A 111462-nucleotide genomic window follows, 5' to 3' on the forward strand; every position below is an offset into this window, starting at 1 on the left:
CTTGCCTTCGCGGGCCCGGCCGGCCAGATCCTTCATCTCCCGGGAGATATCGAGCACGCCCTTGTTCTGCGCGCCCTTGATCACCGGGGTAATGAGACCGCCCTCGATCGCAACGGCGACGGAGATATCGACCGACTTGAAGACCCTGATCGCCTCGTCGGTCCAGCTCGCGTTCGCGGCCGGAACCTTCTTGAGCGCCTGAGCGGAGGCCTTGATGACGAGATCGTTCACCGAGACCTTTTCGCCGTCGAGCTTTCCGTTCAGCTGCTTGCGCACCTCGAGAAGCGCATCGATCTCGCAATCCACGGTGAGGTAGAAATGCGGCGCGAACTGCTTCGACTCCGTCAGGCGCTTGGCAATGACCTTACGCATGGAGGTGTTCGGAATTTCCTCGAACTCCGGCAGGCCCGGAACGTCGGCACTCGGCGGCGTGCCGAGCGACGGCGCGGCAGCCGGGGCAGCAGCGGCGGGTGCCTGCGTTGCGGCCGGAGCCGCTTTGCCGGTTCCGCCTGCAATCGCCTGTTCCACATCGTGTTTCACGATCCGGCCATTAGGGCCAGTGCCCGAAATCTGGCCGAGGTCCAGCCCGGCCTGCTCCGCCATCCGACGGGCGAGCGGGCTGGCGAAGACGCGGTCTCCGGAAGCTGCGGGCGCGGCCGGCGCAGGAGCTGCAGCAGGCGCGGCCGGAGCCGGTCCGGGTTCGGCTTTGGCCGGTTCCGCCTTTGCGGGTTCGGGCGCGGTTTTCGGCGCGGGCGCACCTCCTGCGACGGCATTAATATCGACACTGCCGGCGTCTTCACCCTCTTCCAGGATCACCGCGATCGGCCGGTTGACGGCGACATTGTCGGTCCCGGCGGCGACGATGATCTTGCCGAGGACACCTTCGTCGACGGCCTCGACCTCCATGGTCGCCTTGTCGGTTTCGATCTCGGCGATCACGTCGCCGGCGGAAATGGTATCGCCCTCCGCGACCAGCCAGGAGGCGAGTTTGCCTTCGGTCATGGTCGGCGACAGGGCCGGCATCAGAACGGGAATGGCCATGGCGTCTCTCTCCCTCAGGCGCGATAGCAGACGGTCTTTGCCGCCTCGACGATGTTGGCGGCTTGCGGCACGGCCATCGCCTCGAGATTGGCTGCGTATGGCATCGGAACGTCCGCGCCTGCGACACGCGCGACCGGCGCATCGAGATAGTCGAAGGCCTGCTCCATCATCAGCGTCGCGATCTCGGAGCCGATACCGCAGGTCGCCCAGCCTTCCTCGCAGGTGACGAGGCGGTTGGTCTTCTTCAGCGAGGCCACGATGGTCGCGGTATCGAGCGGACGCAGCGTGCGCAGGTCAATGACCTCGGCGCTGATCCCCTCTTCCGCCAGCTTCTCCGCCGCCTGCAGGGCCTTGCCGACCATGATCGAGAACGCGGTGATGGTCACGTCCGTACCTTCCCGCACGACCTTCGCCTTGCCGATCGGCACGGAGAAGTCCTCGCTTTCCGGCACGTCGAAGGACTGGCCGTAGAGCACCTCGTTTTCGAGGAAGATCACCGGGTTCGGATCGCGAATGGCGGATTTCAGAAGGCCCTTGGCATCGGAGGCCGAATAGGGCGCGATCACCTTGAGACCCGGGCAGTGCGTGTACCAGCTCGCATAGCACTGGGAGTGCTGCGCCGCGACGCGGGCCGCCGCGCCGTTCGGACCGCGGAAGACGATCGGACACCCCATCTGCCCGCCGGACATGTAGAGCGTCTTGGCGGCGGAATTGATGATGTGGTCGATCGCCTGCATGGCGAAGTTGAAGGTCATGAACTCGACGACCGGCTTCAGACCGCCGAACGCCGCACCGACGGCGAGCCCGGCGAAGCCGTGTTCGGTGATCGGCGTGTCGATCACGCGCTTGTCGCCGAATTCCTGCAGCAGGCCCTGGGTCACCTTGTAGGCACCCTGGTATTCGGCCACTTCCTCGCCCATCACGAAGACACGCTCGTCGGCGCGCATTTCCTCGGCCATCGCGTCGCGCAGGGCCTCGCGGATGGTCAGGGTCTGCACCTTGTCGAAATACTTGTCTTCGTCGCTCGCCGGGGCGGATGAGACGGGCGCGGACGGCGCCGTGGCGGCAGGCGCTTCTGCCGCCGGGGCGGGGGCCGGTTCCGCAGCGGGCGCCGCAGCCGGAGCGGCGTCGGCTGCGCTCGCGTCCTCGCCTTCTTCCAGCAGCACCGCGATCGGCGTGTTCACCGCGACATTGTCGGTTCCGGCGGCCACGAGAAGCTTGCCGACGACGCCCTCGTCGACGGCTTCGACTTCCATGGTCGCCTTGTCGGTCTCGATCTCGGCGATGACGTCGCCGGCCGAAACCGTATCCCCTTCCTTGACCATCCAGGTGGCCAGTTTGCCTTCCGTCATAGTCGGCGACAGGGCCGGCATCAGGACTTGTACGCTCATTCCTTTTTCCTCCCGCGGGCCGCGCATCCCCGTGCGCGGAAGCCGCGCGCTGTCTTAAGACTCGATCAGGATGTCCGTGTAGAGCTCGGACGGATCCGGCTCCGGGCTCGATTGCGCGAAATCGGCGGCATCCGTGACGATCGCCTTGATTTCCTTGTCGATGCCCTTCAGCTCCTCTTCCTCGACGCCCGCCTCGAGCAAGGTCGCCCGAAGATGGTCGATCGGATCATGCTCCTGACGCATCTTGTTGACTTCTTCCTTGGTCCGGTATTTCGCCGGGTCGGACATGGAGTGGCCGCGATAGCGGTAGGTCTTCATCTCGAGGATGTAGGGCCCCTTACCGGCGCGGCAGTGCTTGACAGCCTTCTCCGCCGCCTCGTGCACGGCGACGACATCCATGCCGTCCACCTCGGCGCCCGGGATGCCGTAGGCCGCGCCGCGCTGATAGAGCGAGGTACCGGCGGCCGCGCGGGTGACCGCGGTGCCCATGGCGTATTTGTTGTTTTCGATGATGAAGATGACCGGCAGCTTCCAGAGCGCGGCCATGTTGAAGCTCTCGTAGACCTGACCCTGGTTCAGGGCGCCGTCGCCAAGGTAGGTCAGGCTGACTTCCTGGCTGCCGTTATATTTGTTGGCGAAGGCGAGACCGGTACCGATCGGCACCTGGGCCGCGACGATGCCATGACCGCCATAGAAATCCTTCTCGCGGCTGAACATGTGCATGGAGCCGCCCTTACCCTTGGAGTAGCCGCCGATCCGGCCGGTGAGCTCCGCCATGACGCCTTTCGCATCCATGCCACAGGCCAGCATGTGGCCGTGGTCGCGGTAGCTCGTGACAACCTTGTCGCCCTTGCCGATCGCTGCCTGCATGCCCACGACGACGGCTTCCTGGCCGATATAGAGGTGGCAGAACCCGCCGATCAGCCCCATGCCGTACATCTGCCCCGCCTTCTCCTCGAAGCGGCGGATCAGCAGCATGTCGCGGTAATAGGGCAGAAGCTCCGCGACATTGTTCTTGGGGGGCTTCGTGGTGCGGGATTTACGAGTCCGCGTGGATGCGCCGCGGCTGCCGCCGGCGGCTGACTTCGCTTGAGCCATCTCTCTCCCTTTCGACCGGAACGAGGCGCCGATTTCGCCAAGCGCGCCTCACTTGGTGTCGAAAGAGAAATACTTCAAATTAACTAGATTTTCAACAGAGTTAACTTATTGAAAAATAACACAATAACGATAATTAACCGCTTTTAGGTTAATTGCTGTTGGAAGCTATTGAAATTGCCTGCGTTTTTGGCTGTGCAGCCGCACCATCACCCATAGCGGCAACGGAAAAACCGCCGAGATCCTGCAGCACGAACTCGTCCCGCCCGAGATAATTCAGCACCACCCGGGCCTGTTCCGTCAGCAGGTCCCGGTCGATGCTTTCCGGATGCAGCATGGCGACCTTGCGCTCCATGGACTCTCGCGTTGCCTGCAATGCCGCGAGCTTGGACTCCGCCGCCTCGATCTTGGCGTCGAGCGCCTGCCAAGCATGCAGACCGCGGTCCCCCTCGACCGCGTGGAAGATGAAATAGCCGAGGAGCAGGCAGCCGATGACCGGGCCGACAATCTGCCGTGCGCGCCGCTTGAGTTCAAAAGCAAGGGTCATGTGCTCCTCCGATAAGAGGCGAGTGAATCACCAGCGAATCGGGCGGTCAACGGGAACGAAACGAGAATCCCGCAGGAAAGATTCCCAACAGGAGCAACATGTTGCGAAAAAGACTCACCCGGAGGCCTGCAAGAAGCCTCCGGGCGCGGATGTCACGTAAAAACGCTTAGGCGCGGGCGCCGAGACCTGCGCGGCCCGCATAGCGCGCCGCCGGACCGAGATCCTCCTCGATCCGGATCAGCTGATTGTATTTCGCCATGCGATCCGAGCGCGAGAGCGAGCCGGTCTTAATCTGCCCGGCATTCACCGCGACGGCCAGATCGGCAATGGTCGCGTCCTCGGTCTCGCCGGAGCGGTGCGACATGACGGTCGTGTAGCCGGCCTTGTGCGCCGTCTCGCAGGTCTCCAAGGTCTCGGTCAGGGTTCCGATCTGGTTTACCTTCACCAGAATGGAGTTCGCCGCGCCCTTGGCGATGCCCTCGCGCAGACGCACGGGATTGGTGACGAAGAGATCGTCGCCGACGATCTGGACCTTTTTGCCGATCCGGTCGGTCAGGGCCTTGAAGCCGTCCCAGTCATCCTCCGAGAGCGCATCCTCGATCGAGACGATCGGGTAACGGTTGCAGAGATCCTCGTAGAGATCGATCATGCCGCCGCTATCCAGCACCTTGCCCTGCCCGGCCAGCACATATTTGCCGTCCTTGAAGAATTCGGTCGAGGCCGGATCGAGCGCGATGGCGACATCTTCGCCCGGCTTGTAGCCGGCCGCCTCGATCGCGGACATGACGAAGCCGAGGGCTTCCTCCTCGCTCTTCAGGTTCGGCGCGAAGCCGCCCTCGTCGCCGACATTGGTGCTGTGGCCGGCCTCGGAGAGTTTCTTCTTAAGTGCATGGAACACTTCCGCGCCGATGCGCACGCCCTCCGCCAGGGTCTCGGCGGAGACCGGCATGATCATGAATTCCTGGAAATCGATCGGATTGTCGGCATGGGCGCCGCCATTGATGATGTTCATCATCGGCGTCGGCAGGATATGCGCGAAGGCGCCGCCGACATAACGATAGAGCGGCAAGTCGAAATCGGCCGCGGCGGCATGGGCGACGGCAAGGCTGACGCCGAGCATCGCATTGGCGCCGAGACGCTCCTTCTTGTCGGTGCCGTCGAGATCGAGCAGCGCCTGATCGATAACGATCTGCTCGGCGGCCTCCTGCCCGAGCAGCGCGTCGAAAATCTCGCCGTTCACGGCCTCGACAGCTTTCAGCACGCCCTTGCCGCCATAGCGGTCCTCGTCTCCGTCGCGCAGCTCAAGCGCCTCGTAGGCGCCGGTGGAGGCACCGGAGGGCACTGCGGCCCTTCCCTGCGCACCGCTCTCCAGGGTGACGTCGACCTCAACGGTCGGGTTGCCGCGGCTGTCGAGAATCTCACGCCCGGTGATATCGACGATGGCGCTCATGGGTTCGCTCTCCTGAAAGACGATCTGCGTTTCGGAAACGGCGGTTGAGCCGGCGCGCACAGGCATACTCGGCGCGGGGAAAGGTTGCAATGCCGGTGCGGCACTTTTGTCCCCGAAACGGCTCCCCATATGCTCACGGAACAAAAGACGGGAGAGAGAGATGTCCAGACCGACCAGCCCGGCCTTCGACCCAATGGATGTGGCGCCCCGCATAGGCAGCGGCTATCCGGAACAGTTCCAGAAAGGCTGCGAGGCGCGGGAGAAACGCCGCCTCGGCGACCATGGCGGGCTGGTCAATTTCGGCGTCAACCTGACCACCCTGCCGCCCGGTCAGGGCTCGGCCATCCGGCACTGGCACACCATGCAGGACGAGTTCGTCTACGTCGTCTCGGGCGAGCTCACCCTGATCACCGATGCGGGCGAGCAGATCCTCACCGCCGGCATGTGCGCCGCCTTTCCCAAGAACGTGCCCGATGGCCATTGCCTGGTGAACCGATCCGACGCACCGGCGAGCTATCTCGAGATCGGCGACCGCACGCCGGGCGACATGGGGCACTATCCGGAGCTGGATCTGGTGGCCGACGGCAGGGCCGGAGACTACGTCTTCACCCGCAAGGATGGGACGCCTTACTGAGTGCACGCGGGCGCACCGCGCCTACTATCCACAACAGACCGTCATCCCGGCCAACGAGCCGGGATCTCCCCGAACACCAGGCGGTGCGGATGGTTCAAGATCCCGGATCGAGGCCCGGGATGACAGACGCTTCATCTATTCGGACTCAATCCCCGGATAGGCGTCGCGCAACGCCTCCACCTCGTCCGCTCGGCCGCGCGCCTTCATAAATCCCACCAGGTTTCCAAAACCTGCACGGGTGTTCGGGTGCCCTGGCCCGAGCACTCGATATAGAATATCGACCGCCTTTCGATAGACCGGTTCCGCCTCTTCGTAGCGCCCCTGCTCGTTAAGGTTCGAGGCCACATTGTTGTAGCTCGTGGCTGTCGATGGATGCTCCTCGCCCAGGACACGCCGACGGATTTCAAGACCCTTGCGATAGAGCGGCTCTGCCTCCGCGTAACGCCCCTGCGCATTCAGGTTATAGGCCACATTGTTGTAGCTCGTGGCCGTCGATGGATGCTCCTCGCCCAGGACACGCTGATTAATTTCAAGACCCTTGCGATAGAGCGGCTCCGCCTCCGCGTAGCGCCCCTGCGCATTCAGGTTATAGGCCACATTGTTGTAGCTCGTGGCCGTATCCGGATGCTCCTCGCCCAGGACACGCCGGCGGATTTCAAGACCCTTGCGATAGAGCGGCTCCGCCTCCGCGTAACGCCCCTGGTCGTCAAGGTTCGAGGCCACATTGTTGTAGCTCGACCCCGTATCCGGATGCTCCTCGCCCAGGACACGCTGATTAATTTCAAGATCCTTGCGATAGAGCGGCTCTGCCTCCGCGTAACGCCCCTGCGCATTCAAGTTCGAGGCTACATTGTTGTAGCTCGTGGCCGTCGATGGATGCTCCTCGCCCAGGACACGCCGGCGGATTTCAAGACCCTTGCGATAGAGCGGCTCCGCCTCCGCGTAGCGCCCCTGCGCATTCAGGTTATAGGCCACATTGTTGTAGCTCGCCCCCGTATCCGGATGCTCCTCGCCCAGGACACGCTGATTAATTTCAAGACCCTTGCGATAGAGCGGCTCCGCCTCCGCGTAGCGCCCCTGCGCATTCAGGTTATAGGCCACATTGTTGTAGCTCGCCCCCGTATCCGGATGCTCCTCGCCCAGGACACGCTGACGAATTTCAAGACCCTTGCGATAGAGCGGCTCCGCCTCCGCGTAACGCCCCTGCGCATTCAGGTTATAGGCCACATTGTTGTAGCTCGTGGCCGTCGATGGATGCTCCTCGCCCAGGACACGCCGGCGAATTTCAAGACCCTTGCGATAGAGCGGCTCCGCCTCCGCGTAACGCCCTTGGTCGTCAAGGTTCGAGGCCACATTGTTGTAGCTCGCCCCTGTATCCGGATGCTCCTCGCCCAGGACACGCCGGCGGATTTCAAGACCCTTGCGATAGAGCGGCTCCGCCTCCGCGTAACGCCCCTGGTCGTCAAGGTTCGAGGCCACATTGTTGTAGCTCGCCCCCGTATCCGGATGCTCCTCGCCCAGGACACGCCGGCGGATTTCGAGCGCTTGCTTCAGATATTCGCGCGCCTGCACAAAGTCCGCTCGTATTTGGAGACTTAAGCCAATGGCATTGTAGATTTCGGCGAGATTTTCCGGATCGCTATCCGGTCCCCGTGTGGCATCTTCGACGAACTGAATAAGGCGATCGGCGATTTGGGTTGAAAGGGCAAGGTCGCCGGAAAGCCGTGCCAACCGAGCGCAGGCCAGTACCGCGTTCAGATCTTTCGGGTCAAGTTCGTGTGCCCGCAGAAAATGAGCTTTCGCTCCGCGATAGTCGATCTCTTGCTCGGCAATCGTCCCGAGACTGAATGCGATACTGGCTTGACGCTCGATTGCCGTCCGATCGGCGGAAAGCTCTTGGAGGCCCTCCAGACGGTCTCGGGCCGCATCGAAATCGCCCCTTTCGAGAGCTTCCAGAGCCGCGTCAAGCTCCGCGTCCACAGCTTGATCCGCGCCGGCTTTTGCCTCGGCGAGTTCGCTCGAAATGCGCCGTGCCGCTTCCCGCGCGTCCTCAACCGCCTTTTCCTTATCGGCAAACCTCGACTGGAGTGCCGATAGTTCCTTTTCGAGGATGTCGGCGTCTCGCCACCCATCTTTCAGGTTCTCGTTGTCGGAGCGCAGCGCCTTGATTTCGGCTTTCAACTCGCGTTCGCGCTCGCGCGCCTGTTCGAGAACCGTGGCCGCGAAGCCTTCCGGGACCGGAGGGGCAACGTCGGATTTTCTCGGGAGCAAAAATCGAAAACACGCGAAAATCGCCCCCAGGATGGCGAGGAGCGCGGCGAGTGAACCGAGCACCACGGCGTGTTCAGTCAAAAATGCGATGATCGGGTCTGCCAACCCGTTCTCCAGCCCACTCTCTTCATCTGCCATCTGCCGCTCCCATGGGGCCCATGATGCAAGCGCCGATGCGAAGTTTGCAACCTCCGGTAAACGCTCATGCTTTCGGTTGATAGAAACCGCTTCAGCAGTGGTTTGGCGGTCAACGGGTGGGAATGCTGACCGCCTTTAACGTCATCCCGTCGAAGGACGGGACGTTGCGCTGAATCAGGACGCGGTTGACAGGAATGTGCATAGGGCTATTTTCGCCTCTGGTTTCGGACTGCCTGCCGCTCGCGGCTCTGCCACGGTGAAAGTCCTCCGCTTCTACACATGACCGAACCTGTTCGACAGGCATGCGGGAATGGCAATGCGAGCCCCATTCGAGATCCGCGTGTCGCGACAAAAGAGGTTTGTCATGTCCGACAGCACGGCCATTCCCTCGATCGAGGACCTAAAATTCAGCGCCGGCGAGCTGCGCCGCGATATCGCCGCGGAAGGTATCGTCATCTCGCACGGTCAGGCGCTCGAGCGGATCGCGCACGATCTCGGTTTCCGGGACTGGAACACGCTTTCGGCCGCGGCGCGTGACTCGCGTCCAAAATCTCCCGTCTCGAAGGGCGAACGGGTCACCGGGCACTATCTCGGCCAGAGTTTCACGGCGACGGTGATCGACAGCTATGCCTTGGAAATGCACAGCCGCTACCGTGTGACGCTGCATTTCGACGAGCCGGTCGACGTAGTCACCTTCGAGAGCTTCTCGTCGTTCCGGCAGCGTGTGACCTGCACATTAACGCCGGACGGTAGAACGCCGCAGAAGACCTCGAACGGGAAGCCGCAGCTCGTGCTGGAGGGCAAGAGCTAACACCGCCGCGCCGGCTGGACTATCGCGCCACGCGTACGTCCAGCAGTCCCAGGGACCCGAGATCACGGCGCGTCATTCCCGGGGCCCCACTCGCGTGGTGACGATAACGGCCTAATTAGAGATCAGTGCGCCGAGGTGCGCAGCTCCGCTGCTTTCCGGCTAGCCGAAGAGCCGTCCGCGCCGGCTGCCCCCAGCGCCTCGCCATAGCGCTCCCAGCTCCAGGCGCTGTTCGGCTTCTTCTCGGTCCGTTCGGAAAGCAGCGCGCGGGCCTTGGCGGTCTCGCCGCCCTTGAGCGCGGCGTCGACAAGCATTTCCTCGAACACGTCGCGCTGGGCGTGGCTGCCGCCGATCAGGCGGATATCGTCGCGCAAAGGCCAGATCAGGGTGACGGCTCGGGCCGGGCTGCCTGTGCGGATCGCGGTCATCGCGTCGGCGAGCGCAAGGCCGACCTTGCCGGTGATCCGCGCCTGGGTCTGGTCCCGGGTGCCCTCTTCTTTCGCATAGGCGCGCAGCTTCTCGATCATCTCACCCGCCTCGGCAAGACGGCCGGCCCCAAGCAGCGCCATCAGATAGTGCAGCGAGACGAAGATCAGTTCGTGATCGTCCATATGCTTCTCGGCGAGCGCGGCGAGCTGGGCCCAGCGCTCCGGGCCGACCTGCAATCCGTAAAGCTCCAGACGCCAGAGCAGAGCCGCGGCATTGACCACGTCAAGATACTGGTCCGCCTCCAGGTCGCTTGCGACCTGGGCATCGTAGAGCGCCATCACCTCTTCCAGCTCGTAGCGCTCCAGATGGAAAAGCGCCCGGTGCCACCAGACATGGAAACGGAAATTGTGGACACTGTTCCAGTGCGGCTCGAGGCCCTTTATCCAGTCGATACCCTCGCGGTGCCGGCCCTCCATCTCCATCACATGGGCGACGGCATGGACCGACCAGGCATCCTTCGGGTCGATCTCGACCGCCTCGCGGGCATAGCGCTCGCCCCGGCGGTACTCGCCCGCTTCCTCGAGCCCGAACCCGTACATGCCGATCAGATTGCCGTAGAGCGGATGGGACCTGTCCCAGGCATGCAGAACCCGGGCGACGCTGTCCCGCATCTTGCCGCCGTTCCCGGCGTAGAAATGGGCGAAATGGGCGAGCCGGAGGGCCAGCATGTCCTTCGGATGGTCGAGCAGAATACGCTCCCACGCGTCGGCCGCGCCGTCGATATCCCCGGCGCACCAAGCGCCAAGAGCCACCAGATGGCCCTGCTCGCGCTCCGTCGTGTCAAGACGGGCGAAAAGTTCGGTGGCCGTTCCGAGTGCCTTGTCGGCCCGCATCGCCATCGCCTTCGTGCCGAAGAGCTTCATGAAATAGCCCTTGGTCACATGCGCGAGCGGCATGTCGGGATCGGCCGTCAGCGTATCCTTTAGGCGATCGCCGACATCGCGGGTGAAGCGAACATAACCATCCACGGTGGAGCCGAAAGCCGATGCCGCCTCCCCGGAGGCCGCTGTGACATCAAGTCCGAGACCATCCGAATAGACCGGCATTTTTCGCTCCCGTGCGTTATCCGATATTTATTGGAGTCGCCTTTGCCAGGCGATCGAAGGAGAGAAGAGTTTCGAGCAGCCCGCGCATTTGCGCAAGGGGGACCATGTTGGGCCCGTCGCAGGGCGCGTTGTCCGGGTCCTCATGGGTTTCGATGAAGAGACCGGCAACGCCGATCGCGGTCGCAGCCCGGGCCAATACCGGTACGAACTCCCGCTGACCGCCGGATGCGTTGCCGAGCCCGCCCGGCTGCTGCACGGAATGGGTCGCGTCGAAGACGACCGGATAGCCGGTGCTCGCCATGGTCGCGAGACCGCGCATGTCGTTCACAAGGGTGTTATAGCCGAAGCTGGTGCCCCGCTCGGTCAGCAGGATGTTGCTGTTGCCCGCCCCGACGACCTTGCCGATGGCCGAGTTCATGTCCCAGGGCGCGAGGAACTGACCTTTCTTGATATTGACCGTCTTGCCGGTGGCCGCCGCGGCGACCAACAGATCGGTCTGCCGGCTGAGGAATGCCGGGATCTGCAGAATATCGACGAACTCCGCGGCCGGCGCGCAATGACCCGGCTCGTGCACGTCGGTCAGGACGGCGCAACCGAAGCGCTCCCTCACCTCGGCGAGAATGGGTAGCCCCTTCTCCATGCCGATACCGCGATCGGAGGCGCTGCTGCTGCGGTTCGCCTTGTCATATGAGCTTTTGTAGACGAAGCCGATACCGAGATCGCCGCAAAGCGCCGAGAGGGCGTCCGCCATCTCCAGTGCATGTTCCCGGCTCTCCATCGCGCAGGGCCCCGCGATCAGCGCGAAGGGTTTCGCGTTGGAAAAGCTGACGGGCCCGACGGTGACGGTTTTCGCGTTCATCTGGTTCGCGCTCCTCGCGGGATCAGACGAGGCGCGACTGGGTAACCGCGGCCCCGATAAAGCTGGTGAAAAGCGGATGCGGGTCGAACGGTTTCGACTTCAGCTCCGGGTGGAACTGTACGCCGATGAACCAGGGATGGCTCGGCAATTCGACGATCTCCGGCAGCTCACCATCCGGCGAAAGACCGGAGAAGCGCAGCCCCGCCGCCTCCAGCGCCGGCTTGTGGTTGATGTTCACCTCGTAGCGGTGCCGGTGACGCTCGCTGATGCGGTCGGATCCGTAAATCTCACGAACCTTGGAGTCGGCGACCAGATCACACTCGTAAGCCCCGAGCCGCATGGTGCCGCCGAGATCTCCGTCCGCCGCACGCTGCTCCGTCTCGTTGCCGCGCACCCACTCGGTCAGGAGGCCGACCACGGGGATCTCGCACGGACCGAACTCGGTCGACCCGGCACCGTCCATGCCCGCAAGCGAGCGCGCGGCCTCGATGACCGCCATCTGCATGCCGAAACAGATACCGAAATAGGGAATATTGTGCTCGCGCGCGAAGGTGACGGCCTTGACCTTGCCTTCCGCGCCCCGCTCGCCGAAGCCGCCCGGCACCAGAATGCCGTGGACGTCTTCGAGACGGTGGATGGTGTCGTCACGCTCGAAGATCTCGCTGTCGATCCAGTCGAGCTCGACCTTCACCTTGTTCGCGATGCCGCCATGGGCGAGCGACTCCGCAAGCGACTTGTAGCTGTCCAGCAGGCTCGTGTATTTGCCGACAACGGCGATCTTCACCGAGCCTTCCGGATTGCGCACCGTGTGGGTGATGTCGGTCCAACGCGAAAGATCCGGCTCCGGTTCCTTCTCGTCCAGAAGACCGAAATGGCGGCAAACCTCAACGTCGAAGCCGTCATTATGGTAGGCGACCGGCACGTGATAGATCGAATCCACGTCGAGCGCCGGGATCACCGCTTCCGGGCGGATGTTGCAGAACAAAGCGATCTTGCGCCGCTGCTCCGCCGGAATCTCGTGCTCGGAGCGGCAGAGCAGAATGTCGGGCTGGATACCGACGCTTTGCAACTCCTTCACCGAGTGCTGGGTCGGCTTGGTCTTCAGCTCGCCCGCCGATGCGATCCAGGGCACCAGCGTCAGATGCACGAAAAGCGAGCGCTCGCGGCCAAGCTCGTTGCCGAGCTGACGGATCGCCTCGAGGAACGGAAGGCTCTCGATGTCGCCGACGGTGCCGCCGATCTCGCAGAGCACGAAATCCTCGTCGCCGAGATTCGATTTGGCGAATTCCTTGATCGCGTCGGTGACGTGCGGAATGACCTGAATGGTGGCGCCGAGATAGTCGCCGCGGCGCTCCCGCGAGATCACGTCCATATAGATCTGGCCTGTGGTCACGCTGTCGTTCTTGGTCGCCGAAACGCCCGTGAACCGCTCGTAGTGACCGAGATCGAGATCGGTTTCCGCCCCGTCGTCGGTGACGAAAACCTCGCCGTGTTGATACGGGCTCATGGTGCCCGGATCGACGTTCAGGTAGGGGTCGAGTTTGCGCAGACGGACCTTGTAGCCACGCGCCTGTAGCAGCGAGCCAAGGGCTGCCGAAGCGAGGCCTTTACCTAAGGATGAAACCACGCCGCCGGTGATGAAAATAAAGCGAGACATGGACCTGCGTTATATCCGAATTGCTGTGACTGAGCTAATCAAAACACGCCGCTTCGCCCGCCCGATTTCGAGCGGGGCGCGTGGCACGCCTGAAACCTGAGAATTACTGCGAGACTGGAGGCTGCGGAGCTGCCGGTTCGGCCGGCTCGGAGCTTTCCTGAACCTGGTCCGCGATTGAGCCGGTCCGGTTCGTTTCGGCGAGAATCGCGAGCAGGATACTGGTGGCGAAGAATGCCGCCGCCAGAATCGCGGTGCTGCGGGTCAGCAGATTCGCGGTCCCACGCGCGGACATGAAGCCGCCCATTCCGCCGCCGCCTCCGCCGCCGATGCCGAGTCCGCCGCCCTCGCTCCGCTGCAGCAGAACGACAATGACGAGCGCGAGCGCGATCATCAGGTGGATGGCAAGCAGGACTTCGATCATCTGTCTTTCCAGGCTCTCGTCCGGCGCGGCGTCAGGCCGCGCCCGGGACGGTAGAATGAATCTCGCGGGGTTTTAGCTTCCCAGCCGCGACTTGGCCAGCGCGAATTAATGGTAGACCTCCTCTTACGCAGCAGCCGCGATTGCGAGGAAATCCTCCGCCTTCAGGCTTGCCCCGCCTACCAGCGCTCCGTCGACATCTTCCAGAGCGAGAATTTCAGCAGCATTGCCAGGCTTCACGGAGCCTCCGTAGAGGAGTAGGAGCGCACCCGCACTGCCGAGCATTGAACCGGCCACCTTCCGCATATGGGCATGCATGGCCGCGATATCATCAATCGTCGGGGTGCGTCCGGTGCCGATCGCCCAGACAGGCTCATAGGCGATCACCACACCGGTCTCCGTCGCGCCTGCGGGAAGCGAGCCGCGGATCTGTGCCTCGACAACGGCTTCCGCCTTGCCAGCATCCCGTTCCGCCTCTGTTTCACCGACGCAGACGATCGGAACCAGCCCGGCGGCAAGAGCCGCTTCGGCCTTCGCCTTAACCGTGGCATCACTTTCGCCATGGTCCGCACGGCGCTCCGAATGACCGACGATGACGTGCGATCCGCCAAGATCCTTGATCATTGCCGCCGCGACATCGCCGGTATGCGCCCCGCTTTCGTTCATGTGACAGTCCTGGCCGCCGACCGAGATCGCGCCGCCGTTTAGAACCGCGGCAACCGGGGCGATGAGCGTCGCCGGCGGACAAACCAGCATGTCCGCACCCGCGCCAACCGCGAAATCCTTCGCGAGCGCGGATGCCAGCGCCTCCCCTTCGGCGCGCAACATGTTCATCTTCCAATTTCCGGCGATCAGGACGCGGCGTGTCATCTTCGTTTCTTCCCCGAGGCAGATGTTAAAGCGCGGATCGGCTTAGCACATTGCAGGATGAGGTGGGGAGGCCGGATTTCACTCGGAATTGCGAGTTGCAGCGAAGAAGAAGCCGCTTCTATTATGCGCCTCCCCGAGACGGGGCCCGTTAACACGAGAAAGCCGCGACAGAACATATGCTTCAACTGATCCGCTCCCGCGTCACCTCGATTTTCGTCAAGGCGCTGTTTGTGCTGCTGATCGCCTCTTTCGCGGTCTGGGGCATCGGCGACATCTTCCTCGGCTCGCCGACTGGCAAGGCCGCCATTGAAGTGGGCGACGTCGAGGTCACGACTGCCGAGGTTCTCGACGAATTCGAACGCGTACGCCGGAATATGGGCGTGCAAGTCACCGCCCAGGAAGCCGCCCAGTTCGGCCTGCTGGAGCAGGTCATGAACGATCTCGCGAACCGTGCGCTTTTCATGGCCGAAGCCGGGGATCTCGGGCTCGCGGTAGGCGACGATCAGATAAAGCGCCAGATCGCGGAAATGCCGGCCTTCCGGGACCAGACCGGCCGGTTCAATCCCGACCTCTTCCGCCAAGCACTGTTCCGGGCGCAGTTGAGCGAGGGCGCTTTCCTCAATCTGTTGCGGGAGGAAATCCGCCGCGACCAGATCGTCAATGCAGTAACAGCTGGGTTCTCCGCTCCGGATGTACAGCGCGACGCCTATTACCGCTATCGCAACGAGGAGCGCGCGGCAAAGCTGGTTACCCTCGATGCTTCGTCCCTGCCCGCGCCGCCGACGCCGACGGAAAGCGAGATCGACAGCTTCTATAACGAAAACAAGGAACGCTACAGGGCACCGGAATACCGTTCCGCGACCGTGCTGTCGCTGACCGCAGATGCGCTCGCCGTCGATATCGAGGTGCCCGAGGACCGCCTGCGCGAGGCTTACGAGAGCCGGCTTGACGAGTTCCGTTCCGTCGGCCGGCGCACCGTCGACCAGATCTTCCTGGCCGATAAGGATACCGCGGACAAGGCTGCCGCCGCCCTCGGCGAGGGCCGGAGCTTCGAACAGGTCGCCGGGGAAATTGCCGAGATGTCGCCGGACGCCCTTTCGCTAGGCAGCGTCACCCGAGCGGACCTGGATGGTACCGCGCTTGCGGATGCCATCTTTACCGCCGAACTCAACACCCCGACGGCCCCGGTAGAGAGCGATCTCGGCTGGCATATCTTCCGCGTGACCGAAATCGTCCCTGAGAGCACCAAGCCGTTCGACGAGGTGAAGGATCAGGTCAAACGCGAAGTCGCCCATAACGAGGCGCTCGACAAGATCTTCGAAATCGCCAACCAGATCGAAGATTCGCTCGCTGCCGGAGACACGATCGAGGAAGCGGCCAAGGTCGCCGAGGTTCCGGTCCAGGCGATAACAGACATCGACCGGCAGGGGCTCGGCAAGGATGGCGGCACGGCGGAAGGTATTGCAGCTGACGCGCGTTTCCGGACCACATTGTTTCAGACCCCGGCCCAAGAGCAGAGCCAGCTCGAGGAAACCCAGGGCGGCGGATATTTCATCCTCCGTGTCGACGGCATTACCAAAGCCGCCATTCGCCCACTGGACGAGGTTGAGGAGCGGGTGACCGCCGATCTCGTGGCGGAACGCCGTGCCGACGCGAACCTGAAGCGGGCCCAGGCCCTCGTACAGCAAGCGGCTTCCGGCGGTCTCGAAGCCGCGGCGGAAGCTGCCGGGCTTGAGGTGCAGACACTTGCCCCCTTCACCCGCACAGGGGACGGCCTGCCGGACGGACTTCCGGCCGACGTGGCCGAGATCGCGTTCGATCTCAAGATCAGCGATATCGGGATGTCGGAGGATCTGAGCCAGATCCATATCGCGGAGCTGACGGCCATCAACGAGGCCGATCCAGCCGCCGCCGGCGACGTTATCGAACCGCTCGCGCGTCAGATCCAGTCTGGGATGGCCGCGGATGCCGTCGCGCTGCTGATCGCGGCGCTGCGGGAAAGCCACAACGTGACGATCGATGCGGGCCTGCCCCTTGCCGTGATCAACGGAGACGTCGGCGGCCCGGCCCCGCAGCAGAGCGGCGGACTGTTCTGATGCAGGTCTCTCCCGAACGCGCCCCGTTTGCAGCCACCTATGCCGACGGGAAGGCTCAGGTCGTCTGGACCACGCTGGTCGCGGATCTGGAGACGCCGGTCTCCGCGATGATGAAACTGGCCGAGCGCAAGGCCAATGCCTTCCTGCTCGAATCCGTCGAGGGCGGCAGTGTGCGCGGTCGCTTTTCGATTATCGGTCTGCGTCCGGACGTGATCTGGCGCTTCAAAAAGGAAACGGCGGAGATCAACCGGCAGGCGCGGATCGACCCGCATGCTTTCACACCCTGCCCCGAAGATCCCCTCACCTCCTTCCGCAAGCTGCTTGCGGAATCCGAAATCGAGTTGCCGGACGGGCTGCCGCCAATGGCGTCCGGTCTCTTCGGCTATATGGGATACGACGCGGTCCGGCTGGCGGAGAAGATCCCGGATGACAATCCGGACGATCTCCAGATTCCCGACGGCCTCTTCCTGCGTCCGACCGTGATCTGCATTTTCGACCGGCTCGAGGACATCGTGACAATCGTCACCCCGGTTCGGCCGGATCCCGGCATGTCGGCAGACGCGGCCTACGATGCGGCCCGTGCCCTGCTCTCCGACGTGCTGCAGGATTTCGACCGCAACCTGCCGCTGACCCGTCAGGGCGTCGGAGAGCCGTCGAAGCTGCCGGAGCCCAGCTCCAATACGACACGTGAGGAGTTCCACCAGATGGTGGAGAAGGCGAAAGACTATATCGCCGCCGGCGACGCCTTCCAGGTCGTGCCCTCCCAGCGCTTCTCGGTTCCTTTCAAGTTGCCGCCGCTTGCGCTCTACCGCTCGCTGCGTCGCCTGAACCCCTCCCCCTTCCTGTTCTATTTCGATTTTGGCGAGTTCTCGATCGTCGGCTCCAGCCCGGAAATCCTGGTCCGCGTCCGTGACGGCGACGTCACGCTCCGTCCGCTGGCGGGAACGCGCAAGCGCGGTGCCAATGCGGAAGAAGACAAAGCGCTTGCAGAGGACCTGCTGTCCGATCCGAAGGAACGGGCCGAGCACCTGATGCTGCTCGATCTCGGGCGGAACGATGTCGGTCGCGTGGCCAAGGTCGGCACCGTGAAGGTGATCGAGCAGTTCGTGATCGAGTACTACTCGCACGTCATGCATATCGCGTCCCATGTCGACGGCAAGCTGCGCGACGATCTTGACGCGGTGGACGCACTCTGGGGCGGATTCCCTGCAGGCACCGTTTCCGGCGCTCCGAAAGTCCGGGCGATGGAGATCATCGACGAACTGGAAAAGTCGCGCCGCGGCGTCTATGCGGGCGCGGTCGGCTATTTCAGCGCCAACGGCTCGATGGATACCTGTATCGCTCTGCGCACCGCCGTGGTGAAGGACGGGACGATGTACGTCCAGGCCGGTGGCGGCGTGGTCGCGGACAGCGATCCCGAAGGCGAATACCAGGAGTCCGTCAACAAGGCGCGAGCGCTCTTCCGGGCTGCGGAAGAAGCTGTGAAATTCTCCTCACGCGGCGGCTGACGCCCCTTCGTGAAACAGAAAAATTACCCGTGAAACAATAAATTACGCGACATTCTCGATGTCACGTAAATTTTATTCGGCCGGCTCTGCCGCGAGCTCTGGCGAGGGATCACCCTCGCCTCCCGGGAGCAGCGTCGCGGCCGCGAGCGCCGTCACGGCGAGACCTCCCAGGATCAGAAACAGCCAGGTGAAATCGCCGGTCGCGCTATAGACCCAGGCCAGCAGCGGCACCGCACCGGCCGAGACGCCAAGAGTCAGCAGGAACTTCACACCGAAGGCCGTCCCGCGCCAGGCCGGCGGGGTGAAGCGTGCGAAGAGCGCATTCTCCGTCGGCACCGCGATCGTATTGGAAAGCACCATCACGATAGCGAGCGGGAACAGCAGCCAGCTCTCGACCGAAGCCACAATGAGCAGGAACGGAATCTGGATCAACCAGGCGGTGACATAGACCCGCTTCTTGTTGAAGCGATCCGCCAGCCAGCCGCCGGCGATCTGCGCCCCGCCGGAGCAGAAATAGATCGCCGAGACCAGCAGGCCGATCCCGAACAGCGCATCCCCGTCTCCGAGACGGTTCTCGAACAGTTTCGGCAGCGCGAAGGACGTCGCCTGGTAGATCAGGCCGGAGCAGCAGACCGTCACGGCAAGGGCGAGCGCGCCGCGCTGCATATCCTTACGGCTGCTCTCCGCCGGCGGCGGCGCTTTCTTCACCGTGTCCTTCTCGATCCAGCCCTTCCAGACCCCCAGCATTAAAAGGAAACCTGTGGCGACGCAGACGATACCCGGCAGGATGAAGGCCAGGCGCCAGGATCCGAAATCGGCCAGGAGCGCAGCGATCAGGGGCGCCGAACCGACGCCGAGACTGCCGAAGACGCCGTTGATGCCGAGCGCCTTCCCCCTGTTCGCGACATGGCGCACCACCCAGGCGATGCCGACCGGATGGTAGATCGCGGCAAAAAATCCGATCGCCGTAAGCCCGGCCGCGATCTCGAAGAGGGACTTCGCGAAGCCGGTGAGGATCGACATCGCGCCGGTCCCGAGGAAGAACACGACCATCATCCCGGTCGCGCTCCAGCGGTCGCCCAGATAGCCCGCCGGAATGGCGCAGAGGCCGAACATCAGGTTGCCGAGGAACATCAGGCCGATGAGCTCGTGATACGGCGCCGAGAACACGGATTCGAGCGCGATCACGGCTGTGGGGTACAGCAGCATGAAGAAATGCGAATAAAAATGCCCGATGCTCGAAAAACCGAGCGACAGGCGATCTGACAAAGGATTCATGGCCGGATTTCCGTCAGAATGGGATGACAGGATCGTCGCAGCCGAAGTGAATGGCCACAACTCTTCTTTGTGCATTTGACTCATTCCGGCGCGCCATTACCATGCCTTATGCAGTTCTCTTCACTCGGGCGGCTCCGGAACAGACAGGATGTCCAAAGCATCTGCGCCAGCAGCAAAGACGTCGAAGCGCCCGACGAAAATGCAGACCGCCTGGCTGCGCCGCGGACTGGACGAGCCCGGCGGCAAGCTCCCTCTTTTCAACGATCAGGGACAGCGCGTGAACGACCGGATGGTGCAGTCCTGCCTCGATCATGGCTGGGCGGAACCCTGGTTCGAAAACCCGCTGAAGCCGAACTGGCTGGTCTGCAAGCTCACCGAGCGTGGCCGTGCTGCGGTCGATGGCGCGAAACCGGACTGACGACCCGCCAACATTTTGGCAAGGCACCGCGCAGGGATCCGTGAATGACCCTTGAAGAGTATCTGAGCGTCATCATCGACAGCAAAGCCGACGACTGGCGCACGTCCAACGTGCCAACCTTCATGCACCGGATCGTCCCGTCGCGCACCCCCGGCTCGGATTTCGAGCTGCAGGAGCACAATGTGCTCATGAACTATACGCCGGATATCCGGATTTCCATGGCCTGGGGCCTGGTGACAGACCGGAACTATGCCGAGCCTTGGCTCGAGAAGCTCGCGAACAAACGCGGGGACGCGGTCATCCTGGATTTCCTGTTCAACGGATCTCTGGTCTATCGAGACATTCTGATCGCGGTCGACAGCTGGCGCTGCATCCTGCCGCAGCCGATGAACACCGAGGGCGCACCCTACAAGGTCCAGGAGCGGCGCATGCAGATCGCCCGCCTGATCCACGGCCTGGTCGGTCCGGACACCAGTTTCGGCGCCTATTTCAAGCGCGTCGGGATGGTGCCGGCGAAGGTCACCTGGCCTTGAGTCCATGGCAATTTTTCAGAAAAATCAATGGTCGGAGCGGCGGGATTCGAACCCACGACCCCTTCACCCCCAGTGAAGTGCGCTACCAGGCTGCGCTACGCTCCGACCGACTGAGACGGTCTCTCTAGCCCGTCATCAGACGAGACGCAAGCGCCTTCGAGCGCTTGCAGACAATCAGGTTGTTGATGGTTCAAAGGCTCAGCGCCGGACGCGGTCCAGAGCCTTCTTCAGGGATTCGAGCTCACCGAGTGCAGTCCGGACTTCCTCGATGGCATCGGCCGCGAGACCGTCATGGCCGTTACCGTCCGGGCTTTCCGACGATCCGTCCGAACCGAACGGCAGTCCGGGCTGGGCATCGTCCGCCTTGACCGCGTTGTTCGGCCCCGGAATTTCCGGGTCGTACTCGCCACCCCCGTCATGACGGAGCGCGGCCCGCGCGCCGCCGTCCTTCAGAAGTTTCTGCACGCCCTTGATGGTATATCCATCCTGATAGAGCAATGTGCGGATACGGCGCAGGAGTGCGACATCTTCCGGACGATAATAACGCCGTCCGCCGCCGCGTTTGAGCGGGCGAACCTGCGAGAATTTCGTTTCCCAGAAGCGGAGAACGTGCGGCGGGACTTCCAGATCGTCTGCGACTTCGCTGATCGTACGGAAGGCGGAGGCCGACTTTCCGTTCCTACGCGCTCCGGTGCTCTGATGGTCGGTTTGCATAGCCATTAGGCGTCATGCCTCCGTACTCACCCGGCGTCGCCGCCAAGCCCTTCGTTGATCCGATTCTTGAGGACATGGGAAGGCCTGAAGACCAGCACTTTACGCGGCAAAATCGGAACCTCTTCCCCGGTCTTTGGATTGCGACCGATCCGTTCCCCTTTCTGGCGCACCAGAAAGCTTCCGAATGAAGAGATCTTGACCACCTCGTCGCGAGACAAGGATTGCGCGATTTCCTCGAGTACAGCTTCAACCAATTCGGCGGACTCATTACGAGAAAGACCGACTTCTTGGTACACTGCCTCGCTCAATTGCGCCCGTGTAACCGTCTTACCAGTCATTGCCACCCCCATCCTTAGGAGCCTAAGGTATCGTGGAAAAAGGGCACAGTCAATTAATCGACTTATTACAGGAATTTGGAAGCATTTTCTGACCTAATGTCGAACCGCCGGACGCCAAGATCGCCCGTGTCATAGGCTTTCACGGCTTTGCCCGCTAACCATCTAAAATCGCTAAAGTTTCCGATTTCGAATGCCGTGTTCCCGTGCACAATTACGGCAGAAAAAAGGCGCGTGCGCCGCCGCCCTTACGGAGCGCCGATTCGCACCAGTCCGGCGCCCCAAACAAGCCCGCCGCCGATCGCTTCGAACAGAACCAGGTCACCGTTTTTCACGCGCCCGTCCGCCATCGCCTCTGACAATGCGAGCGGCACCGAGGCGGCCGACGTATTTGCATGCCGGTCGATGGTCGAGACCACCTTATCGTCCGGCAGTTTCATTTTTTGAGCCATGCTTTTGATAATGCGGGCATTTGCCTGGTGCGGAATGAGCCAGTCAATGGCGGAGGAAGTAAGCCCGTTGGCGTCCAGGGCCTCATCGATAACACCGGAAAGCTTGGAGACCGCGTGCCGGAAGACCTCCTGTCCCGCCATCCGGACATGACCGACGGTCTTCGTGGAGGACGGCCCACCATCGACATAGAGGATGTCGCGATGCCTGCCATCGGAATGCAGGTGCGTCGAAAGCACGCCGAAATCGTCCACATTCTCGTCGGCACGAGCCGCCCGCAGCACGACGGCCCCGGCTCCATCGCCGAACAGCACGCAGGTCGAGCGGTCTTCCCAGTCGAGGATCCGGCTGAATGTCTCGGCGCCGATCACAAGAGCCGCGCGTGCCTGCCCCGCCCGAATGAAGTTGTCAGCCGTCGCCAGCGCGTAGATGAACCCCGCACAGACAGCCTGAATATCGAACGCGGCGCCATGCTCCATGGCCAGCTTTGCCTGGACTTTGGTCGCGGTCGAGGGAAAGGTATCGTCCGGCGTCGTGGTCGCGACCACGATCAGATCGATATCCCCAATCTCCATACCGGCATTGTCGAGAGCCCTTCTCGCCGCCTCTACGGCCAGGTCGGAGGTCATCTCGCCTTCCGCCGCGACATGGCGCTGGCGGATGCCGGTGCGCTTCGAAATCCACTCGTCGGACGTATCGACTTTCTTTGCCAATTCGTCATTCGTGACGATCCGCTGCGGCAGGTAAGAGCCGCAGCCGACCAGCAGAGATTTTTTGAGGGTCATGAAGCTACCGATGTCTGGCGTGTGAGGTTCGCGCCGCTGCTATCGCCGTAGAGCGCGATCTCTTCTTTGACTTTTTCGAGGAACCCGTACCGGCACATATCGGCAGCCACGCAAACAGCATTGGCGAACCCGAGCGCGTCGGTTCCGCCATGGCTTTTTACGCTGATGCCGTTGAGGCCGAGGAAGACGGCGCCATTATAGCGCCGGGGATCGAGACGCTTGCGCATCTGTTCGAGAGCGCCGCGGCAAAGCAGATAGCCGAGCCGGGCGGCCCAGGAGGATTTGAAGGCGTCACGCAGGAACTGCGTGATCATCCGCGAGGTGCCCTCGGCGGTCTTGAGAGCGATGTTGCCGGAGAAACCGTCCGTGACGATCACGTCGACCGTTCCGGCGGTGATATCGTCACCCTCGACAAAACCGACATACTCGAAATTCTCGGATTCCGTTTCCCGCAGCACGGCGGCCGCGCCGCGCACAGCGTCGCTGCCTTTCTGCTCCTCGCTGCCCACGTTGAGCAGGCCGACCTTAGGCCGGCTGAGGCCGAGCACCATGCGCGAGAAGATCTCACCCATTAGCGCGAACTGCACCAGGTTCTCGGAGTCACAGTCCACATTGGCGCCGAGATCCAGCATGCAGGTCTCGCCGCGCCGGGTCGGGAAGAAGCTAGCGATCGCCGGGCGCTCGATCCCGGGACACATACGCAGCACGAATTTCGACATTGCCATCAGGGCGCCCGTATTGCCGGCCGAGACGACGCCGTCGGCCTCCCCGTCCGCGACCTGATTAATAGCGAGGCGCATGCTTGAGTTGCGTCCGGAGCGGAGCGCCACGGACGGCTTCTCAGAGGCCCCAACCGCCTTGTCCGTGTGAATCAGCTTGAAGTCGCTGTTGGCGAGCCGCTTGGTATTTTCGATGAGCGGACGCAGCTGCGCCTCGTCGCCGACCAGAATCAGCTTGAGGTCGGGCATCCGCGCAAGAGCGATGTCTGCGCCACGCACCACGATACCGGGCGCGTGATCGCCGCCCATAGCGTCCAGGGCCAGTGTAGGACCGTCTACCATATATTCGACATCATCCGGGCTGAAGACGCGGCCACACCGGCGCGTTTCGAAACCTCTCGATTGTTGGCCTTCCAGAGACAGAGAATTGCGGAAGGGAATTGCACGAGGGTCATAGGCAAAGGTTCACAAAAATTCAATATTTTTAGTCCCCTTTTCGCAGTCGATCGCGCATGTCTGCCAGAATCGAAAACGGGTTCTCTTTCTCTTCTTCTGCGTCGCCGTCGGACCATACGACGCCGTCAGGCGCTTCGTCTTCTTCGGGTGCCCGTGGATGTTCTTCGAGGAGCAGGGCCAAATTCTGGGATACGACCTCCCCGAGGTCAAACCCGCCGTCCTCGATCACCCCCATATTCTCATCGTCCGGCGGCAAATCGACCTCCGGCAGGCCCGCCTCGCTCAAATCACCGGTCAAAACCTCGCTGAAAGGCGCGTTGAGCTCCGCCTCAAACGGTTCGAGAGATACGACAGAGAGATATGTCAGTCCTGCCGAGATCGTGCCTTCTATCCGAACGGCTTTATCCTTCGCCAACCTTTCGACCGACGCCGCAGCAGATATCCGTGCAATGCCCGGCAACCCGAACCGCTCGGCTAGGGCACGGCATTCCTCTGGTGTCGCCTCTATGTCGAAATGCGTTTTCCGTTTCTTCAGGTCCTTGATTCGGACCGGGCGCGAAAGCTCTATCTTGGCGGTGTTTTCCATGGGACGCGCACAATATGCGCAGACAATCGCCCCCTCAAGCGGCAACCGTCCTGCCGGCTCTCACGGTGCCGCGAAAGTAAGCTGGCCGTGCGCGATCGAAACGCTGTCCTGCGCCGCCAGATGGGCTGCCTGGCGCAACGTATAGCTCGCCATCTCTCCCACATCCGCAGCCGCCTCTTCGCCGCTCCGGAACAGGTTGCGCGCCAGGGCATCCGAGAGCACCGCGGTCCCCTCGTTCTCGGCGACCGACAGTCCCGCCTCGTAGGCCTCGAGACGGCCATAGAAGGCCCGTCCCATCTGCTTCACCTTCTTGCCGATGGACATATCGCTGACGCCGATTTCCCGCAGAGACTGATCCATATCCGTGAAGAGAGTGTCGAAAAGGGCCTGTGCGAACGCCTCCGATTCGCCCTCCTCTCCCTTCAGCCGGATCAGGACGAGCGATGTGTGGAGTACGAGCAGGTCGAAGCGCCCATCAAGCGTATCGGCAACGCCGTAGCGGGTGTAGAAATCCGGATGACGAGACTGTTCGACAATTGAATCGTAGGCCTTGGCCGCCGCGTCCGCCGATGCGCTCCGTCTGAAAAATCTGCTAAACACCCGTCTCTATCCGTATCCGGTTCCGGTGGAGCGCAAAATGGCGTTGCGCTGGTCCGCCGTCAACGGGCCGCAAGAGGATTGTTGACCTCGCGCCGGTCGGTGACCAAATTGGCGCCAGACTGCCTGCCTTCGGGCTGCGGCGGCTTTGAGATACGCACACGACGTCACGGAGACAGCGAGTGAGCCGCAATCGGTTCCGGAATAACGGATTTGCTTTGGCCTTGATAGTCATCGGCCTCGGCGCCTGTTCGCCGCGGGTCGCCACACATGGAAACATGGTGGATATCGACAGCCTCGCCGCGATCGAGCCGGGACAAAGCGATAAGGGACGCGTTCTCGCCCTCCTCGGCTCGCCCTCGACGGAGAGCGAATTCGGCCAGGAAACCTGGATGTACATCGCGAACCGGACCGAGCAGACCGCCTTTTTTGCTGAAGACGTGATCGAACAGCGGGTGATCTACATCGCCTTCGACGGCGATGGCATCGTCGACAGCATCGGCCGACTCAATCAGGAAGACGGAAAGCGGATCGAGTTCGTCAATCGAAAGACCGAGACCGCAGGCCAGAAGATCTCCTTCCTGCAACAGCTCTTCGGCAATATCGGCCGCTTCAATCAGGAAAACTCGCCTCTCGGCAATTGACGCCATGCCACGCTGAACGAAAAAGGCCCCGCTCCGGCGGGGCCTTTTCCTTTGAGGTTCGAGACCCAACTCAGGCGGCGAGAGCCGCCAGAAGCAGAAGCGCCACGATATTGGCGATCTTGATCATCGGGTTCACCGCCGGGCCGGCCGTGTCCTTGTAGGGATCTCCGACCGTATCGCCGGTCACCGCAGCCTTGTGGGCTTCGGAGCCCTTGCCGCCATGGTTGCCGTCCTCGATATACTTCTTCGCATTGTCCCAGGCGCCGCCGCCGGCGGTCATGGAAATCGCGACGAAGATACCCGTGACGATGGTGCCGAGCAGCATCGCGCCGACCGCGGTGAAGCCCGCGCCCTGCCCGCCGATCAGGCTGATCACGAAATAGACCACGATCGGAGCCAGCACCGGCAGCATCGACGGCACGATCATTTCCTTGATCGCCGCCTTGGTCAGCATGTCGACCGCACGGCCGTACTCCGGCTTCTCTGTCCCTTCCATGATGCCGGGACGCTCACGGAACTGCCGCCGCACTTCCTCGACGACCGCGCCGCCGGCCCGGCCCACGGCCTGCATGCCGAGCGCGCCGAAGAGATAGGGCAGAAGCCCCCCGATGAAGAGGCCGACCACCACGTAAGGATTCTGCAGCTCGAACTTGACGTTCAGCTCAGGGAAGTAGTGGGTCAGATCTTCGGTGAAGGCCGCGAACAGCACCAGCGCCGCGAGACCGGCGGAGCCGATCGCGTAGCCCTTGGTCACCGCCTTGGTGGTGTTGCCGACCGCATCCAGCGCATCCGTGGTCTCGCGCACCGCTTCCGGCAATTCCGCCATCTCGGCGATGCCGCCCGCATTGTCAGTGACCGGGCCATAGGCATCCAGAGCCACGACCATGCCGGCCAGCGCCAGCATCGTCGTCGCCGCGATTCCGATGCCGAACACACCTGCAAGCAGATAGGCGCCGATGATGCCTCCGGAGATGATCAGCGCCGGCAGCGCCGTTGCCTCCATGGACACCGCGAGCCCCTGGATCACGTTGGTACCGTGGCCGGTCTCGGACGACTTGGCGATGGAGCGCACCGGCCGGAACTCGGTCGACGTATAGTACTCGGTCACCCAGACGATCAGCCCGGTCACGACAAGCCCAACGAGAGCGCAGCCGAAGAGCGACGTTCCCGTCACCTCGAGGCCGTTCTTCATGGCCATGACCGTGTCCCAACCGATCGCCTGGCTGACGACACCTCCGATCAGGACAGCCGAAAGCACGGCACTGACAATGAAGCCCTTGTAGAGCGCTTTCATGATCTTCTTGTCCGGTCCAAGCCGCACGAAGAAGGCACCCACGACCGACGCCAGGATGCAGACGGCGCCGATCAGCAGCGGGAAGGTCAACATCAGGGCCGCCGCCTCTCCGGTGAAGAAGATGGCCGCCAGAAGCATGGTTGCCACCACGGTCACGGCATAGGTTTCGAAGAGATCCGCCGCCATCCCCGCGCAATCGCCGACATTGTCGCCGACATTGTCCGCGATAACGGCCGGATTGCGGGGGTCGTCTTCCGGAATTCCGGCCTCGACCTTGCCGACGAGGTCGGCACCGACATCGGCACCCTTTGTGAAAATACCGCCGCCGAGACGGGCAAAAATGGAGATTAGCGAGGCGCCGAAGCTGAGGGCGACGAGCGCTTCAAGCACGTGTCGCATACCGGCTTCGGTACCGGCGTCATACATGCCGATCAGAATGGCGTAGTAACCGGCAACCCCAAGCAGCCCGAGACCAACCACCAGCATCCCGGTGATCGCACCGGATTTGAACGCGATATCGAGCGCCGGAACCATGCCGACGGTCGCCGCCTGCGTGGTGCGGACATTGGCCCGCACGGAAACGTGCATGCCGATATACCCGGCGACGCCAGAAAGGACGGCGCCGATCACAAAGCCGATTGCAACGGTCATCCCGAGCGTAAAGCCGAGAATCACCGCGACGACGACGCCGACGATACCGATTGTCGTGTACTGGCGGTTCAGGTACGCCGCTGCGCCTTCCTGAACCGCGCCTGCAATTTCCTGCATCCGCGCGGACCCGGCATCGGCGGCGAGCACCGACCGTATGGCCCAAAGTCCGTAGAGCAAGGCCGCCACCCCGCAGAGGATGACGAAAGCCAAAGTTCCGCTCATATCCGAAACCCTTCTTTTCTCTTGTGCACGTTTCCTCGCCTCAGGGTCCGGTCTTTGCGCCGGACTCCATCTGGCATTTCAAATCGAAGGGTGAAATTAGCAGATAGCGAAAAGAATTCTTGCCGGTCTCCGCCCCACCACTCCAAGTGGGGAAAAACCTAGCAAAAATTCAGGTCGTGTAAAGCGTATCTAACTGAATCCGCAATTACATTTACGGTCTTTACGCAGCCTTGCGCTGTTGCCAAAGGGCAATCGCAATAACTGAACCGGCCAAGGCGAGGAGCGGCAATACGCCATAATTGACCGCGTTCCACCCAAAGCTGTTCAGGAGCGCTCCGGAGGCGAACGAAGACACGGTAACCGTACCGAATACGAGGAAATCGTTCAGTCCCTGCACCTTGGCGCGTTCGTCCGGCGAGTGGCATTCGGCAAGCAGCGAGGTACCGCCGACGAACATGAAATTCCATCCAACGCCCAGCAGAACGAGCCCCAGCCAGAATCGCTCGATCTCAAGCCCGCTGATATTCACCAGCGCCGCGCCCACAAGAATGATCGCACCGACCAACATGACCTGACGCACCCCGAATCGCTGAATGAGCGACCCGGTAATAAAGGACGGCGCGTACATCGCCAGCACATGCCACTGGATGACAAAAGCCGCATCCCGGAACTCGTACCCGCAGCCGACAATGGCGAGCGGGGTCGCGGTCATCACGAAACTCATGACGCCATAACCGATCATCGCGCCGACAGCCGCGACCACAAAGGTCGGCTGACGGACGATCTCCGAGAGTGGACGGATGTCCGGGCTTTCTGACGTATGGCGGACCGGCGGAATATCCACGAAATAGAGAAAGGCGAACGAGATCGCCTGAACGCAAGCGACAGCAATGAAGCAGCCGGCGTAAGTGATCGGCTCGAAGAGGTCGTAGGACCATTTGGAGAGTTCCGGACCGACGATGGCCGCGAAGACGCCGCCCGCGAGAACAAGTGAGATCGCCCTACTTCGGAACGCGGCGCTCGCCGTGTCCGCAGCGGCATGCCGATAGAAGATCGCGAACCCCTGGAAACAGCCGATCAGCATCGATCCGGCAGCGAAGATCAGGAAGCTGCGCTCGAATATCCCGTGAAAGGCGGCGAGCGCGCCGACGATACCGATACTTACGCCCACGGCGAACCCAGCCCGGCGCCCGATCCGCTTCATCAGGAAGGATGCCGGAAGGGTCGTCAGCATCGTCGCGGTGAACTGCAACGCCAGCGGCACAGTCGACCAGGCCGGATCGGAGGCCAGTTGCTGGCCGACCAGTGCGGTCACCGTCATATTGACCGACATCCCGGTCATCGCCAGCGCCTGACAGATCGCCAGAAGGATGACATTACGGACCGTCGGGTCGCGGCCTTCGAGGGTGGTGCTGGTCATGAATTTTCACGGGTCTGCCGATTGGAGGCCGTTCTGGTAGCACGCCTACCGGTAGCCTGCCAGTTCCCCGGGTGGACGCAGTGCAGGTCAGCCCTGCAGCGGCCTCTCGAACACGTTCTGGAACAGCAGGTCGACGATCACGCCCTCGCCAACGATTTCCTCGGTTTTCGCCAGAAGACGCTGCTTCAGAAAGGCCAGATCTTTGATGCCGGGCTTGATATCGAGCGAGGAAAGCGCATGCACATATTTGAGATAGGCATCAATGATCCGAACCTTGTCCCGGTTCACAAGCTCGAAATTTGGCCCCGGCTCGACTTCAATAAATATATGGAGAACCAGGAAACGGTCGACCTGGCCATCCTTGAAGATCGGGATACTGAGCGGCTCCAGGTCGACCAGCTGGGTGACTGAGGGCCGTTCCTTGACCGCCTTCTCCTCTTCCGGCGGAACTTCCTGCCCGAGCATTTCCAAGACCATCGGGGGAAGCAGGCCGGGCGCAAACATGGAGACGCCGAAGACCCCGCCTCCGGCGAGCGCGATCAGGATAACGAGGATGATGACGATCTTCATGGCTTCATTTAACCCGCGGACTAGGCGTGGGTATAGCCCCGGCGCTCGATAGCGACCTCGTTTCCGACCTCATCGACCACATAGACACCGCGCCCGGGCAGGATCTTGCCGATCCGGCAGATCGGCACGCCGGCCTCCTCGGCCCGCTCCAAAACCGCTTCTCTGGCCTCCTTGGGAGCGGTGAAGAGCAGTTCATAGTCGTCCCCGGAGGCAATCAGATTGACCGGCTCGGACTTTCCGGAGCGAACCAGCGCCGCGGCCGCCGCCGAGACCGGCACCCGTGGCAGCGCGATATTGGCCGCGACCCCGGATGCTTTTGCTATATGCCCCAGGTCCTGGACAAGTCCGTCGGAGACGTCGAGCGCTGCGCTCGCAACACGGAGCAACGCTCGGCCCAGCATCGGCCGCGGTTCCGGGAGCTGATAGCGGTCGACCAGATAACCGCGATCCGGCCCCTCAATATCGGCGATCTCGCTTCTCAGAACCGCCAAGCCAAGCCCGGAATCGCCGATCGTCCCGGAAACGAAGATATCGTCCCCGGCCCGAGCGCCGCTGCGCAGCAGGGCCCGGTCTTCCGGAATCCAGCCGAAAGCGGTAACGGAGATCGTCAGCGGGCCCGGCGTTGAGACGCTGTCTCCGCCAAGCAATCGGATGCCGAAAGTGAGGTGGTCACTCCTCTGGCCGGACGCGAAAGCCTCCAGCCAGGCTTCCGCATTTTCCATTCCGGACGGAAGCGCGAGCGTGATCGTATAACCGTAGGGATCCGCGCCCATCGCGGCGAGATCCGAAATGTTGACCCTGAGCGCTTTCCGCGCCACGCGGTCCGCCGGGTCGCTCTCAAGAAAGTGGACGCCGGCGACGAGGGCATCCGCGGTAACCGCCATCCGCATCCCCGGGGGTGGGGAAACGATCGCCGCATCGTCGGCAAGACCCAACGCATCGCTCTGCCCCGCTACCAGCGGAGAGAAATAGTGTGCGATCCGCTCGAACTCGCCGAGCTTCTTCATCAATCAGGCGTCCTCGGCGCCGGAGTCCACGGCTCCGGACCGATCGTCCCGCACGGTACGCGCAATGCGATCGAGAACGCCGTTGATGAAACCGGGCTCCTTCTCGGCGAAGAAAGCATGAGCCACATCGACATATTCCGAGATCACGACCGCCGCCGGGACGTCTCCATGCGACAACAGCTCGTGCGCGCCGCTTTGCAGGATATTCCGGACAATCGTCTCGAGCCGGTCGAGAGACCAATCCTCCGTCAGCGCGCCTTCGATAAGCCGGTCAACGGTCTCGAGGTCGGACGCAACGCCCGCCGCCAATCTCTCATAGAAGACAGGATCTGCCGGGCCGAAACTCTCATCCTCCGCCCCGCCGTCGAGGCGCAATTCCTTGAACTCGGAGATGACCCTCGGCGCCGGCGTGCCGGTGATCGCCATCTGATAGAGCGTCTGAACCGCCGCCAGCCGTGCAGCGGTCCTGCGCTTACGGTCCGCAGCCTTCTCGGAGGACTTGCTCATATGACGCTCACTCGATTCCGAAATCGCGTTTGATCGCGGCCATCGCCAGCGCCGCGTTCGCCGCGTCACGGCCTTTATTCTTCTGCTCGACAGACGCACGGGCCCAAGCCTGCTCACGGTTCTCGACCGTCAGAATGCCGTTTCCGATTGCCAGGCCTTCCCAAAGCGCAAGATCCTGCAGCCCGCGGGCACTTTCTCCGCAGACATAGTCATAATGCGTTGTCTCGCCACGTATCACGCAACCGAGTGCGACGTAGCCGTCGAACTCCGGCCCGCTTGTGCGCTGCGAAGCGAAGGAGATCGCCGCCGGAATTTCAAGAGCCCCCGGGACCTCGATCCGCTCGATCTCGGCGCCTGCCGCCTCAAGCGTAGCCGTGGCACCTTTAACCAACTCGTCCGCGATGTCCTCGTAGAACCGCGCTTCAACAATCAGAATGCGGCTCATCAGTCCGCTCCTCCGTCTTCAGTTTGAACACCGCGCCGCTCGACCATTGTGAGGCCGTAGCCGTCCAGGCCGACGATCGTGCGGTCGTGATTGCTGAGCAGGACCATCTCACTGACACCGAGGTCGAGCAGAATCTGCGCCCCGACGCCATAATCCCTGAGCTCGTTCTCGCTGCGCTTTCCATCGGCCTCGGCGCGCAATTTGCGGCGTACCCGGTCGGAAAGCGCCGTCGCGGACGGCTCGCGGATCAGAACGACAACGCCCCGGCCCTCCTCGCCGATCTGCCGCATCGCGGCCTGCAGCTCGCCTCCGGCGCGGGAGCCGGTGCGATCGCCGAGAACATCTTCCATAATGCTGAGCGCATGCATCCGGACCAGCACCGGGTCATCGGTCGTGATGTCGCCCTTCACCAGCGCGACATGTTCGGCGTAGGTGATCTTGTTTACATAGACGATCATCCGCCAATCGCCGCCGAAGCTGCTGTCGAGCGTGGTCTCGACGGAGCGCTGGACGACGGACTCGGTCCGCCGGCGATATTCGATCAGGTCGGCGATGGTTGCGACCTTGAGGCCGTGATATTGCGCGAACTGCACGAGATCCGGCAGGCGCGCCATGGTGCCATCGTCATTCATGATCTCGCAGATCACGCCGGACGGATTCATCCCGGCCATACGGGCGATATCGACGACCGCCTCGGTATGACCTGCGCGCACCAGGGTCCCGCCGTCGCGCGCCATAAGCGGAAAGACATGGCCGGGCGTCACGATTTCGTCGCGCCCCGCCTTCGGATCGATCGCGACCTGGATCGTCCGCGCGCGGTCATGGGCGGAGATCCCGGTCGTTACCCCTTCTCGCGCCTCGATAGAAACGGTGAAGGCGGTCTCGTGCCGCGTTCCGTTATTGGCCGACATTAGCGGCAGGCCGAGCTTCTCGATCCGCTCTCGCTCCATCGAGAGGCAGATCAGACCTCGGCCGTGCTTTGCCATGAAGTTGATCACTTCCGGCGTCGCCATCTGCGCCGGAATGCAGAGGTCGCCCTCGTTCTCCCGGTCCTCGTCGTCGACAAGGATGAACATGCGGCCCTGGCGCGCCTCCTCGACCACTTCCTCTATGGAGGAAAGCGCGGTGCGGTAGAGATCGCCGAGCGGTTCAGCCGTTTCGGTCATTCAGCGGTATCCCGGACATCGATGAGGCGCGCAACATAGCGGGCAAGCATGTCGACTTCCATGTTCAATTGATCGCCGGGCTTGCGGTCGCTCAGCGTTGTCTCGTTCCAGGTATGCTGGATGATATTCACGCCGAAGGTCGTGACCGAAACTTCGTTCACCGTCAGGGAGATACCGTCCAGTGCCACGGATCCTTTCTGAGCGACGAAAGCTGCCAACTCCGGCGTGGGACGCAAGGTCAGCCGATGGCTATCGCCCTCCGAGATAATCGAAACGATCTCCGCCGGGCCGTCGACATGGCCGCTGACGATATGTCCGCCGAGTTCGTCGCCGACCTTCAGCGCGCGCTCAAGGTTGATTCGCGTTCCTTCTTGCCAGGATGAGAGGTTGGTCTTGGACAGCGTTTCGGCGGAGACATCTGCGGCAAACCAGTCCTCACCCTTGTCGACAACTGTCAGACAGCAGCCGGAACAGGCGATGGAGGCGCCTATCGCGACATCCGCCATATCGAATCCGGCCGATACGGTCATGCGCGTATCGCCGGTTTTCTCGATACGGCCAACCGTACCGATATGTGTGATAATTCCCGTGAACATTGGCGTAACCTATTTTCGGGGGCGGTAGGTTTCTACCAGATCTTCGCCCACATTTCTGACATCACGCCGTTCGAAACGCGGCATGAATTCGAGCAACTCAAGGCCGAGATCGCGTACAGCGCCGATCCCGTCCGCACCTATGATGGCCGGCGCACGGAACCAGACGAGTTCGTCCACCAGTTCGCGGCGCAGGAAGGTCGTCGCAAGTTCCCCGCCGGATTCGATCATCAGACGGGTCACCCCGCGCTCCGCCAAGGCGGCGAGAATGGCATCCAGATCGAGGCGATTCTCGGTAACCGGCATGTCGCCGACTATCTCCACACCCCCGGCGTGCAGCGCGGCCGCGTTAGGACTGTCCGCCGACACGGCTGTAAAAACGACAGTCGGAACCTCGCGTGCCGTCTCCGCCACGATCTGGTCCGGCGTCAGCCGCAATCCGCCATCAAGAATCACCCGAAGCGGCGACCGGTCGAAAAGCCCCGGCAGCCGGCAGGTCAGAGCCGGGTCGTCGGCCAGCACGGTCCCGATGCCTGTCATGATGGCGTCGTGCGTCGCGCGGATCTGGTGTGAAACCGCCCGGGCACCCGCTCCAGTGATCCACTGGCTCCGCCCGTTCGAGAGCGCCACCTTGCCATCCAGCGAAGAAGCCAGCTTCAGTGTGACAGCGGGACGGTTCCTGCGGATCCGGGAAAGAAAGCCGATATTCAGGTCTTCGGCCTCCTTTTCGAGCACGCCGGCGGCTATATCGATCCCCGCTTCTGACAACTTTGTATGACCGGCGCCGTCGACGCGCGGATCCGGGTCCCGCAAAGCATAAACGACCCTCGCCACTCCCGCGGCGATCAGAGCGTCCGTGCAGGGCGGCGAGGCTCCGTGATGCGCACAGGGTTCGAGCGATACATAGACCGTCGCCCCTCGTGACAATTCTCCGGCGTCCTTGAGAGCGACAGGCTCGGCATGGGGGCGGCCGCCAGGCTGGGTCCAGCCTCTCCCGACAATCACACCGTCATTGACGATGACGCAGCCGACCGCCGGATTGGGGGCGACGCGCCCTAGCCCCCGGCGCGCGAGCGCCAGGGCGTGTTGCATAAAGAAAGTATCAGACTGCATCTTGCTCACTATCCGCTTCCCCGTCTCAGCCGGGATAAGCATTCATGTGCCCTGTCCTGCAGTCTCCCGGCGGACGGATCGCTCAGTCGTCGCCGTCGTGGCTGATTTCCTCGACGAATTCCTCGAAATCCTTGGCTTCTCGGAAATTCTTATAGACCGACGCGAAGCGCACATAGGCCACCTGGTCGAGGTTAGCCAGCGACTCCATCACCATCTGCCCGATCACGTCGGACGGGATCTCCGCCTCGCCCATGCTTTCCAGGCGGCGCACGATGCTTGTCACCATCCGCTCGACCCGCTCTGGATCGACCGGACGCTTGCGCATGGCGATCTGGATCGAACGCACCAGCTTGTCGCGATCGAAGGGGGCCCTCTTACCGGTTTTCTTCACCACGGTCAGCTCTCGCAGCTGAACGCGCTCGAACGTCGTGAAACGGGCGCCGCAGGCCGGGCAGAACCGCCGCCGCCGAATGGCCGCATGGTCTTCCGTCGGACGGGAATCCTTCACCTGGGTATCGGTGTGGCCGCAGAACGGACAGCGCATCTTTATCCCCCTTCATTCAATCTCGCTTGGGCGGCCTCCCCAGCCGCCCGTCCGGCTCAGTAGATCGGGAACCGGTCGCAAAGCACGCCGACTTGGGCGCGCACCTTGTCTTCGGTCAGTGAACTCTCGTCCGGGTTCTGGGCCACGGCGTCGAGAACGTCGCCGATCAGATTGCCGATCTCCTGAAACTCGGCAACCCCGAAGCCCCGGGTTGTGCCGGCTGGAGTGCCGAGACGCACACCGGACGTCACCATCGGTTTTTCCGGATCGAACGGAACACCGTTCTTGTTGCAGGTAATCCCGGCCCGCTCCAGTGCTTGTTCGGCAACGTTGCCGGTAAGCCCCTTCGGGCGCAGATCGACGAGCACGACATGGGTATCGGTTCCGCCGGAAACGATGTCGAGACCGCGGCCCTTCAACACTTCACAAAGAGCCTTCGCATTCTCAACCACCTGCCGGGAATAGCTCTTGAACTCGGGCGTCAGTGCTTCGTCGAAGGAAACCGCTTTGGCGGCGATCACGTGCATCAACGGACCGCCCTGCAGGCCCGGGAAGACCGCGGAATTGATCTTCTTTCCGAGATCGGGATCATTCGAAAGGATCATCCCGCCGCGCGGACCGCGCAGGGTCTTGTGCGTCGTCGTGGTGACAACATGGGCATGCGGCAGCGGGCTCGGATGGGCACCGCCGGCGACAAGCCCCGCGAAATGCGCCATATCGACATGGAAATAGGCGCCAACGGAGTCCGCGATCTCGCGGAATTTCGCGAAATCGATCTCACGCGGATAGGCCGAGCCGCCGGCGATGATCAGCTTCGGCTGATGCTCCTCCGCGAGCGCGCGAACCTGATCGAAATCGATCTGCGCATCTTCCTTGCGGACACCATACTGCACGGCCTTGAACCATTTACCGGAGAGGTTCGGCGGCGCGCCGTGAGTCAGGTGACCGCCCGCGGCAAGAGACAGCCCCATCACGGTCTCTCCCGGCTTAACGAGAGCCAACATGACTGCCTGGTTCGCTTGTGCGCCCGAATGCGGCTGGACGTTGGCGAAAGAGCAGTCGAACAGCTTGCAGGCCCGTTCTATGGCGAGCGCTTCCGCCTTGTCGACAAATTCGCATCCGCCGTAATAACGCCGTCCCGGGTAGCCTTCGGCATATTTGTTCGTCAACACCGAGCCCTGAGCCTCGAGAACCGCGCGGGAGACGATATTCTCGGAAGCGATCAGTTCGATCTGATCCTTCTGGCGCGTCAGCTCCTCGGAAATAGCGCCGAACAACTCCGGGTCGCGCTCAGCCAGCGGCGTGGCGAAAAACGGGTTGTCGGTGGTGGTCGTCTCAAAAGCGGACATGTCTGCTCCAGTTCGGGTCCCGCGGGTGCGATGGGCCTACTCGGTCCGCCGCCGCGGTGCAAGCTCAAGGGTTACGTGCTCTCGGCAAATCCGAGTTTGTCGACGCGACGTTGATGCCGCCCGCCTTCGAAATCTGTTGCGAGAAAGACATCTACGCAGTCTTTCGCGACTTCTTCACCGATCAGCCTCGCACCGAGCGCGAGAACGTTCGCATCGTTGTGCTGGCGACAAAGCCGAGCCGAGGTAATGTCATGGCAGAGGGCCGCGCGAACCCAGTCATGCCGGTTCGCCGCGATACTGATTCCGATCCCGCTGCCGCAGACCACGATGCCCCTATTGCTCTTGCCTTCTTTAAGGGCTTTCGCGACGGCCGCGCCGAAATCCGGATAGTCTACCGAGTCCGCACCATGCGTCCCGACATCAAAAACTTCCCATCCCTTATCTTTGAGATAGGCGACCAATACTTGTTTCAGCGAATATCCGGCGTGATCGGATCCGATCACGATTACGTTACCTGTCATGCTCTGTCCGGTTCGGCGGTGCGGGTTACAGCAAGCCCACTATATACGCCACCCTGACTCCCTCGCGCCACTATTTCCGCGATGCCCCCGTCCACAGCGTACGCGTGGAGCCAATCGTGCCTGCTAGAGTATTCACCGCCTTATTTTGACCGCAAGTTCCAGATAACTTATCGATCACAGAAATTTCGGGATTTTTGAGATTCGATACCAGCATATGAAAAACGGAAACGTGTTTATTTCTTGACAACTATTTTGCCGAGGACAATGTTCCGGGCTTGAGATCATCTTTCTACAGTGCAATACCGGATCGGAAAAATGACCGACGAAACCCGCGAAGAAAATCTGGACTCCTCTGAACTACTGCGCATGACGACCGATGTCGTTTCTGCCTATCTCGGTAATAACACCGTGGCGGCGTCGCAGATTTCAGAGGTTATCAGCACCGTCCACGAAGCCCTGACGCGCCTCAATACTGAAGTGAGCGAGCCCGAAGCGGAGCCGGCGAAACCTGCTGTTCCGATCCGCCGCTCGATTACGCCGGAATACATCGTGTGTCTGGAAGACGGCAAGCGCCTGAAAATGCTGAAGCGCCATCTCCGGACGACCTACAACATGACGCCGGAAGAGTACCGTGCGAAGTGGGGCCTCCCGGCCGACTATCCGATGGTCGCCCCCAACTACGCCGCACAGCGTTCCGAGTTTGCCAAAAAGATCGGCCTCGGCCGAAATGCCGTGAAGCGCGGCGGCCGCAAGCGCAAGGCAAGCTAAGTCGCGAGCAACCCAAGATCAAAACGCCGGGCAGGAAATCTTCCCGGCGTTTTTTTATTCTCTGAGCTAGACCAGCTTTCCGCGCCCGGCCGGTTTCCCGGGAGCGTTCTTCTCCAGAACATATTTCAGTTTGCGCATGACCGTCTGGCGCAGGATGGCTTCGCCGCTCGCCGGGTTCCCGACAATCGACACCTCCGTCATCGTCGCCGGATCGAAAGCGCTGACCTTCACATAGCTGCCGGACGGCAGAAACTCGATAATCACGCTGCGTTCGTTGAGTTTTCGCGCCATCGACCGAACCCGCCGCCTGTCCCCCAGGACGACGGGGAAGAACGGCATCAATGCTCCAACGGAAATTTGAAGCTACATTGCTTCGGCGTATATACCTCATCCATCGAATACAGCAACTTCTGGAGCCGCCCAATGTCCGTCCAATCCGCAGTCGACTCCGCCAAGGCGGCAAGCGCTTCCCGGCCGCAGTTCGACTGGGAAGACCCTCTCCTCATCGAACAGGAACTGACAGAAGAAGAGCGCATGATCCGCGACGCGGCGCGCGCCTATTGTCAGGATCAGCTGATGCCGCGTGTACAGGAGGCCTTCCGAGACGAAGTGTTTCACCGCGAGATCATGAACGAGATGGGCGAGCTCGGTTTCCTCGGCTGCACCATCGACGGCTATGGCTGCGCCGGCGTGAACCACGTTTGTTATGGCCTGATCGCCCGCGAGGTTGAGCGGGTCGATAGCGGCTATCGCTCCGCGATGAGCGTGCAGTCGAGCCTCGTCATGCATCCGATCTATGCCTATGGCAGCGAAGAGCAGAAGCAGAAGTACCTGCCGAAGCTCGCGACCGGCGAATGGGTCGGCTGTTTCGGCCTGACCGAGCCGGACCACGGCTCCGATCCGGGCAGCATGGTCACCCGTGCGAAGAGCGTCCAGGGCGGCTATCTGCTCAAAGGCGCCAAGATGTGGATCACCAACTCGCCGATCGCCGACGTTTTCGTCGTCTGGGCGAAGACCGATGACGGCCAGATCCGCGGCTTCATTCTCGAGAAAGGCATGAAAGGCCTTTCCGCTCCTAAGATCGAGGGCAAGTTCTCGCTCCGCGCCTCGATCACCGGCGAAATCGTCATGGACGATGTCGAGATCCCGGAAGAGAACATGCTGCCGAACGTCGCAGGGCTCAAAGGTCCGTTCGGTTGCCTGAACAAGGCCCGTTTCGGCATCTCCTGGGGGGCTATCGGCGCCGCCGAGTTCTGCTGGCACCAGGCCCGTCAGTACACCCTCGACCGCAAGCAGTTCGGGCGTCCGCTTGCCGCCAACCAGCTGATCCAGAAGAAACTGGCCGACATGCAGACCGAGATCACCCTTGGTCTCCACGGCAGTCTGCGCCTCGGCCGGATGATGGACGAAGGCACCTGTGCGCCGGAATCGATTTCCCTGATGAAGCGGAACAACTGCGGCAAGTCTCTCGACATCGCCCGCGTCGCCCGCGACATGCATGGCGGCAACGGCGTCTCGGACGAGTATCATGTGATCCGTCACGTCGTGAATCTGGAAGCGGTGAACACCTACGAGGGCACGCACGACGTGCATGCGCTGATCCTCGGCCGCTCCCAGACCGGCCTTCAGGCTTTTACAGGCGCCTGATCGGCACGCGGCAAGTAGCCTTCCTATCGAATACGGCGGCGCTCTTCGGGCGCCGCCGTTTCTATTTCTTCATCTTGGCGCAGGCCGCGGCGATGGCCGCCATCTGCGGATCGGTCAGCGGCTGGCCGTTATATTCGAGCTTCCCGGAACCGATGTCGTATTTCACCGTGCCCACGCCCGCTTCCGCGGACATGCCGGCGGGTAGCGTGAAGAGGTCCGCCAGTTCGAGGGTCAGGGGAATAGTAATCGTCTTCGGTGTCTCGATGATGACCGACCCCGGAAGATCTGCGCCCTTGACCGGGTTCCCTCTTGCATCGACCCCCGGCTTGTAATCGACATCACCCGACGCCTGATAGGCGACGACCCGGCGGCAGTCCCGTTTCGACACGGTGATACCTTCGGGCTCATCGCCAGCACCGAGCGCGTCTGTCACAGGCAAAGCCAGCAATACGGCCAGCGCTACAGCCTTTGGAAACTTCAACTTTTTGAGAAAACACATTTCCTGTCTCCAACCGGCCTGCATGCGTTCATTGATAACAAAAATCGCATGAGAATCGTTATCATTTAACCCCGGTGTAAAAAAAGGGATGACGCCCCCGACAACATGTCATATGGTCGCATTCTAATAATAACAAACAAGTCCGAGCCGCGAATTTGGCCCGAGTTTAGGGAGGAAGCGAACCCCGCGCTTACCCGCGCAGGGGTCGAACCATCAAAAAAAAGCGCTCGGCAAGGTCCAACCGGATCTTGCCGTTTTTCTTTGGATCGACGCTTCTCTCACCAGTCCTTGATGGCATCCCGAAACGAGAACAGATCGGCTCCGATTACGTAGTCGACCAAAAGCGTTCCGACTAAGGCCGCAATCGTCGCACCGACCGCCTTTTTCCAGAGATGCGGACGCCTCGGCGCACTGGCCGCATGCCCCTCTTCCGCTTCCTCTGGAACGCGCACGCCGATTGGCAGCGCCATGAGAAAAAACCACCACCAGAGCAACAGAAAGACGACGACTACGGAAACCGGGTCCTGCATGCCGTTCTACTCAGGCCTGCTCAAGTTCGACGAGCGTGCCGGCGAAATCCTTCGGATGGAGGAACAGCACCGGTTTTCCATGCGCGCCGATCTTCGGCTCGCCATCACCAAGCACCCGCGCACCTTCAGATTTCAACCGGTCGCGTGCCGCGAGGATATCCTCGACCTCGTAACAGACGTGGTGCATGCCGCCGGACGGGTTCTTCTCGAAAAAGGATGCGATCGGCGATGCCTCCCCGAATGGATGCAGGAGCTCGATCTTGGTGTTCGGAAGTTCGACGAATACAACGGTGACACCGTGCTCTGGCAGATCTTCGGGAGCGCTCACCGTGGCCCCCAAAGCACCGCGATAGGTGGCGCATGCCGCCTCCAAGTCCGGAACCGCGATCGCGACATGGTTCAGGCGACCGATCATCCTATCCTCCCCTTGCTCTCGATCAGATGCGAAGTACGTGAACCGTTGTGACCGGACGCTTGCCGTACTCGGAACGGACGACCCGGCGCACGGCGCGCCGCACGGCCTCGCCCACCTCGTCGTCGTTCGCCCGCGCTTTCTTGCCAAGCGCGCCGACCGCCTCCCATATGAGGTCTTTCGCGCTCTCGCTCAATGCGTCAATTTCGCCCTCGTCCGCGATCCCGTTGAAGGTCAGAACCGGATCGCCATGAAGCTGATCCTTGCCGTTCAGCAGCACCGTCGCCGACACAGCGCCATTGAAGAGCATCTTCTTCCGATCGCCGAGCACGCTGGATTCAATCGGGCGCAGCCGCCCGCCATCCATGGTGAAGGCCCCTGTCGGCACCCAGCCGACGATCTCGGCCGCACCTTCCTTCAGTCTGATCAGGCTGCCGTTGCCCGGCACGATAGCCTCGGGCACCTGGCATTCGCGGGCAAGTCGCGCGTGCGCCTCCAGGTGGCGGGGACTGCCATGAACAGGCACCGCGATCCGGGGACGAATGAATTGGTACATCTCCACCAATTCTTCGCGCGCCGGATGACCCGATACGTGGACATGGTGCTCGCGCTCGGTCACAACCTCGATGCCGCGCGCGACGAGCTTGCTCTGGATGCGGCCAATCGCAGCCTCGTTGCCGGGGATCTCCCGTGAGGAGAAGATCACGACATCGCCGCGCTCCAGCGTGATTTCCGGGTGTGCATTGTCGGCGATCCGCGCCAGAGCCGCCCGTGGCTCCCCCTGGGAACCGGTGCAGATCAGCACCAGCTTGTCCCGCGGGATGAAGCCCGCATCCTTTTCCGAGACAAATTCGGGTATATCGCGCAGATAACCGTTCTGCAGTGCTGCCTCGTACATTTTCCAGAGCGAGCGGCCAACCAGGGCCACGTGCCGCCCCGCCGCCTCTGCGGCTTCGGAGATCGTTTTCAGACGGCCGACATTGGAGGCGAAGCAGGTAATCGCGATCCGGTGCGTGCCGTGCTTGCGGAACAGTTCGGCAAGCGAGTCCGTCAGGCTCGCCTCTGACCCTGAACGTCCCGGGTCGAGCACGTTGGTCGAATCCCCGATCATCGCAAGCACGCCCTCGTCACCAACCGCGCGGAGGGCGCCGATGTCGCTCGCTTCGCCGATCACCGGCTCCGGATCGAACTTCCAGTCGCCCGAATGCAGCACGGTTCCGCCGCCGCACCGGATCACCAGAGCGTTCGGTTCGGGGATCGAGTGGGTCAGGGTGATGAGCTCGATCTCGAAAGGACCGATGACGAAGTTCGCCGAGAGATCGATCTCGATCAGCTCAACCTGCTCGAGGATCCCCTCGTCCGCCAATTTCCGGCGCACCAGGGTCGCCGTGAAGGGCGTCGCATAAATCGGACAACGCAGCTTCGGCCAGAGATAGGGAATGGCGCCGATATGATCCTCGTGCCCGTGCGTGACCACGAGACCGACCAGATCGTGCCGCCGCTGCTCGATAAATTCCGGGTCCGGCAGCAGGATGTCGATGCCCGGCATGGTATCGTCGCCGAAGGAAATCCCGAGATCGACCATCAGCCACTTACCGCCGTAATGGTAGAGGTTGAGGTTCATCCCGATCTCATCGCTGCCCCCGAGGGGCAGGAAGAGAAAATCGTCTTCGGCAATCTCTGGAACGCTTTTCTTCGCAGCACTCATCACGCGGCGTTCCGCTCATGGATCAGCAGGAGACCGCGCAGGGTGATTTCGTCATCCACATGCTGGATGGCCGGTGTGCAATCCGCGAAAATGGCCGCGAGGCCGCCGGTTCCGATAACCGTCATCTCCGTTCCGTATTCCTCTTTGATGCGGGTCACCAGGCCTTCGATCAGGCCGATGTAACCCCAGAAAATGCCTGAATGCATAGCCGTGACCGTCGATTTTCCGATCACCTTGACCGGGCTGTTCGTCCCCTCTTCCGGCATCTCCGGCGGACGGATGCCGATCCGCGGCAACTGCGCCGCCGCTCGGTAAAGCGCGTCGAGCGAGAGATTGATACCCGGCGCGATAATGCCGCCCGCATAGCCGCCATCCGGCTCGACCACATCGAAAGTCGTCGCGGTGCCGAAATCGATCACGATGAGCGCACCCTCGTAAACCGCATGCGCAGCGACCGCGTTCACCAGCCGGTCGGCGCCGACCTGCTCCGGATGATCGATCCGGATCTCGATCCCGAGGTCGACGCCTTTCTTCCCGACGACCATCGGCTCCCGCTTGAAATAGCGCCGGCAGAGCGTTTCCAGATTGAAGAGCACCTCAGGCACCACGGTCGCGATGATCACTTCCGACACGTCGCCGAGTTCCATCCCCTCCAAGGCCATGAGCTGGGTCAGCCAGACCGCATATTCGTCAGCCGTGCGTGCGACGTTCGTTGCCGTGCGCCAAGCGCCCCGTTTTTCCTTGCCGGCAAAGACGGCGAACACCGTGTTGGTGTTGCCGCAATCGATCGTCAGCAGCATCAGTTCTCCTCCACGAGGCGGACATCGCCCGCCGCGATCTTTTCAAGCCGGCCATCGCCAAGCCGCAGAATCATTGTTCCGTCCGCATCGATCCCTTCGTAGAGACCCAGCTTGCGGTCCGCGCCGTTTTCGACCGAGACGGTTTGCCCGATCCAGCGGGCGCGCGCCACCCATGCGTCCCGGATAGCCCCGAAGCCGTCAGAGCACCAAGCATCATAGCGAAGCGCCAGCGCTTCCACATACAGGTTCAGGAGCGCCTCTACGGTCGGTGGTGGAACGAGATGATTTATCAGAGCGGTCGCTCGATAACGTGCCACCTCCGGCGCGTGTGCAAGATTAATCCCAACGCCGAGTAAGGCGATATATCCGCCATCGCGCGCCTGAGTCTCGGTCAGGATGCCGGAAATCTTGGCGCCGTCGAGCAGCACGTCATTCGGCCATTTGAGCTTCAGATCGGCGGCGGGAAGCAACTGCGCAACCGTATCATGCACCGCGAGGGACGCGACGAAAGAGAGCTCCTGCATTCGCGCAAGGGGAAGCCCTGGGTCCAGGATCGCCGTCGTGTAAAGGTTGCCTTCAGGCGAATGCCAAGGCCGCCCGAGGCGGCCCCGACCGACGGTCTGGCTACGCGCCCAGACTAGCGTCCGGTCCGGCGCGCCATCCCGCGCCAGCCGGCCCGCTTCGTCGCTGGTGCTGGTAACGGCGTCGAAACTGCAGATCCTGAAGCCGTGGCTCTGGCGTTCGTAATTCAAAAAACCCGGTCCTCCCGGGGGCGTTGAGTCACGAGGAGCCCGTCAGCCCGCGAACAGAGCGGAAGCGGCGGCCTTGGCGCTGCTGACCAGCGGAGCCGGAACGATGAAGAAAAGCAGCGTCACGGCGGCCATCACAGTCATGATGATCTTCAGGTCGCCGGGAACCGAATTGTCCAGCGGCTCCTCCGCCTCGTCGAAATACATGATCTTGACGATCCGCAGATAATAGAAGGCGCCGATGACACTGGCGAGAACGCCAAGGACCGCGAGGGCGATGAGGCCGGCATCAACCGCCGCCATGAAGACGAACCACTTGCCGAAGAAGCCCGCGAGCGGCGGGATACCCGCCATGGAGAACATGAAGATCAGGATCATAGCGGCCATGCCCGGATGGCTCTTGGAGAGCCCGGCCAGATCGTGGATCCCCTCGACCGCCCGGCCCTGCCGACGCATCGCGAGGATGCAGGCAAAGGTCCCGACATTCATGAAGAGGTAGATCGCGAGATATACCAGAATGCCGGCGACGCCCGCTTCGTTGGCCGCCGCTAGTCCGACCAACGCGTAGCCCATATGGCCGATCGAACTGTAGGCCATCAGTCGCTTGATGTTGGTCTGCACGATGGCGCCGACCGCGCCTATCGCCATGGAAAGCACGGCAATCAGAGAGATGATCTGCTGCCATTCGCCAACCAAAGCGCCGAACGGCTCCAGCAGGACGCGGAGGAACAGCGCCAGTGCCGCGACCTTGGGAGCAACGGCAAAAAGCGCGGTCACCGGCGTGGGTGCCCCCTCATAGACGTCCGGCGTCCACATATGGAACGGCACGGCGGAGACCTTGAAGGCGAGGCCGCAGATCACGAAGACCAGGCCGATGATGAGACCGACCGACGGCTCGGTTCCGGCGAGACCGGTGAAGACAGTGGCCAGCTTGTCGAACTCTGTGGTCCCGGCAAAGCCGTAGACCATGGAGGAGCCGTAAAGCAGCATGCAGGACGAGAGCGCGCCCAGGACGAAGTACTTCAGACCCGCTTCGGTCGAGCGCAGCGTGTCGCGCCGGATCGAGGCCACGACATAGAGCGCGAGGCTCTGGGTCTCGAGGCCGACATAGAGCGCGATCATGTCGTTGGCCGAGACCATCATCATCATGCCGAGCGTGGAAAGCACGATGAGCACCGGGAATTCGAAGCGCTCGAAGCTATCCCGGCGGAAAGTGCTGCGCGACATGATGATCGCAAGCATCGAGCCCGCAAGGATCAGGATTTTGGTGAACTGGGCGAATGAGCCGCCCTGGAACATGCCGAAGAAAGCCGGCGTCGTATCACCGCCATAGGAGACGACAAGGCCGCCGGCGATCAGCATGACCGCGACAGCCAGCCAGGAGGTTGCCTCCTGCGCCTTGCCGCCTTTAAAAACGCCGAACATGAGCAAGGCAAGGGCCGAGGCCGCGAGGAAGATCTCGCCGGCCGCCGGGCTCATCACGGGAAGCGTTGTGATCGCATCCATGGGTCTCACTCCTGCCCTAGCGGGCGGCCACGGCCACGCCGGCATCGCCGAGCGCAACCTTGTAATTGCTGATCAGGTGATCGACCGAAACCGACATCATGTCGAGGAAGGTCGACGGATAGATCCCCATCCAGAACACCAGGATGATGAGCGGCGCGAAGACTGCGATCTCGCGCGGCGAGAGATCCAGCAGCTTCTTCAGCGCCTCTTTCTCCATCACCCCGAAGACGATCCGACGATAGAGGTAGAGCGTGTAGGCAGCGCCGAGGATCAGCCCCGTCGAAGCCAGCGCCGCGACCCATGTATTGTCCTGGAACGCTCCCATGAGGACCAGGAATTCGCCGATGAAACCGCCGGTGCCCGGCAGGCCGACCGATCCCATCGCGAAGATCATGAAGACCAGCGCATATCGCGGCATGCGCTCGACGAGGCCGCCGTAAGCCGAGATTTCACGCGTGTGCATCCGGTCGTAGACGACGCCGACGCAAAGGAAGAGCGCGCCCGAGATGATGCCGTGGCTCAGCATCAGAAAGATCGCGCCTTCCAGTCCCTGGGTCGTCATGGTGAACATGCCAATGGTCACGAACCCCATATGCGCGATCGAGGAATAGGCGATCAGCTTCTTCATGTCCTCCTGCACGAGCGCCACCAGGGAGGTGTAGATCACCGCGACGATGCTGAGAGCATAGATCAGCGGGGTGAAGAATTCGGTCGCTTCCGGGAACATCGGAATGGAGAAGCGGAGGAAACCGTAGCCGCCCATCTTCAGGAGCACGCCGGCCAGGATCACGGAACCGGCGGTCGGCGCCTCCACGTGGGCGTCGGGCAGCCAGGTATGAACCGGCCACATCGGCACCTTCACCGCGAAGGAGGCAAAGAAGGCAAGCCAGAGCCAGGTCTGCAGTTCCACCGGGAAGCCGGCCTGCATAAGGCTCGGGATGTCGGTCGTGCCGGCCTGCAGATACATCGCCAGGATCGCGATCAGCATCAGCACGGAGCCGAGCAGCGTGTAGAGGAAGAACTTGAAAGCCGCGTAGACCCGTCGCGCGCCGCCCCAGACGCCGATGATCAGGAACATCGGGATCAGCACGGCCTCGAAGAAGATATAGAAGACCAGGATATCGAGCGCGCAGAACATGCCGACCATCAAGGTCTCGAGCACGAGGAACGCGATCATGTATTCCTTCACGCGCTTCTGCACCGCCTCCCAGCTCGCCAGGATGCAGATCGGCGTCAGCAGGGTCGAGAGCAGCACGAACCACATGGAGATGCCGTCGACGCCCATGTGATAACCGATGCCCCAGTCGGGCAGCCATTCGCGTTTCTCGACGAATTGGAAATCCGCCGTCGCCGGGTCGAACCCGGCCCAGATCAGCAGCGAGATGACGAAGGTGATGAGCGAGGTCCAGAGCGCGACATAACGGGCGTTCCGCGCGACCTGCTCCTCCTCGCCCCGGGTCAGCGCGACGAAGAGCGCGCCCGCGAGCGGCAGGAACGTAACCAGTGAAAGCAGCGGCCAATCGCTCATGGTCTTAGTTCCCGCTCATCAGCATGTACCAGGAGATGATGGCCACCACGCCAATCATCATCGCGAAGGCATAGTGGTAGACATAGCCCGACTGCAATTTGCCGGCCCGGACAGCCGCGAGACGGGTCACCAGACTGACGCCGTCCGGACCGAAGCCGTCGATGATCGCGCCGTCGCCGTTCTTCCAGAAGATGCGGCCGAGCTTCATCGCCGGACGCACGAAGAGGAAGTCGTAGAGCTCGTCGAAGTACCATTTGTTCAGCAGGAACAGGTAGACCGGGCGGAAACTGCTCGCGACCTTCGCCGGAAGCCCCGGCATGAACATGTACATCAGATAGGCGAGCCCGATTCCGGCGACGGTCATGACGATCGGCAGGATTTTCACCCAGGCCGGGACATGGTGCGCGCCCTCGATCGTATCGTTGCCTTCGGCGACAAAGATCGCCGCGCCCCAGAACTCCTCGCGGAGATGGCCGCCGAAATATTCGTAGCCGAGCCAGCCGGAGAGCACGGCGCCGACCGCGAGGACCATCAACGGAACGGTCATCACGATCGGGGATTCGTGGATGTGGCTCATCACTTCCTGGCTCGCGCGCGGCGTTCCGTGGAAGGTCATGATCAGCAGGCGCCAGCTGTAGAAAGCGGTCATGAAGGCAGCGCCAACGCCGAGCCAAAAGGCATAGTCGCCGATCCCGGTATGTTTGGCGTAGGCCACCTCGATGATCAGGTCCTTGGAGTAGAACCCGGCGAAGGGCGGCAGGCCCACGAGCGCCAAGCTGCCGATCCACATCATGATGTAGGTGAGTTTGATGTGCTTCCAGATGCCGCCCATGTGACGCATGTCCTGCTCGTCCGACATGGCATGGATCACGGAGCCCGCGCCGAGGAACAGCAGCGCCTTGAAGAAGGCGTGGGTCATCAGGTGGAATATGGCGGCGGAATAGGCCGAAACGCCGCAGGCGAAGAACATGTAGCCGAGCTGACTGCAGGTCGAATAGGCGATCACCCGCTTGATATCGTTCTGGCAGAGACCGACGGTCGCGGCGAAGAAAGCCGTCGTCGCCCCGACGACCGTGATCACCATCAGTGCGGTCTCGGAGAACTCCATCATCGGCGAGAGGCGCGCGACCATAAAGACTCCGGCCGTCACCATGGTGGCGGCGTGGATAAGCGCGGAGACCGGGGTCGGGCCTTCCATCGCGTCCGGCAGCCAGGTGTGCAGCCCGAGCTGCGCCGACTTGCCCATCGCGCCGATGAAGAGCAGCAGGCAGAGCACAGTCATCGCATGCCACTCGTAGTCCAGGAACTCCATCGTCATGGAGGCCTTCTCCGGCACGGCGGCGAAGATGTCGTCGAGCACAACGGTATCGAACAGCAGATAGGTGCCGAAGATGCCGAGCGCGAAGCCGAAATCGCCGACGCGGTTGACGATGAAGGCCTTCATCGCGGCGGCGTTGGCGGACGGTTTGTGGAACCAGAAACCGATCAGCAGGTAGGACGCGAGCCCGACGCCTTCCCAGCCGAAGAAGAGCTGGATCAGGTTGTCGGCCGTCACCAGCATCAGCATCGCGAAGGTGAAGAGGCTGAGATAGGCCATGAAGCGCGGCTTGGACGGATCGTGGCTCATGTAGCCGATCGAATAGACATGCACCATGCTCGAAACGCCAGTGACCACGATCAGCATGACCGCCGTCAGCGTATCGAAGCGCAGCGACCAAGCCGCCTCCATCGAACCGGATGCGATCCAGGTAAAGAGTTCGATCGTGACCGGGTTTCCGCCGAGCGCGACATCGAAAAAGGCAAGGATCGAAAGGGCAAGCGACAGGACCATCGCTCCGCAGGTGACCAGCTGTGCCGGCCGGTCTCCGATGGCCCTGTTTCCGAGCCCCGCGATGAGACTGCCGAGCAACGGCAGGAAGACGATTGCGGCGTACATCCGGCCTTACCCTTTCATCAGGTTGATGTCTTCGACAGCGATGCTGCCGCGGTTGCGGAAGTACACAACCAGGATGGCGAGGCCGATGGCGGCCTCGGCGGCAGCAACGGTCAGCACGAAGAGCGCGAAGACCTGCCCGACGAGATCGTTCAGGAAGACCGAGAAAGCGACCAGGTTGATGTTCACCGCGAGCAGCATCAGCTCGATCGACATCAGAATGATGATCACGTTCTTCCGGTTCAGGAAGATGCCGAACATGCCGAGCGTGAAGAGCACGGCGGCGACGGTCAGGTAATGGGCGAGACCGATTTCCAGCATGATCAGGCGCCTCCCCCGCGCGGAACTTCGACGACTTCGACGGTCTCGTCCGTGGTCCGGGCGAGCTGCGCGGATATCCGCTGCCGCTTCACGCCCTCGCGGGTCCGCAGCGTCAGCACGATGGCGCCGATCATGGCGATGAGCAGGATCAGTCCCGCCGCCTGGAAGAGATAGACGTAGCGGGTATAGAGCAGCGCCCCGAGCGCGTGGGTATTGCTAACCTGCGATGCGTCCGGAGCGGGCGCCGAGGTCACCAGCTCGGGAGCGATGGCCCAGCTCGTTACGACGAAGAACAACTCGACGAAGATCACGATGCCGATCAGCACACCGATCGGCAGATATTTCATGAAGCCCTGCCGGAGCTCGACGAAGTTGATATCGAGCATCATGACGACGAAGAGGAAGAGCACCGCGACCGCGCCGACATAGACGACAACCAAGAGCATGGCGATGAACTCGGCACCGAGCAGGACGAAGAGGCCCGCAGCGTTAAAGAATGCCAGGATCAGGAACAGTACCGAATGCACCGGGTTCCTCGAGGAAACCACCATGATACCGGAAGCAATGGTGATCGCGGCAAACACATAGAAGACAAGTGCCTGGATCATCGGCGCCCTCCCCCCGCCGCGTGTGCGACGGGCGATTTCTGAGTCATCTCAGCCATTTCGCCGGCTTTCTTCATGTTCCCCTCGCCCCCCGGCACCGTCAGCGATACGGCGCTTCGACGGTCAGATTATGCGCGATCTCGCGCTCCCAGCGGTCCCCGTTCGCGAGTAGTTTGTCCTTGTTGTAGAACAGTTCCTCGCGGGTTTCCGTGGCGAATTCGAAATTCGGTCCCTCGACGATCGCATCGACCGGGCAGGCCTCCTGACAGAAGCCGCAATAGATGCATTTCGTCATGTCGATATCGTAGCGGGTCGTCCGCCGGCTGCCGTCTTCGCGCGGCTCCGCCTCGATGGTAATGGCCTGCGCCGGACAGATCGCCTCGCAGAGCTTGCAGGCGATGCAGCGCTCCTCGCCGTTCGGATAGCGGCGCAGCGCATGCTCGCCGCGGAAACGGCTGCTGATCGGCCCCTTCTCGTAGGGGTAGTTGATCGTCACCTTCGGCTTGAAGAAGTATTTCAGCGTCAGGTACATCCCGGATAGCAGCTCGGTCAGCAGAAGCCCGCGCGCACTTTGTTGCAGCATGCTCATGGCTCAGCCTCTCTCCCAGATGCGTGTTTGGTTGGCGTTCGGCGTCATGATCGCGTCCTCCCTCAGCTCAGCACCGGATCCGGCACCCAGCCGAAGGCGACGAGCACGCCGGCGGTGATGACGACCCAGATCAGGGAGAATGGGAGGAAGACCTTCCAGCCGAGACGCATCAGCTGGTCGTAGCGATAGCGCGGGAAGGTCGCCCGAACCCAGAGGAAGAAGAACAGCACGAAGCAGATCTTCAGCGCGAACCAGATCGGTCCCGGAACCCAGTTGAACGGCGCCACGTCGAAAATCGGAAGCCAGCCGCCCAGGAACAGAATCGTGGTGATCCCGCTCATCAGGATCATGTTCGCGTATTCGCCGAGGAAGAACAGCGCGAAGGTCATCGAGGAATACTCGACGAAATAGCCCGCAACCAGCTCCGACTCGCCTTCCGGAAGGTCGAACGGAGCACGGTTGGTCTCGGCCAGCGCCGAGACGAAGAAGATCACGAACATCGGCAGCAGCGGAATGGCGAACCAGACCGTCTTCTGCGCCTCGACGATGGCCGAGAGGTTCAGCGAGCCGACACAGAGCAGGACGGTGATCATGACGAAGCCGATCGAGACTTCGTAGGAGACCATCTGCGCCGCCGAGCGGAGCGCGCCGAGGAAGGCATATTTCGAGTTCGAGGCCCAGCCCGCCATGATGACGCCGTAGACGCCGAGCGACGAGATCGCGAAGAGATAGAGCACGCCGACATTGATATCCGCCAGCACCATGCCCTCGTCGAACGGGATCACCGCCCAGGCGATCATCGCAAGGATGAAGGTCAGCATTGGCGCCATCGCGAACATGATCTTGTTCGCGCCGGCCGGCAGAATGGTTTCCTTGGCGAACAGCTTCACGCCGTCCGCGAGCGGCTGCAGCAAGCCGAACGGGCCGACCACGTTCGGCCCCTTGCGGAGCTGCATGAAGCCGATGACCTTGCGCTCGAAATAGGTCAGGTATGCGACGGCCACCAGAAGCGGCACCACGATGGCCAGAATCTGCGCCAGGATGATCGCTGTCGGGATCACGTAGGTGTCGAGGATCGCATTCATATCCATCTGACGTCTTACCCCTCGGTCCCGGTCCGGCCCTGCTTCGGCAGGACGAACACCTCGGTACATTCGGCCATCGTCTTGGAGGCCCGGCTGATCGGGTCGGTCATGTAGAAATTCTCGACCGTAATGCCGAAGCCGGTCTCGCCCATTGCCCCCTCGGTGCCGAACGGCCCCCATTCCGCGACCGGCGCGACGTCGATCTCGGTGAAGATCTCGTTCTCGGCGCGGAGCTTGGCGCGCAGCTGTTCGAGGCTGTCAAAGGGAAGCGGGTTGCCGATATGAGCGGAGAGCGCACGCAGGATGGCCCAGTCCTCGCGGGCCTCGCCCGGCGGGAACGCGGCCCTCAAACCGAGCTGCACCCGCCCCTCGGTATTGACGTAGAGCGCGTCCTTCTCGGTATAGGCCGCGCCCGGCAGAATTACGTCGGCGCGGTGCGCGCCGCGATCGCCGTGATGGCCTTGATAGATCACGAAGGCATCGCCGAACCGCTGGGTGTCGATCTCGTCGGCGCCGAGCAGATAGACCGCCTTGATCGCGCCCTTGGACGCGCCCTCGAGAATGCCGGCGACGTCCGCACCGCCCTCGCCCGGCAGGAAGCCGAGATCGAGGCCGCCGACGCGGGCGGCCGCAGTATGGAGGATATTGAAACCGTTCCAGGCCGGGATCTCGTTGCCATCCTCGTCCTTGGACGCGGAGACCAGCATGCCGGTGCTCTCGGCGATCTTGCGCGCCGTGGCCAGCACAGCGCCGCCATCATCTCGTGCCAGCGCTCCCATCCCGAGGATGATCATCGGCCGCTCGGCGTCCTTCAGGACCGATGCGAAAGCATGCTTGCCGTCAGCGACCTCACCGAGGGTCTGCGGACCGGCGCCGAGATGATCGTACTCATAAGTCAGATCGACCGGCGCGCCGATCAGGCCGACCTTGAGGCCGCCGGCGAGCCAGCGCTTGCGGATGCGCGTGTTCAGCACCGCCGCGTCCCAGCGCGGGTTGGCGCCGACTATCAGGATCGCATCCGCGTCCTCGATGCCGGCGATGGTGGAATTGAAGAGATAGCCCGCCCGGCTCGTCGCATCGAGCTTGGCCCCGTCCTGGCGGCAATCCAGGTTCGGCGAACCGAGCGCGGTCATGATCCCTTTCAGGGCATACATGGATTCGACATCGGCCGTATCGCCGGCGATCGCCGCGATCTCGCCGCCTTTCAGCCCCTTCAGCTTCGCCGCGACCGTCGTCAGGGCCTCTTCCCAGGAGGCGGGCTGCAATTTGCCATCCTTGCGGATATAGGGCCGGTCGAGCCGCTGCCGCTTCAGGCCGTCGCAGGCATAGCGCGTCTTGTCGGAGATCCATTCCTCGTTCACGTCCTCATGCAGGCGCGGCAGGACGCGAAGCACCTCGCCGCCGCGCGCATCGACGCGAATGTTCGAGCCTACCGCGTCCATCACGTCGACGGACTCGGTCTTGCGCAGCTCCCAGGGGCGCGCAACGAAGGCATAGGGCTTGGAAGTCAGCGCACCGACCGGGCAGAGGTCGATCACGTTGGCAGACATCTCGCTGTCGATCGCCTTCTCGAGATAGGTCGTGATCTCCGCGTTCTCGCCGCGGCCGAGCAGGCCCATGTCGGTGACGCCGGCGACTTCCGTCGAAAACCGGACGCAGCGGGTGCAATGGATGCAGCGGGTCATGATGGTCTTGACCAGCGGCCCCATATATTTGTCTTCGACCGCCCGCTTGTTCTCGTCGAAGCGGCTGCAATCCTGGCCGAAAGCCATCGCCTGGTCCTGCAGGTCGCATTCGCCGCCCTGGTCGCAGATCGGGCAATCGAGCGGGTGGTTGATGAGGAGGAACTCCATCACCCCTTCCCGTGCCTTCTTCACCAGCTCGCTGTCGGTACGGATCACCATGCCGTCGCCGGCCGGCATCGCGCAGGACGCGACCGGCTTCGGCGAGCGTTCCATCTCGACGAGGCACATCCTGCAGTTCCCGGCGATGGAAAGCCGTTCGTGGTAGCAGAAGCGGGGGATTTCGGCGCCGGCTTTCTCGCAGGCCTGGAGCACGGACGCCCCGGCGGGGACTTCGACCTCGACCCCGTTGACCGTCAATTTAGGCATTGCGCTCTCCCCCGAGGCACTTCGTCGTCACGCGCATCATTCCGCGGCCTCCATGATCGGCTGGCCGGCCTTGCGGGCCGCGATCCGGCGCTCGACTTCCGGCCGGAAATGCCGGAGCAGCCCCTGGATCGGCCAAGCCGCCGCGTCGCCGAGGGCGCAGATGGTGTGGCCCTCGATCTGCTTGGTGACCTCGTAGAGCGCGTCGATTTCCTCGACCTCGGCCTCGCCACGTACCAGACGGTCCATGACACGGTACATCCAGCCGGTGCCCTCGCGGCACGGCGTGCATTGGCCGCAGCTCTCGTGCTTGTAGAAGTAGGAGAGTCGCGCGATGGCCTTCACGATGTCGGTCTGCTTGTTCAGTACGATGACCGCCGCGGTCCCGAGGCCGGAGCCGACACCGCGCAAGGTGTCGAAATCCATGATCACGTCGTCGCAGACGGACTTCGGCATCATCGGCACGGAGGACCCTCCCGGGATGACCGCAAGCAGATTGTCCCAGCCGCCGATCACGCCGCCGCAATGCTTCTCGAGGAGCTCCTTGAGCGGAATGCCCATCTCTTCCTCGACATTGCAGGGATTCTCGACATGGCCCGAGATGCAGAACAGCTTGGTGCCGGAATTCTTCGGCGTGCCGAGATCCGCGAACCAGCTCGCGCCGCGCCGGAGAATCTCCGGAACGACGGCGACGCTCTCTACGTTGTTCACCGTGGTCGGGCAGCCATAGAGGCCGACGCCGGCCGGGAATGGCGGCTTCAGGCGTGGCTGGCCCTTCTTGCCCTCGAGGCTTTCCAGCAGCGCGGTTTCCTCGCCGCAGATATAGGCGCCGGCACCGCGATGCAGGATCACATCGAAATCGTAGCCGGTACCGCAGGCGTTCTTACCGATCAGACCGGCCTCATAGGCCTGATCGATCGCGGCCTGAAGGCGGACCGCCTCGTTGTAGAACTCGCCGCGGATATAGATGAACGCCGCCGTCGCGCGCATCGCATAGCCGCCGATCAGGCAGCCTTCGACAAGCTTGTGCGGATCGTTGCGGATGATCTCGCGGTCCTTGCAGGTACCCGGCTCGGATTCGTCCGCATTGACCACGAGGTAATGCGGCTTGTCCTTTACTTCCTTCGGCATGAAGGACCATTTGACGCCGGTCGGGAAGCCCGCGCCGCCGCGGCCGCGCAGTCCTGACGCCTTCACGTCCTCGACGATGTCTTCCGGGCTGCGGCTCAGGATTTCCTTGGTGGTGCTCCAGTCGCCGCGCTTGCGGGCGCCTTCGAGACCCCAATCGTGCCAGCCATAGAGGTTCGTGAAGATGCGGTCCTCGTCCCTCAGCATCACTTCTCTCCCGTTTCGCCGGCACTGATCTTCGGATCGTAGGTCCGGGCCGCTCCATTATCCTTGTAGGACAGGAGCGTCTGCGCGCCAGCCTCCGGCTCGGACACATTGCGTCCGGAAAGCGATCCGGGTTCCGGAACCTCGCCCTTCTTCAGGGCCTCCAGCAGCTTGGCCGTGCTCTCGTAATCGGCGTCTTCGTAGAAATCGTCGTTCACCTGCAGGATCGGCGCGTTGGCGCAGGCCCCGAGACACTCGACCTCCAGCAGGGTGAACATGCCGTCGTCGCTGGTCTGGTGGTTGTCCAGACCGAGCTTGTCCTTGATGCATTTCATCACCTGATCGGAGCCGCGCAGCCAGCACGGCGTCGTCGTGCAGGCCTGCAGGAAGTACTTCCCGACCGGTTTCAGGTTGAACATCGTGTAGAAGGTCGCGACCTCGAGCACGCGCATCTTCGGCATCTTCAGCTTCTCGGAGATGACGTCGATCGCGGCGAGCGGGATCCAGTTGTCGTGCTGGCGCTGGGCCAGATCGAGCAGCGGCATCACCGCACTGGCCTGCCGGCCTTCCGGATACTTGGAGATGATTGCGTCCGCCTTCGCCAGGTTTTCGGGCGTAAAGGCAAAGCTCTCCGGCTGGTTCTCGGCGATGTCGATACCGCTCACCGGTCAATCTCCCCGAACACGATGTCAAGCGAGCCGATGATGGCGACGGTGTCGGCCAGCATGTGCCCCTTGGACAGGAAATCCATGGCGGCGAGGAAGGAGAATCCTGGCGCCCGGATCTTGCAGCGATAAGGTTTGTTGGTGCCGTCCGACACCAGGAACACCGCGAACTCGCCTTTCGGCGCTTCGACGGCCGTGTAGGTCTCGCCGGCCGGGACGTGATAGCCCTCGGTATAGAGCTTGAAGTGATGGATCAGTGCTTCCATCGAATGCTTCATCTCGCCGCGGCGCGGAGGAGCAACCTTGTTGTCTTCCGTCCGGACCGGTCCTTCCGGCATCTTTTCAATAGCTTGCCGGATGATTTTCAGGCTCTCGCGGACTTCCTTGATACGCACCAGATAGCGCGCATAACAGTCGCCGGTCTTGCCGATCGGAATGTTGAAATCCATCTCGTCATAGGCGTCGTAAGGCTGGGACTTGCGCAGATCCCACGGCAGGCCGGACGCCCGGATGCAGGGACCGCTGAAGCCGATCGCCTGTGCCTCTTCCGCCGAGACGACACCGATATCGACGGTCCTCTGCTTGAAGATCCGGTTCTCGGTCAGCAGGCTCTCGATATCGTCCATCAGGGCCGGGAAAGTCTCGGTCCAGGCCATGATGTCGTCGAGCAGCCCCGCCGGCAGATCCAGCGATACGCCACCCGGCCGGAAATAGGCCGCGTGCAGACGCGCGCCGCAGACCCGTTCGTAGAACTCCATGAGCTTCTCGCGCTCCTCGAAGCCCCAGAGCAGCGGCGTCATCGCACCGACATCGATGGCGAAGGTCGTGATATTCAGCAGGTGGTTCAGGATCCGCGAGATCTCGGCAAAGAGCACGCGGATATACTGCCCGCGCTTCGGCACCCCGATGCCCAGCAGCTTCTCGACCGCGAGCGCGTAGGCATGTTCCTGCGACATCGGCGCGACATAATCGAGCCGGTCGAAATACGGCACCGCCTGCAGGTAGGTCTTGTATTCGATCAGCTTCTCGGTGCCCCGATGCAGCAGACCGATATGCGGATCCGCCCGCTCGACGATCTCGCCGTCCATTTCCAGCACGAGGCGCAACACGCCGTGCGCGGCCGGGTGCTGCGGGCCGAAATTCAGCGTAAGCGGCTTGATCTGCGCTTCAGCCATCAGGAGGCTCCCTCTTCGGCCTGATCATCCGCCTTCTCATCCCCTGGAAGCAGCGAGCGAGCGCCTTCCCACGGGCTCAGGAAGTCGAAGCTCCGGAAGTCCTGCACGAGCTTCACCGGCTCGTAGACAACGCGCTTCTGCTCATCGTCGTAGCGCACTTCGACATGCCCGGTCAGCGGGAAGTCCTTGCGCAGAGGATGGCCTTCGAAACCGTAATCCGTCAGCAGGCGGCGCAGATCCGGATGGTCGGAGAAGAACACCCCGTACATGTCCCAAGTCTCACGCTCGAACCAGTTGGCGGACGGGAAAACTTCCGCGACGGAAGGAACCGGCGTCTGCTCGTCGGTCGCGACCTTGACCCGGATCCGGTTGTTCTGCTGCACGCTGAGCAGATTGTAGACCACGTCGAACCGCAGCTCGCGCTCCGGATAGTCGGTACCGCAGATATCGACAAGGCAGCGAAACTGGCACTGCGAGTCGTCACGGAGAAAGGTCAGGACCTTGCAGATATGTTGCGGACGGGTCCGGAGCACCAGCTCGTCGAGTACAAACCCGACCTCGACCAACTCCGTATCGAGCTGGCTTGCCAGATAGTCAGCCAGCTCTTTTTGCATTTCAGTCGGTGATGCCATGCTGTCTCGTACCTTTGCCTGGCGTTAACTCGCGGACCGGATTAGCGGGCGATGGTCGAAGTGCGTTTGATCTTCTTCTGTAGCTGGAGAAGCCCGTAGAGAAGAGCCTCGGCGGTCGGCGGACATCCCGGGACATAAACGTCGACAGGAACGATGCGGTCGCAGCCGCGAACCACTGAATAGGAATAGTGATAATAGCCCCCGCCATTGGCGCAGGACCCCATGGACAGCACCCAGCGCGGTTCCGCCATCTGGTCGTAAACCTTGCGCAGGGCCGGTGCCATCTTGTTGGTGAGCGTGCCGGCCACGATCATGACGTCGGACTGGCGCGGGCTCGGCCGGAAGACCATTCCGAAACGGTCGAGGTCATAACGGCTGGCCGCGGTATGCATCATCTCGACCGCGCAGCAGGCGAGACCGAAGGTCATCGGCCAGAGAGAACCGCTGCGGGCCCAGTTGAAGAGTTTGTCGGCCTGCGCGACCACAAAACCCTTTTCGTTCAGTTCGTCCCCGACGGCCTTCAGGATCGCATCCTGGTCGGCACCGGGCGGAATCGGGCGAAGATCCTGCGAAGCCTGCATGGTGTCCCTCACTCCCATTCCAGGGCGCCTTTGCGCCACTCATATACGAAGCCGATGGTCAGCACGCCGAGGAAGACGATCATCGACCAGAAACCGAACAGACCGATGCCGCCGAGCGAGACTGCCCAGGGAAAAAGAAAGGCGACTTCGAGATCGAAGATGATGAAGAGAATGGCGACGAGATAGAAGCGGACGTCGAACTGGCCTCGGGAATCGTTGAAGGCCTCGAAGCCGCATTCGTAGGCTGACACTTTCTCCGAGTCCGGTCGCTGCTTCACGACCACCAGGGACCCGATCACCATCGCGAGGCAGAGACCGATCGCAACGACGAGAAATATCAGGATAGGCAAATATTCCCGGAGAATATCGCTCATATCGTCAGCTCTCTCTCATTCCCGGCGCTTAATGCACTCCGGCGGAGCGTCACGACGCCTTGTTTACCGGCGCACTATAGTTCCAACAGGCGCCCAAGAAAAGCCCGTCTCGCGCCAACTTTCCGCAAAGAAACCTTTAAATTCCGGAGCTTGCGACGAGTTATTTGGACCCGGTTCGAAACCGGGACACATCATTGTACGAAACGGGATCAAAAAGAGATGAGTGGCGGGAGTGACGGGACTCGAACCCGCGGCCTCCGGCGTGACAGGCCGGCGCTCTAACCAACTGAGCTACACCCCCGCATCCGGGCCGCGGTGCCGTGGTTGGCGGCGCCCCCGACGAGGAGGCGCTTATGTACTTTGGGGCCTATGGAGTGTCAAGCAGGATGGATCGGAAAAATGACACTTTTTTTGACCGCCCAACCGTAAGCAGCGGAAATGCCGGAAATTCGGGTGAAAATTCTTTATTCAACCGAACTTGGCCGCACGCGTATGCTGTCGTCGGCAGAGATTTTCAGCTAAGTGGAACCGCCACAGATGATGACGGAACGGGACTACCAGCGACTCAGTAAGTTGGTCGCCATGCTCTCCAGTGACAATGACGGCGAGGTGCTCAACGCCGTCGATTCCATCAGCAATATCCTGAACCAGTACGGCCTTGTCTGGACCGACCTGCTGCTGCCACGCAAGTTCCTGAAGGTCCGGGACGCGCAGGCGGACGACATCGCGTCCGCGCCCGCCGACAGCGCGCCGCTCGACCCGACCCAGGCCACTCCGAAGCAGATGTATGAGGCTTTGATGCAAAGCCCGCGGGTGTCGGTCGAAACCAAGCGGGACATCCGGGATTATGCGCAGGAGATCAAAGAGAACCGGATTCGCCCGAAAACGCGCGCCGATCTGCAGGCCATGTACCGCTACGCCATCATGCAGGGACGGCACATCTGACGCGGTCTGGAAATTTGAGGAATGGTGGGCGCTGACGGGATCGAACCGCCGACCCTCTCGGTGTAAACGAGATGCTCTCCCAGCTGAGCTAAGCGCCCGTCTCGCGTCGGGGAAGCCCCAACGAAAACGCCGCCCCTTCTAACAGGGACGGCGCGTCGCGAAAAGACAGAAATCCTTCCGGTCAATTCAGGGCGTCTTTGAGCCCCTTGCCTGCCTTGAACTTCGGCTGCTTGGACGCAGCGATCTTGATCTTCTCGCCAGTCCGCGGATTGCGGCCTTCGCTGGCAGCGCGGGCCGCCACGCTGAATGTGCCGAAACCGACCAGACGAACCTCGTCGCCGGACTTCAGTGCGGAGGTGATCGAGTCGAGGACAGCGTCGACAGCGGAAGCCGCATCAGCCTTGGTAAGATCAGCAGAATCGGCAACGGCCGCGACGAGCTCATTCTTATTCACGTTATAGCCCCCCTATCAGAAGAAGAAGAATCACCTGGAAAACGGCCGGATCATCGGCCCAATCAGTACTTCACTCTAAATCGCAGGAAATGCAGGCGTCAATCACACAACCGGCGGGTTTCCGCAGATTCTCGGGCATTCGCCACATTAACCATTAGTTTATCATGAAATTGCAAATAAATTCAGCAGTTACAAAAGATGAAACCCCCGGCAAAACTGCCGGGGTTTCCTTTTCGGATCGAAACAGCACCGCAACCGGTGCAGGCGTCAGTGTGTCGTGAGCGATTTCTCGCCTTTATCCTCTGCGCCCGCAACCGAATCGATCACGATGTCCTCAGGATCGATCGGCACAAGCGGTTTGGTAAGCGCCGTCGACAGCACCTCGTCGACCGAAGAGACCGGGATGATTTCCAGGCCTTCTTTCACATTGTCCGGGATCTCGGCGAGATCCTTTTCGTTGTCCTTCGGAATCAGCACGACCTTAAGGCCGCCGCGCAATGCCGCCAGAAGCTTTTCCTTCAGGCCGCCGATCGGAAGGACACGGCCTCGCAAGGTGACCTCGCCCGTCATCGCCACATCGCGGCGCACGGGGATACCCGTCAGGACCGAGACGATCGACGTCACCATCCCGACCCCTGCCGACGGCCCGTCCTTGGGCGTCGCGCCTTCCGGCACGTGGACGTGGATATCCTTGTTCTCCAAACTCTTCGGCGAAATACCAAACATCAGGGAACGCGACTTCACGAAGCTTTCAGCCGCCTGGATCGATTCCCGCATCACATCGCCGAGCTTGCCGGTCGAAATGACCTTGCCCTTCCCGGGCACGGTGACGGACTCGATGGAAAGCAGCTCGCCTCCGACCTCGGTCCAGGCGAGTCCCGTCGTGACCCCGACGAGATCCGATTCCTCGGCTTCGCCGTAACGGTATTTCCGGACGCCGGCGAACTTCTCGAGATTGTCGGGCGTGACCTCGACGCTCTCGACACCTTCCATGAGGATCTCTTTCACCGCCTTGCGCGCCAGATTAGCGAGCTCGCGCTCCAGATTCCGGACTCCAGCCTCGCGGGTGTAGTAGCGGATCAGGTCGCGCAGACCGTCGTCGGTGATCGACCACTCGTTCTTCTTCAAGCCGTTCTGCTCGACCTGTTTGTCGATCAGGTGACGCTTGCAGATCTCCACCTTCTCGTCCTCGGTATAGCCAGAGACACGAAGGATCTCCATCCGGTCGAGAAGCGGCTGCGGCATCCGGAGCGTGTTCGCCGTGGTGACGAACATGACATCCGAAAGGTCGTAATCGACTTCGAGATAGTGGTCCTGGAAGGTCGAATTCTGTTCCGGGTCGAGCACTTCGAGCAACGCCGAGGACGGATCGCCCCGGTAGTCGTTGCCAAGCTTGTCGATCTCGTCGAGCAGGAACAGCGGATTGGAGGCCTTGGCCTTCTTCATCCCCTGGATCACTTTGCCCGGAAGCGAGCCGATATAGGTCCGGCGGTGACCGCGAATCTCCGCTTCGTCCCGCACGCCGCCAAGCGAGATGCGCACGAAGTTACGTCCGGTCGCCTCCGCGATCGACTTGCCGAGCGAGGTCTTGCCGACGCCGGGAGGACCGACGAGGCAGAGAATCGGCCCCTTGACCTTGCCGGTTCGCTGCTGCACGGCGAGATATTCGAGGATCCGCTCCTTGACCTTCTCCAGACCGTAATGATCCCGGTCGAGAACGGATTGGGCCAGCTTGATGTCCTTCTTGATCCGAGACCGCTTCTTCCATGGAATCGTCAGAAGCCAGTCAAGATAATTGCGCACGACCGTCGCTTCCGCCGACATCTGGCTCATGTTGCGCAGCTTCTTGAGCTCCGCATCGGCCTTCTCGCGCGCTTCCTTGCTGAGCTTGGTCTTGCGAATCCGCTCCTCAAGCTCGACCAGCTCGTCGCGGCTGTCGTCGGTCTCGCCGAGTTCCTTCTGAATGGCCTTCATCTGCTCGTTCAGATAGTACTCGCGCTGGGTCTTCTCCATCTGCCGCTTAACGCGGTTACGGATGCGCTTCTCGACCTGCAGGACGCCGATCTCGCCTTCCATGAAGCCGTAGACCCGCTCCAGGCGGTCGATCACCGTCTCGCTCTCCAGCAACTCCTGCTTCTCGGCGATCTTGAGCGCGAGATGGGAGGCGATGGTGTCGGTCAGCTTCGCCGGATCCTCGATCTGGTTCACGGAAACCAGAACCTCCGGCGGGATCTTCTTGTTCAGCTTGATATACTGCTCGAACTGCGAGACCACGGCACGGGCAAGCGCTTCTTTCTCCGGCTCGTCGCTGTCCGCATCGACAATGACTTTTGCCTCGGCCTCGAAGAAATCCTCATTGCCCTTGAATTCGGTGATGCGGGCGCGCTGTACGCCTTCGACCAGAACCTTCACGGTCCCGTCGGGCAGTTTCAGCAGCTGGAGCACCGTTCCGATGGTGCCCACAGTGTAGATATCTTCCGGCGACGGATCGTCGTCTGCCGCATTTTTCTGAGTCACCAGAAGGATCTGTTTGTCGTCCTTCATGACGTCTTCGAGGGCGCGCACGGATTTGTCGCGGCCGACGAAGAGAGGCACGATCATATGCGGAAAGACCACGATGTCGCGCAGCGGAAGGACGGGGTAACTCGCGGTGCCTGTCTCTTGCATCAGTCTTTCAACTCGCTCCCCTCTTCAGAGCGGCTGCCGGGATGGGGAGAGAGCCCGGGCCAGCCAGAGTATTAAGTGGCGCTAGCTTCGGCCCGGTTCAAGGCGGGACGGATCAAGCACTCGATTCGACATCTCCGCGCCGATCCGCATGGACCATGATCGGCTGGGCGCCGCTATCGACCACCTCACCGTTGATGATGATCTCCTCGACATCTTCCATGCCGGGCAGATCGAACATCGGATCGAGCAGGATGCCTTCCATGATGGAGCGCAGCCCGCGGGCACCGGTCTTGCGCTCGATCGCCTTCTGGGCGATGGCCTTGAGCGCCTCTTCCCGGAACTCGAGATTGACGTTCTCCATCTCGAACAGGCGCTGATACTGCTTCACCAGAGCGTTCTTCGGCTTGGTCAGGATATCGACCAGCGCATCGTTATCGAGATCCTCGAGCGTGGCGACCACCGGAAGACGGCCGACGAATTCCGGGATCAGGCCGAACTTCAGCAGATCCTCGGGCTCGACCTCGCGCAGGATCTCGCCGGTGCGGCGGTCGTCCGGCGACTTCACGTCTGCCCCGAAGCCGATCGAGGAGCCCTGCGAGCGGTTCGAGATCAGTTTCTCCAGTCCGGCGAAGGCGCCGCCGCAGATGAACAGGATGTTGGTCGTATCCACCTGCAGGAATTCCTGCTGCGGATGCTTACGGCCACCCTGCGGCGGAACCGAGGCGACCGTGCCTTCCATGATCTTCAGCAGCGCCTGCTGCACACCCTCGCCCGAGACGTCCCGGGTGATCGAGGGGTTGTCCGACTTGCGGCTGATCTTGTCGACCTCGTCGATATAGACGATGCCGCGCTGCGCCCGCTCGACGTTGTAGTCGGCGGCCTGGAGCAGCTTCAGGATAATGTTCTCGACGTCCTCGCCGACATAGCCGGCCTCGGTCAGAGTCGTCGCGTCCGCCATCGTGAAGGGGACGTCGATGATCCGGGCCAGGGTCTGTGCCAGAAGGGTCTTTCCGCAACCGGTTGGGCCGACCAGCAGAATGTTCGACTTCGCCAGCTCGACGTCGTTGTTCTTGCTGGTGTGCGAGAGCCGTTTGTAGTGGTTGTGGACCGCGACGGAGAGAATCCGCTTCGCATGCGGCTGGCCGATCACGTAGTCGTTCAGGACTTCCATGATATCGCGCGGAGTCGGAACTCCGTCGCGCGATTTGACCAGCGTGGTCTTGTGCTCTTCACGGATGATGTCCATGCAGAGCTCGACGCATTCGTCGCAAATGAAGACCGTCGGGCCCGCAATCAGCTTGCGGACCTCATGCTGACTCTTTCCGCAGAACGAGCAGTACAAGGTGTTCTTCGAATCACCGCCGTTCGTGCTTCCGCCGGATTTGCTCATCTTACCCACATTCGTTACGGGACGGCTGACTTGTCATGTTAGCCAAAGGCAACGAAGCCGCACAATGTGAAAAAATCACATCCAGTGGCGCGGCATGCCGAAGCCTGGCACCGGAAGGCAGGAACAGGGCCCCGTCAGCCATCATGGACGGGGCCATTCCATGCCGAGAGCGATCAGCTCTTCTCGGGCTCGTCTTTGGCGTCGACCGGCCGTTTTTCGACGACTTCGTCGATCAGGCCGAACTTTTTGGCCTCTTCCGGAACCATGAAATTGTCGCGCTCCATGGCGTTTTCAATCTCATCCAGCTTCCGGCCGGTATGATAGACATAAATCTCGTTCAGACGCGCACGCGTCGCAAGAATCTCGCGGGCGTGGATCTCGATATCGGTAGCCTGTCCCTGGAATCCGCCGGAAGGCTGGTGGATCATCACCTTCGCATGCGGAAGACAATAACGCTTGCCTTTCGCCCCTGCCGTCAACAGCAGGGAGCCCATGGACGCCGCCTGACCGATACAGACTGTCGACACGTCGGGACGGATATACTCCATGGTGTCATACATCGCGAGACCGGACGAAACGACGCCGCCCGGAGAGTTGATGTACATCGAGATGTCCTTTGTCGGATTCTCGGCTTCCAGAAACAGCAGCTGCGCGCAGACGACGCTGGAAATGGCGTCGTTGATCGGGCCGACCACGAAAATGATCCGCTCTTTCAGCAGGCGGGAATAGATGTCGTAGGCCCGCTCCCCTCGATTGGTCTGCTCGACCACCATGGGGACCAAGGAGTTCATATAGATCTCTGCGGGATCATTCATTTCAGTCGGCCTTCTTGGGTTACGTCGCGTTCAGGATCGTTTCAAATCATATGGGGCTTTTCGCCCCATACAACACCCCTTAAGCGTCGTCTTCCGCCTTCTTGGCGGAGGTCTTCTTGGCCGGAGCCTTCTTAGCCGGGGCTTTTTTCTTCGCGGCAGGCTTCTTGGCGGCCGCTTTCTTCGCCGGCTTCTTCTCCGCGCCCTCGTCCTCGTCTTCCTTGAAGAGGTCTTCCGCGCTCACGGACTTCTCGGTGACCTTGGCCATCTCGACGATGAAATCGACGATCTTGTCCTCAAGCAGCGGGGCCCGGATGTTGGCCTGAGCCTGGGCATTCTGCTGATAGAACTCCACGACCTGCTGTTCCTGCCCCGGGTACTTGGAGGCTTCCTGATAGATCGCCCGCGCCACTTCTTCGTCGGCGATAGTAATATTGTTGAGGCGGCCGACCTCCTGGAGCAGCAATCCGAGACGGACCCGGCGCTGGGCAATGCCCCGATACTCGGCCTTGTCCTCGTCGCTCAGGCCTTCGTCCGCGGCGTGGTCGTGATGATGATGGTCGTGGTCATGATCGTGGTCATGGTCATGATCGTGATCGTGATTATGCTCTTGAGGATTTACCGCCTGGCAGATTGCCTCGTATTCGGCATCGACCATGCCTTCCGGCACATCAAACTCGTGCTTGCTCTCAAGCGCGTCGAGCAGAGTCCGCTTCAGCTTGGAGCGCGCCGCGCCCGCATATTCCTGACTGAGCTGACCCTTGATCGCTTCCTTCAGCGTATCGAGATCGTCCATGCCGAACAGCTTGGCGAACTCGTCGTCGATCACCGGATCGCTGGTCTCCCGGATCTCGGTGACCTCGGTTTCGAAGACCGCGTCCTTGCCTGCGAGCGAAGCCTGGCCGTAATTCTCCGGGAAGGTGACCTTGACGTCGACCTTGTCACCGGCATTCACGCCGACCAGTTGCTCTTCGAAGCCCGGGATGAAGGTTCCGGACCCGAGTTCGAGATGGTGGCCGTCCGCCGCGCCGCCGTCGAAGGCTTCGCCGTCGACCGTGCCCTTGAAGTTGATGACGACGATGTCGCCATCCTTGGACTTGCGCTTGCGCTTGATCGGCTCGGAGCTCTTGTGCTGGGACGCCAGCTTGCCGATCGCCTCGTCGAGTTCCTTGTCGCTCGGCTCGGCGGTCAGCCGCTCGATCTCAAGGGTCGAGAAATCGACCGGCGTGATCTCGGGCATGATGTCGACGGACATGCTGAACTCAAGATCGCCGCCTTCCTCGAACGAGGTGATTTCGATCTGAGGCTGGGTCGCGGCGCGGAGTTCCCGCTCGTCGAGCGTCTTCTGCGAGGTCTCGTTCACCGTCTTTTCAAGGACTTCGCCCATAACGGACGGGCCGTAGCGCTTCTTCAGGAGCGCAACGGGAACCTTACCCGGACGGAACCCCGGCATACGGATAGAGGGGGCCAGCTGCGTCAGGCGTGCATCGACTTCACCGCTGATCGTCTCGGCGGGGATCACGACCTTGAACTCGCGCTTCAGGCCTTCGGAGGAAGTTTCGGTAACCTGCATTGGTTTTCGCTCAATCTGCTTCGTCTGCGTACGCCCACGATACTCGCGCCATGGCCAGCCCGGTGGTGCGGGTGAAGGGACTTGAACCCCCACGGCTTTCGCCACCAGAACCTAAATCTGGCGTGTCTACCAATTCCACCACACCCGCGGACCGCTGGCGTCCATGGAGGCGCCATGTCGTATTGGACCGGCATGGCTATCCGAACCGGGGGAGCGCGTCAACACTTATGGGTTTCAGTCGCGAACGAGCGGTTTCACCGAAGAGGAAACGGCGATTTTTCCGTCGGCCGAATAGGCCCCGCTGTTGGTCTCGATATCCGACAGACGATAGAGATAATTGATCATCATCCCATGCGCCTGCGCGAGCCCTTTCTTCGAGGTGTCGCCGAGCCAGTTCAGGCGCTCCATCCGCGCCCCATTCGACAGATGGAAATGGGCAACCGGGTCCCTCGCCTTTCCGTCCGGACGGCGGTCCGCATAAAGATACCGGGCCGCCATGCGGGTCACCGGTCCCTGCAGCGCCGCTGCCAGATGTTCGTCGTCGTACCAGTTCGCCCGCCCGAGCGCGGATTTCAGAAGGTCCGCGTCCGTCTCGCCATCCGTGACCTGTCCGAGCGCTTTCCGCTCCTGGTTGGTCAACTCAAAGCCGTTTTCCTCGAGCGTTCTCGCGGACCATTTCGCCAGTCCCGGAATAGGGGAAAGCGTGGCGAACTTCTTCAGATTCGGGAAGTCATGTTTCAGCAGCTCGACAACGCGCTTGATAAGGAAATTGCCGAAGCTGATGCCGACCAGACCCTTCTGGGCATTCGAGATCGAGTAGAAAATCGCCGTGGTTGCGGCCGATACATCGCCCATCGGAGCGTCCGCATCCAGAATGTCGTGTACGTTCGCGGCCATGTCGGGCAGCAACGCCACCTCGACGAAGATCAAGGGCTCGGCCGGCATCGCCGGGTGAAAATAGGCAAAGCAGCGCCGGTCAGAATCGAGCCGGTTCTTGAGGTCGTCCCAGGAGCGGATCTCGTGCACGGCCTCGTAGGCGATCAGTTTCTCCAGAATCGCCGCCGGGCTCTCCCAGGTGATCTGTTTAAGCTCCAGCAGGCCGACATCGAACCAGGCCGCCAACATCTCCCGCAAATCATCCGAAAGCGCCTTGATGGCGGGCTCACTCCGGGCGTGCTCAAGCATCACAACCCGCATATCGACGAGGAATTTCACACCCTCAGGCAGCGTGGTGAAGCGCTTCAGCAACCGACGCCAGCGCGGCTCCAGTGCCCGCCGCAACTTGCTTTCCGCCTTGGCGCGGGCGTCCGGATCCTCCGCCCCCCGCACGGCTTCCATGGCCGCGTCGACGGCGTCGCGGTCCACGCCATAATTTTCAGCAAGCAGTTTGAGAAAGCGCAGCTGACCGGTCCCATCCAGCGCGAGATAGGTCCGCCCGAGACCAGCCGCCCGGGCGCGCGCCGACACCTCGTCGGAGCGAACCGTGAGGCAATCCTCCATTTGCTGGTGCACTCGCTCGAGGTCGTCCTCGGGAAGCTCCGGGCGCGGAAGGCCCGTGATCATGTAGCGGGTGGAATCGGACAGTCCCGACCATGCCTGGCGCAGGTTCGAGAGCGTACGGTCGATGAAGCTTGTCGGTTGATCGTTCGGCATATTCAGAAGATGGCCCAGCTCTGCATCGCCTTCAATGGTCTCTTGATGACGCCTTGGTGTCACTCGTCGCCCGGACGAGAATCTCGGACAGAATATCGGGGAAGATTTCGGGCAGATCCTCGGCGATCAGGCCCGGCCCGAACCGGTCCGCCGCCGCCCCATTGATCCAGACAGCGGCGGCGGCGGCCTCGAAAGGCGGCATGCCCTGTGCCAGCAGGCCGAGAATGGTACCGGCAAGAACGTCTCCCGTACCACCGGTGGCCAGCCAGGGCGGAGCATTGCTGTTGATCGCTGCCCGCCCGTCCGGGGCCGCTACAACCGTATCGGGCCCCTTGAGCACCAGAACCGCCCCTGTCCGCGAAGCGGCCGCGCGGGCCCGTTCAAGCTTGCTTCCCAACAGCCCCCGGAACAGACGCTCGAATTCGCCCTCATGCGGCGTCAGCACTGCAGGACCGGAGATGTTTCGGGAAAGCCCCTCAATATTTCCGGCGAAGGCCGTAAGCGCGTCGGCATCCAGCACGACAGCCTTGTTCGTTCGGAGAGCGGCATTCGCGAACTCGCGCGTGCGGCCAGTCAAACCATGGCCGGGTCCGACAAGGACCGCATTCTTCCGGGTGTCTCCGAGGATTGCCTCAAAGGCCGGGAGATCCGGCGCGGGCAGGACGATCGCACCCGGCGCGTCCAGCGCGTAGAGGTCGCAATGTTCCGGCAAAGCCGCGATACTCAAGAGACCGGCTCCAATCCGCCGCGCGGCACGGGCGGCAAGCCGCCCGGCTCCAGTCATCGGCCCGCCGCTCACGACCGCATGACCGCGGGTGTATTTGTGACTCGCGGCGCCCGCGCGGGGAAATTGATCTCGCCAGAGGACCGGGCCGTTCTCGGAGATCGCCGGCCCTATATCTTCCAGCACATCAGTTCCGATACCGATATCGGCGAGCACAAGCTCTCCCGTGAGCTGGCGGCCCGGATAAAGCAGATGCCCGGGCTTCTTGCGGAAAAAAGTCACGGTCAGGGCCGCAGGCACCGCGACTCCGCGGACGGCTCCGCTGTTCCCATCGACCCCGCTCGGAATATCCACAGCGACGGAGATCAGCGCGCCCTGTTCGACCCGCGCCTTCGCGTCACTGAGGAAATCGAACGCCGTTCCCTCGATATCGCGCGCGAGACCGGCGCCGAAAACCGCATCGACCAGAATGTCCGCACCGTCCAGGCGCTCCGGGTCCATTTCCCCTACCGGACCGTCCCAGGTTCGTGCCGCAAGCGCCGCATCGCCGGATAAACGATCCCGATCGCCGAGCAACACCAGTTCGACCGGCCAGCCATCGTCCCGCAACAGGCGTGCGACAACGAAACCGTCACCGCCGTTATTGCCCGGCCCGCAGGCAACCAACACCGGTCCGGTCGCAAATCGCTCTTTGATCGAGGCGGCGACCGACCGGCCGGCGGCTTCAATCAGATCGATACCGGGCATGCCGCCCTCTATCGTCATCCGGTCGGCCTCGCCCATTTCCGAAACGGTGAGCAGCGCCAGCTCGTTCACCCCAGATCTCCCAATCCATCCCCGGCCCCGGCAATTCGCCGCAGGCTGTTGCTCTTGTCGAAACCACAGGATAAGTCGAGAGTACAGGCCATGGAATGCGCGAATGCACTCACCTCGACGCAGAGCCGGATTCTTAAATGATTATTCTGACGCGTTTTCTCTGGCTGGCCCTCGGGGTACTCGGGTTTGTCGCCGTCGCTCTTGGGGCCTATGGTGCGCATGCAGCCGGGTTCGATGCACTTGCCCGCGACCGCTTCGAGACCGCGCTACTCTATCAGCTTGTCCACCTTGCCGGGCTAGCCGCCGCGCTGCTCCTCGCCAACCAGTCCAAGGCGCGACTGGCTCTAGCGAGCGCCCTGCTCTTCATCGCAGGCATGCTTTTGTTCTCGGGATCGCTATATGCGAACGCTTTCAGCGGCGGCCAGATACCGACCGGGCTCGCACCGCTCGGCGGGATCAGCTTCATGGCAGGCTGGATCGCACTCGGAATTGCCGGAGCACGGACAGTCAGGCCTTAATTCGAAGAGGGAAAATGGGGCGAGTGATGGGTCTTGAACCCACGACCTCCAGATCCACAATCTGGCGCTCTAACCAGCTGAGCTACACCCGCCACATGGTCTCCCGCGTGACCGCGAGGGCCGTTTAACTACTGTAACACGGAAAGTCCGTCAACCGGTTTGCCATGCGAAATTCCCAGCGACTTCTAGCTGCCGAAATAGGCTGCCAGTTTCGCGACGGCCTCATCCAGGATCGCATCCTGTTTGGCGAAACAGAAGCGAATGAAATTCTTTGGCGCCGCTCCGTGATAGAACGCGCTGACGGGTACCGCGGTCACCCCTGCTTCCGTGGTTATATGGCGGCAGAACTCAATGTCGTCACCGTCGAATCCGAGACCGGAGATATCGACAAACTGGAAGTAAGTTCCTTCGCATTCGACGCAGTCGAAGCCGTTGATCCGGCTGAGCCCGTCCGCCAGACGATTGCGCTTGGCCTGCATTGAGTCTCTAAGCCCGTGAAAATAGCCGTCGCCGAGGCCGAGGCCGTAGGCGACCGCACGCTGCAGGTTCGGTGCTGTCGTGAAGACCAGAAACTGGTGCGCCTTTGAAATCGGCTGCAGCAGCTCTGCCGGAGCCGTCAGATAGCCGACCTTCCAACCAGTGAGGGAGAAGGTCTTGCCCGCGGATCCGATCCGAACGCAGCGCTCGCGCATCCCCGGCAATGTCATGAGCGGGTGGTGCCGGCGGCCGTCGAAAGCCATGTGCTCGTAGACCTCGTCACAGACCGCGTAACAATCGTTCGCGATCACGATCTCCGCGATCGCGCTTAGCTCTTCTTCCGTAAAGACCTTCGAGGCCGGATTCATCGGCGAGTTCAGGACCAGCAACTTGGTCTTCTCGGTGAATGCCGCCTTAAGGGCCGCAATATCGAGATTCCATTCCGGCGGCCGCAGCGTGACGACCCGGGGAATGCCCCCTGCCCGTCGGATAATCGGCAGATAACAGTCATAGGTCGGCTCGATCAGCACCACTTCGTCGCCAGGCTCGATCAGCCCGAAAAAACAGGCGGCAAGCCCCTCGGTCGCACCGGTGCTGACCATGGTCTCGGTCTGCCAATCTACGTCCAGACCGTAGAAATGCTTGTTATGCGCAGCGACCGCCTGACGCAATTCAGGAACCCCCAGCATGGGCGGATATTGGTTCGGCCGGTCGAAGAGGAATTCGGACGCCTTCTTCAGGGCGGGTTCCGGACCAAAGTCATCCGGAAACCCCTGACCGAGATTGATCGATCCGTGTTCGATCGCCAGTCGCGACATGACTTCGAAAACCGTCGTTCCATAAGAGGACAGGAGGCTGTTGGCAGGCTTCATAGAAGTCACTCCGGCAGGGGCCGCGGCAAAAAAGTGCGAAGGCGCTTAGCCCAAGGCCGCGTGCTTGGCAAGACTTCCCGGTTCCACGCGGCGAAACGCCTGATTGTGAGGGATTGAGCCCGCCGCTATAAGGGCGCCGGAGAAATCAATAATTCACCGATAAATTCGGAAGGAACAGGGTTATGAGGAAGCTGGCGGAACGGCTCAACCATCTGGGGACAGAGACGGCCTTCTCCGTGCTGGCCCGCGCGAACCAGCTCGCAGCCGAAGGCAAGAGCATCATCAATCTCGGGATCGGCCAGCCGGATTTCCGCACCCCCGACAATATCGTCGAGGCTGCGGTCAAGGCCCTGCATGACGGGCACCACGGCTATACGCCGGCGAACGGAATTCCGGCTTTGCGCGACGCAGTCGCCGCCAATCTTGAGAAGCGCCACGGCGTCGCCGTCGATCCGGGCCGGGTCCTCGTCGTTCCGGGCGGCAAGGTGACCATGTTCCTCGCGATGATGATCTTCGGAGAGGAAAGCGCGGAGATCATGTTCCCCGACCCGGGCTTTCCGATCTATCAATCTGCCATCGAGTTCTCCGGCGCCAAGGCTGTATCAATCCCGCTTCGCGAGGAAAACGGCTTCGCCTTCTCGGCGGAGGAAGTGCTCGCCGGCATAACCGAGCGCACCCGCCTCATCATCGTCAACAGCCCGGCCAATCCGACCGGGGGCGTGGTCCCGCGCGCCGAGTTCGACAAGCTCGTCCGCGGCCTGCAGGCCTGGCCGGACGTTGCGATCATGAGCGACGAGATCTACAGCGAGATGCTGTATGACGGGCGCGAACATGTCAGCCTCCTGCAATATCCGGAAATCGCCGACCGGCTGATCCTGCTCGACGGATGGTCCAAGACCTACGCGATGACCGGCTGGCGGCTCGGTTACAGCGTCTGGCCAAAGGATGTCTTCCCGCACGCCGAGAAGCTCTGCGTCAACATTCATTCCTGCGTGAACGCCGCTGCGCAATATGCCGGCCTCGAGGCCCTCACCGGCCCCCAGGACGCGGTCGGCGAGATGCTGAAGGCGTTCGACGAGCGGCGCAAAGTCATCGTGCGCGAACTGAACCAAGTCCCGGGATTCCGCTGTATCGAACCCGGCGGGGCGTTCTACGCGTTCCCCAATATCGAAGGGACCGGTGTGAAGGCGCAGGCCCTGCAGGAAAAACTCCTGGAAGAGGCCGGCGTCGCCGTGATCGCGGGTACCAGCTTCGGCGGTTTCGGAGAAGGCTATCTGCGCTTCTCCTATGCGAACTCGACCGAAAACATCATTGAGGCCATCAATCGCATTAAGACCTGCCTTGCCTGATCCCTCCCAGGGCGGACAGACCATGACCGGGGCAGAAGATATCACTCTTACCTTTGTGGGCTGCGGCGATGCCTTCGGTAGCGGAGGACGCTTCAATACCTGCTTTCACGTGCAGACGCCGGAGACACGCTTTCTGATCGATTGCGGCGCAAGTTCCCTGATCGCGATGAAAGCGCTCGGCGTCGACCGCAACCCGATCGAGAGCATTCTGATCACGCATTTCCACGGCGATCATTTCGGGGGCATCCCCTATTTCATGCTGGATGCCCAGTTCTTCAGCAAACGGACCGGGCCACTGACTATCGTCGGGCCGACAGGCCTCGAGCACTGGATCGAACGCACGATGGAAACCGCCTTTCCCGGCTCTTCGCGCGCAAAACGAAAATTCGACCTCAACCTGATCGAGATTGAACCCGGAACCACACACAGCGTCGGCTCGCTCGAGATTCACGCGGAGCAAGCCCTTCACGGAGCGCCGGACGGCCCGTTCCTCGCTTACCGTATCTCAACGCGGGGCAAGACAATCGCTTATACCGGCGATACCGAATGGACCGGCAGCCTCGTCCCAATCGGAAAGAACGCCGACCTTCTGATTGCAGAGGCCTACTTCTTCGACAAACAGGTGCCTTTCCACCTGGACCTCGCGACGCTCGCAGACAGGCTGCCGGACTTGACACCCAAGCGGTTGATCCTGACCCACATGAACGAGGACATGCTCGCAAGAACAGGTTCTCTCGATTACGAAACCGCTTCGGACGGAATGGTGGTCACGTTATGAAGCTCGGACGAATTTCACGCCGCCCGAACAGACGCCCAAAAATTAGGCAGGCGCTCAGAATTTGCGCAAAAGATGGGAGGCCACACTCTCGTTCGGATCAGATAGTCACATTAAATCAATAACTTACATTTCCACGCACGATTGGCACGGAGTATGCTATTTGGGTGTCCGTGACCCGCATGGCGGGACATCAACAGCAGAGCAACGAAGCAATGAAAAAAATCGAAGCCATCATCAAGCCCTTCAAGCTCGACGAAGTGAAGGAAGCGCTGCATGAAGTTGGCATCCAGGGAATCACCGTAACCGAAGCCAAGGGGTTCGGCCGCCAGAAAGGGCATACCGAACTTTACCGAGGAGCCGAGTACGTCGTCGATTTTCTCCCCAAGGTGAAAATCGAGGTCGTTATGGAGGACTCTCTGGTCGAACGGGCCGTGGACGCCATACAGTCCGCGGCGCGCACCGGTCGTATCGGCGATGGAAAGATATTCGTTTCCGGCGTCGATGATGTCATCCGTATCCGAACCGGAGAATCCGGGGGCGATGCCCTCTAGGGGGCAATGAACCCGTTCCGCCTTACCGGAGGAACGAAACGCCCGCACTGATGTCAGTCGGGCGAAACAATGGCAGGGACACCCGGGGAGAGGGGCCCGCCGAAACAGGGAGCACCGCCACCAAGGCGTTCGGACAACCAGGCACAGGTTGGCCAAGCGCCGCAAAGGCAAGCCCCTCTTAGGAGTCAGGAAGGAAGACTTATGTCTGATGTGAACGCCGTCATGAGCATGATCAAGGAACACGACTGCAAGTTCGTTGATCTGCGCTTCACGGATCCGCGCGGCAAGATGCAGCACGTGACCCAGGCCATCGAAACGATCGACGAAGAGAGCCTCACCGAAGGCTTCATGTTCGACGGCTCCTCCATCGCCGGCTGGAAGGCGATCAACGAGTCCGATATGAACCTGATGCCGGACCTGTCGAGCGCCCGTGTCGATCCGTTCTTCGCGCAGCCGACCCTGATGCTGTTCTGCGACGTTCTGGACCCGATCACCGGTCAGCCGTATGAGCGCGACCCGCGTTCGACCGCGAAAGCCGCTCTGAATTACCTCAACAGCCTCGGTATCGGCGACACCGCGTTCTTCGGCCCGGAAGCCGAGTTCTTCGTGTTCGAAGACGTTAAGATCAAAACCGGCAGCAACGTCGGCTACTACGAGCTCGATCATCCGGAACTCCCGGCCAATTCCGCCCGCGCCTACGAAGAAGGCAACATGGGTCACCGTCCGGGCGTTAAGGGCGGCTACTTCCCGGTCCCGCCGGTCGACAGCGAGCAAGACCTGCGCAGCGAAATGCTGGCGGTCATGGGTGAAATGGGTGTGCCGATCGAAAAGCACCACCACGAAGTCGCCCCGGGCCAGCACGAGCTCGGCATGAAGTTCGGAACTCTTCTGGAAACCGCGGACTGCCTGCAGCTTTACAAATACGTCGTGCATAACGTCGCGCACGCCTATGGCAAGACCGCGACCTTCATGCCGAAGCCGATCGCAGAAGACAACGGCTCTGGCATGCACGTGCACCAGTCGATCTGGAAGGACGGCAAGCCGCTCTTCGCGGGCAACGGGTACGCCGACCTCTCCGAAATGTGCCTGTACTACATCGGCGGCATCATCAAGCACGCCAAGGCGATCAACGCTTTCGCGAACTCCACGACCAACAGCTACAAGCGTCTGGTCCCGGGCTTCGAAGCGCCGGTGCTGCTCGCCTACTCCTCGCGGAACCGCTCGGCCTCCTGCCGTATACCGTTCGTGAACAGCCCGAAGGGCAAGCGCGTCGAGGTTCGGTTCCCGGATGCCGCCGGCAACCCTTACCTGACCTTCTCCGCGATGCTGATGGCCGGCCTCGACGGCATTCAGAACAAGATCCATCCGGGCGACCCGATGGACAAGGATCTGTACGACCTGCCGCCGGAAGAACTCGCCGACGTCCCGACCGTCGCGGGCAGCCTGCGCGAAGCGCTGGAATGCCTCGATGCGGACCGTTCGTTCCTGACCCAGGGCGATGTCTTCACCGACGATCAGATCGATGCCTATATCGAGCTGAAGATGGAAGAGGTCATCAAGTTCGAACAGGCCCCGCATCCGGTCGAGTTCCAGATGTACTACTCCGTCTAAGACGGCCAGGCGGCCGGACCTTCCGGCCGCCGCGTCTTACGACGACACCAAGTCCTCCCGCCGGTGCGCTTATGGCCGGCGGGCGGCTTCCTCCCAAAACTCGGGCCGCCTCGTGCGGCCCGTTTTTTTGTCAGGTGGCACGGCCCCGGGCACGGGGACGAGCGAAAGCAATGACCAAGCCGCTGGCAACGATCATCCCTCCCCCGACGATCAGATGCAGCCCCGGCACCTCGTCGAAGAAAAGCAGCCCGAACAAAGCGGCGTAGAGCAGCGTGCTGTAATAGAACGGCGCGATGAAGTTCGCCTCGCCCATCGCCGCCGCCTTAATGAACAGCAATTGCCCGCACACCATGATCGAGCCGACGCCGACCAGGTACGGCATCTGCTCCCAGCTCGGGAGCTCCATGAACGGGATTGCCGCCAGCCCCGAGATGACAAGACCGGCGAGATTGTTGATGGCAAGAATGGTCAACGGTTTGTCGCTCTGCGCCAGGACCCGGATCGTCACCACCTCCGCGCCGACCAGGAGCGCCGACAACAGGGCGATCATCGCTCCCGTCTGGAAAACACCGGCTCCCGGTTGGTTCATCACGACGACGCCCGCCAGACCGACGGCGGCGCCGAACCAGCGCAACGGCACCAGTTGCTCCTTCAGGACAAGAATGGCGAAAACCATGGCGAAGATCGGGCTTGTCCAGGCGATTGCGAGCGCATCCGCGAGCGGCATCATGCCGACCGCGGCGAAGGACGCCGCGACCCCGGCCGCGCCGAACACCACACGGACACCGTGTTTCATCGGGATGGATGTTCGGAACACGCCGCGCCCTCGATGCAGGACGAAGGGAAGCAGGGTCAGGAAGCCGAACAGAAAACGCGAGAACGCGATCTGGACCGGATGCAGCGCCGGACCGGCCTCCAGCAACTGCACGGCTTTCGCGCAAGCATTCGCTCCGGCGAAGAATGCACAGGAAATCACGACCAGCAGGGCCGTCTTCAGCGCCGTTTGCGCAGTCATATCTCGTTCCGCTCAGCCATGGGTGTGGCGGATCATCGGGAGACAGGCGCGTTCGGGCAACGAACAATGCAGAGAGTACGGAATGCAAAAATGTTCAGCGTCGGGAGCCCCCGGGCATCACCCGGCGAGACGGGTCTCCTCAATGAAGTCGATCAGCGGCTGCAGATCCATCACGTGATCGTAGGCACGCCGGCTCGTCAATTCCTGGATCGCCTTTCCTTCCGCCGCGGCCTGCGCGAACAACTGCGTATCGCGCAAAGTCGCTACTTTCGGAAATCCGAGATCTTCAAGGAAATGCTCCAGCTGTTCTGCCGCCCTGGTCCTCAGACGGACCCGGTTACCGACGAATGCGACCGCGCGCTTGTTCTTGCGGATCGGCTTCAAACCGCCGAGTTGATCGATAAAGCGCCGCGTTCCATCCTCGTCGAAGGCCGAGGGCAGCACCGGGATGACAATCACATCCGCCTGTTTCACCACGTCCTTCACCACATCGCGGCTCATCGCCGCGACGCAGTCGACCACGAGAATTTCGGTTTTCTTCCGCGGCTTCGCGCCTTCTTCCTCAAGGTCGACCCCGCGAATCCTCGGTAAATCCGAGGGGCGCCGCCTCAGCCATCCAAGAGAGCTCTGCTGCAGGTCGAGATCGCCGAGCGCCGTGTCCAGTCCGCGGGCCGCGTAATGCGCGGCCAAAGTCGTCGCGAGCGTCGTTTTCCCTGCTCCGCCCTTGGTATTCGCAACAGCGATGGTGAACATCGTTCCTCCGGTCTTCCGTACCGGCTACGCGCCGGAAACCCTGTTTGGCAGAGATCACGGAAGATCGACTTCGATACTCCGACCGCCTTCGCCGTGCTGGCTGTCACGTGCGCTCACAATCACCTTTCGCGTCCCGTCGGGGACCGCAACGCCGGAAAGCGACCGGGTGAACGGTTGCTCGTCGACATGCGGGTGATAGAGCACGCGCTCGCCCAGCAAAGTCCCGTCGGGCGTTTTCACCACCCAGGCATTGGCATAGTGATCCCACCCGGTATCGGCATGGCGCACCGTCACATGGAAGGTATAGGTGCCGTTCGATGCGCGCTCGACGCGCACCTTCTCGACATCCGCCTCACCGGCGGACGCAGCACCCGCTCCCAGAAACAGGAACATGACGGTGGCCCCTATGGAGCCGCGGCGACGGGACTTCGACTTCACGATCATCTCGCCCTTATATGCGCACACAGTACGCCTTTTGATTCGCCCTGGCAACCGGGCTCAGCTGTTTTCCAGCTTGCGCTTCCGTCCGTTGCCGTCAAGGGCGACAAAGGTGAATTGCCCCTCGGTCACGAGAACTTCATCGAGATGATACTCGCCGGAACGGATCGCCCATGCCTCGATCTTGTAGGTAAGCGAGGTCGTCCCCTGCTTCTCGAAGCTGGCATAGCAGCACAGGATATCGCCGACTTTCACCGGCTTATGAAAGGTCATCGCCTCAACACCGACCGTCGCGACCCGTCCCTTCGCATGCTGCGCGGCAGCCGTTCCGCCGGCGATATCCATCTGGCTAAGCACCCAGCCGCCGAAAATATCGCCGCTCGGATTGGTATCCGCCGGCATGGCAATCGTGCGGACTTGCAGGGTTCCGCGGGGCTGCCTCTCGTCTTGCGCCATAACGACTCCTGATTGCTTGGCGAGCACTGACCATATCTTGTAGTATTCGCAGAACGGACTACAGGATAAACGCATTTCTGACCCTCAAGGACGCATTCACTCCATGTCGGACCTGTTCCAAAGCAACGCCGCCCGCAGCGATGACGATTATTCGGCAAAGGATATCGAGGTTCTTGAGGGCCTTGAGCCCGTCCGGCGCCGCCCGGGCATGTATATCGGCGGAACCGACGAGCGGGCGATGCATCATCTGGTCGCCGAGGTGCTCGACAACTCGATGGACGAAGCCGTCGCAGGATTTGCAAGCCGGATCGAAATCGATCTGTCGGCCGACATGACCGTCACCATCCGCGACAACGGGCGCGGTATTCCGGTCGACCCGCACCCGAAATACAAGGACAAGTCGGCGCTGGAAGTCATCCTGACCACTCTGCATGCCGGCGGAAAATTCTCAGACAAGGTCTACAGCACCTCAGGCGGCCTCCACGGCGTCGGCATTTCGGTCGTGAACGCGCTGTCGGACGACCTCGAGGTGGAAGTGGCGCGGGACAAGCAGCTCTATGCGCAGCGCTTCAGCCGCGGCCATCCCCAGGGCGGACTGGAGAGCCGTGGCGCAGTCGCGAACCGGCGCGGCACCACTGTACGTTTTCACCCCGACGACGAGATCTTCGGCCGCGCCCGGTTCCGCCCGGCCCAGCTCTACCGCATGGCGCGCTCGAAAGCCTATCTGTTCAAAGGCGTCGAGATCCGCTGGTCCTGCGACACCGCCCTCATCGGCGAGGGCGACGACACACCGGCCGCCGCCACGCTGCATTATCCAGGCGGTCTCTCGGACTTCCTGACCAGCACGCTCGGCGACCGCGCCCTGATCGGCGAGGCTTTCGCCGGCGACAAGGAAGAAGCGACCCGCGAGCGCGTCGAGTGGGCCGTCACCTGGCCGGACGACAATGACGACGGCTTCATGCACGCCTATTGCAACACCATCCCGACGCCGAGCGGCGGCACCCACGAAGCAGGTCTGCGGACCGCCCTGCTCCGGGGCATTCGCGCCTATGCCGAAATGGTCGGCGGGCAGAAGAAGGCGGCTCAGATCACCGCCGAGGACGTCATGGGTGGCGCCTGCATCATGCTCTCCGTCTTCGTGAAAGACCCGCAGTTCCAAGGACAGACCAAGGAGAAGCTGGTCAGCGCGCATGCTACCAAGCTGGTCGAACAGGCGGTGAAAGATCATTTCGATCTCTGGCTTTCCGCCACTCCGGAAACGTCCAACCGCCTCCTTGAACGGATCCTGGAGCGGGCGGAGGACCGGCAGCGCCGGCGCCAGCAGAAAGAGGTCTCGCGCAAGACGGCGACCCGGAAGCTGCGCCTGCCCGGAAAGCTTGCCGATTGCTCGAGCTCCGACATGGAGGCGACAGAAATCTTCCTGGTCGAGGGCGACAGCGCCGGCGGTTCCGCCAAGCAGGCGCGCGATCGCAAGACCCAGGCGATCCTGCCTCTGCGTGGTAAGATCCTGAACGTGGCCAGCGCGTCCTCGGAGAAGCTGCGCGCCAACCAGGAACTCTCAGACATTTCCCTCGCCCTCGGCTGCGGCTCGGGCAGCAGCTACAACGAGGAGAACCTGCGCTACGGCAAGGTCATCATTATGACCGATGCCGACGTGGACGGTGCCCATATTGCGTCTCTGCTGATGACTTATTTCTTCCGCGAGATGCCGAAACTTGTCGAACAGGGCCATCTCTATCTCGCCATGCCCCCGCTCTACCGTCTGACCCAGGGCACGAAATCGGTTTATGCTCGGGACGATGCGCACCGCGAGGAACTGCTCCGGACGGAGCTCACCGGACGCGCGAAAATCGAGGTGTCTCGCTTCAAAGGTCTCGGCGAGATGCCGCCGGCACAGTTGAAGGAAACTACGATGGACCCGGAGAAGCGCATACTTCTGCGGGTTTCCGTACCGCCTTCGCTGAAAGCCGCCGATCCCGCGAGCGAAGGCGCCGAAGCTCGGCGTGTGCTGGAACAGACGGTCGAGACGCTGATGGGCCGCAAGCCGGAGCTCCGCTTCCAATTCATTCAGGAGAATGCGAAGTTCGTCACCGATCTCGACGTTTGAGGAATTGGGCGACTTCCGGCCGGCGAAGTGAAATCGGGAAATAATTTCACAATTATTACCGACCTATTGTTCCGTTACTACATTTCGCACGAAATCATGGCTGCATTGCACGGATTCGGCCATCTCTTTGTTGACAGCGGGCGCCCTGCACCTAATATCCGCCTCATCTTCGCGACTGGCACATCCAAGAAAAACCGTGCCTTCTCAGACAACGCGATAATATAGGCGGTATCTTGACGTTTTCAGACCTTGGACTTAGCGACGCGGTCGTCTCGGCGGTAACCGACGCCGGGTACACCACCCCCACCCCCATCCAGGAACAGGCAATTCCGCACGTGCTGATGGGACGGGACATTCTCGGCTGCGCGCAGACCGGTACGGGAAAGACGGCATCCTTCACGCTGCCGATGATCGATATTCTCGCTGCCGGACGGGCCAAGGCGCGCATGCCTCGGTCGCTGATCCTCTGCCCGACGCGGGAACTGGCCGCTCAGGTCGCGGACAATTTCGTCAAGTACGGCAAAAACAACCAGCTCAGCATGGCGCTGCTCATCGGCGGCGTAGCCTTCTCCGAGCAGGAGCAGAAGCTTGATCGCGGTGTGGACGTCCTGATCGCCACTCCGGGCCGCCTGCTCGACCATTTCGAGCGCGGTCGCATCCTGCTGACCGACGTGAAGGTTCTGGTGATCGACGAGGCCGACCGGATGCTCGACATGGGCTTTATTCCGGATGTCGAGCGTATCGTCAGTCTGCTACCGCGTATCCGCCAGACCCTGTTCTTCTCGGCGACGATCTCCAAGGAGATCCGCAAGCTCGCAGACGCCTTCCTGATCAATCCAAAGGAAATCACCGTCGCCGCCGCGTCCTCTGCCGCTGAGACCGTGAAGCAGTGGCGCGCCAAGGTCGCCCCGAAAGACAAGCGGGCCGCTCTGCGCAGCCTGATCGACAGCGAAAAGCCGACAAACGCCATCATCTTCTGCAACCGCAAGCGCGACGTCGGGGTCGTGCACCGCTCGCTGAAACGGCACGGTTACAATGCCGTCGAGCTGCATGGCGACATGTCACAGCCTGACCGCATGAAGACCCTACAGAGGTTCAAGGACGGCGATGCCGACTTGCTCTGCGCGAGCGACGTGGCGGCCCGCGGCCTCGACATCGCGGGTCTCAGCCACGTGTTCAATTTCGATGTCCCGACTCACGCCGAGGACTATGTGCACCGGATCGGCCGTACGGGCCGCGCCGGCCGTGAGGGGCGCGCCTTCACGCTGACGACTTCCGAAGAGGCGAAATACCTCCAGGCCATCATCAAGCTCATCGGCAAGGATATCCCGGTATGCGAGATTCCGGGCCTCACGGCTGCGGATGGCGGCGACGCCGCGCAGGAGGAAGAGCGCGGCGAAGAAAAGCGCGAGCGCGGCGGCCGACGGAAGTCCCGCTCCCGCGGCGGACGTGACGGACGCTCCGACGACACTCCCAAGGCCGACAACGTGACGGATTTCCCTGCGAAGGAGGCTCGTCCGTCTAAGCGGCGGCGCAATCGCGACGAGGATGCCGATCTGGAACCCGTGGTCGGCCTTGGCGATCACGTCCCGGCGTTTCTGCTGCGTAAGTAGTATCGGTGCCGGCATTACGGCGCCGCTTGATTTTACCGCCCATTTCGGAAACGATCTGAGCCTTCTTGGCCCTAAGCTCCGGATTTCCGATGCAGACGATCTTCGTTCAGGTTAAGTGCGAACTAGGCGAGGCCTACAACGTGGCCGACGCGGCGATTATGGATTTCGAGGAAGTCTCCGAAGTCCATTCGACATCCGGCCAGTACGATCTGATGATGAAATGCTACCTACCGGACGATACGGATATCGGTCGTTTCGTCACTGAGAAGATCCAGAGCATCGACGGCGTGAAGGATACCTTCACGATCATCACCTTCAAGGCGTTCACCTAGCCGTCCGAAGGCTAGATATTCTACAACTCACGCCTGCTCTTGCGCAGAGACCTCTTCGCCGAGGTCTTCATCTCCAGATGAGAATACCGCGCCGTCCGTGATCGCAGTTTCGAAGGACACTCCGTCCAGACGGGCGCCGGCGAAATTCGTGTTCGAACAGATTGTCTTTTCGAACTTCGCACCGTTGAGGGTTGCCGGAAACCGGACGACGCGTCGGTCGCCGCGGGTACTCAAAACGTTGACGAAGCCGAGATCGGCCTTTGCGATGTTCGCGGAGGACAGGTCGGCATTCATCAGGATGACGCCGCGCATATCGGCATCCATGAAGTTCGTGTTCGAAAGATTGGCGCCGGTGAAATCGGCCATCGTCAGGAACGAGCTACCGAAATTGCACTTCTCAAGATTTGCGCCGGTGAACTTGGCGACGCTGAGATCCGCATTTCGGAAGTCGAGACCGGTCATGTTGGCCCCCGAAAAATCAGCCTGCTCGCCTTCCTTACCGTCCGTCGCCAGCCATTTCATGTGCTTCTGGACTTTGACCTTGAGACTTTCCTCAAGATCCCTGATGCCGAGAAACACCCGGCAATTATCGAGGCGTGCGCCTTTTATATCGCAGACCGAAACGTCCACATTCCGGAGCACGGCCCCCTCGAGGTCCGCGCCGCGAAGACTTGCACCTTTCAGATTGGTGCCCGCCATCACGGCGTTCTTCATGCGCGCAAGCTCGAGATTCGCACCTTCGAGATCCGCACCGGAGAAATTGACGGCGATAAGCTCTGCTTCGGAGAGGTTGCTGTTCTTAAGCGACGCCCCCTCAAGATTTGCTTCCGACATGTTTGAACGGGAGAAATTCGACTTGTCGAGAACCGCATCCGACATATCGACGCTCTGGGTGCGCTCCATGCCCGCGTCGCGGATATCTCCGGGGCGCATATCGGCTTCGCGGAAATCCGATCCGCCGAGGCGGGCGCCCGTAAATTTTGCGCCGCGCAGATCCGCACGGAAAAAATTCGATCCTGCAAGATTTGCCCGCCGCATGACGGCGCCGAACATGTCGGCTCCCGAGAAATCGCCACGAACGAAGGCGGCTCCGGTCATGTCCACGCCGGAAAGAAGTGCGCTGTGTAACTTAGCGTTGGGCGCGCGCAATCCCTTCAGACTTGCATTTCGCAAATCCGCACGCTTGCATCCGGGTACGCCATCAAGGAAGCCTCGATGGAGGACGATTATTTCTTTAAGTGCAGCTTCATCCATCGAGATGCAGTTCCGGCGCGGCTCCAACGAAAACTATACCAGAAGGTTATTGAGCTGGTCTTTTTCCGATTTTTCAAGCACTAAAGATTACAAAGGAGCGCTTATTTAAATCGAATTGTATTGATTTCATGGGGATTTTAGCAGTGCATTGGTTAACGCATTGCTAACCGCCGCTTGTGTCGGGTCAATAACCGGGATGCCAATCTCCTCTTCGAGAGCCGCGCGGTACCTCGCCATCCCGGCACACCCAAGCACCACGACCTGCGCACCGTCGAGCTCGCGTAGCTCATTGCCTTTTTCCACCAACCGGGCATAGGCCCGCGTCTCATCCGACAGCTCCACAACACCGAGGCCGAGCGCGCGCTCGCCGGCCAGACGGGACTCGAAGCCGAGGGTGCGGATATAGCGCATGTGGCGCGGGATCGACTTCTCAAGGATCGCTATGACACCGAAGTTGCCGGCGACGCTCATCGCCCTCAGCATTCCTGACTCGGCGATCCCGAAGACCGGCTTGCCCGCCGCTTCCCGCGCGGCATGGATACCCGGATCGGAATAGCAGGCGATAACGAATGCGGACGCGCTGTTCGCGCGGCGGGCCACAATCTCCCGCACCTGAACGGCGGCAAGATCGGCATCTGCCTGGCTCTCAACGCCGGGAGGACCATCCGGATTGGTCAGGCATTCGATGTCAGGACCGCCAGGCAGCCGGAGACCTTCGAGAGCGTCGCTCATCGCCTCCGTAACCGCTTCGGTGCTGTTCGGGTTGATCACAACGATCGGATCACTCATCGGCTTAGCTCTCTTCCCCAAGTCCCTTGGCAACAAGTTCGGTAACGTCGGGCGAGAGCCCGGCATAGCGACGGATCCGCTCCAGGCATTGCCGCATCATACGCTGGCGCGCCTCGTCGTAGCGCTTCCAGCGCGTCAAGGGCGCCACGAGGCGCGCGGCGACCTGCGGGTTCATCTCATCAAGCCGGACAACCTGATCCGCGAGAAAGTTGTATCCGGCGCCGTCGGGCGCGTGGAAACGGACCGGGTTCCCACTGGAGAAAGCCCCTATCACCGCGCGCACACGGTTCGGCGTCGCGAGGTCGAATTTCGGATGTTCAAGCAGCCTCTTCACCGTTTCCAGCGTATCCGGCAATGAACTCGTCGCCGAGAGCGTGAACCATTTGTCGAGCACCAGCGGTGTGTCCTGCCAGCGATCGTGGAACGCCTTCATCGCATCGCGGCGTTCCGGACAATCGACGTTATTGAGCGCCTGCAGGGCCGACATGCTTTCGGTCATGGTTGTCGCCGCGGCAGCCTGGAGTGCTGCGAGCGCCACGGCTCCGGTATCACCGCCCGCGACAAGATATCCAAGTGCAACGGCCTTGAGAGCCCGCGAGCCCATGGCCGCCGTCGACATGTCTTCCGGATCGTGTGCGATGGAGAGCCGGTCATAGCTTTCCTGGAACAGGCCGGCATGGCGCAGACCTATTTCGCGCCGCGCGGCATTGCGGGCTGCGTGAATGGCCTCCGGGTCCGCCGGCGTCATCGCATCGGCAAGCACGCTCTCGCCTGGAAGAGTCAGCAATTCGGCCGCGAAAGCGGGCTCGATGTCGGGACCGCTCAGGATCTCTCCGACCGCTTGCAGGAAATCGTCATCCAAAACCGCATCGTACCGCCCCTTACGCGCGGCCGCGGTGAGCGCTCCGGTAAGATAGGCCTGCCCCGCATCCCAGCGCGCGAAAGGGTCGTCATCGTGCCGGTAGAGGAAGCACTCCTGCTCCGCGGTCCGGTTGGTACGCAGCCTGACCGGCGCCGAAAAACCTCGCAGCAGGGACGGCACCGGACGGTCGTCGACATTCTCAAAAACGAAAACCTGTTCGGATTGGCTAACCGGAAGGACGCGGGCCTTCGGGATGTCCTCGGCATTCTCTCCGAGCAATTGAAGCGGCAGAGCTTGGCCTTCCCCATCAAGCAGCGCCATCGAGAGCGGGATAAGCATCGGCTCTTTGGCAGGCTGCCCCGGCGTCGGTGGCAGGATTTGACGCACCTTGAGCGTGGCTGTTTTGGCATCCGGGTCATGCGCAAGATCGACTTCAAGCTCGGGTGTCCCCGACTGGCTGTACCAAAGCCGGAACTGCCCGAGATCGATGCCGCTCGCGTCTTCCATCGCCGCGACAAAATCCTCGCAGCGAACCGCCTGCCCGTCATGCCGCTCGAAATAGAGATCCATCCCCCTGCGGAAGGCATCGGCTCCCAGCAGTTCATGGATCATCCGGATGACCTCGGCCCCCTTTTCGTAGATGGTCACCGTGTAGAAATTATTGATCTCAAGATAGCTCTCGGGCCGTACCGGGTGTGCCGTCGGCCCTGCATCTTCCGGGAACTGGACTGCCCGCAGCAGCCGCGCATCGGCCACTCGCTTCACCCCGCGCGAATGGGTATCGGAAGTGAATTCCTGATCGCGAAAGACCGTCAAGCCTTCCTTGAGGCTGAGCTGAAACCAGTCCCGGCAGGTCACCCGGTTGCCGGTCCAGTTATGAAAATATTCATGCGCGACGATGCCTTCGAGGCGCTCATAGTCAGCATCCGTTGCGGTCTGAGGGTCAGCCAGCACGAACTTGCTGTTGAAGATGTTCAGCCCCTTGTTCTCCATCGCTCCCATGTTGAAGTGGCTGACGGCGACGATCATGAAGAGATCGAGATCGTATTCGAGACCGAAGCGCTCCTCGTCCCATTTCATGGAGCGCTTGAGGCTGTCCATGGTGTGGCCGGTGAGATGTTCGTTGCCATGCTCGACATAGACCCGAAGTTCCACCTCCCGGCCCGACATGGTGCGGAAACTGTCCCGGACACAGGCGAGATCTCCGGCGACCGCGGCGAAGAGATAGGACGGCTTCGGAAACGGGTCGTGCCAGACAGCGAAATGACGACCTTCATCAAGCATTCCGGACTGCATCAGATTGCCGTTTGAGAGCAGCACAGGAAACCGATCCGCATCCGCTTCCAGACGTGTCGTATAGACAGCCATGACGTCCGGACGGTCCGGGAAGTAGGTGATCCGGCGAAAGCCTTCGGCCTCGCACTGTGTGCAATACATGCCGTCGGACATGTAAAGTCCTTCGAGGGCCGTATTCTTTTCCGGCTCGATCGTCGTGACGATTTCCAGCGTAAAGTTTTCCGGAACAGCAGAAAGGAAAAGCTTGTCGCCCTCGATACGGTAACCTCCTTCCGGCACCGCCGCGCCATTCAGCGAGATGGACAGCAGGCGGAGCCCCTGTCCGTCGAGCTCAAGCACATCCGTAATGTCCGTCGTCTGCGGGTTCCGCCGCCCCTGGAGAGTACTGGCAACCTTCGTCTCACCGTCGCGAAGGTCGAAATCGAGCGCGACTGTATCGATCATGAAGGCCGGCGGGGTGTAATCGGAAAGTCTCTTCACTTGCGGTCCGGCGGCGTTCTCGACGCGTGTCATTTCAACTCCGTATCTTTCGGAAGTTCGGTCGCGGCAGCTCAGTTGGCCATCCAGCCGCCATCGATCATCAGGTTCTCACCGGTAATATAGGTCGCCTCGTCGCTCGCAAGAAACAGCACCGCATTGGCGACATCGCTTGGCAGGCCCAGACGCGGCCAGGGAGTGCGTGCCTCGGAATAGGCGAGAATATCGGGGTCGATCGCGGGACCGGTCTTGCCGGTCAGGATCTTGCCGGGCGCTACCGCGTTGCAGACGATCCCGTCTTTCGCGTAATCGCCGGCAATCTGCCGCGTCATATAGACGACCGCGGCTTTCCCGGTGCCGTAGGCGAGATCGTGCGGAGAGCGGATCATGCCGTGCTGTGAGGAGATATTGACGATCCGCCCGCGCACCCCGTCACGCGCCGGCTGCGTCAGCATCTGCTGCACCGCCCGCTTGCAGCCGAAGAATACGCCCTTGGCATTGACGCCCATGACGCGGTCCCACTCCTCCTCGCTGGTCTCGAGCAACGCCTTGCTGACCCCGATGGCCGCATTGTTCACGATAATGTCCAGTGCCCCATACCGGGAAACGGAGAAACCGACCGCGGCATCGACCGAGTCCCAGCTTGCAACATCCAACTCGACGAATTCGGCGCTCCCGCCTGCGGATCGGATCAAATCGAGAGTCTTGTCGCCGCCCTCGCGCGGCATATCCGTGAGGTCCGCGACGATGACATGCGCCCCCTCTTCGGCAAAGCGGAGGGCAATCGCCTTGCCGATCCCGGATGCGGCACCGGTGACGATCGCGGTTCTGTCTTTGAGGCGCATTGGCAGCTCCGGAAGAAATCCCGCCGAGGACCGGCAGACAAGATCGAAGCATAAATGGGGACCGAGATTTGGCAATACGCGCCGCGGCCCCAAAGATGGCGAGAAACGCGACCGGTTCAGAAACGAGAAAAGGCGCAGCGATCGTCCGCTGCGCCCGTTCTATCTTGTGGATCCACTCGACCGGTCAGGCCGCGGCGGTATTCCGCATGTTAGTGTAGGCAACCGCACAATGTGTCGTGCAATACGGCCGTCCTGGCTCCACACGCTCACCGCAGAACTTGAAATCCGGCGATTTCGGATCGCCGATGGGCCAGGAACACTTGTTGCGATCCCATTCCTGGGCCGCGAGCGGCGACAGTTTGCGCTTCTTCGGCTCGACCGGCTTATCGGAGCGCACGATCGGCGATTGCCGCTTCGGAAGTCCCATCCGATGCACCTTGCCGACAACGGCGTTCCGCGAAACGCCAAGCTCGTTTCCGATCTGTGTAATGGACAATCCGTCGGCCCAGAGCTGCTTGAGCTGTTCCAGACGGTCGTCGGTCCACGCGCTGACTGCGCTTTCGGCCATTCTGCCCTCCAAATCTGACATAAAGTCGGCGACATTCCCGGCTAAGCCGACATCGCTTCTCGCAAAAAGAGACGCAAGATGTTGTGCCGGACTGCGTTGAGCCTACTCCTCCTTGTGGTTTTGTTTCAAGCTTCTTGCGAGAAAACTTAACGATTCGCGCCGATTCAATGGCTTAGCGGAAAGCGTTCCCAAGTGACTCAAGCTCAGGGTCTAGGCGGTCGTGTGCGAAGGGCCATTTGCACCCGGTTGCGGATGCGCTATGCAGTTTCCGAAACAAAATGAGACGACTGAGAGAGCACGACCCGTTCCATGAAAACTGTCCCCAAACGCGTCCTCGTAACCGGCGGCGCCGGTTTCCTCGGCTCTCACCTCTGCGAGAGGTTGCTCGATCGCGGCGACGACGTCCTTTGCGTCGACAATTTCTACACGGGAATGCGGCACAACGTTGCCCATCTTCTGGACCATCCGAACTTCGAGCTGATGCGCCACGACATCACCTTCCCGCTCTATGTCGAGGTGGACGAGATCTACAATCTCGCCTGTCCGGCCTCTCCGATCCATTATCAGCGCGACCCGGTGCAGACGACCAAGACGAGCGTGATCGGCGCGATCAACGTTCTCGGCCTCGCCAAGCGGGTCAAAGCGAAAGTCCTGCAGGCTTCGACCTCGGAAGTCTATGGTGATCCGACCGTGCATCCCCAGACCGAAGACTATTGGGGAAACGTGAACACCACGGGTATCCGCGCCTGCTACGACGAGGGCAAACGCTGCGCTGAAACCTTGTTCTTCGACTACCTGCGCCAGCACCGCCTGCGCATCAAGGTCGCCAGGATCTTCAACACCTACGGCCCGCGCATGCATCCGAACGACGGGCGCGTGGTCTCCAATTTCGTACTCTCGGCCCTGCGCGGCGAGGATCTGACGCTCTATGGCGACGGCAGCCAGACCCGGTCATTCTGCTTCGTCGACGATCTGGTCGACGGTCTGATGAAACTCATGGACAGCGAGGATTCCGTGACCGGTCCCGTCAATCTCGGCAATCCGCGCGAGATGACGGTCAGGGAACTCGCCGAGACGGTTACCGAACTGGTCGGCGGCAAGAACGGGATATCCTACCACCCGCTGCCGCAAGACGACCCCATGCAGCGGCAGCCAAATATCGGGAAGGCGAAGCAACTTCTCGGCTGGGAGCCCAGGGTCGATCTTCGGACCGGTCTCGAAAAGACGATCGCCTATTTCCGCGATTTCGCCTGAGTTCCGGCGTCTCAGGCCGTCCGCTGCTTGTCCGACTTCAGGATCGCTTTCAATTTTTCCTCGAACGGAAACGGTAGCGGCGGCTCGACCAACGATCCGGTCGCGGGTACGGCACGCCCGTCCGACCAGCGCCTGAGTTCGGTGATTTCCTCGGCCCGGGTCACCGCGAGCGGCCGGGTCTCAAGAATGGCTGTCTCCAGGTGCCGCTGCTCTAGACGCGGCGCCTGTTTCTTGGCCGTTCCCTCGGAAAACGCCGAAACCAGGGCCTCACGAACGACCGCCTCGATCTCGGCGCCGCTAAAACCGCCTTCCGCCGATGCTTCGTCGCGACCAGTCATAACCGACAGGCGCGCGATATCATAACTCTTGGGGTCATGCCCCACCCGCTGCAAATGGATCCGGAAAATCTCCGTGCGCTCCTCGTCATTGGGAAGATCGATGAAGAACACCTCGTCGAACCGCCCCTTGCGCAGGATTTCCGGCGGCAGGAGGAAGGTCTCGTTCGCGGTTGCGATGACGAAGACCGGCGCCGTTTTCTCCTGCAGCCAGGTCAGAAAGGTCGCGAGCACGCGGAGCGACACGCCACTATCGCCGACATGACCGCGGTTCCGGGGCAGCCCTTTCTCAATTTCGTCTATCCAGAGCACGCAGGGCGATACCGCCTCGCAGATCGATATCGCGTGACGGATATGCTGCTCCGACGCACCGACCAGAGACGCGTAGACCCGCCCCATATCGAGCTTGATCAGCGGGATTCCCCATGAGGTCGCCGTGCACTTCGCAGCAAGGGACTTGCCGCATCCGGGGATACCCGTCAGCAGCGCCCCCTTCGGCGGAGTGATCCCGAACTCCCGGCCTTTCTCCGACGAGGCCAGGGCGCGCTTGCGGAGCCATTCCTTCAGATTGTCGAGCCCTCCGACATCCTCCATCGAGAGATCGTTGGTATCGATGTATTCGAGGATCCCGCTCTTCTTCACCACGTCCTGCTTCAGCCGGTAAATCTCGCGGATATCTTCCTGGGAAAGCACCCTGTCCTCGATAAGCGCATCCGACAACGCGTTGCGGATTTCATACATCGTCAGTCCGCTTGAAGCGTTGACCACGGCCTCCTTCAGGAACTCGATATCCTCGTCGACCTTGACGGCGGCCGTCGTCTTGAGGCGCTCAAGGATGTCGTCGACCCAGACCTTGATTTCGTCCTTGGTCGGCAACGGGAACTCGAGACGGAGGATTTCCTTCTCCAGCTCCTGCGTCAGCTCCCCGTCGGCGGAAACAAGCATGATGACGCCATTCTTCGACGAGAGGCGGCTCTGCAGGGCAAAATCCCGCAAACGACGGCGGTGTACCGGATTGTTGTGCCGCTCGACGAGGTAGGGTGAAGCGTCCAGCAAAACCAAAAAGGTCTTTCGGCGCTCGGAGCTTTTCTTCTCCCGCTCCTTCTCAAGCTTTCGCTCGAACAGCTCGATCGCCGTCATCACATCCGCGTTCTGGTCCGAAGCGGACTGATGCTCCTGCACCTTCTTGCCGCCACTCAGAAGCGAACCGATCCGCTTCATGTGGATGCCGCGCGTGCAGGACCAGAAGATAATGTCGCACTTCTCCGCGATCGCCACGCGCTCGATACTGTCGATGACGCGGTTTTCCTCGAAGGAATGGATGGCGACCAGCGGATGAAGTGACGAGACCGCGAGCGTCAATGCATGCTCGAAGTCCTTCTGGGTACCGATTTTCATATCGCGCCGCCTCCTCGAAGAGCTCAGAACGCCACTTTACGGTATTTTGGCGTTCTTTTGCTCAACGATAACGACGGGCAACGGCAACGGAATTGACCTGGATCAGGCCCGCTGGTTGAACCGCCGTCCCACGAGCGCGGCCGCGATGTTCACTTTCTGGATGTCGATCGCCCCGCCGGCGATGCCCCAGCCCCAGCCGTCGCGCAGGCGCTGTTCCATGCCATAAGACTTGGAGTAGCCGTAGGCTCCCATGACCTGCAGGGCGGAGCCCGTGACATCGCGGACGATCTCGTTGGCGAAACATTTCGCCAGACTGGAATCCAGCACTGACGGCAGTCCGTCCTCGGCATTCTTGGCGGCCCGGTAAATCAGCAGGCGCGATGCCTCGACCCGCATGGCCATTTCGGCGAGCTTCATCTGCACCGCCTGGAACTCAACCAGTTCCTTACCGAAGGCCTTGCGTTCCTGGGTATAGGAGAGCGCAGTTTCGAAGGCTGCGGAGGCGATACCGAGACACATGGTGGCGTTGCCGCAGCGCTCCAGATCGAAGGCTTCCATGAGCTGGCGGAAACCGCCCGCGGGCACGATCACGTTCTCCTTCGGGATCTCGATATTGTCGAAGAAGATGTCGGCGCTCGGGATGCCGCGGAAGCCCATCAGACGCTCGCGCTCGCCGAAGCTGAGTCCCTTCATGCTCTTATCGACATAGACCGCGCCGATCCCCTTTGCCCCCGGCGCGTCGGACATCCGGCAATAGACGACATAGGCTTCGGCATGCCCGCCGCCGGAACACCAGCGCTTCTGCCCGTTCAGTATCAGCTTGCCGCCCTCTTCCGTGACCTTGGTCTTGAGGTCGGTCAGGGCGGAGCCCGCATCCGGTTCCGACATGGCGACGGCGACCGTCAGCTCGCCGGCGCAAACCTTCGGCAGAACCTTTTTCGCCAATTCGGAGGAAGCGAAATGCTCAACGGCCCGGCAGGGGCCGACGGAGGACTCGAAAATCGGAAAAGCGATGGCCGGGGAGACCTTGGCGAACTCTTCGAGCACGATCAGCGCTTCGAGATTGCCGAGCCCGAGCCCGCCATACTCTTCCGCCACGTTGATCCCGAGAAAGCCCATCTCCGCATAGCGACGGATATGCTCGCGCGACGGCGCCTCGTCCTTCTCCTCCAGATCGCGCGCGATGTCGGCCATTTCCTGTGTCGCGAAAGCGCGCGCCGTTTCCTGCAGGCTCCGCTGCTCTTCAGTCAGCTGGAAATCCATCTCGTCCCCTCCGGTCCTTTATCGTTTCAGTTGAAATGATCTTAGCCGCGATGGAACCGGACGTAGTCCTCAAGCGCCATCCGCTCCGTAATGAGTGTGTTCTCGATCTTCGACCAATCGGCCTTGCCGAGCGCCATACCGGCCACCACGACATCCTCGTCCGCGAGATCCAGATGGCTGCGGATGATCTTGTGATAGGTTGCAAAAGCGGCCTGAGGGCAGGTCTCGAGCCCGTGGCTGCGGGCGATGATCATCACGTTTTCCATGAACATGCCGAAATCGAGCCAGCTGCCGATTTCGAGCCCGCGATGGATGGTGAAGATCAGCCCGACCGGTGCGTCGAAGAAGGTGAAGTTCCGGGCGTGCTGCGCCTTGGTCTTCTCGAAGTCGCCCTTTGTGATCTCTAGCAGTCCATAAAGCGCCCAACCGACCGCGCGGCGCCGCGCCTTGAAAGGCTCGAAGAACTCCTTCGGATAGTACTGATACTCGCCGCTATGCTCGGCGCCCTCGCGATGCGCCTCGACAATCTCCGAACAGAGCCGCTCCCGCGCCGCGCCGGTCACCACATGGACCTTCCAAGGCTGCATGTTGGTTCCGCTCGGCGCCCGGCCGGCGAGCGAAAGGATCCGGGAGACGGTTTCCTCCGGCACCGGATCGGGCAAATAGGCGCGGACCGAACGGCGCTGCGACACCGCCTCCTCGACATGGTTCAGGTTTTCGTATCCGGTCTCTATGATCGGTGCATCTGTCACGGGTCTTCTCGGGAAAAATTAAGAAAATGGCGGAGGAAACGGCGGCCGGCCCCCTTGCGGGGATCCGGGTCCTTGATCTGACCTCGGTACTGCTGGGTCCTTATGCGACCCAGATCATGGGCGACATGGGTGCCGATGTCATCAAGGTCGAGTCCCTGGAAGGGGACGTTACGCGAAATGTCACCCCGTTCCGAAACCCCGGAATGGGCACGGTTTTCCTCAATGTGAACCGCAACAAGCGCTCTCTCTCCATGGACCTGAAAGACTCTGGTGCGCGGGATGCACTGCTGGAGCTGGTCCGGAGCGCCGACGTGTTCGTCAGCTCGATCCGGCCCGCGGCCATGCGGCGCCTCGGCCTCGCTTACGAGGAACTGAAGCAAGAACCCGAAACTGATCTATTGCGGCGCCTACGGCTTCAGCGAACAGGGACCTTATGCGGGGCGCCCGGCCTATGACGACATCATCCAGGCAGCCTGCGGGCTGGTCGACTATCACGACCGGGCGGACGGCACACCGGCCTACAGCCGGACCGTGATCGCGGACAAAGTCACGGGTCTGATGTGTCTCTCGGCCGTCTCGATGGCACTGGTGGCGCGGGAGCGCTTGGGGATCGGCCAGTTCGTCGAGGTCCCAATGTTCGAGAGCCTTGTTGCTTTTCTCCATCCGGAGCACCTGCAGGGAGCGACCTTCCCGCCGCGAACGGGCCCGACCGGCTACGATCGGGTGCTCGCGCCGCACCGCAAGCCGTACCGGACGAAGGACGGCCATGTCGCCCTCCTGCCGTACACCACACGGCATTGGACGAGTTATCTCGCGGCGATCGGGCGGGACGATCTGACCGGCGAACATTGGGTCACCGATCCCGCAGAGCGCTCCCGCAATATCGGCCGTCTTTACGAGATCGTCGCGAAGGCCTCGCCAGAGCGCAGCACGGCGGAGTGGCTCGCCCTCTTCGCCGCGATCGACGTTCCCGCCATGCAGGTCATGGGTACGGAAGATCTGCTGCAGGATCCTCATCTCGACGAGATCGGCTTCTGGCCGCTCTTCCGGCACCGGAGCGAGGGAGAGATCCGCCTTGTTGGGCAACCGATCCGCTATGAGTCCACCCCCGCTTCCTACCGCCTCGGCGCACCAAGGCTTGGCGAGCACAGCCGGGAGATTCTCTCGGAGGGTGGCATCGGCAGCAGCGAGATCGACCGGCTGATCGCCTCGGGGGCGGTCTTTCAACAGGGTTAGCCCGTTCGCGGGAAGCACGGACCAGGTGCTGCCCGCGCCGCCGTGCGGCACTTTAAACCGCCCGGTCCGCATGCTATCTCAACGGGATTGCCGATCAGAGATCCGGATCCCGTTCATGACCGCTTCGCTCCCCGCTTCCGTCGAAGACACGCTCGCCCTCCTCGGGCAGGGTCAGTACGTCGCCGACACCCCGCTCGCGACCGCGCTGCATCTCGCCCTGCAGCTGAAGCGGCCGCTGTTCCTCGAAGGCGAGGCCGGTGTCGGCAAGACCGAGATCGCCAAGGTCCTGTCCGAAACTCTCGGCCGCAAGCTGATCCGCCTGCAATGCTATGAGGGGCTCGACGTTTCCTCCGCGGTCTACGAGTGGAATTATTCCCGCCAGATGCTGGAGATCCGCATGGCGGAGGCGCAGGGCGGCGCCGACCGCAAGGCACTCGCCGCCGATCTGTTCTCCGACGAATTCCTGATCAAGCGCCCGATCCTGCAGGCGCTGGAGCCGACCGAGGGCGGCGCGCCGGTGCTGCTGATCGACGAACTTGACCGCACGGACGAGCCGTTCGAGGCCTTCCTGCTCGAAGTGCTCTCCGACTATCAGGTGACGATCCCGGAAATCGGCCCCTTCAAGGCGGAAGAGCCGCCGATCGTGATCATCACCTCGAACCGGACGCGCGAGATCCACGACGCCCTGAAGCGGCGCTGTTTCTACTACTGGGTCGATTATCCGAACGCCGAGCGCGAGCTTGAGATCCTGCGCAAGAAAGCGCCGACCGCGCCGGAGGATCTCAGCCGCCAGGTCGTCGCTTTCGTACACGAGCTGCGCAAGATGGATCTCTTCAAGCAGCCCGGTGTCGCCGAGACCATCGACTGGACCCATGCGCTGGTGCAGCTCGACTATCTCGCGCTCGACCCGAGCGCCGTCGACAACACGCTCGGCGTGCTGCTGAAGTACCAGGACGATATCCAGAAGATCCAGGGCAGCGAGGCCAACCGCATCCTGACCCAGGTGCGCACCGAGCTGGCCATGGCCGGCTAAGCCCGCATGGCGCCGCTTGACGACCGCGCCCCGCCGCCGGGAGAAATGCCGGAGCTCCCGGAGAGCGGCGGCGGACGGTTGGTCGAAAACATCCTGCATTTCGCACGCGTCCTGCGCGCCGCCGGCCTGCCGGTCGGCCCCGGCAAGGTCATGGACGCGATCGAGGCTGTCCGGACCGTCGGGATCACCGACCGTGAGGTGTTCTACTGGACGCTGCACGCGGTCTTCGTGAACCGGCGCGACCAACGCGAGATCTTCGACCAGGCGTTCCACATCTTCTGGCGCAACCCACGCATCCTGGAGAAGATGATGCAGATGGTGTTGCCGGAAATGCAGCTTGCCGGCGACGCGAACGAAGAAGATGCAGAGAAAATCAGCCGCCGGGTCTCCGACGCCCTGAGCCAGCAGCAGGAACAGGGCGAGGACGCCAGCGCGCCCGACCGTGAACAGGAGCAGGAAATCCAGCTCGACGCCGTGATGACCTATTCCGACGAGGAACTGCTGCAGGGGATGGATTTCGAGAAGATGAGCGCGGAGGAAATCCGCGCGGCCCGCCGGGCGATCGAAAAGATGCATCTGCCGCTCGCCGACATTCCCACCCGCCGCTTCTCTCCGAGCCCCTACGGCCGCAGGGTCGATCTGCGGAACACGCTGCGCCAAGCGCTCCGATCGGGCGGCGACATCATCCCTTTGCAGCTCAAGAAACGCCGGATGCGCCCGCCGCCGCTCGTCACGCTTTGCGACATTTCCGGCTCGATGACGCGTTATTCTCGCATGCTGCTACATTTTATGCACACGCTGACCAACGACCGGGACCGGGTCCATACCTTCCTTTTCGGCACCCGGCTGACCAACGTGACGCGCTATCTCCGGCACAAGGACGTGGACGAAGCGCTGGACAAGATCAGCGCCTCCGTGGAGGATTGGTCGGGCGGAACGCGAATCGGTCATTGTCTGCACGATTTCAACCGTCACTGGTCCCGCCGGGTACTGACCCAGGGTGCGGTCGTCCTCCTCATCACGGACGGCCTCGACCGGGAGGCCGGCAAGGGGCTCGGTGCCGAAATGGAACGACTGCATAAGTCGTGTCGCAGGCTGATCTGGCTCAACCCGCTGTTGCGCTACGACGGCTTCGCTCCCAAATCCATGGGAGTTCGGGCCTTGTTGCCCCATGTGGACGAGTTCCGCCCGGTGCATTCTCTCGACAGCCTGGAAGATCTGGCGAAACTGTTGGGAGAACCGGCCGGAATCCGGCGCAAGGGAATGGGAGACTGGCTCGGCAAACTGGCCGAGATCGAAGCGGCGGAGACGGCCTGAGCCTCCCTCCCCGCGGATGGGAAGGGAGACCGGCAAGATGAACAAATACGATCCGAGACAACAGGACGATATTTTGGGTCGGATCGCGGAATGGCGCCGCGACGGCCGCCGGATCGCGGTCGCGACCGTGGTAAAGACCTGGGGCAGTTCGCCCCGCCCTGTGGGCAGCCAACTCGCAATCGACGATAGCGGTGCGATGATCGGCTCCGTATCCGGTGGCTGCATCGAAGGTGCCGTGGTACGCGAGGCGATGCAGTCCATTCAGGACGGCCAGCCGCGCATGCTCGATTTCGGCGTCAGTGACGAACAGGCCTGGGAAGTCGGGCTCGCCTGCGGCGGCGAGGTGAAGGTCTACGTGGAACGGATCGAAGGACAATAAAATGAAAGCCGAACTGTTCGATGCCCTGATGGCTTACCGGGAAGCGAAGTCTCCCGTGGCCATGGTGACGCGCTTAGAGGGCGGAGAACAGGCGCTGGTCAGCGTGGACGGCACCGAGGGCCCGCTGGCGCTCACGGACCAGCTTGTGGTCGAGGCGCGTACCCGGATGCGCGACGATCGCAGCGGCATCAGCACCGACGGCGCGCATTTCGTTCATGTCCACAATCCGCCGCTCCGCATGATCGTGGTCGGCGCCGTCCATATCAGCCAGATGCTTGCGCCAATGGCCGCGCTGGCCGGATATGCCGTCACCATCGTCGATCCGCGCGCCTCTTTCGCGACGGAAGACCGCTTCCCCGGCGTGGATCTCAGCGACGATTGGCCGGATGAAGCTCTCGAAGCGCTAAAGCCGGACAGCCGCACTGCGATCGTGACACTCACCCACGACCCCAAACTGGACGACCCGGCGCTGCAGGTCGCGCTCAAGAGCGATGCCTTCTACATTGCCTGCCTTGGCAGCAAGCGCACCCATGCGCGGCGGCTGGAGCGGCTGCGCGAGGATGGATTCTCCGACAGGGACTTCGCCCGCCTGCATGGTCCGGCGGGGCTCGACATCGGCGCGGTTTCCCCGGCCGAGATCGCCATTTCAGTACTGGCGGAGATGACCGCCGTCAAACACGGGGCCGAGCCGCTCAAGGCCGCGGCCTGAGAGATCCATGTATTTCGGTGAATTGCCGGTCGCGGAGGCCGAGGGCGCGATCCTCGCCCACAGCCGCCGGCTCGACGGCCGCAGTCTGAAAAAAGGCCGGATACTCGAAGCAGACGATCTGGCCGCTCTGAAAGCCGCGGGGATCGAGCGCGTTGTCTGCGCGCGCCTCGACCGGGGCGACATCGCTGAGGACCGGGCTGCGGACATTCTGGCCGAAGCCGCCCGCGGTGCTGAAACCCGCGCCGGCAGCGCTTTTACCGGTCGGGCCAACCTCTTCGCAGAAACCGATGGGGTCGTGCTCTACGATCCGGCCCGGCTCGATGCGTTCAACCTGGTCGACGAGAGCGTCACTCTCGGGCTCGTCCCCCCGTTTCAGGCCGTCTCCGCCGGACAGATGATCGGAACGCTGAAGATCATTCCCTTTGCCGTTCCGGAAAGCCTTGTGCGGATTGCCGAAGCGCTCGCGACCCAGGGCGGTCCGCTGGTCAGCGTTAAAGCCTTCTCGCCGATTGACACCATCCTTCTGCAAACGCATCTGCCCGGCACAAAGGAAAGCGTCCTCGACAGCACGATGCGCGTGACGGCCGACCGCCTGGATGCACTCGGCTCAAGTCTGATTTCAGAAACGCGCTGCGAGCATGCGCTCGACGCGCTCTCTTCAGCGATCCGGCAAGCGGAGGCAGCGAAACCGGGCCTGATCCTGATCTCCGGCGCATCCGCTGTGGTCGATCGCCGTGACATCATCCCGAGCGCGATCGAACAGGTCGGCGGCGAGATCCTGCATTTCGGCATGCCGGTCGATCCCGGCAACCTGATGCTCATCGGCCGGATTGGAAAGATCCCGGTCATCGGCATGCCGGGTTGTGCACGCTCGCCGAAGCTGAACGGGTTCGATTGGGCGCTGCAGCGGATATGCGCCGGCCTCGAGCTCCGGCCGCAGGACATCATGCGGATGGGAGCCGGCGGCTTGCTGAAAGACGTTGCCCATCGCCCTCTGCCCCGGGCCAGCGCGAAACGGACCGACAAAGCCGGCAAACAGCGGGAGCGGCCGGAAATAGCGGCCATCGTGCTTGCGGCCGGCAAATCGACGCGAATGGGCCCGACAAACAAGCTGCTCGGCACACTTGATGGCACGCCGCTTGTCCGCCACGTGGCGGGAGCAGCTCTCGCCTCGTCCGCAGGCAAGGTCCTTGTGGTCACAGGACACGAGCCGGACAAGATTAGAACCGCCCTCTCCGGTCTCGATGTCGGCTTCATCCACAACCCCGATTTCGCCGCCGGGCTGAGTACCAGCGTGCGCGCCGGGATTTCGGCCTTGCCTGTGGGGACTGAAGCCGCAGTCATTTGCCTCGGCGACATGCCGCATGTCGGCGCGGACGTTCTGAACAGGCTGATCTCGGCTTATGACCCGGTCGAAGGCCGGGCCATCATTGTCCCTGTACAGGAAGGGAAACGCGGTAACCCGATCCTCTGGGACAGCCGTTTTTTTTCGGAAATGCAGGAACTCTCCGGCGACCGCGGCGCGAAGGCATTGCTGGCCGAGTTTGCCGATCTCGTCCACGAGGTCGAGCTGTCAGAGCCCGGCGTTCACCTCGATATCGATACCCCCGAAATGCTGAGAGAAGCGGGCGGCCAGCCCGAAAAGGTGGAGTGAGATGAGCGACGCGCTCTATCAGGCGGAGATCCTGCGTCTCGCCAAGGAAGGCCGCGGCAACCGGCGGCTGGAAGACGCGGATGCGAGCGCAAGGGTGGACAACCCGCTCTGCGGAGACAGGGTGACGATCGATCTGAAACTGGAAGACGGCAAGGTCACAGAGGTCGGCCACCGGGTCCAGGGGTGCGCGCTCTGCGAAGCGTCGGCCGCGCTCATCAGGGAAAACGCCCCCGGACACGATTTGCATGATCTGGAAGCGGTCCGTAATCGCCTGATCGCTTACCTGGACGGCAGCACAGAGGATAGTCTGGATTGGCAGGGGCTCGAAAGCTTCGCACCGGTCCGCGACTTCAAGACCCGGCATGACTGTGTCCGGCTGCCGTTCGACGCAGCACTCAAGGCGCTGAAAGAAAAGGAGTCGGGCAACCCGGGTTAGCGCCGGCGGTCAGGCGAGAATGTCGATAGCTTCTTCGAGCAGTTCGTCGCCGGTGCGGATCACCGCAACGTTGGCTTCCAACTGCCGCTGGGCGCCAATCAGATTGACCGTTTCCTGCTCGATCGAGACGTTCGGGATCGAGGAGAGACCGTCCTCGTTGGCATCGGCCGCGCTCGGATCGTAGATCGGGAAGGAAGCGGGATCGACAAGCGTGGTTTGCGTTTGCACACCGGCGGGTCCCGCCGTAGTGGCCTGAACCTCCGTCGGACGGAAGATCCGCTCGCCATTGGCATTTGTTTCCGGAATCTCTTCGCCCGGGCGCAGCACCTCGTCCGCTGGCGCGGCGACACTGCGGACATTCGCGAGATTGTTCGCGGCATTGCCGGTTCGCGCGCCTGCGGACAGGACACCGGAAACCGCAATGTTGAGTGCTCCTGAGATGCTCATACGACCACCAATAGCTCCGATGGATTAAAAAATAGTTTCGAAATCGGACACTTGCAAGCCGCAACACGCCGCCCGGCGGCGTGACGGGGGCCTTCGATGCATGGTATGTGAGAAAACTCAGCTCCGGCAGAACGGAAGGACCGCACCCGAGAATGGATCGACAGCACCCTTGCCTAGCCTCGTCAACCGGCCGCCGGACGCGGCCCGGACTGGTTGTCGTCGCGGCGATGCTTTTGCTCTCGGTCTTGGTACCTGCAGCGGGCGCGCAGACGATCCAATGGTATGTCGAGGTCCTGACAGACCCGATCACAAAGGCGCCTGTGCTTGAAGCACGGATCCTGACCCGCAAGGGTTATCGCTTCCACTTCCAGAAACGAGAGGACAATTCGCTCTGGGCCGAATTCCGGATGCCACGGCATGTGGAAAAGAGCATCAGCCGAAAGCGCCTGCCCACCTACTGGATCGACGGCCGCGATCCGGTGAACTTGGAATCCTTGAAAGAGCTGGAAGTCGGCTTCAAGCCCACTCTGTACGAAATCACCGACAAAGGTGTCCATTTCATCATATGGGGCGCGCTGAAGAAGGGCATTGTCCCGCCCCCGCTGCGCGACTTCATGCTCGGCGACACGCTTCACGTCCGCTACTGGACCGAGCTAGGTGAAATGGAGCAGGCCGAAATCCCGCTAAAAAGGGCCAATGAGGCAATCGCGCAGATGCTCAATCTGGCGCCGCTCAACCGCGCGCCGGAAGTCGCAGAACAGCGCCGGAGCGAGACTTTCGAGACAGTGGCGCGACATTTTCTGGATTTCTGCGACGAACTCAGGTTCGTCGGCAGCGACAATGATTTCGACCTTTGCCGGGACCGCTTCGTCGCCTGCAGCGAGGCACCAAATCAGTCCGAGGAAAGCTTTAGAAGTTGCTTGAACGAAGGCGAATAAGGCTTTGATCAAATAACAATATCTAAGGTCTGTCGCCCGGCGGAAGGATTGAAGTCAAAGGGTGACCGGCGATCGGTCCGCTCCCCCAAAAGTTTCGAGTCTTGCTCGTCCTCCGGACGCACGGCAAACGGGCCGCTCTCCGAAGCGTTCTCGCCGATGGACCGACCGGAGAGCTCAGGTCCGTTCTCTCCGGAATTGTCTGTGCCCGCCCCATCGAGCACGGAGGAAATCGGACCGGACTCAGCACTACGCTCTGTCTCCGCGGCCTCCGCAGGCCCGGTTTCGGGCGAAGCTATCTCCGTGTCGTCGGTCGCCTCTTCCCCCCCCTCGAACAACGCCTCCAGTTCTTCCGCTGATTCCTGAGCCTGTTCGGCGCGCGCCTGCTGGATCCCCTGCGTCGCCTGTGCGGCAACGGCGCGATCTGCCCCGGAGGGCTCAGCCGGCGCCAAGGCCGCGCTGCGCACTTGTTGCAGCTTGCGGATGGTCGCTTCGGGATCGCCTGGGATGGGGCTCGCGTCGATCGGCACTTCGCCGCCGACCGCGTAGCGGTTGCCGTCGGGGCCGGACTGGTAGGTGTAGGAGATCGCGCCGGCATACTGGCCACCGACCGCCTTATGTGCCTGCTCGTGGCGGCGCACTTCGGCGTCGCGCTGCTTCAAGTCGTCGACGATTTCCTGCTCTTCTTCGGAAAGCTCGCCATTGCCGGTTTCTTCCTCGCCTTCCGCGGCAGAGGCATCCTGCGCGCCCTCTTGAGACGGTTCGGACGGCTCGACGATCGCAGCCCCCGGCCCGGAGCCGCTTTCCTCCCCTTCTTCGCCTTCTCCGTCTTCTTCCTGGACGGCGGCAATGCTCGGAGGCGCCAAGAGTCCGTTCAGTCCGGAAACGAAAAACGGTCCCTCGTCTTCGCCGTCTCCCGCCTCTCCGTTCCCAAACGGGGCAATAACGACGGAAGACGGTACACCGGATTCCTCAGGAGTACCGGCATTGCCTGCGGCGCCGCTCTCGACGGATTGGAAGGGAGTGTCCTCATCCTGGTTTCGGCCGAACACCGAACCTATAAAGGCGCTGTTCGCGCGGATGATGATACCTGTGTCGACGCCAGAGACCATTTCTATCCCTAATTACCGGATCTTCTGCCCGGAGTTCTGGAAACTGGAAAATAAGTCAAACCGTACGGCCGGTCAATCTGATGCCAATCACGAAACAGTGCCTGCCGAAGCGTCAGCGCATTTGCATCGACGCCAATTCAGCTTATTTATCAGAAGCGCCCAGGATCGGCATCCGCTCTCCCGCCCGGCGTCCAAAGCAGGAAAAACAGGTGACCCCCGTGACCGGAAAGCCAAAGGCACCCCCGATACTCGTGCTGATCGCCGCAACGGCGACAGGGCCGCTGGCGCTCAACCTTTTCGTGCCCTCGATGCCGGGTCTGGTATCCCTCTTCGGCACCGATTACGGGACCGTTCAGCTTACCCTCACGCTCTATCTCGCCGGCGTTGCGATCGGCCAGCTCATTTACGGTCCGGTCTCCGATCGCATCGGGCGCCGACCGACTCTGCTGGCCGGGCTCGGCGTTTTCGCTCTCGCAAGCCTGCTCTGCGCTTTTGCGACCTCGATCGACCTGCTGATCGCGGGACGCGTATTCCAGGCCCTCGGCGGCTGTGCCGGCATGGTGCTCGGCCGCGCCATCGTGCGCGACGTCTATGAACGCGACGAGGCCGCCCCGGTTATCGCTTACATCACGATGGCAATGGCCGTCGCGCCGATGATCGGACCTGCTGTCGGTGGCTACCTCGACAGCGCATTCGGCTGGTACGCTGGATTTCTCCTCGTCGCCGCCGCCGGCGGAGCCGTTCTCGTCTATGCTTTTCCGACACTGCATGAGACGCACCAGCAACGTGACGAACGGATCGACGTTGCAGGACTGCTGCGCAATTACGGTGCCCTGCTCTCATCCAAGGCATATCTCGGCTATACCCTGAACACCTCATTCTCGATCGGCTGCTTCTTCGCGTTTCTCTCCTCCGCGCCTTACGTCACGATCGAGATTCTGGGCCTGGGGCCGCAGATCTACGGCTTTTATTTCATCGTCGTCTCGCTCTCCTACATGTCGGGCAATTTCATCGCGACACGGATCTCCCGGCGCCTCGGGATCGACCGGATGATCCTGCTCGGCTGCAGCGTCTCGCTCCTCGGCGCATTCGTCCTGACAACCCTGTCCGCACTCGACGTAATCAGCGCGACCGCGATCTTCCTCCCGTTTGCGCTCGTCGCCTTCGGAAACGGCATGAGCCAGCCCAACGCGATCGCCGGATCTGTCAGCGTCAACCCGGCCATCGCGGGCGCCGCATCCGGACTGATGGGCTTCATGCAGATGTGCGCCGGCGGTCTGGCGACCGTTCTGGTCGGCTATTTTCAGGACGCGACCGGTTATTCTGCACTCGCATATGCGCTCCTGATCGGCACGTTCGGCGCCCATGTCAGCCTGTTTCTGGCCCGCCGGGCGACCCTGCGTGAAGGCGCCATGGAAGCGGCTGAATGAGCAGCCGGCACGGCGCAGATGCCGAAGAGCTTCTGGAGAAGGCAATAGACCTCCTGGGCGCGGCTCCGGTGGACCGGAACGCGCCGTTCCGCTATCCGGTGCTGGCTACGGCGGACGGGTCGGGCGGCGCCGATGCCCGCACGCTGATCCTTCGTTCCTTCGAGCGGGAGCACTGGCGCGTCACACTTCATACCGACCGGCGCAGCGCTAAAATCCGCGAACTCGGCACTCCCCAAACTGTTACCCTCGTCTTCTACGATCACGGCGTCGGCCTCCAGGTGAGACTCCGCGGCCGGATCGCCGTGGTCGGGGACGACTGCAAGAGGCACGCGGCATGGGAAGCACTCCCCCCGAGCAACAGGCGCAATTACCTGGCCGCCCACCCGCCGGGAACGCCGCTGCCCGCTCCGGGCGATGGCATTCCTGAAAATAACCCGGGCGGAGGCTTCGAGAACTTCGCTGTGCTCGGCTTCGCGCCCGACAGCGTAGACATCCTCAAGCTCTCGCCCGAAGGCAATCGCCGGTACCGGCTGGCGCCTCCAAACGGCAGCGGATCCTGGCTCGTGCCCTGAGGCCGCGCCTCAGCGTTCAAAAATGTCGAGTTTCAGGCCCTCGGACTCGCCCAGCCAGAAAACATGCGCAGTATGGTCGCGGAGTTCGTCTCCGGTTTCGGCATGGACGAAAACGGTGAGCCCCTCACGATTGAGTGCAAGCCAGGGAATGAAAGTGCCAAATAGCTCCGGCGCGAATGCGACCTGATAACTGAAGCGCGGGTGAGGCCCGACCGGTTTTTCGTGGAACCGGCCCATCTCGATATCGAAGCGGCGTTCGATCTCCTCGCGCAAGCGCCGGGCCGTTTCGGCGGTCTCGGAATCGAAATAGATGTGTGCGTGATAGCCTTTGATCTCTGACGTCTCTTTCGGCATGTATATTTCCTTTCGGTAGGGTCGAATCATGAACCAGCCGCCAGAGCAGCGCCAGACGACATTTCAGCTCCCGGCGCGGCGATGCTTTGACGAATTGCGCAAATGCTGTTGCACTTGTCCGGTCCGAGCCACGGCAAAAAGGCCCCTGCGATGACGCATGAGGCCCGGAGGTCTGCGATATCGGCTGTAAAGCACCGACGAGGCGCGGACCCGGCAGCCAGATAGTCAGTATGGGCTGCACGATAAAAACGGAGACAAACTGCGTGGGTCATCCAAGATGAACTCGCCCGACATCTCAATCCGCGACAGCCTTAGCAGCGCCGGACGGGATTTTCTCGACTATTGGCTCTCACTGCGGGCCGGTCGGATGATGCCCGATCGCGCAGAGTTCGACCCGAGCAATATCAAACACCTTCTCCCGAACATCGTTATTCACGAGTTGATCGCCCCCGACAATATCCGCCTCAGGCTGGTCGGGACAGCGATCGTGCGCCATTACGGCAGCGAGAGCACCGGAAAAAACTACCTCGATTTCGTCGAGCCCGACCGGCGGGCAAAGGCATCCAAGGCGATCTTCCTCGTGAGAAACCATCCGGCAGGAATGACGGTCACGCTGATATCTTCTCTGGACAGCGGCAACCTCGATTTCCGCCAGACCGTCGCGCTGCCGATCGGTGACGAGAGAGAAAACAGAAAGTTCGTCTATTTCTGCAGCACGCGTCAGGAGCGATCCGAGCGATCGCTGACGGAACCGGAGCGCCTCGCAGTGCAGAATGTCATGGATCGCAGATTTTTCGATATCGGTGCCGGCATTCCCGATTTTACCGACTGAATAAGGTCAGAGCTCGACAAGTCCGTTCAACAGCACGAGCGCGACCAGCAGCGGCACGATGATCCGTAAGAGCCAGATCCACGAAATTCCGAGACGCTCCCGCAATCCGGAAAATACAAGTGCGTCCCGGCGATGGAGGCTCCAGCCGACGAAGAGCGAGACGCATATCCCGCTGAGAGGCAGAAGGACCGAAGAGGCTATATGGTCGAAGATTCCGAACAGATCTTCTCCTGCGATCCTGACATCCTTCAGGAGGCTGAAACCGAGTCCGGGCACAAGCCCCAATGCAAATATGAGCAAACACATAATGGTGGCTGCCGCTGTTCTAGACAGACCGAAACGGTCCATGCAAACCGCGACAGGCACCTCCAGGATCGAAATCATCGAGGTCAGCCCCGCAGCCGCCAGCAGGAAGAAGAACGCGACGGCCAGCATTGCACCGCCTGTGATTTCGCTGAACACCCGTGGCAGGGCGACGAATGCCAGGTCCGGGCCGGAAGCCGGATCGAGGCCGTGCGCGAAGACCGCGGGAAAAATCGCAATGCCTGCGAAAACCGCAAAGAGCGTATCGCCGGAGACGATGAAGAGAGCGGATTTGAGGATCGGCGTCTCCGGCTGCATATAGCTGCCGTAGGTCACGAAGATGGCCATGCCGATGCCAATGGAGAAAAACGCCTGACCAAGCGCCGCGATATAGACGCCGGGGCGCGTGAAAGTCTCCGGGTCGATCCGGAAAAGATACTCAAGTCCGGCGGTGCCGTCGGAGCGCAACAAACCATAAAATGCGAGCGCGATCATGATTGCCGCGAGAACCGGCATCGCCCATTTATTGAGCCTTTCAATCCCGCTCTGTACGCCGCGCGCGACCACAAGTCCCGCAAGGAGAACAGCCGCTGCCTGCCAGAGCAGCGGCTCCGCCGTCCGCCCGGTGAAACCGGAAAAATATCCAGCGAAACCAGTTTCGCCCGCTTCCCAGAGAGAACCGCTTACAGCGGAGACAAAATAACGGAACGTCCAGCCCGCGACGACCGCGTAGAAGCTCAGGATGACCGTTCCCGCGATCACCGCCACCCATCCCGTGCGGCGAAGGGGGCTGCGCGGCGCAAGCGCGGGAAAGGCCGAGATCGTGTCGAGACGCGCCGCACGCCCGACGGCCAGCTCCGCAATGACGAGAGGCAGCCCGATCAGCAGCACACAGAGGATATAGACGAGAAGAAAACCGCCGCCGCCATTCTCTCCGGCAACGTAGGGAAAACGCCAGATATTCCCGATACCGACCGCGGACCCGATGGTGGCCAGTACGAAGCCGAACTGGCTCCCCCACTGCTCCCGCTCGGCCATTACTCCGGCTCGTCCAGAATACCGTCCCGGCGCACCTCGTCGAGAACCCAGTCCCGGAAGACGGAGACCTTGTTGGAGCGCAGCGCGTCCTCGCGGCAGACGAAATAGTAAGCCAGCGGCGCGGGCATCTCGTTTTCAAACGGCCGGATAAGGCGCCCCGCCCGCAGATCGTCTGTCACCAGCTGGGAGCGCGCGAGCGCTACGCCCTGCCCCTCGACAGCGGCCTGCAGAACCATGTCCATCTGGGTGAAGAACGCACCGCGTCTGAGATCGATGCCTTCGATGCCGAACTGCTGCAGGAAGTTATCCCAGCTTTCCCCGGCGAAAGTATTCACGTCGTGCAGCAACGGATAGTGCTTGAGGTCCTCGGGCTTGCGGAGGCCGGGAGGCCGAGCCGCGACTTCGGGGCTGCAGACCGGATAGATCCGCTCGCTCATGATCTTCTCGACATGCAAGCCTTCGTAATTGCCGTCGCCGAGCCGCAGCGCCACGTCGACACCGTCGGTGACGAAATCCGCTCTCCGGTCCTCGGCCGCGATGCGGACATCGATCTCAGGATAGCGCATGCGAAAGCGGGAAAGCCGCGGGATCAGCCACTTCACCGCGAAAGACGGCAAGACGCTTACCGTCAGCGGACGCCCCTCTTCCTGCTCCTTCAGATCGTTGACCGCCGCGAGCAGCCTCGAGAACGCGTCCCGCACCACGGGCGCAAGGCGCATCCCTTCCGGCGTAAGTTCCAGTGCACGCGGGCGGCGGAGAAAAAGCGGGCATCCGAGTTCCGTTTCCAGCGCCTTGATCTGCTGGCTGACCGCGGCCGGAGTCACGAACAGCTCCGCCGCGGCGAGCTTGAAGCTCATATGCCGCGCGGCAGCCTCGAAACAACGCAGTCCATTGAGCGGAAGCCGGCTCAACATGGATTAGCCAAACTTACTCATCCCACAAATTAACTCGTTTGTTGTACGGCATTTTATACCCCAAATTCCAACGCATCGACAGACACGAATGAGCGTGTGTGACGTTTTGATTAAGGAGAGCTTTCATGTTTAAGAACCAGACCCTGAATGTTGCTCCTGCCGCCGTCATGACTGCAGGAACCACCGGATCGGCCTTCGCGCAAAAGCGCGCCAAGGGTGGCGTACTGCATACCCTCGTCGCACTTCTGCTCACCTGGGAAGACCGCATCGGCCAGCGGGAGTCGCTGCGCGAACTCGACGACCGCGCACTTGCCGACATGGGCATCAGCCGGGCCGACGTCCACTATGAAGTCGAGAAGCCTTTCTGGATGGCCTGATCCCCGACGGAACGCCGTGCCCTAACGGGTGCGGCGGCCGTCAGCGGGCATCGAAATCCAGTACGACCTTGTCGCTCGCGGGGTGGGCCTGACAGGCCAGCACAAAGCCCCGCTCCACTTCCTCTTCGGCGAGCGTGTAATTCAGATCCATCTCGACGCGCCCTTCGACCACCTTTGCCCTACACGTGCAGCACATCCCACCCTTGCACGCGTATGGCATGTCCGGTCGATCCCCGAGGGCCGCATCGAGGATGGAGATGCCGTCCGGCTCCAGCGTGAAATCGGTTTGCACCCCATCGTAGATCACGGACACTTCCGAGCCTGACGCGAGCGCCTCGCCCTCTTTTTTCGCCATTCTGGCCCGACGCGCGGCGGCAGCCTTTGCCGCCGCGTCGCTGGATGGCGTGAAGAGCTCGAAGCTGACTTTCTCCGCCTCCACTCCATGATCGGCCAGCGCCGCCCGCACATCGCCGATCATGCCTTCCGGTCCGCAGAGAAAGAAGCGGTCCACCGCATGGACGTTCAGCATCGAGCGGAAGAAAGTCTCGCATTTCTCCCGATCGATCCGGCCGTTCAGCAACGCCACCTCCTGAGGCTCGCGGCTGAGGATGTGCAGGATGCTGAAGCGGGCCGGATAGCGGTTCTTCAGATCCGACAGCGCGTCGCGGAACATGATGTCGCGCACCGTGCGGTTGCCATAGAACAACGTGAACCGGCTGCCCGGTTCGGCCTCGAGTACCGATTTCGCGATGGAAAGGATCGGCGTGATCCCGCTGCCCGCCGCGAAGGCGACATAGGTATGCGCCGCACCCGGTTCGACCGCCGCCGTGAACCGCCCTTCCGGCAGCATCGCCTCCAGACTGTCTCCCGGCTTCAGTTCGTCATTCGCGAAGCCCGAAAAGGCCCCGCCCTCGACCCGTTTCACCGCGACCCGGATCTCGCCATCGCCGAGCCCGCTGCAGATCGAATAGGAACGGCGCACATCGTGACCGTCGATCTCCTTTCGCAGCGTCAGGTACTGGCCCGGCCGGTAGCTGAATTCGCTCTTCGCGTTTTCCGGCAGGTCGAAAGCGATGGAGACACTGTCCGGGCTCTCCGGCCGGACCTCGCGTACGGTCAGTGTGGTGAAGCGTGCCATGACCGCTTTCCTCCTAGATGCATTTGAAATAGTCGAACGGCTCCGCGCAGTCGGTGCAGCGATAAAGCGCCTTACAGGCCGTCGAGCCGAACTGGCTCAGGATCTCCGTATTCTCCGAACCGCAGCGCGGACAGGCGACCACGGGATCGATCCCGAGCAGGGACTGCTTGGAGGTCGAGCTTTCGGCCGGCGGCGCGATCCCGATGCCGCGCAATTTCTCGCGCCCGGCCTCGCTCAGCCAGTCGGTGGTCCAGGCCGGCGCCAGCACGGTCTTGACCTCGACCTCGGCGAAGCCTTCCTTGAGCGCAGCGTCGCGCACCATCATTTCGATGTAGGACATCGCCGGGCAACCCGAATAGGTCGGCGTGATGGTGATCTTGGCCGCATGGCCATCGACCGCGACCGCGCGAACCACGCCGAGATCGACGACGGACAACACCGGGATTTCCGGGTCCGAGACCCCTTCAAGCGCAGCCCATAACCGGGACTCATCTGGCGTGCTGGCGGATTGCGGCTGCATCTCCCGGCCTTACCATTGCGCGTCCGGATAGGCGCGCGGCAAGAACTGCATCTCGGCCAACAGAAAGCCAAGATGCTCAGAGTGAACCCCCTTCTTGCCGCCGCCGATAGACCAGTCGCCCGCCGGCACGGTGAGCGTGGCCTCGGCAAGCACGGCACCGACCGCGTTTTTCCAGTTCGTCTCGAAATCGCCCGGGTCGGGCGCGATCCCCGCCTGCATCATCATCTCGTCGATAGCGTCGCCATCGAAGAGTTCCCGCGTGTATCCCCAGAGCGCATCCAGCGCCCCCTGCACGCGGGCGTGGCTCTCTTCCGTCCCGTCACCGAGGCGAATTACCCACTGGCCGCTGTGCCGGCGATGGTAGAGCGCCTCCTTCAGCGCCTTTTCCGCGATGCCGGCGATCTCGTGATTGGCAGACTTTGTCAGCGCCTGCAGCAGCTCGACATGAAAACAGTCAAAAAGGAACTGGCGGACGATTGTCTGCGCGAAATCGCCGTTCGGCTGCTCGGCCAGCAGGAAATTCCGCCAGTCCAGTACATCGCGCTTGAAGGCGAGTTCGTCAGCACTCCGCTCCCCTCCTTCGACGGTCGCGGCGAATTCGAGCCAGAGATTGGCCTGGCCGACCAGATCGAGCGCGATGTTGGAAAGCGCGATATCCTCTTCCAGCACCGGCCCCTTGCCGCACCATTCCGAAAGCCGGTGCCCAAGGATCAGGGCATTGTCGCCGAGCCGGAGCAGATATTCGAAGAGAGCTTCACGCTGCGCTTCAACGGACATGTTTCAGGTCTCCAAAGCTGCCGGTCAGAGGCATTCAACCTCGTCCGGCACCTCGTAGAAAGTTGGGTGGCGGTAAATCTTCGAGTCCGCCGGATCGAACAGGCTTTCCTTATCCGCCGGGGCCGAGGCGACAATATCCGTAGACTGCACCACCCAGATGCTCTCGCCCT

The 111462-nt window shown here is 61.8% G+C and carries 111 protein-coding genes, 5 tRNA genes and 1 pseudogene (2 of these 117 running past the window's edge); 32 read left to right on the forward strand and 85 right to left on the reverse strand.

Features of this window, described 5'->3' with window-relative positions:
- The 5 genes from NUH88_RS00555 to eno form a co-directional block, all read right to left on the reverse strand.
- A protein-coding gene (locus tag NUH88_RS00555) for a pyruvate dehydrogenase complex dihydrolipoamide acetyltransferase (RefSeq protein WP_257769297.1) crosses the window boundary here: on the reverse strand, window positions 1–1041 show its 5' portion. It extends 282 nt beyond the left edge of the window; 1041 of the gene's 1323 nt are visible here — the first part of the coding sequence; its start codon is at window positions 1039–1041; its stop codon lies beyond the left edge, outside the window.
- A gap of 14 nt (window positions 1042–1055) precedes the next feature.
- Window positions 1056–2432, reverse strand: a complete 1377-nt coding sequence (locus tag NUH88_RS00560) for a pyruvate dehydrogenase complex E1 component subunit beta (RefSeq protein ID WP_257769298.1) — start codon at window positions 2430–2432, stop codon at window positions 1056–1058.
- A gap of 54 nt (window positions 2433–2486) precedes the next feature.
- The gene (gene pdhA / locus NUH88_RS00565) at window positions 2487–3530 is read right to left on the reverse strand and encodes a pyruvate dehydrogenase (acetyl-transferring) E1 component subunit alpha (protein ID WP_257769299.1); all 1044 of its coding nucleotides are present in this window, start codon (window positions 3528–3530) and stop codon (window positions 2487–2489) included.
- A gap of 148 nt (window positions 3531–3678) precedes the next feature.
- A complete protein-coding gene (locus tag NUH88_RS00570) occupies window positions 3679–4074 on the reverse strand; it encodes an FtsB family cell division protein (protein WP_257769300.1) in 396 nt (131 codons plus the stop codon).
- Between the two features lie 166 nt (window positions 4075–4240).
- Window positions 4241–5524, reverse strand: a complete 1284-nt coding sequence (eno, locus tag NUH88_RS00575; protein WP_257769301.1) for a phosphopyruvate hydratase — start codon at window positions 5522–5524, stop codon at window positions 4241–4243.
- 160 nt (window positions 5525–5684) lie between these two features.
- On the opposite strand from eno, the gene NUH88_RS00580 reads away from it, so the two are divergent.
- Entirely contained in the window at window positions 5685–6158 is a 474-nt protein-coding gene (locus NUH88_RS00580) for a cupin domain-containing protein (protein ID WP_257769302.1), read from the forward strand.
- A 135-nt stretch (window positions 6159–6293) separates the two neighbouring features.
- Here the strand turns inward: NUH88_RS00580 and NUH88_RS00585 are convergent, their stop codons facing one another.
- Complete coding sequence (locus NUH88_RS00585) at window positions 6294–8567, reverse strand: tetratricopeptide repeat protein (RefSeq protein ID WP_257769303.1); 2274 nt, start codon at window positions 8565–8567, stop codon at window positions 6294–6296.
- A 364-nt stretch (window positions 8568–8931) separates the two neighbouring features.
- On the opposite strand from NUH88_RS00585, the gene NUH88_RS00590 reads away from it, so the two are divergent.
- Window positions 8932–9378 carry a glyoxalase superfamily protein gene (locus NUH88_RS00590; protein ID WP_257769305.1) on the forward strand — a complete coding sequence of 149 codons (447 nt, stop codon included), beginning with the start codon at window positions 8932–8934 and terminating at the stop codon, window positions 9376–9378.
- Between the two features lie 122 nt (window positions 9379–9500).
- Here NUH88_RS00590 and NUH88_RS00595 read toward each other — a convergent pair whose 3' ends face one another.
- The 5 genes from NUH88_RS00595 to tpiA form a co-directional block, all read right to left on the reverse strand.
- Window positions 9501–10910: a tetratricopeptide repeat protein gene (locus NUH88_RS00595; RefSeq protein ID WP_257769307.1), complete on the reverse strand. Its 1410-nt coding sequence runs from the start codon at window positions 10908–10910 to the stop codon at window positions 9501–9503.
- A 16-nt stretch (window positions 10911–10926) separates the two neighbouring features.
- On the reverse strand, window positions 10927–11769 hold the full coding sequence (gene kdsA, locus NUH88_RS00600; protein WP_257769309.1) for a 3-deoxy-8-phosphooctulonate synthase: 843 nt from the start codon (window positions 11767–11769) through the stop codon (window positions 10927–10929).
- A gap of 22 nt (window positions 11770–11791) precedes the next feature.
- A complete protein-coding gene (gene pyrG, locus NUH88_RS00605; protein ID WP_257769311.1) occupies window positions 11792–13426 on the reverse strand; it encodes a CTP synthase in 1635 nt (544 codons plus the stop codon).
- Window positions 13427–13529: 103 nt separating this feature from the next.
- Window positions 13530–13847, reverse strand: coding sequence for a preprotein translocase subunit SecG (gene secG, locus NUH88_RS00610; protein ID WP_257769313.1), 318 nt, complete (start codon window positions 13845–13847; stop codon window positions 13530–13532).
- 123 nt (window positions 13848–13970) lie between these two features.
- On the reverse strand, window positions 13971–14714 hold the full coding sequence (gene tpiA, locus NUH88_RS00615) for a triose-phosphate isomerase (RefSeq protein ID WP_257769315.1): 744 nt from the start codon (window positions 14712–14714) through the stop codon (window positions 13971–13973).
- A 176-nt stretch (window positions 14715–14890) separates the two neighbouring features.
- Here tpiA and NUH88_RS00620 point away from each other — a divergent pair, with 176 nt between their 5' ends.
- Both NUH88_RS00620 and trpE read left to right on the forward strand, forming a co-directional pair.
- Window positions 14891–16810, forward strand: coding sequence for a SurA N-terminal domain-containing protein (locus NUH88_RS00620; protein ID WP_257769316.1), 1920 nt, complete (start codon window positions 14891–14893; stop codon window positions 16808–16810).
- Window positions 16810–18318 carry an anthranilate synthase component I gene (gene trpE, locus NUH88_RS00625; RefSeq protein WP_257769317.1) on the forward strand — a complete coding sequence of 503 codons (1509 nt, stop codon included), beginning with the start codon at window positions 16810–16812 and terminating at the stop codon, window positions 18316–18318. The genes NUH88_RS00620 and trpE overlap by 1 nt, the downstream gene beginning before the upstream one ends.
- 72 nt (window positions 18319–18390) lie before the next feature.
- On the opposite strand, the gene NUH88_RS00630 is transcribed toward trpE, so the two are convergent.
- Entirely contained in the window at window positions 18391–19596 is a 1206-nt protein-coding gene (locus tag NUH88_RS00630) for an MFS transporter (RefSeq protein ID WP_257769319.1), read from the reverse strand.
- 148 nt (window positions 19597–19744) lie between these two features.
- Here NUH88_RS00630 and NUH88_RS00635 point away from each other — a divergent pair, with 148 nt between their 5' ends.
- Both NUH88_RS00635 and NUH88_RS00640 read left to right on the forward strand, forming a co-directional pair.
- Window positions 19745–20014, forward strand: a complete 270-nt coding sequence (locus NUH88_RS00635; RefSeq protein ID WP_257769321.1) for a hypothetical protein — start codon at window positions 19745–19747, stop codon at window positions 20012–20014.
- Between the two features lie 44 nt (window positions 20015–20058).
- Window positions 20059–20547, forward strand: a complete 489-nt coding sequence (locus tag NUH88_RS00640) for a hypothetical protein (protein ID WP_257769323.1) — start codon at window positions 20059–20061, stop codon at window positions 20545–20547.
- A 28-nt stretch (window positions 20548–20575) separates the two neighbouring features.
- Here NUH88_RS00640 and NUH88_RS00645 read toward each other — a convergent pair.
- From NUH88_RS00645 to NUH88_RS00675, 7 genes are all read right to left on the reverse strand, one after another.
- Window positions 20576–20652, reverse strand: a tRNA-Pro gene (locus NUH88_RS00645).
- A gap of 93 nt (window positions 20653–20745) precedes the next feature.
- Window positions 20746–21267 (reverse strand): MerR family transcriptional regulator, encoded by a 522-nt coding sequence (locus NUH88_RS00650; protein WP_257769325.1) that lies wholly within the window; start codon window positions 21265–21267, stop codon window positions 20746–20748.
- A gap of 20 nt (window positions 21268–21287) precedes the next feature.
- A complete protein-coding gene (locus NUH88_RS00655) occupies window positions 21288–21599 on the reverse strand; it encodes an integration host factor subunit alpha (protein ID WP_193180539.1) in 312 nt (103 codons plus the stop codon).
- 245 nt (window positions 21600–21844) lie between these two features.
- The gene (locus tag NUH88_RS00660) at window positions 21845–22831 is read right to left on the reverse strand and encodes a beta-ketoacyl-ACP synthase III (protein WP_257769326.1); all 987 of its coding nucleotides are present in this window, start codon (window positions 22829–22831) and stop codon (window positions 21845–21847) included.
- Window positions 22828–23892 carry a phosphate acyltransferase PlsX gene (gene plsX, locus NUH88_RS00665; protein ID WP_257769327.1) on the reverse strand — a complete coding sequence of 355 codons (1065 nt, stop codon included), beginning with the start codon at window positions 23890–23892 and terminating at the stop codon, window positions 22828–22830. The genes NUH88_RS00660 and plsX overlap by 4 nt, the downstream gene beginning before the upstream one ends.
- Window positions 23893–24034: 142 nt before the next feature.
- On the reverse strand, window positions 24035–24592 hold the full coding sequence (locus tag NUH88_RS00670; RefSeq protein ID WP_257769328.1) for a YceD family protein: 558 nt from the start codon (window positions 24590–24592) through the stop codon (window positions 24035–24037).
- 60 nt (window positions 24593–24652) lie between these two features.
- The gene (locus tag NUH88_RS00675) at window positions 24653–25192 is read right to left on the reverse strand and encodes a ubiquinol-cytochrome C chaperone family protein (protein WP_257769329.1); all 540 of its coding nucleotides are present in this window, start codon (window positions 25190–25192) and stop codon (window positions 24653–24655) included.
- Window positions 25193–25371: 179 nt separating this feature from the next.
- Here NUH88_RS00675 and NUH88_RS00680 point away from each other — a divergent pair, with 179 nt between their 5' ends.
- Window positions 25372–25833, forward strand: coding sequence for an outer membrane protein assembly factor BamE (locus NUH88_RS00680; protein ID WP_257769330.1), 462 nt, complete (start codon window positions 25372–25374; stop codon window positions 25831–25833).
- A gap of 70 nt (window positions 25834–25903) precedes the next feature.
- Here the strand turns inward: NUH88_RS00680 and NUH88_RS00685 are convergent, their stop codons facing one another.
- The 7 genes from NUH88_RS00685 to ribB form a co-directional block, all read right to left on the reverse strand.
- Complete coding sequence (locus NUH88_RS00685) at window positions 25904–28000, reverse strand: sodium-translocating pyrophosphatase (RefSeq protein ID WP_257769331.1); 2097 nt, start codon at window positions 27998–28000, stop codon at window positions 25904–25906.
- A gap of 220 nt (window positions 28001–28220) precedes the next feature.
- Window positions 28221–29420 (reverse strand): MFS transporter, encoded by a 1200-nt coding sequence (locus NUH88_RS00690; RefSeq protein WP_257769333.1) that lies wholly within the window; start codon window positions 29418–29420, stop codon window positions 28221–28223.
- An 87-nt stretch (window positions 29421–29507) separates the two neighbouring features.
- A complete protein-coding gene (locus NUH88_RS00695) occupies window positions 29508–29990 on the reverse strand; it encodes a hypothetical protein (RefSeq protein WP_257769335.1) in 483 nt (160 codons plus the stop codon).
- A 20-nt stretch (window positions 29991–30010) separates the two neighbouring features.
- Complete coding sequence (gene thiL, locus NUH88_RS00700; RefSeq protein ID WP_257769337.1) at window positions 30011–30997, reverse strand: thiamine-phosphate kinase; 987 nt, start codon at window positions 30995–30997, stop codon at window positions 30011–30013.
- Window positions 30998–31000: 3 nt separating this feature from the next.
- A complete protein-coding gene (nusB, locus tag NUH88_RS00705; protein WP_257769339.1) occupies window positions 31001–31504 on the reverse strand; it encodes a transcription antitermination factor NusB in 504 nt (167 codons plus the stop codon).
- Window positions 31505–31511: 7 nt separating this feature from the next.
- A complete protein-coding gene (locus tag NUH88_RS00710; RefSeq protein ID WP_257769340.1) occupies window positions 31512–31949 on the reverse strand; it encodes a 6,7-dimethyl-8-ribityllumazine synthase in 438 nt (145 codons plus the stop codon).
- Window positions 31949–33025, reverse strand: coding sequence for a 3,4-dihydroxy-2-butanone-4-phosphate synthase (gene ribB / locus NUH88_RS00715; RefSeq protein ID WP_372743535.1), 1077 nt, complete (start codon window positions 33023–33025; stop codon window positions 31949–31951). Before ribB ends, NUH88_RS00710 begins: the two co-directional genes overlap by 1 nt.
- On the opposite strand from ribB, the gene NUH88_RS22275 reads away from it, so the two are divergent.
- Entirely contained in the window at window positions 32924–33154 is a 231-nt protein-coding gene (locus NUH88_RS22275; RefSeq protein ID WP_372743536.1) for a hypothetical protein, read from the forward strand. The genes ribB and NUH88_RS22275 overlap by 102 nt on opposite strands.
- Here NUH88_RS22275 and NUH88_RS00720 read toward each other — a convergent pair.
- The 5 genes from NUH88_RS00720 to rpiB form a co-directional block, all read right to left on the reverse strand.
- Window positions 33112–33711, reverse strand: coding sequence for a riboflavin synthase (locus tag NUH88_RS00720; protein ID WP_257769344.1), 600 nt, complete (start codon window positions 33709–33711; stop codon window positions 33112–33114). The two genes, NUH88_RS22275 and NUH88_RS00720, sit on opposite strands and share 43 nt — an antisense overlap.
- A gap of 9 nt (window positions 33712–33720) precedes the next feature.
- Window positions 33721–34821 carry a bifunctional diaminohydroxyphosphoribosylaminopyrimidine deaminase/5-amino-6-(5-phosphoribosylamino)uracil reductase RibD gene (gene ribD / locus NUH88_RS00725; RefSeq protein WP_257769345.1) on the reverse strand — a complete coding sequence of 367 codons (1101 nt, stop codon included), beginning with the start codon at window positions 34819–34821 and terminating at the stop codon, window positions 33721–33723.
- An 82-nt stretch (window positions 34822–34903) separates the two neighbouring features.
- Window positions 34904–35365, reverse strand: a complete 462-nt coding sequence (gene nrdR / locus NUH88_RS00730; protein ID WP_257769346.1) for a transcriptional regulator NrdR — start codon at window positions 35363–35365, stop codon at window positions 34904–34906.
- 56 nt (window positions 35366–35421) lie between these two features.
- Window positions 35422–36714, reverse strand: a complete 1293-nt coding sequence (gene glyA / locus NUH88_RS00735; RefSeq protein WP_257769347.1) for a serine hydroxymethyltransferase — start codon at window positions 36712–36714, stop codon at window positions 35422–35424.
- A gap of 71 nt (window positions 36715–36785) precedes the next feature.
- On the reverse strand, window positions 36786–37235 hold the full coding sequence (gene rpiB / locus NUH88_RS00740) for a ribose 5-phosphate isomerase B (protein WP_257769348.1): 450 nt from the start codon (window positions 37233–37235) through the stop codon (window positions 36786–36788).
- A 315-nt stretch (window positions 37236–37550) separates the two neighbouring features.
- Between rpiB and NUH88_RS00745 the strand changes: the two genes are divergently transcribed.
- The gene (locus NUH88_RS00745; RefSeq protein WP_257769349.1) at window positions 37551–38003 is read left to right on the forward strand and encodes a Ros/MucR family transcriptional regulator; all 453 of its coding nucleotides are present in this window, start codon (window positions 37551–37553) and stop codon (window positions 38001–38003) included.
- 66 nt (window positions 38004–38069) lie between these two features.
- Here the strand turns inward: NUH88_RS00745 and NUH88_RS00750 are convergent, their stop codons facing one another.
- On the reverse strand, window positions 38070–38294 hold the full coding sequence (locus NUH88_RS00750) for a DUF6898 family protein (RefSeq protein WP_257769350.1): 225 nt from the start codon (window positions 38292–38294) through the stop codon (window positions 38070–38072).
- Between the two features lie 132 nt (window positions 38295–38426).
- Here NUH88_RS00750 and NUH88_RS00755 point away from each other — a divergent pair, with 132 nt between their 5' ends.
- Window positions 38427–39650: an acyl-CoA dehydrogenase gene (locus NUH88_RS00755; RefSeq protein WP_257769351.1), complete on the forward strand. Its 1224-nt coding sequence runs from the start codon at window positions 38427–38429 to the stop codon at window positions 39648–39650.
- Window positions 39651–39711: 61 nt separating this feature from the next.
- Here NUH88_RS00755 and NUH88_RS00760 read toward each other — a convergent pair whose 3' ends face one another.
- The 21 genes from NUH88_RS00760 to NUH88_RS00860 form a co-directional block, all read right to left on the reverse strand.
- Window positions 39712–40149 (reverse strand): hypothetical protein, encoded by a 438-nt coding sequence (locus NUH88_RS00760; RefSeq protein ID WP_257769352.1) that lies wholly within the window; start codon window positions 40147–40149, stop codon window positions 39712–39714.
- 278 nt (window positions 40150–40427) lie between these two features.
- Complete coding sequence (locus tag NUH88_RS00765; RefSeq protein WP_257769353.1) at window positions 40428–40679, reverse strand: DUF1467 family protein; 252 nt, start codon at window positions 40677–40679, stop codon at window positions 40428–40430.
- Between the two features lie 10 nt (window positions 40680–40689).
- A complete protein-coding gene (gene mce, locus NUH88_RS00770; RefSeq protein WP_257769354.1) occupies window positions 40690–41094 on the reverse strand; it encodes a methylmalonyl-CoA epimerase in 405 nt (134 codons plus the stop codon).
- Window positions 41095–41116: 22 nt separating this feature from the next.
- Complete coding sequence (locus tag NUH88_RS00775) at window positions 41117–42799, reverse strand: ribonuclease J (RefSeq protein ID WP_257769355.1); 1683 nt, start codon at window positions 42797–42799, stop codon at window positions 41117–41119.
- On the reverse strand, window positions 42799–43599 hold the full coding sequence (locus tag NUH88_RS00780; RefSeq protein ID WP_257769357.1) for a type III pantothenate kinase: 801 nt from the start codon (window positions 43597–43599) through the stop codon (window positions 42799–42801). Before NUH88_RS00780 ends, NUH88_RS00775 begins: the two co-directional genes overlap by 1 nt.
- On the reverse strand, window positions 43599–44351 hold the full coding sequence (locus NUH88_RS00785) for a biotin--[acetyl-CoA-carboxylase] ligase (protein ID WP_257769358.1): 753 nt from the start codon (window positions 44349–44351) through the stop codon (window positions 43599–43601). The genes NUH88_RS00780 and NUH88_RS00785 overlap by 1 nt, the downstream gene beginning before the upstream one ends.
- A gap of 42 nt (window positions 44352–44393) precedes the next feature.
- Window positions 44394–45854 (reverse strand): NADH-quinone oxidoreductase subunit NuoN, encoded by a 1461-nt coding sequence (nuoN, locus tag NUH88_RS00790; protein ID WP_257769360.1) that lies wholly within the window; start codon window positions 45852–45854, stop codon window positions 44394–44396.
- Window positions 45855–45870: 16 nt separating this feature from the next.
- A complete protein-coding gene (locus NUH88_RS00795) occupies window positions 45871–47382 on the reverse strand; it encodes an NADH-quinone oxidoreductase subunit M (RefSeq protein WP_257769362.1) in 1512 nt (503 codons plus the stop codon).
- Between the two features lie 4 nt (window positions 47383–47386).
- Entirely contained in the window at window positions 47387–49318 is a 1932-nt protein-coding gene (gene nuoL / locus NUH88_RS00800) for an NADH-quinone oxidoreductase subunit L (RefSeq protein ID WP_257769364.1), read from the reverse strand.
- Window positions 49319–49324: 6 nt separating this feature from the next.
- Window positions 49325–49633 carry an NADH-quinone oxidoreductase subunit NuoK gene (gene nuoK / locus NUH88_RS00805; protein WP_257772299.1) on the reverse strand — a complete coding sequence of 103 codons (309 nt, stop codon included), beginning with the start codon at window positions 49631–49633 and terminating at the stop codon, window positions 49325–49327.
- Between the two features lie 5 nt (window positions 49634–49638).
- The gene (locus NUH88_RS00810; protein WP_257769366.1) at window positions 49639–50244 is read right to left on the reverse strand and encodes an NADH-quinone oxidoreductase subunit J; all 606 of its coding nucleotides are present in this window, start codon (window positions 50242–50244) and stop codon (window positions 49639–49641) included.
- 97 nt (window positions 50245–50341) lie between these two features.
- A complete protein-coding gene (nuoI, locus tag NUH88_RS00815; protein WP_257769368.1) occupies window positions 50342–50830 on the reverse strand; it encodes an NADH-quinone oxidoreductase subunit NuoI in 489 nt (162 codons plus the stop codon).
- A gap of 62 nt (window positions 50831–50892) precedes the next feature.
- Window positions 50893–51915 carry an NADH-quinone oxidoreductase subunit NuoH gene (nuoH, locus tag NUH88_RS00820; RefSeq protein ID WP_257772301.1) on the reverse strand — a complete coding sequence of 341 codons (1023 nt, stop codon included), beginning with the start codon at window positions 51913–51915 and terminating at the stop codon, window positions 50893–50895.
- A gap of 14 nt (window positions 51916–51929) precedes the next feature.
- Entirely contained in the window at window positions 51930–54026 is a 2097-nt protein-coding gene (nuoG, locus tag NUH88_RS00825; RefSeq protein WP_257769370.1) for an NADH-quinone oxidoreductase subunit NuoG, read from the reverse strand.
- Window positions 54027–54062: 36 nt separating this feature from the next.
- Window positions 54063–55358 (reverse strand): NADH-quinone oxidoreductase subunit NuoF, encoded by a 1296-nt coding sequence (gene nuoF, locus NUH88_RS00830; RefSeq protein ID WP_257769371.1) that lies wholly within the window; start codon window positions 55356–55358, stop codon window positions 54063–54065.
- Complete coding sequence (gene nuoE, locus NUH88_RS00835) at window positions 55358–56020, reverse strand: NADH-quinone oxidoreductase subunit NuoE (protein ID WP_257769372.1); 663 nt, start codon at window positions 56018–56020, stop codon at window positions 55358–55360. The genes nuoF and nuoE overlap by 1 nt, the downstream gene beginning before the upstream one ends.
- Window positions 56017–57195, reverse strand: coding sequence for an NADH-quinone oxidoreductase subunit D (locus tag NUH88_RS00840; RefSeq protein ID WP_257769373.1), 1179 nt, complete (start codon window positions 57193–57195; stop codon window positions 56017–56019). Before NUH88_RS00840 ends, nuoE begins: the two co-directional genes overlap by 4 nt.
- Window positions 57195–57827 (reverse strand): NADH-quinone oxidoreductase subunit C, encoded by a 633-nt coding sequence (locus tag NUH88_RS00845; protein WP_257769374.1) that lies wholly within the window; start codon window positions 57825–57827, stop codon window positions 57195–57197. The genes NUH88_RS00840 and NUH88_RS00845 overlap by 1 nt, the downstream gene beginning before the upstream one ends.
- A gap of 41 nt (window positions 57828–57868) precedes the next feature.
- Window positions 57869–58426 carry a NuoB/complex I 20 kDa subunit family protein gene (locus tag NUH88_RS00850; RefSeq protein WP_257769375.1) on the reverse strand — a complete coding sequence of 186 codons (558 nt, stop codon included), beginning with the start codon at window positions 58424–58426 and terminating at the stop codon, window positions 57869–57871.
- Window positions 58417–58782 carry an NADH-quinone oxidoreductase subunit A gene (locus NUH88_RS00855; RefSeq protein WP_257769376.1) on the reverse strand — a complete coding sequence of 122 codons (366 nt, stop codon included), beginning with the start codon at window positions 58780–58782 and terminating at the stop codon, window positions 58417–58419. Before NUH88_RS00855 ends, NUH88_RS00850 begins: the two co-directional genes overlap by 10 nt.
- Window positions 58783–59006: 224 nt before the next feature.
- Window positions 59007–59083: transfer RNA gene (locus NUH88_RS00860), tRNA-Asp, on the reverse strand.
- Window positions 59084–59319: 236 nt separating this feature from the next.
- Here NUH88_RS00860 and NUH88_RS00865 point away from each other — a divergent pair.
- Entirely contained in the window at window positions 59320–59727 is a 408-nt protein-coding gene (locus NUH88_RS00865; protein ID WP_257769377.1) for a hypothetical protein, read from the forward strand.
- A 22-nt stretch (window positions 59728–59749) separates the two neighbouring features.
- Here the strand turns inward: NUH88_RS00865 and NUH88_RS00870 are convergent.
- The 9 genes from NUH88_RS00870 to NUH88_RS00910 form a co-directional block, all read right to left on the reverse strand.
- Window positions 59750–59825 (reverse strand) — tRNA-Val (locus tag NUH88_RS00870).
- 83 nt (window positions 59826–59908) lie between these two features.
- Window positions 59909–60181, reverse strand: coding sequence for a non-specific DNA-binding protein Hbs (hbs, locus tag NUH88_RS00875; protein WP_257769378.1), 273 nt, complete (start codon window positions 60179–60181; stop codon window positions 59909–59911).
- A 267-nt stretch (window positions 60182–60448) separates the two neighbouring features.
- Window positions 60449–62848, reverse strand: coding sequence for an endopeptidase La (lon, locus tag NUH88_RS00880; RefSeq protein ID WP_257769379.1), 2400 nt, complete (start codon window positions 62846–62848; stop codon window positions 60449–60451).
- Between the two features lie 112 nt (window positions 62849–62960).
- The gene (clpX, locus tag NUH88_RS00885) at window positions 62961–64238 is read right to left on the reverse strand and encodes an ATP-dependent Clp protease ATP-binding subunit ClpX (protein ID WP_257769380.1); all 1278 of its coding nucleotides are present in this window, start codon (window positions 64236–64238) and stop codon (window positions 62961–62963) included.
- Window positions 64239–64411: 173 nt separating this feature from the next.
- A complete protein-coding gene (clpP, locus tag NUH88_RS00890; RefSeq protein ID WP_308220084.1) occupies window positions 64412–65053 on the reverse strand; it encodes an ATP-dependent Clp endopeptidase proteolytic subunit ClpP in 642 nt (213 codons plus the stop codon).
- Between the two features lie 79 nt (window positions 65054–65132).
- Window positions 65133–66623 carry a trigger factor gene (tig, locus tag NUH88_RS00895; RefSeq protein ID WP_257769381.1) on the reverse strand — a complete coding sequence of 497 codons (1491 nt, stop codon included), beginning with the start codon at window positions 66621–66623 and terminating at the stop codon, window positions 65133–65135.
- 63 nt (window positions 66624–66686) lie between these two features.
- Window positions 66687–66771 (reverse strand) — tRNA-Leu (locus NUH88_RS00900).
- An 86-nt stretch (window positions 66772–66857) separates the two neighbouring features.
- Window positions 66858–68276, reverse strand: a complete 1419-nt coding sequence (locus tag NUH88_RS00905) for a malonyl-CoA decarboxylase (protein WP_257769382.1) — start codon at window positions 68274–68276, stop codon at window positions 66858–66860.
- Window positions 68277–68307: 31 nt separating this feature from the next.
- Window positions 68308–69816, reverse strand: coding sequence for an NAD(P)H-hydrate dehydratase (locus NUH88_RS00910; RefSeq protein WP_257769383.1), 1509 nt, complete (start codon window positions 69814–69816; stop codon window positions 68308–68310).
- Between the two features lie 137 nt (window positions 69817–69953).
- Between NUH88_RS00910 and NUH88_RS00915 the strand changes: the two genes are divergently transcribed.
- Window positions 69954–70334 (forward strand): DUF423 domain-containing protein, encoded by a 381-nt coding sequence (locus tag NUH88_RS00915; protein ID WP_257769384.1) that lies wholly within the window; start codon window positions 69954–69956, stop codon window positions 70332–70334.
- A gap of 15 nt (window positions 70335–70349) precedes the next feature.
- Here NUH88_RS00915 and NUH88_RS00920 read toward each other — a convergent pair.
- Together NUH88_RS00920 and NUH88_RS00925 are read right to left on the reverse strand one after the other, a co-directional pair.
- Window positions 70350–70426 (reverse strand) — tRNA-His (locus tag NUH88_RS00920).
- A gap of 93 nt (window positions 70427–70519) precedes the next feature.
- The gene (locus tag NUH88_RS00925) at window positions 70520–71683 is read right to left on the reverse strand and encodes an aminotransferase (protein ID WP_257769386.1); all 1164 of its coding nucleotides are present in this window, start codon (window positions 71681–71683) and stop codon (window positions 70520–70522) included.
- A 182-nt stretch (window positions 71684–71865) separates the two neighbouring features.
- On the opposite strand from NUH88_RS00925, the gene NUH88_RS00930 reads away from it, so the two are divergent.
- From NUH88_RS00930 to glnA, 4 genes are all read left to right on the forward strand, one after another.
- Window positions 71866–73032 carry a pyridoxal phosphate-dependent aminotransferase gene (locus tag NUH88_RS00930; RefSeq protein WP_257769387.1) on the forward strand — a complete coding sequence of 389 codons (1167 nt, stop codon included), beginning with the start codon at window positions 71866–71868 and terminating at the stop codon, window positions 73030–73032.
- Window positions 73033–73054: 22 nt separating this feature from the next.
- Window positions 73055–73810: an MBL fold metallo-hydrolase gene (locus NUH88_RS00935; RefSeq protein WP_257769388.1), complete on the forward strand. Its 756-nt coding sequence runs from the start codon at window positions 73055–73057 to the stop codon at window positions 73808–73810.
- Between the two features lie 212 nt (window positions 73811–74022).
- A complete protein-coding gene (locus tag NUH88_RS00940) occupies window positions 74023–74361 on the forward strand; it encodes a P-II family nitrogen regulator (protein ID WP_257772305.1) in 339 nt (112 codons plus the stop codon).
- Between the two features lie 201 nt (window positions 74362–74562).
- Window positions 74563–75972: a type I glutamate--ammonia ligase gene (gene glnA, locus NUH88_RS00945; protein WP_257769389.1), complete on the forward strand. Its 1410-nt coding sequence runs from the start codon at window positions 74563–74565 to the stop codon at window positions 75970–75972.
- Between the two features lie 130 nt (window positions 75973–76102).
- Here the strand turns inward: glnA and NUH88_RS00950 are convergent, their stop codons facing one another.
- The 4 genes from NUH88_RS00950 to NUH88_RS00965 form a co-directional block, all read right to left on the reverse strand.
- The gene (locus NUH88_RS00950; protein WP_257769390.1) at window positions 76103–76987 is read right to left on the reverse strand and encodes a DMT family transporter; all 885 of its coding nucleotides are present in this window, start codon (window positions 76985–76987) and stop codon (window positions 76103–76105) included.
- 117 nt (window positions 76988–77104) lie between these two features.
- A complete protein-coding gene (locus tag NUH88_RS00955; protein WP_257769391.1) occupies window positions 77105–77740 on the reverse strand; it encodes a nucleotide-binding protein in 636 nt (211 codons plus the stop codon).
- Window positions 77741–77794: 54 nt separating this feature from the next.
- Window positions 77795–78178, reverse strand: coding sequence for a hypothetical protein (locus NUH88_RS00960; protein WP_257769392.1), 384 nt, complete (start codon window positions 78176–78178; stop codon window positions 77795–77797).
- Between the two features lie 60 nt (window positions 78179–78238).
- Window positions 78239–78634: an acyl-CoA thioesterase gene (locus NUH88_RS00965; protein WP_257769393.1), complete on the reverse strand. Its 396-nt coding sequence runs from the start codon at window positions 78632–78634 to the stop codon at window positions 78239–78241.
- 103 nt (window positions 78635–78737) lie between these two features.
- Between NUH88_RS00965 and parE the strand changes: the two genes are divergently transcribed.
- The 3 genes from parE to NUH88_RS00980 all read left to right on the forward strand — a co-directional run bounded on the left by parE (window position 78738) and on the right by NUH88_RS00980 (window position 82686).
- A complete protein-coding gene (gene parE / locus NUH88_RS00970) occupies window positions 78738–80741 on the forward strand; it encodes a DNA topoisomerase IV subunit B (RefSeq protein WP_257769394.1) in 2004 nt (667 codons plus the stop codon).
- A gap of 233 nt (window positions 80742–80974) precedes the next feature.
- Window positions 80975–82354, forward strand: coding sequence for a DEAD/DEAH box helicase (locus tag NUH88_RS00975; RefSeq protein WP_257769395.1), 1380 nt, complete (start codon window positions 80975–80977; stop codon window positions 82352–82354).
- Between the two features lie 89 nt (window positions 82355–82443).
- A complete protein-coding gene (locus tag NUH88_RS00980; RefSeq protein ID WP_257769397.1) occupies window positions 82444–82686 on the forward strand; it encodes an Lrp/AsnC ligand binding domain-containing protein in 243 nt (80 codons plus the stop codon).
- A gap of 27 nt (window positions 82687–82713) precedes the next feature.
- Here the strand turns inward: NUH88_RS00980 and NUH88_RS00985 are convergent, their stop codons facing one another.
- The 5 genes from NUH88_RS00985 to NUH88_RS01005 form a co-directional block, all read right to left on the reverse strand.
- A complete protein-coding gene (locus NUH88_RS00985; protein WP_257769399.1) occupies window positions 82714–83940 on the reverse strand; it encodes a pentapeptide repeat-containing protein in 1227 nt (408 codons plus the stop codon).
- A gap of 126 nt (window positions 83941–84066) precedes the next feature.
- Window positions 84067–84729, reverse strand: coding sequence for an aspartate/glutamate racemase family protein (locus NUH88_RS00990; RefSeq protein ID WP_257769401.1), 663 nt, complete (start codon window positions 84727–84729; stop codon window positions 84067–84069).
- Between the two features lie 4 nt (window positions 84730–84733).
- A complete protein-coding gene (gene pepN, locus NUH88_RS00995; protein ID WP_257769403.1) occupies window positions 84734–87400 on the reverse strand; it encodes an aminopeptidase N in 2667 nt (888 codons plus the stop codon).
- 38 nt (window positions 87401–87438) lie between these two features.
- Window positions 87439–88209 carry an SDR family NAD(P)-dependent oxidoreductase gene (locus NUH88_RS01000; protein ID WP_257769405.1) on the reverse strand — a complete coding sequence of 257 codons (771 nt, stop codon included), beginning with the start codon at window positions 88207–88209 and terminating at the stop codon, window positions 87439–87441.
- A gap of 184 nt (window positions 88210–88393) precedes the next feature.
- Window positions 88394–88777 carry a GcrA family cell cycle regulator gene (locus NUH88_RS01005; RefSeq protein ID WP_257769406.1) on the reverse strand — a complete coding sequence of 128 codons (384 nt, stop codon included), beginning with the start codon at window positions 88775–88777 and terminating at the stop codon, window positions 88394–88396.
- A 309-nt stretch (window positions 88778–89086) separates the two neighbouring features.
- Between NUH88_RS01005 and NUH88_RS01010 the strand changes: the two genes are divergently transcribed.
- Window positions 89087–90031, forward strand: a complete 945-nt coding sequence (locus NUH88_RS01010; protein ID WP_257769408.1) for a UDP-glucuronic acid decarboxylase family protein — start codon at window positions 89087–89089, stop codon at window positions 90029–90031.
- Between the two features lie 11 nt (window positions 90032–90042).
- Here NUH88_RS01010 and NUH88_RS01015 read toward each other — a convergent pair whose 3' ends face one another.
- The 3 genes from NUH88_RS01015 to NUH88_RS01025 form a co-directional block, all read right to left on the reverse strand.
- A complete protein-coding gene (locus NUH88_RS01015) occupies window positions 90043–91764 on the reverse strand; it encodes an AAA family ATPase (protein WP_257769409.1) in 1722 nt (573 codons plus the stop codon).
- Window positions 91765–91866: 102 nt separating this feature from the next.
- The gene (locus NUH88_RS01020; protein WP_257769410.1) at window positions 91867–93027 is read right to left on the reverse strand and encodes an acyl-CoA dehydrogenase family protein; all 1161 of its coding nucleotides are present in this window, start codon (window positions 93025–93027) and stop codon (window positions 91867–91869) included.
- A gap of 41 nt (window positions 93028–93068) precedes the next feature.
- Window positions 93069–93779: a nitroreductase gene (locus NUH88_RS01025; RefSeq protein ID WP_257769411.1), complete on the reverse strand. Its 711-nt coding sequence runs from the start codon at window positions 93777–93779 to the stop codon at window positions 93069–93071.
- Between the two features lie 26 nt (window positions 93780–93805).
- Between NUH88_RS01025 and NUH88_RS01030 the strand changes: the two are divergent.
- The 7 genes and pseudogenes from NUH88_RS01030 (at window position 93806) to NUH88_RS01060 (ending at window position 100543) form a co-directional block, all read left to right on the forward strand.
- Window positions 93806–95015 (forward strand): annotated as a pseudogene (locus NUH88_RS01030) (CaiB/BaiF CoA transferase family protein).
- Between the two features lie 115 nt (window positions 95016–95130).
- On the forward strand, window positions 95131–96048 hold the full coding sequence (locus NUH88_RS01035) for an AAA family ATPase (protein WP_257769412.1): 918 nt from the start codon (window positions 95131–95133) through the stop codon (window positions 96046–96048).
- A gap of 6 nt (window positions 96049–96054) precedes the next feature.
- Window positions 96055–97365 carry a vWA domain-containing protein gene (locus NUH88_RS01040; protein ID WP_257769413.1) on the forward strand — a complete coding sequence of 437 codons (1311 nt, stop codon included), beginning with the start codon at window positions 96055–96057 and terminating at the stop codon, window positions 97363–97365.
- A gap of 37 nt (window positions 97366–97402) precedes the next feature.
- Entirely contained in the window at window positions 97403–97744 is a 342-nt protein-coding gene (locus NUH88_RS01045) for an XdhC family protein (RefSeq protein ID WP_257769414.1), read from the forward strand.
- 1 nt (window position 97745) lies between these two features.
- Entirely contained in the window at window positions 97746–98453 is a 708-nt protein-coding gene (locus NUH88_RS01050; RefSeq protein ID WP_257769415.1) for an XdhC family protein, read from the forward strand.
- A 7-nt stretch (window positions 98454–98460) separates the two neighbouring features.
- Window positions 98461–100107: an NTP transferase domain-containing protein gene (locus tag NUH88_RS01055; protein WP_257769416.1), complete on the forward strand. Its 1647-nt coding sequence runs from the start codon at window positions 98461–98463 to the stop codon at window positions 100105–100107.
- A 1-nt stretch (window position 100108) separates the two neighbouring features.
- Window positions 100109–100543 (forward strand): iron-sulfur cluster assembly scaffold protein, encoded by a 435-nt coding sequence (locus tag NUH88_RS01060; RefSeq protein WP_257769417.1) that lies wholly within the window; start codon window positions 100109–100111, stop codon window positions 100541–100543.
- A 9-nt stretch (window positions 100544–100552) separates the two neighbouring features.
- On the opposite strand, the gene NUH88_RS01065 is transcribed toward NUH88_RS01060, so the two are convergent.
- Window positions 100553–100990, reverse strand: coding sequence for a flagellar basal body rod protein FlgC (locus NUH88_RS01065; RefSeq protein WP_257769419.1), 438 nt, complete (start codon window positions 100988–100990; stop codon window positions 100553–100555).
- Between the two features lie 80 nt (window positions 100991–101070).
- Between NUH88_RS01065 and NUH88_RS01070 the strand changes: the two genes are divergently transcribed.
- Window positions 101071–101928: a hypothetical protein gene (locus tag NUH88_RS01070; RefSeq protein WP_257769421.1), complete on the forward strand. Its 858-nt coding sequence runs from the start codon at window positions 101071–101073 to the stop codon at window positions 101926–101928.
- A gap of 8 nt (window positions 101929–101936) precedes the next feature.
- Here the strand turns inward: NUH88_RS01070 and NUH88_RS01075 are convergent, their stop codons facing one another.
- A complete protein-coding gene (locus NUH88_RS01075; RefSeq protein WP_257769423.1) occupies window positions 101937–102791 on the reverse strand; it encodes a putative metalloprotease CJM1_0395 family protein in 855 nt (284 codons plus the stop codon).
- Window positions 102792–103255: 464 nt separating this feature from the next.
- On the opposite strand from NUH88_RS01075, the gene NUH88_RS01080 reads away from it, so the two are divergent.
- Together NUH88_RS01080 and NUH88_RS01085 are read left to right on the forward strand one after the other, a co-directional pair.
- Complete coding sequence (locus NUH88_RS01080; RefSeq protein WP_257769425.1) at window positions 103256–104467, forward strand: multidrug effflux MFS transporter; 1212 nt, start codon at window positions 103256–103258, stop codon at window positions 104465–104467.
- Window positions 104464–105039 (forward strand): pyridoxamine 5'-phosphate oxidase family protein, encoded by a 576-nt coding sequence (locus tag NUH88_RS01085; RefSeq protein ID WP_257769427.1) that lies wholly within the window; start codon window positions 104464–104466, stop codon window positions 105037–105039. Before NUH88_RS01080 ends, NUH88_RS01085 begins: the two co-directional genes overlap by 4 nt.
- A gap of 9 nt (window positions 105040–105048) precedes the next feature.
- Here NUH88_RS01085 and NUH88_RS01090 read toward each other — a convergent pair whose 3' ends face one another.
- Window positions 105049–105393, reverse strand: coding sequence for a DOPA 4,5-dioxygenase family protein (locus NUH88_RS01090; protein ID WP_257769429.1), 345 nt, complete (start codon window positions 105391–105393; stop codon window positions 105049–105051).
- A 277-nt stretch (window positions 105394–105670) separates the two neighbouring features.
- Here NUH88_RS01090 and NUH88_RS01095 point away from each other — a divergent pair, with 277 nt between their 5' ends.
- A complete protein-coding gene (locus NUH88_RS01095) occupies window positions 105671–106225 on the forward strand; it encodes a PAS domain-containing protein (RefSeq protein ID WP_257769431.1) in 555 nt (184 codons plus the stop codon).
- A gap of 6 nt (window positions 106226–106231) precedes the next feature.
- On the opposite strand, the gene NUH88_RS01100 is transcribed toward NUH88_RS01095, so the two are convergent.
- A complete protein-coding gene (locus NUH88_RS01100) occupies window positions 106232–107566 on the reverse strand; it encodes a sodium-dependent transporter (RefSeq protein WP_257769433.1) in 1335 nt (444 codons plus the stop codon).
- On the reverse strand, window positions 107566–108480 hold the full coding sequence (locus NUH88_RS01105) for a transcriptional regulator GcvA (protein WP_257769435.1): 915 nt from the start codon (window positions 108478–108480) through the stop codon (window positions 107566–107568). The genes NUH88_RS01100 and NUH88_RS01105 overlap by 1 nt, the downstream gene beginning before the upstream one ends.
- Window positions 108481–108605: 125 nt before the next feature.
- Here NUH88_RS01105 and NUH88_RS01110 point away from each other — a divergent pair, with 125 nt between their 5' ends.
- Complete coding sequence (locus NUH88_RS01110; protein WP_257769437.1) at window positions 108606–108857, forward strand: DUF1127 domain-containing protein; 252 nt, start codon at window positions 108606–108608, stop codon at window positions 108855–108857.
- A 40-nt stretch (window positions 108858–108897) separates the two neighbouring features.
- Here the strand turns inward: NUH88_RS01110 and paaE are convergent, their stop codons facing one another.
- The 4 genes in view from paaE to paaB are tightly spaced (at most 24 nt apart) and all read right to left on the reverse strand, a layout consistent with a single transcriptional unit that may run on beyond the window.
- The gene (gene paaE / locus NUH88_RS01115) at window positions 108898–109995 is read right to left on the reverse strand and encodes a 1,2-phenylacetyl-CoA epoxidase subunit PaaE (RefSeq protein ID WP_257769438.1); all 1098 of its coding nucleotides are present in this window, start codon (window positions 109993–109995) and stop codon (window positions 108898–108900) included.
- 13 nt (window positions 109996–110008) lie between these two features.
- The gene (gene paaD / locus NUH88_RS01120; protein ID WP_257769439.1) at window positions 110009–110515 is read right to left on the reverse strand and encodes a 1,2-phenylacetyl-CoA epoxidase subunit PaaD; all 507 of its coding nucleotides are present in this window, start codon (window positions 110513–110515) and stop codon (window positions 110009–110011) included.
- A gap of 9 nt (window positions 110516–110524) precedes the next feature.
- Entirely contained in the window at window positions 110525–111292 is a 768-nt protein-coding gene (gene paaC / locus NUH88_RS01125) for a 1,2-phenylacetyl-CoA epoxidase subunit PaaC (protein ID WP_257769440.1), read from the reverse strand.
- 24 nt (window positions 111293–111316) lie between these two features.
- On the reverse strand, window positions 111317–111462 hold the 3' portion of the coding sequence (gene paaB / locus NUH88_RS01130; protein WP_257769442.1) for a 1,2-phenylacetyl-CoA epoxidase subunit PaaB. The gene runs 145 nt beyond the window's last position; the window shows 146 of its 291 coding nt (coding positions 146–291); the start codon falls outside the window, past its right edge — the gene reads right to left on this strand; its stop codon occupies window positions 111317–111319.

The organism is Nisaea acidiphila, from assembly GCF_024662015.1.
Lineage (GTDB): Bacteria > Pseudomonadota > Alphaproteobacteria > Thalassobaculales > Thalassobaculaceae > Nisaea > Nisaea acidiphila.

Bases quoted from the DNA above. Each gene is read 5' to 3' on its own strand.
- NUH88_RS01065 (WP_257769419.1), bottom strand. From the start codon at position 100,990: ATGAGCATCTCAGGAGCACTCAACATTGCGGTTTCCGGTGTCCTGTCC.
- NUH88_RS01105 (WP_257769435.1), bottom strand. From the start codon at position 108,480: ATGTTGAGCCGGCTTCCGCTCAATGGACTGCGTTGTTTCGAGGCTGCC.
- pyrG (WP_257769311.1), bottom strand. From the start codon at position 13,426: ATGTCTCGCTTTATTTTCATCACCGGCGGCGTGGTTTCATCCTTAGGT.
- secG (WP_257769313.1), bottom strand. From the start codon at position 13,847: ATGATCGAAGTCCTGCTTGCCATCCACCTGATGATCGCGCTCGCGCTC.
- NUH88_RS01060 (WP_257769417.1), top strand. From the start codon at position 100,109: ATGAGCGACGCGCTCTATCAGGCGGAGATCCTGCGTCTCGCCAAGGAA.
- NUH88_RS00915 (WP_257769384.1), top strand. From the start codon at position 69,954: ATGATTATTCTGACGCGTTTTCTCTGGCTGGCCCTCGGGGTACTCGGG.
- NUH88_RS01055 (WP_257769416.1), top strand. From the start codon at position 98,461: ATGTATTTCGGTGAATTGCCGGTCGCGGAGGCCGAGGGCGCGATCCTC.
- NUH88_RS01015 (WP_257769409.1), bottom strand. From the start codon at position 91,764: ATGAAAATCGGTACCCAGAAGGACTTCGAGCATGCATTGACGCTCGCG.
- NUH88_RS01100 (WP_257769433.1), bottom strand. From the start codon at position 107,566: ATGGCCGAGCGGGAGCAGTGGGGGAGCCAGTTCGGCTTCGTACTGGCC.
- NUH88_RS00985 (WP_257769399.1), bottom strand. From the start codon at position 83,940: ATGGATGAAGCTGCACTTAAAGAAATAATCGTCCTCCATCGAGGCTTC.
- NUH88_RS00840 (WP_257769373.1), bottom strand. From the start codon at position 57,195: ATGGCTGAAGCGCAGATCAAGCCGCTTACGCTGAATTTCGGCCCGCAG.
- NUH88_RS00640 (WP_257769323.1), top strand. From the start codon at position 20,059: ATGACCCTTGAAGAGTATCTGAGCGTCATCATCGACAGCAAAGCCGAC.
- NUH88_RS01045 (WP_257769414.1), top strand. From the start codon at position 97,403: ATGAACAAATACGATCCGAGACAACAGGACGATATTTTGGGTCGGATC.
- NUH88_RS00635 (WP_257769321.1), top strand. From the start codon at position 19,745: ATGTCCAAAGCATCTGCGCCAGCAGCAAAGACGTCGAAGCGCCCGACG.
- NUH88_RS00850 (WP_257769375.1), bottom strand. From the start codon at position 58,426: ATGGGAGTGAGGGACACCATGCAGGCTTCGCAGGATCTTCGCCCGATT.
- eno (WP_257769301.1), bottom strand. From the start codon at position 5,524: ATGAGCGCCATCGTCGATATCACCGGGCGTGAGATTCTCGACAGCCGC.
- NUH88_RS00755 (WP_257769351.1), top strand. From the start codon at position 38,427: ATGTCCGTCCAATCCGCAGTCGACTCCGCCAAGGCGGCAAGCGCTTCC.
- mce (WP_257769354.1), bottom strand. From the start codon at position 41,094: ATGATCGGTCGCCTGAACCATGTCGCGATCGCGGTTCCGGACTTGGAG.
- NUH88_RS00690 (WP_257769333.1), bottom strand. From the start codon at position 29,420: ATGACCAGCACCACCCTCGAAGGCCGCGACCCGACGGTCCGTAATGTC.
- kdsA (WP_257769309.1), bottom strand. From the start codon at position 11,769: ATGAACGCGAAAACCGTCACCGTCGGGCCCGTCAGCTTTTCCAACGCG.
- NUH88_RS00955 (WP_257769391.1), bottom strand. From the start codon at position 77,740: ATGTTCACCATCGCTGTTGCGAATACCAAGGGCGGAGCAGGGAAAACG.
- NUH88_RS00940 (WP_257772305.1), top strand. From the start codon at position 74,023: ATGAAAAAAATCGAAGCCATCATCAAGCCCTTCAAGCTCGACGAAGTG.
- NUH88_RS01005 (WP_257769406.1), bottom strand. From the start codon at position 88,777: ATGGCCGAAAGCGCAGTCAGCGCGTGGACCGACGACCGTCTGGAACAG.
- paaC (WP_257769440.1), bottom strand. From the start codon at position 111,292: ATGTCCGTTGAAGCGCAGCGTGAAGCTCTCTTCGAATATCTGCTCCGG.
- NUH88_RS00695 (WP_257769335.1), bottom strand. From the start codon at position 29,990: ATGAAGATCGTCATCATCCTCGTTATCCTGATCGCGCTCGCCGGAGGC.
- lon (WP_257769379.1), bottom strand. From the start codon at position 62,848: ATGCAAGAGACAGGCACCGCGAGTTACCCCGTCCTTCCGCTGCGCGAC.
- NUH88_RS00660 (WP_257769326.1), bottom strand. From the start codon at position 22,831: ATGACCCTCAAAAAATCTCTGCTGGTCGGCTGCGGCTCTTACCTGCCG.
- plsX (WP_257769327.1), bottom strand. From the start codon at position 23,892: ATGGTAGACGGTCCTACACTGGCCCTGGACGCTATGGGCGGCGATCAC.
- NUH88_RS00590 (WP_257769305.1), top strand. From the start codon at position 8,932: ATGTCCGACAGCACGGCCATTCCCTCGATCGAGGACCTAAAATTCAGC.
- NUH88_RS01000 (WP_257769405.1), bottom strand. From the start codon at position 88,209: ATGCGCCTCAAAGACAGAACCGCGATCGTCACCGGTGCCGCATCCGGG.
- NUH88_RS00750 (WP_257769350.1), bottom strand. From the start codon at position 38,294: ATGGCGCGAAAACTCAACGAACGCAGCGTGATTATCGAGTTTCTGCCG.
- NUH88_RS00580 (WP_257769302.1), top strand. From the start codon at position 5,685: ATGTCCAGACCGACCAGCCCGGCCTTCGACCCAATGGATGTGGCGCCC.
- NUH88_RS00780 (WP_257769357.1), bottom strand. From the start codon at position 43,599: ATGCTGCTGACGATCGATTGCGGCAACACCAACACGGTGTTCGCCGTC.
- nuoI (WP_257769368.1), bottom strand. From the start codon at position 50,830: ATGAGCATGCTGCAACAAAGTGCGCGCGGGCTTCTGCTGACCGAGCTG.
- pdhA (WP_257769299.1), bottom strand. From the start codon at position 3,530: ATGGCTCAAGCGAAGTCAGCCGCCGGCGGCAGCCGCGGCGCATCCACG.
- nusB (WP_257769339.1), bottom strand. From the start codon at position 31,504: ATGAGCAAGTCCTCCGAGAAGGCTGCGGACCGTAAGCGCAGGACCGCT.
- NUH88_RS00965 (WP_257769393.1), bottom strand. From the start codon at position 78,634: ATGGCGCAAGACGAGAGGCAGCCCCGCGGAACCCTGCAAGTCCGCACG.
- paaD (WP_257769439.1), bottom strand. From the start codon at position 110,515: ATGCAGCCGCAATCCGCCAGCACGCCAGATGAGTCCCGGTTATGGGCT.
- NUH88_RS01035 (WP_257769412.1), top strand. From the start codon at position 95,131: ATGACCGCTTCGCTCCCCGCTTCCGTCGAAGACACGCTCGCCCTCCTC.
- NUH88_RS00865 (WP_257769377.1), top strand. From the start codon at position 59,320: ATGATGACGGAACGGGACTACCAGCGACTCAGTAAGTTGGTCGCCATG.
- NUH88_RS01050 (WP_257769415.1), top strand. From the start codon at position 97,746: ATGAAAGCCGAACTGTTCGATGCCCTGATGGCTTACCGGGAAGCGAAG.
- NUH88_RS00620 (WP_257769316.1), top strand. From the start codon at position 14,891: ATGCTTCAACTGATCCGCTCCCGCGTCACCTCGATTTTCGTCAAGGCG.
- NUH88_RS01020 (WP_257769410.1), bottom strand. From the start codon at position 93,027: ATGGATTTCCAGCTGACTGAAGAGCAGCGGAGCCTGCAGGAAACGGCG.
- NUH88_RS00950 (WP_257769390.1), bottom strand. From the start codon at position 76,987: ATGACTGCGCAAACGGCGCTGAAGACGGCCCTGCTGGTCGTGATTTCC.
- ribB (WP_372743535.1), bottom strand. From the start codon at position 33,025: ATGTTCATCCTTGTCGACGACGAGGACCGGGAGAACGAGGGCGACCTC.
- glnA (WP_257769389.1), top strand. From the start codon at position 74,563: ATGTCTGATGTGAACGCCGTCATGAGCATGATCAAGGAACACGACTGC.
- NUH88_RS00795 (WP_257769362.1), bottom strand. From the start codon at position 47,382: ATGAGCGATTGGCCGCTGCTTTCACTGGTTACGTTCCTGCCGCTCGCG.
- NUH88_RS00845 (WP_257769374.1), bottom strand. From the start codon at position 57,827: ATGGCATCACCGACTGAAATGCAAAAAGAGCTGGCTGACTATCTGGCA.
- NUH88_RS00570 (WP_257769300.1), bottom strand. From the start codon at position 4,074: ATGACCCTTGCTTTTGAACTCAAGCGGCGCGCACGGCAGATTGTCGGC.
- NUH88_RS00560 (WP_257769298.1), bottom strand. From the start codon at position 2,432: ATGAGCGTACAAGTCCTGATGCCGGCCCTGTCGCCGACTATGACGGAA.
- nuoF (WP_257769371.1), bottom strand. From the start codon at position 55,358: ATGCTGAGGGACGAGGACCGCATCTTCACGAACCTCTATGGCTGGCAC.
- rpiB (WP_257769348.1), bottom strand. From the start codon at position 37,235: ATGACAGGTAACGTAATCGTGATCGGATCCGATCACGCCGGATATTCG.
- nrdR (WP_257769346.1), bottom strand. From the start codon at position 35,365: ATGCGCTGTCCGTTCTGCGGCCACACCGATACCCAGGTGAAGGATTCC.
- NUH88_RS01010 (WP_257769408.1), top strand. From the start codon at position 89,087: ATGAAAACTGTCCCCAAACGCGTCCTCGTAACCGGCGGCGCCGGTTTC.
- tpiA (WP_257769315.1), bottom strand. From the start codon at position 14,714: ATGACACGCCGCGTCCTGATCGCCGGAAATTGGAAGATGAACATGTTG.
- ribD (WP_257769345.1), bottom strand. From the start codon at position 34,821: ATGCAGTCTGATACTTTCTTTATGCAACACGCCCTGGCGCTCGCGCGC.
- NUH88_RS00855 (WP_257769376.1), bottom strand. From the start codon at position 58,782: ATGAGCGATATTCTCCGGGAATATTTGCCTATCCTGATATTTCTCGTC.
- NUH88_RS00935 (WP_257769388.1), top strand. From the start codon at position 73,055: ATGACCGGGGCAGAAGATATCACTCTTACCTTTGTGGGCTGCGGCGAT.
- clpX (WP_257769380.1), bottom strand. From the start codon at position 64,238: ATGAGCAAATCCGGCGGAAGCACGAACGGCGGTGATTCGAAGAACACC.
- paaE (WP_257769438.1), bottom strand. From the start codon at position 109,995: ATGGCACGCTTCACCACACTGACCGTACGCGAGGTCCGGCCGGAGAGC.
- NUH88_RS01095 (WP_257769431.1), top strand. From the start codon at position 105,671: ATGAACTCGCCCGACATCTCAATCCGCGACAGCCTTAGCAGCGCCGGA.
- NUH88_RS00685 (WP_257769331.1), bottom strand. From the start codon at position 28,000: ATGAGCGGAACTTTGGCTTTCGTCATCCTCTGCGGGGTGGCGGCCTTG.
- NUH88_RS00650 (WP_257769325.1), bottom strand. From the start codon at position 21,267: ATGGCTATGCAAACCGACCATCAGAGCACCGGAGCGCGTAGGAACGGA.
- NUH88_RS00745 (WP_257769349.1), top strand. From the start codon at position 37,551: ATGACCGACGAAACCCGCGAAGAAAATCTGGACTCCTCTGAACTACTG.
- NUH88_RS00630 (WP_257769319.1), bottom strand. From the start codon at position 19,596: ATGAATCCTTTGTCAGATCGCCTGTCGCTCGGTTTTTCGAGCATCGGG.
- NUH88_RS00810 (WP_257769366.1), bottom strand. From the start codon at position 50,244: ATGATCCAGGCACTTGTCTTCTATGTGTTTGCCGCGATCACCATTGCT.
- NUH88_RS00765 (WP_257769353.1), bottom strand. From the start codon at position 40,679: ATGCAGGACCCGGTTTCCGTAGTCGTCGTCTTTCTGTTGCTCTGGTGG.
- NUH88_RS01040 (WP_257769413.1), top strand. From the start codon at position 96,055: ATGGCGCCGCTTGACGACCGCGCCCCGCCGCCGGGAGAAATGCCGGAG.
- nuoN (WP_257769360.1), bottom strand. From the start codon at position 45,854: ATGGATGCGATCACAACGCTTCCCGTGATGAGCCCGGCGGCCGGCGAG.
- thiL (WP_257769337.1), bottom strand. From the start codon at position 30,997: ATGAAGAAGCTCGGCGAGTTCGAGCGGATCGCACACTATTTCTCTCCG.
- NUH88_RS00670 (WP_257769328.1), bottom strand. From the start codon at position 24,592: ATGGAAAACACCGCCAAGATAGAGCTTTCGCGCCCGGTCCGAATCAAG.
- nuoH (WP_257772301.1), bottom strand. From the start codon at position 51,915: ATGAATGCGATCCTCGACACCTACGTGATCCCGACAGCGATCATCCTG.
- NUH88_RS00595 (WP_257769307.1), bottom strand. From the start codon at position 10,910: ATGCCGGTCTATTCGGATGGTCTCGGACTTGATGTCACAGCGGCCTCC.
- NUH88_RS00905 (WP_257769382.1), bottom strand. From the start codon at position 68,276: ATGCCGAACGATCAACCGACAAGCTTCATCGACCGTACGCTCTCGAAC.
- clpP (WP_308220084.1), bottom strand. From the start codon at position 65,053: ATGAATGATCCCGCAGAGATCTATATGAACTCCTTGGTCCCCATGGTG.
- NUH88_RS00720 (WP_257769344.1), bottom strand. From the start codon at position 33,711: ATGTTCACGGGAATTATCACACATATCGGTACGGTTGGCCGTATCGAG.
- glyA (WP_257769347.1), bottom strand. From the start codon at position 36,714: ATGTCCGCTTTTGAGACGACCACCACCGACAACCCGTTTTTCGCCACG.
- NUH88_RS00990 (WP_257769401.1), bottom strand. From the start codon at position 84,729: ATGAGTGATCCGATCGTTGTGATCAACCCGAACAGCACCGAAGCGGTT.
- pepN (WP_257769403.1), bottom strand. From the start codon at position 87,400: ATGACACGCGTCGAGAACGCCGCCGGACCGCAAGTGAAGAGACTTTCC.
- nuoL (WP_257769364.1), bottom strand. From the start codon at position 49,318: ATGTACGCCGCAATCGTCTTCCTGCCGTTGCTCGGCAGTCTCATCGCG.
- tig (WP_257769381.1), bottom strand. From the start codon at position 66,623: ATGCAGGTTACCGAAACTTCCTCCGAAGGCCTGAAGCGCGAGTTCAAG.
- NUH88_RS00980 (WP_257769397.1), top strand. From the start codon at position 82,444: ATGCAGACGATCTTCGTTCAGGTTAAGTGCGAACTAGGCGAGGCCTAC.
- NUH88_RS00585 (WP_257769303.1), bottom strand. From the start codon at position 8,567: ATGGCAGATGAAGAGAGTGGGCTGGAGAACGGGTTGGCAGACCCGATC.
- NUH88_RS00655 (WP_193180539.1), bottom strand. From the start codon at position 21,599: ATGACTGGTAAGACGGTTACACGGGCGCAATTGAGCGAGGCAGTGTAC.
- NUH88_RS00930 (WP_257769387.1), top strand. From the start codon at position 71,866: ATGAGGAAGCTGGCGGAACGGCTCAACCATCTGGGGACAGAGACGGCC.
- NUH88_RS00925 (WP_257769386.1), bottom strand. From the start codon at position 71,683: ATGAAGCCTGCCAACAGCCTCCTGTCCTCTTATGGAACGACGGTTTTC.
- nuoG (WP_257769370.1), bottom strand. From the start codon at position 54,026: ATGCCTAAATTGACGGTCAACGGGGTCGAGGTCGAAGTCCCCGCCGGG.
- NUH88_RS01110 (WP_257769437.1), top strand. From the start codon at position 108,606: ATGTTTAAGAACCAGACCCTGAATGTTGCTCCTGCCGCCGTCATGACT.
- trpE (WP_257769317.1), top strand. From the start codon at position 16,810: ATGCAGGTCTCTCCCGAACGCGCCCCGTTTGCAGCCACCTATGCCGAC.
- NUH88_RS00710 (WP_257769340.1), bottom strand. From the start codon at position 31,949: ATGAGCCGCATTCTGATTGTTGAAGCGCGGTTCTACGAGGACATCGCG.
- NUH88_RS01085 (WP_257769427.1), top strand. From the start codon at position 104,464: ATGAGCAGCCGGCACGGCGCAGATGCCGAAGAGCTTCTGGAGAAGGCA.
- parE (WP_257769394.1), top strand. From the start codon at position 78,738: ATGTCGGACCTGTTCCAAAGCAACGCCGCCCGCAGCGATGACGATTAT.
- NUH88_RS00775 (WP_257769355.1), bottom strand. From the start codon at position 42,799: ATGAGTGCTGCGAAGAAAAGCGTTCCAGAGATTGCCGAAGACGATTTT.
- NUH88_RS00760 (WP_257769352.1), bottom strand. From the start codon at position 40,149: ATGTGTTTTCTCAAAAAGTTGAAGTTTCCAAAGGCTGTAGCGCTGGCC.
- NUH88_RS01090 (WP_257769429.1), bottom strand. From the start codon at position 105,393: ATGCCGAAAGAGACGTCAGAGATCAAAGGCTATCACGCACACATCTAT.